Annotated in this window: 102 protein-coding genes, 2 pseudogenes and 1 riboswitch; of the genes and pseudogenes, 53 read left to right on the top strand and 51 right to left on the bottom strand. The window is 61.9% G+C overall.

Annotated elements, in window-relative coordinates:
* Positions 1–579: 579 nt before the first annotated feature.
* The 6 genes from etfB to DOCECA_RS24515 form a co-directional block, all read right to left on the bottom strand.
* Positions 580–1,350, bottom strand: a complete 771-nt coding sequence (gene etfB / locus DOCECA_RS24540; protein WP_420764945.1) for an electron transfer flavoprotein subunit beta — start codon at positions 1,348–1,350, stop codon at positions 580–582.
* A 15-nt stretch (positions 1,351–1,365) separates the two neighbouring features.
* Positions 1,366–2,586: an electron transfer flavoprotein subunit alpha gene (gene etfA / locus DOCECA_RS24535; RefSeq protein ID WP_434649818.1), complete on the bottom strand. Its 1,221-nt coding sequence runs from the start codon at positions 2,584–2,586 to the stop codon at positions 1,366–1,368.
* On the bottom strand, positions 2,586–4,535 hold the full coding sequence (dgcB, locus tag DOCECA_RS24530) for a dimethylglycine demethylation protein DgcB (RefSeq protein WP_434609123.1): 1,950 nt from the start codon (positions 4,533–4,535) through the stop codon (positions 2,586–2,588). Before dgcB ends, etfA begins: the two co-directional genes overlap by 1 nt.
* A gap of 163 nt (positions 4,536–4,698) precedes the next feature.
* Positions 4,699–6,759 carry a dimethylglycine demethylation protein DgcA gene (dgcA, locus tag DOCECA_RS24525; protein WP_420764948.1) on the bottom strand — a complete coding sequence of 687 codons (2,061 nt, stop codon included), beginning with the start codon at positions 6,757–6,759 and terminating at the stop codon, positions 4,699–4,701.
* Between the two features lie 15 nt (positions 6,760–6,774).
* Positions 6,775–7,305, bottom strand: coding sequence for a DUF5943 domain-containing protein (locus tag DOCECA_RS24520; RefSeq protein ID WP_018612374.1), 531 nt, complete (start codon positions 7,303–7,305; stop codon positions 6,775–6,777).
* 79 nt (positions 7,306–7,384) lie between these two features.
* Entirely contained in the window at positions 7,385–8,362 is a 978-nt protein-coding gene (locus DOCECA_RS24515) for a dipeptidase (RefSeq protein ID WP_445572189.1), read from the bottom strand.
* Positions 8,363–8,595: 233 nt separating this feature from the next.
* Here DOCECA_RS24515 and DOCECA_RS24510 point away from each other — a divergent pair, with 233 nt between their 5' ends.
* The 3 genes from DOCECA_RS24510 to DOCECA_RS24500 all read left to right on the top strand — a co-directional run bounded on the left by DOCECA_RS24510 (position 8,596) and on the right by DOCECA_RS24500 (position 10,349).
* Complete coding sequence (locus tag DOCECA_RS24510; RefSeq protein WP_434649812.1) at positions 8,596–8,997, top strand: lysozyme inhibitor LprI family protein; 402 nt, start codon at positions 8,596–8,598, stop codon at positions 8,995–8,997.
* Positions 8,998–9,106: 109 nt separating this feature from the next.
* Positions 9,107–9,883 (top strand): bestrophin-like domain, encoded by a 777-nt coding sequence (locus DOCECA_RS24505; protein ID WP_445571213.1) that lies wholly within the window; start codon positions 9,107–9,109, stop codon positions 9,881–9,883.
* Positions 9,884–9,932: 49 nt separating this feature from the next.
* A complete protein-coding gene (locus DOCECA_RS24500; RefSeq protein ID WP_420764951.1) occupies positions 9,933–10,349 on the top strand; it encodes a DUF3010 family protein in 417 nt (138 codons plus the stop codon).
* Positions 10,350–10,479: 130 nt separating this feature from the next.
* On the opposite strand, the gene DOCECA_RS24495 is transcribed toward DOCECA_RS24500, so the two are convergent.
* Positions 10,480–11,439 carry a GlxA family transcriptional regulator gene (locus DOCECA_RS24495; protein ID WP_434701297.1) on the bottom strand — a complete coding sequence of 320 codons (960 nt, stop codon included), beginning with the start codon at positions 11,437–11,439 and terminating at the stop codon, positions 10,480–10,482.
* A 186-nt stretch (positions 11,440–11,625) separates the two neighbouring features.
* Here DOCECA_RS24495 and choX point away from each other — a divergent pair, with 186 nt between their 5' ends.
* From choX to DOCECA_RS24465, 6 genes are all read left to right on the top strand, one after another.
* Entirely contained in the window at positions 11,626–12,570 is a 945-nt protein-coding gene (gene choX, locus DOCECA_RS24490) for a choline ABC transporter substrate-binding protein (protein ID WP_420764953.1), read from the top strand.
* A 71-nt stretch (positions 12,571–12,641) separates the two neighbouring features.
* Complete coding sequence (locus DOCECA_RS24485; protein WP_045157164.1) at positions 12,642–13,529, top strand: BKACE family enzyme; 888 nt, start codon at positions 12,642–12,644, stop codon at positions 13,527–13,529.
* Between the two features lie 142 nt (positions 13,530–13,671).
* Positions 13,672–14,637 (top strand): L-carnitine dehydrogenase, encoded by a 966-nt coding sequence (locus DOCECA_RS24480; RefSeq protein ID WP_420764954.1) that lies wholly within the window; start codon positions 13,672–13,674, stop codon positions 14,635–14,637.
* 160 nt (positions 14,638–14,797) lie between these two features.
* Positions 14,798–15,274: a thioesterase family protein gene (locus tag DOCECA_RS24475; protein ID WP_445571212.1), complete on the top strand. Its 477-nt coding sequence runs from the start codon at positions 14,798–14,800 to the stop codon at positions 15,272–15,274.
* A gap of 20 nt (positions 15,275–15,294) precedes the next feature.
* Positions 15,295–16,458: a gamma-butyrobetaine dioxygenase gene (locus tag DOCECA_RS24470; protein WP_445571211.1), complete on the top strand. Its 1,164-nt coding sequence runs from the start codon at positions 15,295–15,297 to the stop codon at positions 16,456–16,458.
* Positions 16,459–16,828: 370 nt separating this feature from the next.
* Positions 16,829–17,092 (top strand): hypothetical protein, encoded by a 264-nt coding sequence (locus DOCECA_RS24465; RefSeq protein WP_434561889.1) that lies wholly within the window; start codon positions 16,829–16,831, stop codon positions 17,090–17,092.
* 94 nt (positions 17,093–17,186) lie between these two features.
* Here the strand turns inward: DOCECA_RS24465 and DOCECA_RS24460 are convergent, their stop codons facing one another.
* Entirely contained in the window at positions 17,187–18,290 is a 1,104-nt protein-coding gene (locus DOCECA_RS24460; RefSeq protein WP_013694424.1) for a choline metabolism transcriptional regulator GbdR, read from the bottom strand.
* A 477-nt stretch (positions 18,291–18,767) separates the two neighbouring features.
* On the bottom strand, positions 18,768–20,144 hold the full coding sequence (locus DOCECA_RS24455) for an L-serine ammonia-lyase (protein WP_445571210.1): 1,377 nt from the start codon (positions 20,142–20,144) through the stop codon (positions 18,768–18,770).
* A gap of 433 nt (positions 20,145–20,577) precedes the next feature.
* Between DOCECA_RS24455 and DOCECA_RS24450 the strand changes: the two genes are divergently transcribed.
* The 3 genes from DOCECA_RS24450 to choV all read left to right on the top strand — a co-directional run bounded on the left by DOCECA_RS24450 (position 20,578) and on the right by choV (position 23,612).
* Entirely contained in the window at positions 20,578–21,525 is a 948-nt protein-coding gene (locus tag DOCECA_RS24450) for a choline ABC transporter substrate-binding protein (RefSeq protein ID WP_420764959.1), read from the top strand.
* 66 nt (positions 21,526–21,591) lie between these two features.
* Positions 21,592–22,437 (top strand): choline ABC transporter permease subunit, encoded by an 846-nt coding sequence (choW, locus tag DOCECA_RS24445; RefSeq protein ID WP_420764960.1) that lies wholly within the window; start codon positions 21,592–21,594, stop codon positions 22,435–22,437.
* Complete coding sequence (gene choV / locus DOCECA_RS24440) at positions 22,434–23,612, top strand: choline ABC transporter ATP-binding protein (protein WP_420764961.1); 1,179 nt, start codon at positions 22,434–22,436, stop codon at positions 23,610–23,612. The genes choW and choV overlap by 4 nt, the downstream gene beginning before the upstream one ends.
* A gap of 247 nt (positions 23,613–23,859) precedes the next feature.
* Here the strand turns inward: choV and DOCECA_RS24435 are convergent, their stop codons facing one another.
* Positions 23,860–25,389, bottom strand: coding sequence for a BCCT family transporter (locus tag DOCECA_RS24435; RefSeq protein WP_445572188.1), 1,530 nt, complete (start codon positions 25,387–25,389; stop codon positions 23,860–23,862).
* Positions 25,390–25,754: 365 nt separating this feature from the next.
* On the opposite strand from DOCECA_RS24435, the gene betI reads away from it, so the two are divergent.
* The 9 genes from betI (at position 25,755) to yccS (ending at position 39,829) form a co-directional block, all read left to right on the top strand.
* Positions 25,755–26,375 (top strand): transcriptional regulator BetI, encoded by a 621-nt coding sequence (gene betI / locus DOCECA_RS24430; RefSeq protein WP_434561885.1) that lies wholly within the window; start codon positions 25,755–25,757, stop codon positions 26,373–26,375.
* A gap of 79 nt (positions 26,376–26,454) precedes the next feature.
* Complete coding sequence (gene betB, locus DOCECA_RS24425; protein WP_420764963.1) at positions 26,455–27,927, top strand: betaine-aldehyde dehydrogenase; 1,473 nt, start codon at positions 26,455–26,457, stop codon at positions 27,925–27,927.
* Between the two features lie 202 nt (positions 27,928–28,129).
* Positions 28,130–29,833: a choline dehydrogenase gene (betA, locus tag DOCECA_RS24420; RefSeq protein ID WP_434649804.1), complete on the top strand. Its 1,704-nt coding sequence runs from the start codon at positions 28,130–28,132 to the stop codon at positions 29,831–29,833.
* A 254-nt stretch (positions 29,834–30,087) separates the two neighbouring features.
* A complete protein-coding gene (locus DOCECA_RS24415; RefSeq protein ID WP_434649803.1) occupies positions 30,088–31,530 on the top strand; it encodes a TldD/PmbA family protein in 1,443 nt (480 codons plus the stop codon).
* Positions 31,530–32,867, top strand: coding sequence for a TldD/PmbA family protein (locus DOCECA_RS24410; RefSeq protein ID WP_445571209.1), 1,338 nt, complete (start codon positions 31,530–31,532; stop codon positions 32,865–32,867). Before DOCECA_RS24415 ends, DOCECA_RS24410 begins: the two co-directional genes overlap by 1 nt.
* Before the next feature lie 196 nt (positions 32,868–33,063).
* Complete coding sequence (gene mdtD, locus DOCECA_RS24405; RefSeq protein ID WP_445571208.1) at positions 33,064–34,491, top strand: multidrug transporter subunit MdtD; 1,428 nt, start codon at positions 33,064–33,066, stop codon at positions 34,489–34,491.
* Between the two features lie 315 nt (positions 34,492–34,806).
* The gene (dbpA, locus tag DOCECA_RS24400) at positions 34,807–36,144 is read left to right on the top strand and encodes an ATP-dependent RNA helicase DbpA (protein ID WP_420765169.1); all 1,338 of its coding nucleotides are present in this window, start codon (positions 34,807–34,809) and stop codon (positions 36,142–36,144) included.
* A gap of 146 nt (positions 36,145–36,290) precedes the next feature.
* Positions 36,291–37,469, top strand: coding sequence for an NAD(P)/FAD-dependent oxidoreductase (locus tag DOCECA_RS24395; RefSeq protein WP_445571207.1), 1,179 nt, complete (start codon positions 36,291–36,293; stop codon positions 37,467–37,469).
* 176 nt (positions 37,470–37,645) lie between these two features.
* The gene (gene yccS / locus DOCECA_RS24390) at positions 37,646–39,829 is read left to right on the top strand and encodes a YccS family putative transporter (protein WP_434609096.1); all 2,184 of its coding nucleotides are present in this window, start codon (positions 37,646–37,648) and stop codon (positions 39,827–39,829) included.
* Between the two features lie 67 nt (positions 39,830–39,896).
* Here the strand turns inward: yccS and DOCECA_RS24385 are convergent, their stop codons facing one another.
* On the bottom strand, positions 39,897–40,634 hold the full coding sequence (locus DOCECA_RS24385; RefSeq protein WP_445571206.1) for a substrate-binding periplasmic protein: 738 nt from the start codon (positions 40,632–40,634) through the stop codon (positions 39,897–39,899).
* Between the two features lie 261 nt (positions 40,635–40,895).
* Between DOCECA_RS24385 and DOCECA_RS24380 the strand changes: the two genes are divergently transcribed.
* Entirely contained in the window at positions 40,896–41,348 is a 453-nt protein-coding gene (locus DOCECA_RS24380) for a GNAT family N-acetyltransferase (protein ID WP_445571205.1), read from the top strand.
* 99 nt (positions 41,349–41,447) lie between these two features.
* Here DOCECA_RS24380 and DOCECA_RS24375 read toward each other — a convergent pair whose 3' ends face one another.
* Genes DOCECA_RS24375 through DOCECA_RS24365 form a run of 3 tightly spaced genes read right to left on the bottom strand, consistent with a single transcriptional unit; the run spans position 41,448 to position 44,417 of the window.
* Entirely contained in the window at positions 41,448–41,744 is a 297-nt protein-coding gene (locus tag DOCECA_RS24375) for a winged helix-turn-helix domain-containing protein (RefSeq protein WP_445571204.1), read from the bottom strand.
* Between the two features lie 4 nt (positions 41,745–41,748).
* A complete protein-coding gene (locus DOCECA_RS24370) occupies positions 41,749–42,252 on the bottom strand; it encodes a M48 metallopeptidase family protein (RefSeq protein ID WP_420764973.1) in 504 nt (167 codons plus the stop codon).
* 41 nt (positions 42,253–42,293) lie between these two features.
* The gene (locus tag DOCECA_RS24365; RefSeq protein WP_434649797.1) at positions 42,294–44,417 is read right to left on the bottom strand and encodes a putative bifunctional diguanylate cyclase/phosphodiesterase; all 2,124 of its coding nucleotides are present in this window, start codon (positions 44,415–44,417) and stop codon (positions 42,294–42,296) included.
* A gap of 323 nt (positions 44,418–44,740) precedes the next feature.
* Between DOCECA_RS24365 and DOCECA_RS24360 the strand changes: the two genes are divergently transcribed.
* The 5 genes from DOCECA_RS24360 to DOCECA_RS24340 all read left to right on the top strand — a co-directional run bounded on the left by DOCECA_RS24360 (position 44,741) and on the right by DOCECA_RS24340 (position 47,931).
* On the top strand, positions 44,741–45,412 hold the full coding sequence (locus tag DOCECA_RS24360; protein ID WP_445571203.1) for a polysaccharide lyase family 7 protein: 672 nt from the start codon (positions 44,741–44,743) through the stop codon (positions 45,410–45,412).
* A 334-nt stretch (positions 45,413–45,746) separates the two neighbouring features.
* On the top strand, positions 45,747–46,415 hold the full coding sequence (locus DOCECA_RS24355) for a polysaccharide lyase family 7 protein (protein ID WP_420764976.1): 669 nt from the start codon (positions 45,747–45,749) through the stop codon (positions 46,413–46,415).
* 460 nt (positions 46,416–46,875) lie between these two features.
* Positions 46,876–47,160 carry a fructose-bisphosphate aldolase gene (locus tag DOCECA_RS24350; protein ID WP_434609089.1) on the top strand — a complete coding sequence of 95 codons (285 nt, stop codon included), beginning with the start codon at positions 46,876–46,878 and terminating at the stop codon, positions 47,158–47,160.
* Between the two features lie 177 nt (positions 47,161–47,337).
* Positions 47,338–47,616 (top strand): ribbon-helix-helix domain-containing protein, encoded by a 279-nt coding sequence (locus DOCECA_RS24345; protein ID WP_420764978.1) that lies wholly within the window; start codon positions 47,338–47,340, stop codon positions 47,614–47,616.
* Positions 47,617–47,931, top strand: a complete 315-nt coding sequence (locus DOCECA_RS24340; protein WP_434609084.1) for a type II toxin-antitoxin system RelE/ParE family toxin — start codon at positions 47,617–47,619, stop codon at positions 47,929–47,931. It begins immediately after the preceding gene.
* A 106-nt stretch (positions 47,932–48,037) separates the two neighbouring features.
* Here DOCECA_RS24340 and fba read toward each other — a convergent pair whose 3' ends face one another.
* The 6 genes from fba to tkt all read right to left on the bottom strand — a co-directional run bounded on the left by fba (position 48,038) and on the right by tkt (position 54,404).
* Positions 48,038–49,102 (bottom strand): class II fructose-bisphosphate aldolase, encoded by a 1,065-nt coding sequence (fba, locus tag DOCECA_RS24335; RefSeq protein WP_003177554.1) that lies wholly within the window; start codon positions 49,100–49,102, stop codon positions 48,038–48,040.
* A gap of 245 nt (positions 49,103–49,347) precedes the next feature.
* Complete coding sequence (locus tag DOCECA_RS24330; RefSeq protein ID WP_434561867.1) at positions 49,348–49,683, bottom strand: MliC family protein; 336 nt, start codon at positions 49,681–49,683, stop codon at positions 49,348–49,350.
* A 56-nt stretch (positions 49,684–49,739) separates the two neighbouring features.
* Positions 49,740–49,964, bottom strand: coding sequence for a hypothetical protein (locus tag DOCECA_RS24325; protein WP_445571202.1), 225 nt, complete (start codon positions 49,962–49,964; stop codon positions 49,740–49,742).
* Between the two features lie 31 nt (positions 49,965–49,995).
* The gene (locus DOCECA_RS24320) at positions 49,996–51,159 is read right to left on the bottom strand and encodes a phosphoglycerate kinase (RefSeq protein ID WP_420764982.1); all 1,164 of its coding nucleotides are present in this window, start codon (positions 51,157–51,159) and stop codon (positions 49,996–49,998) included.
* Positions 51,160–51,183: 24 nt separating this feature from the next.
* Complete coding sequence (epd, locus tag DOCECA_RS24315; protein ID WP_420764983.1) at positions 51,184–52,239, bottom strand: erythrose-4-phosphate dehydrogenase; 1,056 nt, start codon at positions 52,237–52,239, stop codon at positions 51,184–51,186.
* A 167-nt stretch (positions 52,240–52,406) separates the two neighbouring features.
* Positions 52,407–54,404 (bottom strand): transketolase, encoded by a 1,998-nt coding sequence (gene tkt / locus DOCECA_RS24310; RefSeq protein ID WP_420764984.1) that lies wholly within the window; start codon positions 54,402–54,404, stop codon positions 52,407–52,409.
* A gap of 254 nt (positions 54,405–54,658) precedes the next feature.
* Here tkt and DOCECA_RS24305 point away from each other — a divergent pair, with 254 nt between their 5' ends.
* Positions 54,659–55,654 carry an ArsR/SmtB family transcription factor gene (locus tag DOCECA_RS24305; RefSeq protein ID WP_420764985.1) on the top strand — a complete coding sequence of 332 codons (996 nt, stop codon included), beginning with the start codon at positions 54,659–54,661 and terminating at the stop codon, positions 55,652–55,654.
* A gap of 19 nt (positions 55,655–55,673) precedes the next feature.
* Positions 55,674–56,864 carry a methionine adenosyltransferase gene (gene metK / locus DOCECA_RS24300; protein WP_030137860.1) on the top strand — a complete coding sequence of 397 codons (1,191 nt, stop codon included), beginning with the start codon at positions 55,674–55,676 and terminating at the stop codon, positions 56,862–56,864.
* A 75-nt stretch (positions 56,865–56,939) separates the two neighbouring features.
* Here metK and DOCECA_RS24295 read toward each other — a convergent pair whose 3' ends face one another.
* Positions 56,940–57,560, bottom strand: coding sequence for a LysE family translocator (locus DOCECA_RS24295; RefSeq protein WP_445571201.1), 621 nt, complete (start codon positions 57,558–57,560; stop codon positions 56,940–56,942).
* A 207-nt stretch (positions 57,561–57,767) separates the two neighbouring features.
* On the opposite strand from DOCECA_RS24295, the gene ligB reads away from it, so the two are divergent.
* Complete coding sequence (ligB, locus tag DOCECA_RS24290) at positions 57,768–59,441, top strand: NAD-dependent DNA ligase LigB (protein WP_434701307.1); 1,674 nt, start codon at positions 57,768–57,770, stop codon at positions 59,439–59,441.
* A 91-nt stretch (positions 59,442–59,532) separates the two neighbouring features.
* Positions 59,533–59,928 (top strand): DUF1090 domain-containing protein, encoded by a 396-nt coding sequence (locus tag DOCECA_RS24285; RefSeq protein WP_420764988.1) that lies wholly within the window; start codon positions 59,533–59,535, stop codon positions 59,926–59,928.
* A 69-nt stretch (positions 59,929–59,997) separates the two neighbouring features.
* Here DOCECA_RS24285 and DOCECA_RS24280 read toward each other — a convergent pair whose 3' ends face one another.
* Entirely contained in the window at positions 59,998–60,447 is a 450-nt protein-coding gene (locus tag DOCECA_RS24280) for a c-type cytochrome (protein WP_420764989.1), read from the bottom strand.
* Positions 60,448–60,570: 123 nt separating this feature from the next.
* On the opposite strand from DOCECA_RS24280, the gene mltA reads away from it, so the two are divergent.
* The gene (gene mltA, locus DOCECA_RS24275; RefSeq protein WP_445571200.1) at positions 60,571–61,758 is read left to right on the top strand and encodes a murein transglycosylase A; all 1,188 of its coding nucleotides are present in this window, start codon (positions 60,571–60,573) and stop codon (positions 61,756–61,758) included.
* 80 nt (positions 61,759–61,838) lie between these two features.
* On the opposite strand, the gene DOCECA_RS24270 is transcribed toward mltA, so the two are convergent.
* Positions 61,839–62,222, bottom strand: a complete 384-nt coding sequence (locus DOCECA_RS24270) for an MAPEG family protein (RefSeq protein WP_420764991.1) — start codon at positions 62,220–62,222, stop codon at positions 61,839–61,841.
* Positions 62,223–62,267: 45 nt separating this feature from the next.
* A pseudogene (locus tag DOCECA_RS24265) lies at positions 62,268–62,357 on the bottom strand (EamA family transporter); the annotation flags it as partial.
* A gap of 199 nt (positions 62,358–62,556) precedes the next feature.
* On the opposite strand from DOCECA_RS24265, the gene DOCECA_RS24260 reads away from it, so the two are divergent.
* Positions 62,557–63,726, top strand: a complete 1,170-nt coding sequence (locus DOCECA_RS24260) for an MFS transporter (RefSeq protein WP_434561849.1) — start codon at positions 62,557–62,559, stop codon at positions 63,724–63,726.
* Here the strand turns inward: DOCECA_RS24260 and DOCECA_RS24255 are convergent.
* Together DOCECA_RS24255 and DOCECA_RS24250 are read right to left on the bottom strand one after the other, a co-directional pair.
* Positions 63,677–64,561 carry a formate/nitrite transporter family protein gene (locus DOCECA_RS24255; protein WP_434561847.1) on the bottom strand — a complete coding sequence of 295 codons (885 nt, stop codon included), beginning with the start codon at positions 64,559–64,561 and terminating at the stop codon, positions 63,677–63,679. The genes DOCECA_RS24260 and DOCECA_RS24255 overlap by 50 nt on opposite strands.
* Before the next feature lie 91 nt (positions 64,562–64,652).
* Positions 64,653–65,054 (bottom strand): acyl-CoA thioesterase, encoded by a 402-nt coding sequence (locus DOCECA_RS24250; protein ID WP_420764994.1) that lies wholly within the window; start codon positions 65,052–65,054, stop codon positions 64,653–64,655.
* 189 nt (positions 65,055–65,243) lie between these two features.
* A riboswitch (S-adenosyl-L-homocysteine riboswitch) is annotated at positions 65,244–65,350 on the top strand.
* Positions 65,351–65,373: 23 nt separating this feature from the next.
* On the opposite strand from DOCECA_RS24250, the gene ahcY reads away from it, so the two are divergent.
* The 5 genes and pseudogenes from ahcY (at position 65,374) to DOCECA_RS24225 (ending at position 71,945) form a co-directional block, all read left to right on the top strand.
* Positions 65,374–66,783 carry an adenosylhomocysteinase gene (ahcY, locus tag DOCECA_RS24245; RefSeq protein ID WP_420764995.1) on the top strand — a complete coding sequence of 470 codons (1,410 nt, stop codon included), beginning with the start codon at positions 65,374–65,376 and terminating at the stop codon, positions 66,781–66,783.
* Between the two features lie 180 nt (positions 66,784–66,963).
* Positions 66,964–67,809 (top strand): methylenetetrahydrofolate reductase [NAD(P)H], encoded by an 846-nt coding sequence (metF, locus tag DOCECA_RS24240; RefSeq protein ID WP_420764996.1) that lies wholly within the window; start codon positions 66,964–66,966, stop codon positions 67,807–67,809.
* Between the two features lie 81 nt (positions 67,810–67,890).
* On the top strand, positions 67,891–68,973 hold the full coding sequence (locus DOCECA_RS24235; RefSeq protein ID WP_445571199.1) for a hypothetical protein: 1,083 nt from the start codon (positions 67,891–67,893) through the stop codon (positions 68,971–68,973).
* 55 nt (positions 68,974–69,028) lie between these two features.
* Positions 69,029–69,837: pseudogene (locus DOCECA_RS24230) on the top strand (substrate-binding periplasmic protein); the annotation flags it as partial.
* Positions 69,838–70,070: 233 nt separating this feature from the next.
* Positions 70,071–71,945: a DEAD/DEAH box helicase gene (locus DOCECA_RS24225; protein WP_445571198.1), complete on the top strand. Its 1,875-nt coding sequence runs from the start codon at positions 70,071–70,073 to the stop codon at positions 71,943–71,945.
* 244 nt (positions 71,946–72,189) lie between these two features.
* Here the strand turns inward: DOCECA_RS24225 and DOCECA_RS24220 are convergent, their stop codons facing one another.
* The 3 genes from DOCECA_RS24220 to DOCECA_RS24210 form a co-directional block, all read right to left on the bottom strand.
* A complete protein-coding gene (locus DOCECA_RS24220; RefSeq protein ID WP_420764999.1) occupies positions 72,190–72,771 on the bottom strand; it encodes a YceI family protein in 582 nt (193 codons plus the stop codon).
* A gap of 32 nt (positions 72,772–72,803) precedes the next feature.
* The gene (locus tag DOCECA_RS24215; RefSeq protein WP_434609071.1) at positions 72,804–73,355 is read right to left on the bottom strand and encodes a cytochrome b; all 552 of its coding nucleotides are present in this window, start codon (positions 73,353–73,355) and stop codon (positions 72,804–72,806) included.
* 1,039 nt (positions 73,356–74,394) lie between these two features.
* On the bottom strand, positions 74,395–76,155 hold the full coding sequence (locus tag DOCECA_RS24210; RefSeq protein WP_434649783.1) for a flavin monoamine oxidase family protein: 1,761 nt from the start codon (positions 76,153–76,155) through the stop codon (positions 74,395–74,397).
* A gap of 248 nt (positions 76,156–76,403) precedes the next feature.
* Here DOCECA_RS24210 and DOCECA_RS24205 point away from each other — a divergent pair, with 248 nt between their 5' ends.
* Together DOCECA_RS24205 and DOCECA_RS24200 are read left to right on the top strand one after the other, a co-directional pair.
* Positions 76,404–77,810 (top strand): adenosylmethionine--8-amino-7-oxononanoate transaminase, encoded by a 1,407-nt coding sequence (locus DOCECA_RS24205; RefSeq protein ID WP_420765002.1) that lies wholly within the window; start codon positions 76,404–76,406, stop codon positions 77,808–77,810.
* An 88-nt stretch (positions 77,811–77,898) separates the two neighbouring features.
* Complete coding sequence (locus DOCECA_RS24200) at positions 77,899–78,618, top strand: 16S rRNA (uracil(1498)-N(3))-methyltransferase (RefSeq protein ID WP_434561837.1); 720 nt, start codon at positions 77,899–77,901, stop codon at positions 78,616–78,618.
* 115 nt (positions 78,619–78,733) lie between these two features.
* On the opposite strand, the gene DOCECA_RS24195 is transcribed toward DOCECA_RS24200, so the two are convergent.
* Positions 78,734–79,636, bottom strand: coding sequence for a transporter substrate-binding domain-containing protein (locus tag DOCECA_RS24195; protein ID WP_445571197.1), 903 nt, complete (start codon positions 79,634–79,636; stop codon positions 78,734–78,736).
* Positions 79,637–79,659: 23 nt separating this feature from the next.
* Positions 79,660–80,898, bottom strand: coding sequence for a D-amino acid dehydrogenase (locus tag DOCECA_RS24190; protein WP_434651081.1), 1,239 nt, complete (start codon positions 80,896–80,898; stop codon positions 79,660–79,662).
* Between the two features lie 105 nt (positions 80,899–81,003).
* Here DOCECA_RS24190 and DOCECA_RS24185 point away from each other — a divergent pair, with 105 nt between their 5' ends.
* Entirely contained in the window at positions 81,004–81,927 is a 924-nt protein-coding gene (locus tag DOCECA_RS24185; protein ID WP_434561833.1) for a LysR family transcriptional regulator, read from the top strand.
* On the opposite strand, the gene trhA is transcribed toward DOCECA_RS24185, so the two are convergent.
* A complete protein-coding gene (gene trhA, locus DOCECA_RS24180; RefSeq protein WP_420765005.1) occupies positions 81,915–82,532 on the bottom strand; it encodes a PAQR family membrane homeostasis protein TrhA in 618 nt (205 codons plus the stop codon). The genes DOCECA_RS24185 and trhA overlap by 13 nt on opposite strands.
* A 172-nt stretch (positions 82,533–82,704) precedes the next feature.
* On the opposite strand from trhA, the gene DOCECA_RS24175 reads away from it, so the two are divergent.
* Positions 82,705–83,619 carry a LysR family transcriptional regulator gene (locus DOCECA_RS24175; RefSeq protein WP_434561831.1) on the top strand — a complete coding sequence of 305 codons (915 nt, stop codon included), beginning with the start codon at positions 82,705–82,707 and terminating at the stop codon, positions 83,617–83,619.
* A 113-nt stretch (positions 83,620–83,732) separates the two neighbouring features.
* Here the strand turns inward: DOCECA_RS24175 and DOCECA_RS24170 are convergent, their stop codons facing one another.
* The 17 genes from DOCECA_RS24170 to pilG form a co-directional block, all read right to left on the bottom strand.
* On the bottom strand, positions 83,733–84,557 hold the full coding sequence (locus tag DOCECA_RS24170) for an IS3 family transposase (protein WP_434611621.1): 825 nt from the start codon (positions 84,555–84,557) through the stop codon (positions 83,733–83,735).
* 8 nt (positions 84,558–84,565) lie between these two features.
* Complete coding sequence (locus DOCECA_RS24165; RefSeq protein WP_014717988.1) at positions 84,566–84,868, bottom strand: transposase; 303 nt, start codon at positions 84,866–84,868, stop codon at positions 84,566–84,568.
* 116 nt (positions 84,869–84,984) lie between these two features.
* Positions 84,985–85,749: a malonate transporter subunit MadM gene (gene madM / locus DOCECA_RS24160; protein WP_420765007.1), complete on the bottom strand. Its 765-nt coding sequence runs from the start codon at positions 85,747–85,749 to the stop codon at positions 84,985–84,987.
* Positions 85,750–85,754: 5 nt separating this feature from the next.
* The gene (gene madL / locus DOCECA_RS24155; RefSeq protein WP_420765008.1) at positions 85,755–86,147 is read right to left on the bottom strand and encodes a malonate transporter subunit MadL; all 393 of its coding nucleotides are present in this window, start codon (positions 86,145–86,147) and stop codon (positions 85,755–85,757) included.
* 66 nt (positions 86,148–86,213) lie between these two features.
* Positions 86,214–87,134, bottom strand: a complete 921-nt coding sequence (mdcH, locus tag DOCECA_RS24150; protein ID WP_445571196.1) for a malonate decarboxylase subunit epsilon — start codon at positions 87,132–87,134, stop codon at positions 86,214–86,216.
* A complete protein-coding gene (locus DOCECA_RS24145) occupies positions 87,131–87,754 on the bottom strand; it encodes a malonate decarboxylase holo-ACP synthase (RefSeq protein ID WP_434609062.1) in 624 nt (207 codons plus the stop codon). The genes mdcH and DOCECA_RS24145 overlap by 4 nt, the downstream gene beginning before the upstream one ends.
* Complete coding sequence (mdcE, locus tag DOCECA_RS24140) at positions 87,748–88,551, bottom strand: biotin-independent malonate decarboxylase subunit gamma (protein ID WP_445571195.1); 804 nt, start codon at positions 88,549–88,551, stop codon at positions 87,748–87,750. Before mdcE ends, DOCECA_RS24145 begins: the two co-directional genes overlap by 7 nt.
* Positions 88,548–89,399 carry a biotin-independent malonate decarboxylase subunit beta gene (locus tag DOCECA_RS24135; protein WP_434649777.1) on the bottom strand — a complete coding sequence of 284 codons (852 nt, stop codon included), beginning with the start codon at positions 89,397–89,399 and terminating at the stop codon, positions 88,548–88,550. The genes mdcE and DOCECA_RS24135 overlap by 4 nt, the downstream gene beginning before the upstream one ends.
* Positions 89,392–89,691: a malonate decarboxylase subunit delta gene (locus tag DOCECA_RS24130; RefSeq protein WP_445571194.1), complete on the bottom strand. Its 300-nt coding sequence runs from the start codon at positions 89,689–89,691 to the stop codon at positions 89,392–89,394. The genes DOCECA_RS24135 and DOCECA_RS24130 overlap by 8 nt, the downstream gene beginning before the upstream one ends.
* Positions 89,691–90,566 (bottom strand): triphosphoribosyl-dephospho-CoA synthase, encoded by an 876-nt coding sequence (locus DOCECA_RS24125; RefSeq protein WP_445571193.1) that lies wholly within the window; start codon positions 90,564–90,566, stop codon positions 89,691–89,693. The genes DOCECA_RS24130 and DOCECA_RS24125 overlap by 1 nt, the downstream gene beginning before the upstream one ends.
* The gene (gene mdcA, locus DOCECA_RS24120; protein WP_445571192.1) at positions 90,567–92,237 is read right to left on the bottom strand and encodes a malonate decarboxylase subunit alpha; all 1,671 of its coding nucleotides are present in this window, start codon (positions 92,235–92,237) and stop codon (positions 90,567–90,569) included. It lies immediately after the preceding gene.
* A gap of 162 nt (positions 92,238–92,399) precedes the next feature.
* Positions 92,400–92,861 (bottom strand): chemotaxis protein CheW, encoded by a 462-nt coding sequence (locus tag DOCECA_RS24115; protein ID WP_434561819.1) that lies wholly within the window; start codon positions 92,859–92,861, stop codon positions 92,400–92,402.
* The gene (locus tag DOCECA_RS24110) at positions 92,854–98,781 is read right to left on the bottom strand and encodes an Hpt domain-containing protein (RefSeq protein ID WP_445571191.1); all 5,928 of its coding nucleotides are present in this window, start codon (positions 98,779–98,781) and stop codon (positions 92,854–92,856) included. Before DOCECA_RS24110 ends, DOCECA_RS24115 begins: the two co-directional genes overlap by 8 nt.
* A 201-nt stretch (positions 98,782–98,982) precedes the next feature.
* On the bottom strand, positions 98,983–101,043 hold the full coding sequence (locus DOCECA_RS24105) for a methyl-accepting chemotaxis protein (protein WP_434561815.1): 2,061 nt from the start codon (positions 101,041–101,043) through the stop codon (positions 98,983–98,985).
* A 153-nt stretch (positions 101,044–101,196) separates the two neighbouring features.
* Positions 101,197–101,736, bottom strand: a complete 540-nt coding sequence (locus DOCECA_RS24100; protein ID WP_420765020.1) for a chemotaxis protein CheW — start codon at positions 101,734–101,736, stop codon at positions 101,197–101,199.
* A 10-nt stretch (positions 101,737–101,746) separates the two neighbouring features.
* Entirely contained in the window at positions 101,747–102,112 is a 366-nt protein-coding gene (gene pilH / locus DOCECA_RS24095) for a twitching motility response regulator PilH (protein ID WP_420765021.1), read from the bottom strand.
* A gap of 45 nt (positions 102,113–102,157) precedes the next feature.
* Entirely contained in the window at positions 102,158–102,586 is a 429-nt protein-coding gene (gene pilG, locus DOCECA_RS24090) for a twitching motility response regulator PilG (RefSeq protein WP_434561813.1), read from the bottom strand.
* A gap of 222 nt (positions 102,587–102,808) precedes the next feature.
* On the opposite strand from pilG, the gene gshB reads away from it, so the two are divergent.
* The 7 genes from gshB (at position 102,809) to DOCECA_RS24055 (ending at position 108,846) form a co-directional block, all read left to right on the top strand.
* The gene (gene gshB, locus DOCECA_RS24085) at positions 102,809–103,780 is read left to right on the top strand and encodes a glutathione synthase (protein ID WP_445571190.1); all 972 of its coding nucleotides are present in this window, start codon (positions 102,809–102,811) and stop codon (positions 103,778–103,780) included.
* A 96-nt stretch (positions 103,781–103,876) separates the two neighbouring features.
* On the top strand, positions 103,877–104,773 hold the full coding sequence (locus DOCECA_RS24080; protein ID WP_434649769.1) for a TonB family protein: 897 nt from the start codon (positions 103,877–103,879) through the stop codon (positions 104,771–104,773).
* A 180-nt stretch (positions 104,774–104,953) separates the two neighbouring features.
* A complete protein-coding gene (locus DOCECA_RS24075) occupies positions 104,954–105,523 on the top strand; it encodes a YqgE/AlgH family protein (protein ID WP_186612059.1) in 570 nt (189 codons plus the stop codon).
* Entirely contained in the window at positions 105,523–105,960 is a 438-nt protein-coding gene (gene ruvX, locus DOCECA_RS24070) for a Holliday junction resolvase RuvX (protein WP_420765025.1), read from the top strand. The genes DOCECA_RS24075 and ruvX overlap by 1 nt, the downstream gene beginning before the upstream one ends.
* An 82-nt stretch (positions 105,961–106,042) precedes the next feature.
* A complete protein-coding gene (gene pyrR / locus DOCECA_RS24065) occupies positions 106,043–106,549 on the top strand; it encodes a bifunctional pyr operon transcriptional regulator/uracil phosphoribosyltransferase PyrR (RefSeq protein ID WP_420765026.1) in 507 nt (168 codons plus the stop codon).
* A 24-nt stretch (positions 106,550–106,573) separates the two neighbouring features.
* Positions 106,574–107,578: an aspartate carbamoyltransferase catalytic subunit gene (locus DOCECA_RS24060; RefSeq protein ID WP_420765027.1), complete on the top strand. Its 1,005-nt coding sequence runs from the start codon at positions 106,574–106,576 to the stop codon at positions 107,576–107,578.
* Positions 107,575–108,846, top strand: coding sequence for a dihydroorotase (locus DOCECA_RS24055; RefSeq protein WP_434609044.1), 1,272 nt, complete (start codon positions 107,575–107,577; stop codon positions 108,844–108,846). The genes DOCECA_RS24060 and DOCECA_RS24055 overlap by 4 nt, the downstream gene beginning before the upstream one ends.
* A 133-nt stretch (positions 108,847–108,979) precedes the next feature.
* Here DOCECA_RS24055 and DOCECA_RS24050 read toward each other — a convergent pair whose 3' ends face one another.
* Positions 108,980–109,408 carry an NINE protein gene (locus DOCECA_RS24050; protein ID WP_420765029.1) on the bottom strand — a complete coding sequence of 143 codons (429 nt, stop codon included), beginning with the start codon at positions 109,406–109,408 and terminating at the stop codon, positions 108,980–108,982.
* 249 nt (positions 109,409–109,657) lie between these two features.
* On the opposite strand from DOCECA_RS24050, the gene DOCECA_RS24045 reads away from it, so the two are divergent.
* Positions 109,658–110,269, top strand: coding sequence for a C40 family peptidase (locus DOCECA_RS24045; protein ID WP_420765030.1), 612 nt, complete (start codon positions 109,658–109,660; stop codon positions 110,267–110,269).
* 156 nt (positions 110,270–110,425) lie between these two features.
* Here the strand turns inward: DOCECA_RS24045 and DOCECA_RS24040 are convergent, their stop codons facing one another.
* Positions 110,426–111,460 (bottom strand): type IV pilus twitching motility protein PilT, encoded by a 1,035-nt coding sequence (locus DOCECA_RS24040; RefSeq protein ID WP_198796877.1) that lies wholly within the window; start codon positions 111,458–111,460, stop codon positions 110,426–110,428.
* A 56-nt stretch (positions 111,461–111,516) separates the two neighbouring features.
* On the opposite strand from DOCECA_RS24040, the gene DOCECA_RS24035 reads away from it, so the two are divergent.
* Genes DOCECA_RS24035 through DOCECA_RS24025 form a run of 3 tightly spaced genes read left to right on the top strand, consistent with a single transcriptional unit; the run spans position 111,517 to position 113,656 of the window.
* Complete coding sequence (locus DOCECA_RS24035; protein WP_434649761.1) at positions 111,517–112,209, top strand: YggS family pyridoxal phosphate-dependent enzyme; 693 nt, start codon at positions 111,517–111,519, stop codon at positions 112,207–112,209.
* Between the two features lie 27 nt (positions 112,210–112,236).
* Entirely contained in the window at positions 112,237–113,055 is an 819-nt protein-coding gene (proC, locus tag DOCECA_RS24030) for a pyrroline-5-carboxylate reductase (protein ID WP_420765033.1), read from the top strand.
* 10 nt (positions 113,056–113,065) lie between these two features.
* A complete protein-coding gene (locus DOCECA_RS24025) occupies positions 113,066–113,656 on the top strand; it encodes a YggT family protein (protein WP_420765034.1) in 591 nt (196 codons plus the stop codon).
* Positions 113,657–113,685: the final 29 nt, after the last annotated feature.

The raw sequence follows: 113,685 nt of genomic DNA, 5'->3' as shown, positions 1-113,685 counted from the left end.
TTCCTGACGGTGTGACTGTTTTTTGATCAGCACTCTGAGAGCCTTTGATTTAAAGGGCTACAGGGCATAGCGAACACCTTATCCACAGAAGCGCCAACAGGGTTTGGGGGTAACTTTGACGGTTTTGTGGAAAACCCATTTCACGCCCTATAGATCCGTGTTTTCCAGTGGTTTTCCGGGTGACGGCGCGAATCTGGCTATTATTTGATCAGCGCCGTGAAAGCCTCGAAGCGCTTGGCCTGTAGCGGAGAGCGAACATCTTATCCACAGAAGCGCCAACAGAGATTGGGGGCAAGTTTTGCTCGAAGCGGGGTTTTATTCACGGAGAAAAGCCAATAAAAACCGTAAGTTAGGCTGGCTGTTTTTTGATCGAAGGGCTACAGCGCCTGATTGGCGTGGGCCGTAGCGAGGGGCGAACAGGTTATCCACAGAGGCGCACACAGGGATTGTGAGTAACACCGAACCAACTATGGGAGCGAGCCTGTTCGCGAAGACGGCGCATCGGTAGATACCTTCAGCGGCTGACGGAATGTCTTCGCAAGCAGGCTCGCTCCCACAGGGTTTTGTTTTGAATTAGGTTTAACGAACTACCCCTTCCTCTACCAACAATTTGAGAATCGCCTCTGCCCCTGCCTCCGGGCTCACGCCCTTGAGCACCTGCCCGCCCCCGCCGCTGGCCTTGGCCGTGGCGGCTTTCATGCGATCGGCGCCGCTCTTGGCCTTGATCACTTTCAGGCGCTTGGGCCTTGGCTTGGCCGGTTGCAGGGTCGCCACGGCCAACAACGTATCGTCAATGACCTCGACCTCTTCAGCATGCAACGCCCCACGCCGCGCCGGGCCGTAGGCGCTTTGCCGAGGTTTTGGCGCGGCGTTATCCACAGTGGCGAGAAATGGCAGGCGCACCTTGAGCCGCCGCCGCTGACCACGGGGCAAGGCTTGCAATACCAGGGCCGCGCCGTTTTCGATGGATTCGACCTGGGCCAGCCCCACCACCAGCGGCCAACCGAGGCTCTCCGCCAGCAAAAATGGAAGCATGCCCGAACCTTCGCCGGTTTCCGCCTGGCTGCCGGTCAGCACCACCTGGGCGCCGGCGTCACGCAGATAGTCGGTGAGGGCCGGCAGCGCGTCGGCTCCGACGGGGTTTTCCAGGACGTGAAGTTCATCCAGCCCCATGCCCAGATAAGCGCGCAACGCCGGTTCCGCCACATCCCCGGCATGCAGCACTTGCAGGTCGTTGCCGGCCAGCTGCAGGCCCAGTTCCACGGCACGGGCGTCTTGCTCGGCGCGCCGTGGCCGACCGGAGGTCGGGTGGGCGCCGATGGAGACAAGGCTGATCACTTGGGTACTCATGAACGTTTCCTTAGCTTAAGCCGCATCGCGCCTGGCTTCGTTGCGGTAAGCCTCTACCGCCGCGATCAGGGCCTGGAGAATCGCCGCGCTGTCACCGATCACCGACAGGTCCGCCCGTTTGATCATGTCGCAGCCCGGATCGAGGTTGATCGCCACCACCTTGTCGCAGGCGCCGATGCCTTGCAGGTGCTGGATCGCCCCAGAAATCCCGACGGCCACGTAGACCCTCGCCGTGACCCAGGTGCCGGACGCACCGACCTGGCGATCCCGGGCCATGAAACCGTCGTCCACCGCTACCCGCGAGGCACCCTCGGTCGCGCCCAAGGCCGCCGCTGTCCTGTGGAAAAGCGCCCAGTCCTTGACGCCGTTGCCGCCGGAGAAAATAAACTCGGCCTCTGCCATCGGAATCGCACCCGGGTCAACCGCCACCGCGCCGAGGTCTTCAATGCGCGACAGGCTGCGCGCCACGCTTGTGGATAACTCCACCGGCAGGGCTTCGTGACGGGTTTCGCTGACCGGCTCGGCGCATTCGGCTGCGGCCAGGATCAACCGCGCCAATGGCCGTGCGAGGTCTTGCAGCCCCGCACCGGCGCGGCCGATGCAGGCCTCGCCCTGGACCTGCCAGACCCGCGTGGCCGGGCGTTCGCCCAAGGCCGCGGCAAAGCGCCGACCCAGTTCGCCACCACCGCTGCGGCTGTCGGGCAGCAGCCAGTGGCGTGGGTTGAATTGGTTATCCACAGCCCGTAACCCTTGCACCCGCTGCTCCGGTGCATAACCGCTGAATTCCTCGCCATCGAGCACCAGCAAGCGGTCCACGCCCGCCGTGGTGAAGGTGTTCTCCTTGTGCTCGCCGAAGACCACGGCCAGCACCGCCCCGTCACTGCCGGCCAGCTGATGGGCCAAGCCCAGCAAATCGCGGTCGTGGCTGCTGAGGCGGCCGCCGACCATATCCGGCACAACGCTGATGTAGAACGCCGGTTGCACGACTTGATGCAGCGGCAATTGCACTTGCGTCGCGGCGGTGCGTTTGGTTGCACCGCCCTGCTGGGCACCGCTACGGTCGATGCGCTTGATGCCGTTGGGGCCGATGAAACCGACGCCATGGACGTTCTTGCGAATGACGCCGTTGGGCCCCATCCAGCTGTGCTGCACCGGTTGCATGGCCGTGTGCAACGGGTGCAGGCGGTTGCGGGCAATCCACTCGGCGCGAGGGTCGCGGCGGATGATGTCGCTCATTAATGCACCTCCGCAGGTTCACGTTTGGCCGGCGCCACAGGCTTGCGCGGCGCAGCCTCTTCAAGCAGCGCGTCGGCCACCAGTTCGGCAATGTCCTTGATCATCGGCCGAGGTTCGACCACGCCTTCGAGCATCGCGGTGCATTGTGGACAACCCACCGCCACCAGCTCGGCGCCGGTTTCACGGATGTCTTCCATGCGCATGTCCGGGATGCGCTGCTTGCCCGGGATGTCGGTGATCGGCGCGCCGCCGCCACCGCCGCAGCAACGGGAACGGAAACCGGAACGCTGCATTTCCTTCACCTCGATGCCGAGCGCACGCAGCACTTGGCGCGGCGCTTCATATTCGCCGTTGTAGCGGCCCAGGTAGCAAGGGTCGTGATAGGTCACGCTGTCGCCCTTGTGCTGACCAAGATTCAGGGCGCCGGCGTCGATGATCTCGGCCATATAGGTGCTGTGGTGCTGCACCAGGTAATTGCCATCAAAGGCACCGTATTCGTTTTTCAACACGTGGAAGCTGTGGGGGTCGCACGTGACGATGCGGTTGAAGCTGTATTTGGCCAGGGTCTGGATATTGCGCTTGGCCAATAGCTGGAACGTCGCTTCATCACCCAGGCGCCGGGCCACGTCGCCGCTGTCGCGCTCCTCGAGACCGAGCACGGCGAAGTCGATTTTCGCCGCCTTGAGCACTTTTACGAAGGCACGCAAGGTGCGCTGGTTGCGCATGTCGAAGGCGCCGTCGCCGACCCAGAACAGAACGTCGGTGGATTTCTTCTCGCTGAGCAGGTCGAGGTTCAGGTCCGCCGCCCAATTCATTCGCCCGCCCGGGGCGAAGCCGCCGGGGTTATCGGTGGCGATGAGGTTTTCCAATACCTCGGCGCCCTTGTTCGGCGTCGCGCCTTTTTCCAGGGTCAGGTGACGGCGCATGTCGACGATGGCATCGACGTGCTCGATCATCATCGGGCATTCCTCGACGCACGCCCGGCAGGTAGTGCAGGACCACAGGGTCTCGGCGTCCACCAGGCCGTTGACGATCGGCTGATGCGGATTGCCGCCGTGCTCACCCACCGGTTTGCCTGGATAAGGGCTGCCGGCGAATTTCGCATCGGTGCCGCCGGCCAGGCCGACGACCATGTCCTGGATGAGTTTCTTCGGGTTCAACGGCTGGCCGGCGGCGAACGCCGGGCAAGCCGCTTCGCACTTGCCGCACTGCACGCATGCGTCAAAACCCAGCAGTTGGTTCCAAGTGAAGTCCTTGGGTTTTTCCACGCCCAGCGGTGCGGCAGGATCGTTCAGGTCCAACGGTTTGAGACCGGTGGAACGGCCACCACCGAAGCGTTCGGCGCGACGGTGCCAGGCCAGGTGCAGGGCACCGGCGAAGGCGTGTTTCATCGGCCCACCCCAGGTCATGCCGAAGAACAATTCCGACACGCCCCACAACACGCCGACACCCAGAATCGCCGCCACCAGCCAACCACCGAAGTTCTCCGGAAGGATGCCCGCCACCGGCAGCGTCACCAAAAAGAACGACGCCGAGAAGGCCAGCAGGCTTTTCGGCAGGCGCATCCACGGGCCTTTCGACAAGCGCGCCGGCGGGTTGCGCCGACGCAGGTACATGAAGATCGCGCCCACGAACATCACCGCCGACATCAGCAGCAAGGCGTAGCCGAGGATGCGGTTGTGCAGGCCAAAACCATGGACCAGGATCGCCAACACAATCGACGCCACCGCACCACCCGCCGTGGCGACGTGGGTGTTGGCAATGTATTTGTCCCGCGCCACCACATGGTGCAGATCCACCATGTAGCGTTTGGGCATGGCAAAAAGTCCGCCGATCAGATCGACCTTGGCCGGTCGTCCCCGGCGCCACATGTTCACCCGCCGCAAGGCGCCGAGGGCAGCGAGGCCCAGGGCTGCGAACAGCAGGATTGGAAGAAGGGTGTTCAACATAGGTGTTGCTCCCAAAGACCTCAGGGTCTTGCAGGTCGAGATGCCTTACTCGGTGCCTGTGGGAGCGAGCTTGCTCGCGATTGCATTCTGTCAGTCACATTTGCATTGACTGACCCACCGCTTTCGCGAGCAAGCTCGCTCCCACAGGATCATGTGCAAGCCGTTAGAAATCCTTGCACAACCGCAGGGCGTCGTAGATGGCCGCGTGGGTATTACGCTGGGCCACGCAGTCGCCGATGCGGAACAGCAGGTAACCGTCGCCGCTCTGCTCCAGGCACGGCTGGGGTTTGATCGCGAACAGGGCTTCGACGTCGATCTGGCCCTTGTTGCGCGAACCTTCCTTGAGCGCGTAGTAGATTTCTTCGTCCGGCCGCACGCCGTTCTCCACCACCACCTGGTCGACCACGCGTTCTTCCTTGGCGCCGGTGTATTCGTTCTCCAGCACCGCCACCAGCTTGTCGCCTTCGCGGTAGACCTTTTCCAGCATCATGTCCCCGGTCATGATCACTTCCTTGGGGTACATGCTGCGGTAGTAGGTGGGGAACGAAGTCCCGCCAATGGCCACGCCCGGCTTGATGTCGTCGGTGACGATCTCGACCTGGCTACCCTTGTCGGCGAGGAAGTCGGCCACCGACATGCCGGTGAATTCGCAAATGGTGTCGTAGACCAGCACGTTCTTGCCCGGCGCGACCTTGCCGTCGAGCACGTCCCAGCTGCTGACCACCAGCCCTTCGGCGGCGCCCCAGTGTTCGTTCTGCTCCACGTTCGGATGACCGCCGACGGCGAGCACCACCACGTCCGGACGCAGGTCCATGATGGTCGGCGCGTCCGCCGCCACGCCCAGGCGCAGGTCGACTTTCAACCGCGCAAGTTCCAGTTGGAACCAGCGGGTGATACCGGCGATCTGGTCCCGTTGCGGCGCTTTCGAGGCGGTGGTGATCTGTCCGCCGATGAATTCCTTCTTCTCGAACAGGGTCACGTCGTGCCCACGTTCGGCGGCCACGCGCGCCGCTTCCATCCCGGCCGGGCCGGCACCGACCACCACGACTTTGCGCTTGGGCCCGGTGGACTTCTCGATGATGTGCGGCACGCCCATGTATTCACGGGACGTCGCGGCGTTCTGGATGCACAGCACGTCCAGGCCCTGGTACTGGCGGTCGATGCAATAGTTGGCGCCGACGCACTGCTTGATCTGGTCGACCTGGCCCATTTTGATCTTGGCGATCAGGTGTGGGTCGGCAATGTGGGCGCGAGTCATGCCGACCATGTCGACGTAGCCGCCCTCCAGGATCCGCGTGGCCTGGTTCGGGTCCTTGATGTTCTGCGCGTGCAGCACCGGGACCTTGACCACTTCCTTGATACCGGCGGCCAGGTGCAGGAACGGCTCCGGTGGATAACTCATGTTCGGAATGACGTTCGCCAGGGTGTTGTGGGTGTCGCAACCCGAACCCACCACGCCGATGAAATCGAGCATGCCGGTGTCGTCGTAGTACTTGGCGATCTGCTTCATGTCCTCGTGGGACAAGCCGTCCGGGTGGAACTCGTCACCGCACAGGCGCATGCCCACGCAGAAATCCTCGCCCACTTCGGCGCGCACGGCCTTCAACACTTCCAGGCCGAACTTCATGCGGCCTTCGAAGCTGCCGCCCCATTCGTCGGTACGCTTGTTGACCCGCGGGCTCCAGAACTGGTCGATCATGTGCTGGTGCACGGCCGACAGCTCGACGCCGTCCAGGCCCCCGGCCTTGGCACGCCGCGCGGCCTGGGCGTAGTTGCCGATCACCCGCCAGATTTCTTCTGGCTCGATGGTCTTGCAGGTGGCACGGTGCACCGGCTCACGCACGCCGGACGGCGACATCAGGGTCGGCCAGTTGAAGCCGTCCCAACGCGAGCGACGGCCCATGTGGGTAATCTGGATCATGATCTTGGCGCCATGCTTGTGCATGGCGTCGGCCAGGTTCTGGAAGTGCGGGATGATACGGTCGGTGGACAGGTTCACCGAGCTCCACCATTCCTGCGGGCTGTCGATGGCAACTACCGACGAGCCACCGCAAATCGCCAGGCCGATGCCGCCCTTGGCCTTCTCTTCGTAATACTTCACGTACCGGTCGGTGGTCATGCCGCCGTCGGTGGCGTAGACCTCCGCGTGCGCGGTGCTGAGCACGCGGTTGCGGATGGTCAGCTTGCCGATCTGGATCGGCTGGAACATTGCTTCAAAAGCCATGGCGCGATCCTCGACTTACAACGGCTTGACGATGAACAGGCCGTCGTCGTGGCCTTCTTCGGAACCGCCGTAGACCTGCTCGGCCACGGTGCGGATCTGGCTGCCGCGCGCGGCGAGGATCTGGTCCATGGCCCCGGCGAACCAGCCGGTGAACATGTAGTCGACCTTGCGCCCGACCTTGCCGTACACATAGACGAACGCCGAGTGTTCGAGCTTGACGCTGGCGGTGCCTTTGTCCAGGTCAATGTCCTGGATCTTGAACAGGCCCCAGCCACGCTGCGAAAGGCGCTTCATGTAGTGCTCGAACACCGCGACGCCTTCCAGGCCGTGGCATTCGGCTTCTTTTTCACACCAGTGCCAGGCGGATTTGTAGCCAGCCTTGTAGAGAATCTCGGCGTAGGCGTCGGCGCCCAGCACTTCCTCGATGCCCATGTGGTTGTTGACGAAAAAGTGGCGCGGCACGTACAGCATCGGCAGGGCGTCGGAGGTCCAGACACCGGTTTCGCTGTCGACTTCGATAGGCAGTTGCGGGGCGATCTTGGCCATGAAAACTTGACTCCGGAAATTCGTGATGTGCCTGCGGCGCGAGTGGCCGCAGGTAAAGGATTCAGTGACGCGACGGCGTTTATTCGCCCCAGACATCTTTCAAAATGTTGACCCAGTTCTCGCCCATGATCTTGCGCACCACCCGCTCCGGGTGACCGCGCTTGAGCAGCGTTTCGGTGAGGTTCGGAAACTCGCCCACGGTGCGGATGCCCAGGGGGTTGATGATCTTGCCGAAGCTGGTCAGACGACGGGCGTAGCCCTTGTCGTGGGTCAGCATTTCGAAGAAGTCCTGGCCGTGACCCTGGGTGAAGTCGGTGCCGATGCCGATGGCGTCCTCGCCGACGATGTTCATGGTGTACTCGATGGCTTCGGCGTAGTCGTCGATGGTCGAATCGATGCCCTTGGCCAGGAACGGCGCGAACATGGTCACGCCGACGAAACCACCGTGGTCGGCAATGAATTTCAGCTCTTCATCGGATTTGTTGCGCGGGTGTTCTTTGAGGCCGGACGGCAGGCAGTGGGAGTAGCAGACCGGTTTCTTCGATTCGATGATGACTTCCTCGGAGGTCTTGGAGCCAACGTGGGACAGGTCGCACATGACGCCGACGCGGTTCATCTCGGCGACGATTTCGCGACCGAAGCCCGACAGGCCGCCGTCGCGCTCGTAGCAACCGGTGCCCACCAGGTTCTGGGTGTTGTAGCACATCTGCACCACACCGACGCCGAGCTGCTTGAAGATCTCGACGTAGCCGAGCTGGTCTTCGAAGGCATGGGCGTTCTGGAAGCCAAAGATAATGCCGGTCTTGCCCTGTTCCTTGGCGCGGCGGATGTCGGCGGTGGTTTTCACCGGGATCACCAGGTCGCTGTTCTCGCGGATCAGTTTCTGGCTGGCAACGATGTTGTTGATGGTGGCCTGGAAACCTTCCCACACCGACACCGTGCAGTTGGCTGCGGTCAGGCCGCCCTTGCGCATGTCTTCGAACAGGTCGCGGTTCCACTTGGCAATGATCAGCCCGTCGATAACGATGCTGTCGGCGTGCAATTCGGCTGGGCTCATCAGGCAGTCCCCTTGTTGGCGATTCATGCGCCGAATCGTGTGCCGGCGCTTTGGGGCCAGCATATGCCGGAGGGCCGTGGCGACCGGGTGCAAAAACGACAGGGGAATTGCCGAAAGCGTCAATCCACGACAATGGGCTGCGACGCCCCCCCTCTGTCCATCTGTTATTTACCCGGCGCTTGGGCCAGAATCCGCGGCACCACTGGCTTTCACTGGATTTGAGCGACAACCCGATGAAATCGATCTTCCTTGCCCTGGCACTGATCAGCACCGTCGCCCACGCGACCGAAGACACCGAGCCCAACCCCTGCGACGAAGTTGAAAACGACGTCCAGACCCTGGCCTGTTCCGCCTATGGCAAAGCCGCCGCCGAGCAGTTGCTCAGCGACAACCTGCAGAGCCTCAACGAACGCCTGCAAACCCGCTACGCCAGCGACAAGGCCCAGCTCAACGACATCACCGCCAAGATCAAGGCCGCTCAACAACTCTGGCAAAAACAGCGCGAAGCCGACTGCGCCATCGCCGCCTTCCCGGCCAAGCCCGGCAGCAACGCCTACAAAATCGCCGAAAACGACTGCATGGCCCAGGTGAGCGATGACCGGTCGGAGTTCTTGGAATCGATTGGGCAGGAGTGAACGAACAGCGGTTATAGGAAGAACTGCGCAACGCCGTCTACACTGGCTGCATACCCGTCCGAGCCGGGCTGTACAGACGAGTCACACACGACGATCAGAGGATTTTCGTATGCACTCTCTTACAGCCTTGCCCTTCTACGGGTTAGCCATCTTTATCGCCATCGTGCTGGGCATCGAGGCCGGTCGCCAAGTCGGCAACCGTCACCTGGCCCAGGACCCGGACGGCGCTCGCCAGGGCATCGGGGCCATCGAAGGCGCGGTGTTTGGCCTGCTAGCACTGCTGATTGCCTTCACCTTTTCCGGGGCGGCCTCGCGCCTGGACCAGCGCCGCGCGTTGATCGTTGCCGAAACCAATGCCATGGGCACCGCCTGGTTGCGCCTGGACCTTCTGCCCGCCAGCGATCAACCGGACATCCGCCAGGCATTCCGAGAGTATGTCGATGCCCGTATCGAGTATTACCGCGACTTGCGCGAAGACGAAGTCGACGAAGCGGCCCATGACCGAGCCAATGATCTGCAGCAAACCATCTGGAAACGTACCGTCGCCGCCCTGCAACAGATGCCCACCCCAACCTTGGGAACGCCTGTGCTGCAGGCGCAAAACGAAATGATCGACATCACCACGACGCGCGCCGTGGCTCACGAAACCCACCCACCCCTGACCATTTACCTGATGCTCGTGACCATGACCCTGATCAGCGCCATGCTGATCGGCTACGGCATGGCCGGCACCCGGCAGCGCAACTGGCTGCACAGCCTGGGCTATGCGGCGGTGATGGTCTGCGTGTTGTATGTGATCCTGGATTTCGAGTACCCGCGCTTTGGGGTGATCCGGGTCGACTATTTCGACAAGATCATGCTGGACCTGCGGGCGAGCATGAATTGAGCAAGGCGGATAGACTGGCGTTCCAGACCTCCGGAATCCAAGGCCAAGCATGATCATCTGCGGCATCGAAATCAAAGGCAGCGAAGCGATCATCGCCGTTGCCTCGCTGGACCAGCAGGCGTTGAGCCACGTCGCGCTGAACACAAAAAAAATCGCCCTGGACGATGACGACGAAGCCGCCAACGTCAAAGCCTTCGCCGCGCAAGTGCGGGCTTTCGTGGCGGACAATGGCATCGACCGCATCGCCATCAAGAAGCGCAGCAAGAAAGGTGAGTTCGCGGGCGGCCCGACCACCTTCAAGATCGAAGGCGTTTTCCAATTGCTCGAAGGCTGCGAAGTGACACTGCTGTCGCCACAGACCATCAACGCACAGAGCAAAAAACATGACTTCGCCCTGCCGACGACGCTGAACAAGTATCAGCATGAGGCATACAAGGCGGCGTGCTCGGCGTTGATGAAGAAGTAGCCCTTTCCAAACACAGTACCCGTGGCGAGGGAGCTTGCTCCCGCTCGGCTGCGCAGCAGTGGTGAACCGGTTTGCAGGGGTTACCTGTTGCACCGCGGTGTCTGGTTCTGGGGGCGGCCGGGCCAGCCTGTCAAACCACCTCCCGCTCATCCCCCTGCCGCCGCCGATCCTCCCTAGGGCAACGTGCAAACCGTGCCCTGTAGCTGCGGGTGAAATACGACGGCGATTCGAATCCACAGGCAATGCTGACTTCCAGCACACTCATGTCGGTCTGGCGCAGCAGTTGCCGGGCCTTTTCCAAGCGCAGGCGCAGGTAGAAATTACTCGGCGTGTCGTTCAGGTGCAGGCGGAACAGGCGTTCAAGCTGGCGGCGCGTGACGTTGATCGATTCGGCCAGCGCCAGGGTGCTCAGTGGCGGTTCGCTGTTGGCCTCCATTTCTCCAATCACATGCACCAGCTTCTTGTTGCGAATGCCGTAGCGGGTGGCGATTTCCATGCGCTGGTGATCTTTGCGTGGACGAATGCGACCGAGCACGAACTGCTCGCTGACCTGGATTGCGAGTTCCGGGCCGTGGGCCTGCGCGATCAGGTCGAGCATGAGGTCAATCGAGGCAGTGCCGCCGGCGCAAGTGATGCGGCGGCGGTCGATTTCGAAGAGCTCCTGGGTCACGGCGAGCTGGGAATAGGACTCCTTGAACGCCTCGATCGCCTCCCAGTGCAGGGTGACGCGATGGCCATCCAGCAATCCCGCCTCCGCGAGCACCACGCTGCCGGTGTCGATTCCGCCGAGGATGACACCGTCGTTATCCAGCCGGTGCAACCACCTCTCAAGCACCGGGCTGACGAACTTCAACGGCTCGAAGCCCGCCACGATCCAGAGCGTCGCGCCCTTCTTCAGCGGCTCCAGCGCAGCATCGGCGTTGACCGACATGCCATTGCTCGCCAGCACCGCTCCGCCATCGGCACTCAGGACATGCCAGCGGTAAAGCTCGCCACGAAACCGATTGGCGACCCGTAACGGCTCGATGGCCGAAATGAAACCGATGGCCGAGAAACCCGGCATCAACAAGAAATAGAAATCCTGGGACATGAAACGCTCTCGGTTGGCGGGCAGCGTGCGGACCTTGATACGCCAGTTGCAACAACCGTTCAAGAGTCGCTGTAGTGCAAGAGCACGTCGCCGCTGTGCGTTTTGCCCCGCCCGGGCCTGCGTAACGTGGCATCACCGGCGCACAGACACCGGGCCCCATAACAATAAGCTGCCGAGGAACCGACAATGAAACGACTGATCAGCTGCTGCGTTATTGCACTCAGCACCACTTCTTTACTGAACCAGGCCGCCCTCGCAGCCGAACCCGCCGCCTGCCAGAATGTGCGCCTGGGCGTGGTCAACTGGACGGACGTCATTGCCACCAGCGCCCTGACCCAAGTGATGCTCGACGGCCTCGGCTACAAGACCAAGCAGACCAGCGCCTCCCAGCAGATCATTTTCGCCGGCATCCGCGATCAGCGCCTGGACATGTTCCTGGGCTACTGGAACCCGCTGATGACCCAGACCATCACCCCGTTCGTCGAAGCCAAGCAGGTCAAGGTGCTTGAGCAGCCCAGCCTGAAGGACGCCCGCGCCACCCTGGCCGTGCCGACTTACCTGGCCGACAAGGGTCTGAAGACGTTCGCCGACATCGCCAAATTCGAGAAGGAGCTGGGCGGCAAGATCTACGGCATCGAGCCCGGCTCCGGCGCCAACACCCAGATCAAGGCGATGATTGCCAAGAATCAGTTCGGCCTGGGCAAATTTCAACTGGTCGAGTCCAGCGAGGCCGGCATGCTCGCCGCCGTGGACCGCGCCGTGCGACGCAAGGAAGCCGTGGTGTTCTTCGGCTGGGCGCCGCACCCGATGAACGTCAACGTGCAAATGACCTACCTCACCGGCAGCGAAGACGCCCTCGGTCCGAACGAAGGCATGGCCACCGTGTGGACCGTCACCGCGCCGAACTACGCCGAGCAATGCCCGAACGTCAGCCGTCTGCTGAGCAACCTGACCTTCACCGCCGAAGACGAGAGCCGGATGATGCAGCCGCTGCTTGATCACAAGGATCCGCTCGAATCGGCCCGGCAATGGCTCAAGGATCATCCACAGGACAAACAGCGCTGGCTCGAAGGCGTGACCACCTTCGATGGCAAGCCCGCCGCCGACAATCTGAAACTCACTAGCAACTGACTGAACGTTCTCCCTCTGCGCGGTCCTCAAGGGCTGCGCGGTGACTCACCACGCCTGAAGGAATCCGCACCATGAACCACGACGTCATCATCACCTGCGCACTCACCGGTGCTGGCGACACGACCGCCAAGAGCCCTCACGTGCCGGTCACCCCGAAACAGATCGCCGCCGCTGCCGTCGAGGCCGCGAAAGCCGGGGCCACGGTGGTCCATTGCCACGTCCGAGATCCGCAGACCGGCAAGTTCAGCCGCGATGTGGCGCTGTATCGCGAAGTGATGGAGCGCATCCGTGAGGCGGACGTCGACATCATCGTCAACCTCACCGCCGGGATGGGCGGTGACTTGGAGATCGGCGCGGGCGAACGACCGATGGAATTCGGCCCCAACACCGATCTGGTGGGCCCGCTGACCCGCCTGGCCCACGTTGAAGAGCTGCTGCCGGAAATCTGCACCCTGGATTGCGGCACCCTGAACTTCGGCGACGGCGACACCATTTACGTCTCCACTCCGGCGCAACTGCGGGCCGGCGCCAAGCGCATCACCGAGCTCGGCGTGAAGGCCGAGCTGGAGATCTTCGACACCGGCCACCTGTGGTTCGCCAAGCAATTGATCAAGGAAGGCCTGCTGGACAATCCGCTGTTCCAACTCTGCCTGGGCATTCCATGGGGCGCGCCGGCCGACACCACCACAATGAAAGCCATGGTCGACAACCTGCCCGCCGACGCGGTGTGGGCCGGCTTTGGCATCGGCCGCATGCAAATGCCAATGGCGGCCCAAGCCGTGCTGCTGGGTGGCAACGTACGGGTCGGGCTGGAAGACAACCTCTGGCTGGACAAAGGCGTGCTCGCCACCAACGGCCAACTGGTGGAGCGAGCCGGCGAAATCCTCAGCCGCCTCGGCGCACGGGTGCTTACGCCTGCCGAAGGTCGCAAGAAAATGGGCCTGGTCCAGCGCGGCTAAACCGAATCGACGCATAACCCTGTGGGAGCGAGCTCGCTCGCGATAGCGATATTCCAGACTTCGACGATGCGTCGGATGTACCGCCGCCATCGCGAGCAAGCTCGCTCCCACAGGTGATTTTCACTCTTTTCAGGACATCACCATGAGCTTTATCACCGACATCAAGACCTTCGCCGCCCTGGGCAGTGGCGTCATCGGCAGCGGCTGGGTCAGCCGCGCCCTGGCCCATGGCCTCGACGTGGTCGCCTGGGACCCGGCGCCCGGCGCCGAAGCCGCGTTGCGCAAGCGCGTCGCCAATGCTTGGGGCGCCCTGGAGAAACAAGGCCTGGCCCCTGGCGCTTCGCAGGATCGGCTGCGTTTTGTCGCGACCATCGAGGAATGCGTGCGCGACGCCGACTTCATCCAGGAAAGTGCCCCCGAGCGCCTGGAGCTCAAATTGCAGCTGCACAGCCAGATCAGCGCCGCCGCCAAGCCGAACGCATTGATCGGGTCGAGCACCTCCGGGCTGCTGCCGAGCGAATTCTATGAAAGCTCGACCCATCCGGAACGGTGCGTGGTCGGTCACCCGTTCAATCCGGTCTACCTGCTGCCCCTGGTGGAAGTGGTCGGCGGCAAAAACACCGCACCCGAGGCCGTGCAAGCGGCGATTCAAGTCTACGAATCCCTCGGCATGCGGCCGCTGCACGTGCGCAAGGAAGTGCCCGGTTTCATTGCCGACCGCTTGCTTGAAGCGCTCTGGCGCGAGGCGTTGCACCTGGTCAATGACGGCGTGGCAACCACCGGCGAAATCGACGATGCCATCCGTTTTGGCGCCGGCCTGCGCTGGTCATTCATGGGCACATTCCTGACCTACACCCTGGCCGGCGGCGACGCTGGGATGCGTCACTTCATGGCTCAGTTCGGCCCGGCGTTGCAACTGCCCTGGACCTACCTGCCGGCACCGGAACTGACCGAGAAACTGATCGACGATGTGGTGGACGGGACGAGCGAACAGTTGGGGCAGCACAGCATTTCAGCTTTGGAACGCTATCGTGATGATTGCCTGTTGGCGGTGCTGGAGGCGGTGAAGGCCACCAAGCAAAAGCACGGAATGATTTTTAGCGAATAACACCATTCCTGTGGCGAGGGAGCTTGCTCCCGCTCGGCCGCGCAGCGGTCGCAAAACCAGCGAATGCCATTTGGCTGATACACCGCGTACAACCGGTTTGGGGCTGCTTCACAGCCCAGCGGGAGCAAGCTCCCTCGCCACGATTGCATTGGAGTCCAACATGCCCACCCTCACTACCTACCAAACCCGCGTCCTCCCAGAATGGGTCGACTACAACGGCCACCTGCGCGACGCCTTCTACTTGCTGATCTTCAGCTACGCCACCGATGCGTTGATGGACCGGCTCGGCCTTGACAGCCAGAGCCGCGAAGCCAGCGGCCATTCGCTGTTCACCCTCGAGCTGCACCTGAACTACCTGCACGAAGTGAAGCTCGGCGCCGATGTCGAGGTGCATACGCACATCATCGGCCACGACGCCAAACGCCTGCACCTCTACCACAGCCTGCACTTGGCGGGCGGCGACAAAGAGCTGGCCGGCAATGAGCAGATGCTACTGCACGTCGATCTGGCGGGGCCACGTTCGGCGCCGTTTAGCGAACAGACCCTGGGCCAACTCAAAGCCCTGCTCGACAGCCAGTCCGACCTGCCGGCGCCATCCTGCATCGGGCGTGTCATCGCCCTGCCACCCGCCCGATAAGCCTCCTATAGGAGACCGACATGCACACCGGCGCCGCAATTGCCGACTTCCGCAGCTACCCTCTGGTCCACGCCTTGACTGCCGCAATCCCCTTGGCCGACCGGGTTCACGTCACGTGGGCCGATGGTCGGATCAGTCCTTTTCATCACCAGTGGCTGCGGGACAACTGCCCTTGCCAGGCATGCGTCTACAGCGTGACCCGTGAGCAGGTCCTGGAGATTGTCGATGTGCCCGAAGATCTGGCGCCGGATGAAATCCGCGTTGATGGTGAAGGCCGCCTGCGCGTGGCCTGGCGGGACGGCCACCAAAGCCAATTCGACCCGGGCTGGCTGCGCGCTCACGCCTATGACGAAGTCTCCAGGGCCGAACGACTCGACGGCAGGCCGCAACGCCAGCTATGGCAGTGCGACTTGCAGCTGCCAGTGTTCGAATACCAGGCGCTGATGGAGGATGCCGACGCGCTGCTGCAATGGCTGCTGGCGGTACGCGACATCGGCCTGACCCAAGTGCGGGGCGTGCCCACCGAGCCCGGCTCGCTGAAACAGATTGCCCAACGCATTTCCTTCGTTCGCGAGAGCAATTTCGGCGTGCTCTTCAACGTGCAATCCAAGGCCGACGCCGACAGCAACGCCTACACCGCTTTTAACCTGCCGTTGCACAGCGACTTGCCGACGCGGGAATTGCAGCCGGGGTTGCAGTTCCTGCATTGCCTGGTGAACGAGGCCGTGGGTGGCGAGAGTATCTTCGTCGACGGTTTCGCCATTGCCCAGGCGCTGCGCCAGGAAGATCCCGATGCCTTCGAGGCGCTGTGCCAGATCCCGGTGGAATTTCGCAACAAGGACCGCCACAGCGACTACCGCTGCCTGGCGCCGATCATTGCGTTGGACGCCCTTGGGCAAGTCTCGGAGATCCGCATGGCGAACTTTCTGCGCGGCCCCTTTGACACCTCGGTGGAGCAGATGCCCAGGCTCTACCGCGCCTACCGCCGCTTCATCGCGCTGACCCGCGAGCCACGCTTTCGCCTGGTGCAACGACTCGAACCCGGGCAGCTCTGGTGCTTCGACAACCGCCGCACGCTTCACGCGCGCAACGCCTTCGACCCTGCTACCGGGGCGCGGCATTTCCAGGGGTGTTATGTGGATCGGGATGAATTGCTGTCGCGCATTCTGGTGTTGCAACGTTAGACCGCGTCATCGTTCATCGCGAGCAAGCTCGCTGCCACAGGTGAAAGCATTTCCCTGTGGGAGCGAGCTTGCTCGCGATAGCGGCCTGCCAGACAACCGATTATTTGCGGATTCACACAGGCAAAAAAATCCCCGATCAAGCCGTGACAGGATCGGGGCAGGAGCGTTACTGGAGGAGCTGTGGCGCGAGGGTGACCAAACCATCGTGATGCAGCTTGGGGCCAGTGTGCCCAGTCCCGGACCCAGCGAGTTAGCCGAAAACGACGCGTTCATAGTCAATCATGACAGAACGACGATTTGCCCTTGCCGCCGATTCGGGTGGCTACCAGAATCCAGGCACGACCCCAATCCCTGAACAAGGAAAAGCGTCATGATGTACGCCGATTTGATCGACCAGGAAGACCTGCTGGGCCATCTGAAGGCCCTGGGGTTGCAGATACCCAGTGGCGCGACTGCCGAGCAGGCGTGCGAGTGCGCCGTACGAGGCCTGGACAGGGCTCGCGCCAATGAGCTGCGCAGGCTGGTCAAGGAAATGTACACCAGCAGCGCGACCATCCTGCCGGCGGTGCGCCAGGCAATCGATCAGCAACTGTTGCCGGCGTTGGCGCAGTACCAGCAGAACCATAACGCCTGATGAAACCCATCGCGAGCAAGCTCGCTCCCACAGGATTTGTGAACGACACAAAACCTGTGGGAGCGAGCCTGCTCGCGATGAACGCGCTGAAGTCTTAGAGCCTCACACTCGCAAACGTCGACTCATTGCGCGCCTGGCTCAGCGCCGACAGCGGGCCGGACAGCGGCGACAGCACCAACGCCTGCGGCAGCGGCATCATCGCCACTTGTTGCGTGGTGTTGGAGCCGACGCGCTCGTCCCGTGGCGGAATGCCGAAGTATTCGCGGTAGCACTTGGAGAAATGCGGCGTGGAGACGAAGCCGCACACCGAGGCCACTTCGATGATCGACATCGGCGTCTGCTTGAGCAGTTGCCGCGCACGAATCAGTCGCAGCTTGAGGTAATAGCGCGACGGCGAACAATGCAGGTATTTCTGGAACAGGCGCTCCAGCTGACGGCGGGACACAGCGACGTACACCGCCAACTCGTCCAGGTCGATCGGCTCCTCGAGATTGGCCTCCATCAGCGCGACGATTTCCTGCAACTTCGGCTGGTTGGTGCCAAGCATGTGCTTGAGCGGCACACGTTGGTGATCCTGCTCGTTGCGGATACGCTCGTAGACAAACATTTCCGAAATCGCCGCCGACAACTCGCGACCGTGATCACGGCTGATCAAGTGCAGCATCATGTCCAGCGGCGCGGTGCCGCCGGAGCTTGTGAAGCGGTTGCGGTCAAGCGTGAACAGGCGCGTGCTCATCGAAACCCGTGGGAAAGCTTCCTGCATCGCGGCCAGGCATTCCCAGTGCACGCTGCAATCGAAACCGTCCAGCAGGCCGGCGCACGCCAGGGCCCAACTGCCGGTGCAGACTGCGCCAAGACGACGGGATTGACGGGCCTGGCCTTGCAGCCATGAGACATGTTCGCGGGTTACGGTGCGCTGGATGCCGATGCCGCCGCACACGATGACGGTGTCCAGGGCCGGGGCTTTGTGCATGGAGGCGTCCGGGGTGATCTGCAAACCGTCACTGGCCCAGACCTGGCCGCCATCGACGGTCAGGGTGGTCCAGCGGTACAGCTCGCGCCCCGACAGCTGGTTGGCCATGCGTAGCGGTTCCACCGCGGACGCCAGGGAAATCAGCGTGAAATTGTCCAGCAGCAGAAAGCCGATGGATTGAGGCGCACGGTTCTGGGGTTGGGCCCCGGAGTTGGACGTCGTCATCGCGGTATCTCCTCACACAAAGCGGGTGATGGCCTCAGGCGGAGGCTCTTGTTATTGCCCTCATTCTCTTGCGTGAGAGGGGCTTTATCGGGACAGAGCAATTGCCATGCCTAAATTTGAATGCGCGTTCAATAACTCCTGAAAACGACATGCCGGCGTGTCTATATAAGGGCCCCGTCGAGGCCGGGTTCCAAGTGCCATCATGGGCTGCGGGCGAACGCCAGGGCGGGCTGTGAGCAGATCGGTAGCACTTGTGGTCACTGGCCCGCGCCGTTTGCGCGATGGTTGTCACCGCAAGCGCGGGGACGGACGGTAGGGCGGCGTACAAAGGCGTGACCGCCAAGTCACGCCTTATCTGTTTGCGACGCGCCAAAACGTGGCGTGTTTTTCCTGCGGTGTGCGTTTTACGAGCGATTTTTCAACACCCGTGGCGAGGGAGCCTGCTCCCTCGCCACGGGATTATCTTGCAGTGCTGAATCAGCATTCCACCGCGCTTACCGCCAGCCCGCCCCGTGAAGTCTCTTTATATTTGTCGTGCATGTCGGCGCCGGTATCGCGCATGGTGCGGATCACACGGTCCAGGGAGATGAAATGCTGACCATCACCCCGAAGGGCCATCTGCGCGGCATTGATTGCTTTCACCGCGGCGATGGCGTTGCGCTCGATACACGGCACCTGGACCAGGCCGCCCACCGGATCGCAGGTCAGGCCGAGGTTGTGCTCCAGGCCGATTTCCGCCGCGTTGCACAGTTGCTCCGGCGTGGCTCCGAGGATTTCCGCCAGGCCTGCCGCCGCCATGGCGCAGGCCGAGCCGACTTCACCCTGGCAGCCGACTTCGGCGCCCGAGATCGAGGCGTTCTTCTTGCACAGGATGCCCACCGCCGCCGCGCCGAGGAAATAATCCACGACGTTGGCGTCAGTAACGGCCTCGCTGAATTTCATGAAGTAATGCAGCACCGCCGGGATGATCCCCGCCGCACCATTGGTCGGCGCCGTGACCATGCGCCCGCCAGCGGCGTTTTCTTCGTTGACCGCCAGGGCGAACAGGTTGACCCACTCCATGGCGCTCAAGGTCGAGCCGATCACGTTCGGTTTGTTCAGCTCTTGCAGGCTGCGGTACAACTTGGCCGCGCGCCGACGGACATTCAAGCCACCGGGCAGAATGCCTTCGTGCTTGAGGCCCTGCTCGACGCAGTCCTGCATGGCCCGCCAGAGTCTCATCAGGCCGCTGCGAATCTCTTCTTCCGAACGCCAGACCTTCTCGTTGGCCATCATCAGCTCAGCCACTCGCAGGTTATGCATGCGACACAGCCCGAGCAGTTCCTCGGCGCTGGAGAAATCGTAAGGCAACTCGGTGGTGTCCAGGTCCATCACGCCGCTGGACGCCTGGGCCTGGTCGACCACAAAGCCGCCACCGACCGAATAATAGGTGTCGCGGTGCAGTTCGCCGTTTTCACCCTCCGCCACCAGCGTCATCGCGTTGGGGTGGAACGGCAGGTTTTCGTCGAGCAGGCGCATATCGCGGGACCAGACGAAAGGCACCGGCAGGCGGCCATCGAGCAGCAGGGTCTGGGTCTCGCGCAGCAGCTCGATGCGCGTACCGATTTGCGACGGATCGATCGAGTCGGGCCATTCGCCCATCAAGCCCATGATCGTGGCGGTATCGCTGCCGTGACCGATGCCGGTGGCCGACAGCGAACCAAACAATTGCACCTCGACCCGCCGCACGTCATTTAAAAGCGACTTGGCCCGCAACGCTTCGACAAACAGCGCCGCTGCGCGCATGGGCCCCACGGTGTGGGAACTGGACGGGCCGATACCAATCTTGAACAGGTCGAACACGCTGATGGCCATTGCCTTGACTCTCCAGAACGGACACATCCGGGCGCGGGAGCGTCCGGTGGCGCAGCTGCTACGCTCAACGCCGGGATGGCCGCATCATCCGGCTTTTGAATGGGCTTTCGACGTCTGACACCGACGCAATCATGCCCACCAACGCCGCGTCTTTGTCGCCCAGGTTTTACGACGTTTTTTACGTATCAGAAGCCAGCCGAGGGCCGAAAAAATCTGTAAACGACGTCACCAACACTGGATGCGACCCTCCCTGTACTGGATACGACGCGCCCTGTAGGCGTCGGATTTGCACTGGTACATGATCGGTTACGGCTCGTTTGCAAGGCCGCGTGCCACGAAGAGTGCCCACGCGCCGCCAACCGCAACTTAAAAAAAGCAAAAAAGCGCGGTTGTCCCGACCGGACACTGCCGATAAAACACCAGGAGTCCACCCATGAAAGGTTCCACGCCGTTGTTGTTGGCCGCCATGCTGAGTCTTCCGATGCTGGCCAACGCTGCAGAACCCGCCCAATGCAGTACCGTCAACTTCTCCGATGTCGGCTGGACGGACATCACCGTGACCACCGCCACCACCAGCGTCGTGCTCGACGCCCTCGGCTACAAGACCAAGACCACGATGATCTCCGTGCCGGTGACCTACAAGTCCCTGGCCGATGGCAAGAACATGGACGTGTTCCTCGGCAACTGGATGCCGACCATGGAAAACGACATCAAGGCCTATCGTGAAGCGGGCACCGTGGAAACCGTGCGCGCCAACCTGGAAAACGCCAAGTACACCCTGGCGGTCCCCGAAGAGCTGTACAACAAAGGCCTCAAGGATTTTGCCGACATCGCCAAGTTCAAGAAGGAACTGGACGGCAAGATCTACGGCATCGAACCGGGCAACGACGGCAACCGCTTGATCCAGAGCATGATCGACAAGAACGCCTTCGGCCTCAAGGACGCCGGCTTCAAGGTCGTCGAGTCAAGCGAAGCCGGCATGCTTTCCCAGGTCGATCGGGCCCAGCGTCGCAGCACCGCCGTGGTGTTCCTGGGCTGGGAACCGCATCCGATGAACACCCGCTTCAAGATGAAATACCTCACCGGTGGCGATGAATACTTCGGCCCGAACTTCGGCCAGGCGACCATCTACACCAACACCCGCAAGGGCTATGCCCAGGAATGCAGCAACGTTGGCCAGTTGCTGAAAAACCTGGTCTTTACCCTGGACATGGAAAGCACGCTGATGGGCAACGTGCTGGACGACAAGATGAAGCCTGAAGCCGCCGCCAAGGCCTGGTTGAAGAAAAACCCACAAGTACTCGATACCTGGCTCGCCGGCGTCACCACCGTTGACGGTAAACCTGGCCTGGAGGCCGTGAAAGCCAAGCTCGCGCAGTAAAAAGCTTATGCCGGGCGAGTTCGCTCGCCCGGGCTGTTTATTCCTTGCATGCGGACGTTCACTACCATGCTTATTGATCAGAAAATACCCTTGGGCCAGTACATCGCGGGCTTTGTCGAATGGTTGACGCAAAACGGCGCCGACACCTTCGATGCAATCGCAATGTTTCTGGAAACGATGATTCACGGCGTGACGTTTGCGCTGACCTGGTTCAATCCCCTGGTGCTTATCGGCCTCATCGCGCTACTGGCGCACTTCATCCAGCGCAAATGGGGCCTGACCGTTTTCGTTATCGCGTCCTTCTTGTTGATCCTCAACCTGGGTTACTGGCAAGAGACCATGGAAACCCTCGCCCAGGTGCTCTTCGCGACCCTGGTCTGCGTGCTTATCGGTGTGCCGCTGGGCATTGTTGCCGCGCACAAGCCGATGTTCTACACCATGATGCGTCCGGTGCTCGATCTGATGCAGACCGTACCGACCTTCGTCTACCTCATTCCTACCCTGACCCTGTTCGGTCTGGGTGTGGTCCCGGGCCTGATCTCCACGGTGGTATTCGCGATCGCCGCGCCCATCCGCCTGACCTACCTGGGCATCCGCGACGTTCCGGACGAACTGATGGACGCCGGTAAAGCCTTCGGCTGCTCCCGGCGCCAGCTCCTGTCGCGCATCGAACTGCCTCACGCCATGCCGAGCATCGCCGCCGGAATCACCCAATGCATCATGTTGTCGCTGTCGATGGTGGTCATCGCGGCACTGGTCGGTGCCGACGGCCTGGGCAAACCCGTGGTCAACGCATTGAACACCGCTGATATCGCCCTGGGCTTCGAAGCCGGCCTGGCGATCGTATTGCTGGCGATCATGCTCGACCGAATCTGCAAACAACCCGACGCCAAAGTAGGGGGTGACGCATGAGCATAATCCGCTTCGAAGAAGTCGACGTGATCTTCTCCAAAGATCCACGCGAAGCCCTCAAATTGCTCGACAAGGGCATGACGCGCAACGAAATCCTGAAGAAGACCGGGCAGATCGTCGGCGTCGAAAAAGCCAGCCTCGACATCGAAAAAGGCGAGATCTGCGTGCTGATGGGCCTTTCCGGCTCCGGCAAATCCAGCTTGCTGCGTTGCATCAACGGTTTGAACACCGTGAGTCGCGGCAAATTGTTCGTCGAGCACGAAGGCCGGCAGATCGATATCGCCTCCTGCACTCCCGCCGAACTGAAGATGATGCGCACCAAGCGCATCGCCATGGTGTTCCAGAAGTTCGCCCTGATGCCTTGGCTGACGGTGCGCGAAAACATCAGCTTCGGCCTGGAAATGCAGGGCCGGCCGGAGAAGGAACGCAAGAAGCTGGTGGATGAAAAACTCGAGCTGGTGGGCCTGACCCAGTGGCGCAACAAGAAGCCCGACGAGCTGTCTGGCGGCATGCAGCAACGGGTCGGCCTGGCCCGCGCCCTGGCGATGGACGCCGACATCCTGTTGATGGACGAACCGTTCTCGGCCCTCGACCCGCTGATCCGCCAAGGCCTGCAGGACGAACTGCTGGAACTGCAACGCAAGCTGAGCAAGACCATCGTGTTCGTCAGCCACGACCTGGACGAAGCCCTGAAGCTGGGCAGCCGTATCGCGATCATGAAAGACGGCCGCATCATCCAGTACAGCAAGCCGGAACAGATCGTGTTGAACCCGGCGGACGACTATGTGCGCACGTTCGTCGCCCATACCAATCCGCTCAATGTGCTCTGCGGCCGCAGCCTGATGCGCACCCTGGACAACTGCAAGCGCATCAACGGCTCGGTGTGCCTGGATCCGGGCGGCGATTCCTGGCTTGACCTGGCCGAAGGCAACACCATCAAGGGCGCCCGGCAGAACGGCGCCGCCCTAGACCTGCAGAACTGGGCGCCAGGGCAGTCCGTCGAAGGCTTGGGGCGTTTCCCGACCTTGGTCGACTCCAGCATCGGCATGCGCGACGCGTTGCAGATCCGCTACCAGACCGGCAACAAACTGGTGCTTCACGATAATCAGCAAGTCGTCGGCATCCTCGGCGACAGCGAGCTGTATCACGCCCTGCTCGGCAAGAACCTGGGCTAAAGCCAATGCACACAAAAACGCCGCGAGATGATCGCGGCGTTTTTGTTTGTGTGTGTGTGTGTGTGCAGGAACCAGAATTGGAATACTTTTGTGGCGAGGGGATTTATCCCCGCTGGAGTGCGCAGCACTCCCGAAACCAGACGACTCGTGTCTTCAGGTAAATTGAGTCGCATCTATTGGGGGCCGCTTCGCAGCCCAGCGGGGATAAATCCCCTCGCCACAACAGTGTTCTCAACCCTCGAACGGGTCAGCTATAGACCCGGCCCAACTCCACCAATTTCTGCTGCTCCGCCTGCACATCCTCGCGCATGGCCTTGTGCAGCCCGAACATGAAGCACACCAGCACCACCGAGAACGGCAGGCCAGCCAACACCACCATGGTTTGCATCGCCTCGAAGTTGCCCGCGAACAACAGGCCGATGGTCACCAGCGTGATCACCACCGACCAGAAGATCCGCAGCCAATGCGGCGCGTCTTCGTCAACGTTGCCGCCCTGGCACGAAAGGTTCGCCATCATCACCGCGCCGGAGTCAGCCGGGGTCAGGAACAGGACGAAACCAACGAAGATCGACACGCCGATCACGACCTTCGACGCCGGATAGTATTCGAGCAGCTGATAGATCGACATCGACGGCTGCGTCAACGCCGTCTTGCCCAGCTCGACCGCGCCGTGGTTCATCACCAGGTCCAGGGCCGAGTTACCGAAGATCGACAACCAGGCCAGGGTGAAGCCCAGGGGAATCAGCAACACGCCCGCCACCAACTCACGCACGGTGCGGCCACGGGAAATGCGCGCGATGAACATGCCGACAAAAGGCGCCCAGGAGATCCACCAGGCCCAGTAGAACAGGGTCCACAAGCCCATCCAACGGCCCGATTTCGCGGTGTCGTCGGCATAGACGTACAGGTCGAATGTCTTGAGCACCACGCCGTTGAGGTAGTCGCCGATGTTCTGCACGAAACCGTTGAGCAGGTGCAGGGTCGGACCGAACAGCAACACGAAAATCAGCAAGCCGCTGAACAACACGATGTTCAGGTTGGACAACCGGCGGATGCCGTTTTCCACGCCGGACACGGCGGCGATGGTCGCCACGGTGCTCATCACGATGATCACGATCAGCAAATTGGTGTTGCTGTGCTCGATGCCAAACAGGTTTTCCAAACCGGACGCGACTTGCAGCGAACCGATCCCCAGGTTGGTCACCAGCCCCAGCAACGTCACGAACATGCCGAAACCGTCCACCGCATGGCCGGCCGCGCCCTTGACCCAGCGCTCGCCCACCAATGGATACAGGGCCGAGCGCAGCGCCAGCGGCTGGTTGTGCCGATAGGCGAAATACGCCACGGCCAAGCCCACCAGGGCATAGATCGCCCAACCATGCAGGCCCCAGTGCAAGAACGTCAATTGCACGGCCTGGCGCGCGGCCATCTGGCTGCCGGCCACGCCTTCAGGGGGGTTGAAGAAATGGTCCAGCGGCTCGGATGCGCCGAAGTACAGCAATGAAATGCCGATGCCCGACGAAAACAGCATCCCGGCCCAGGCGCCGTAGCTGAAGTCCGGCGTATCGTCCTTGCCGCCCAGCTTGAGCTTGCCATAGGAGGAAAATGCCAGGCCGACCACAAACACCAGATAGGCAGCGATGACCGCCATGTAGTACCAGCCGAAGCTGCGGGACAACCACGCCTGGGCAATGCCGAGCAGACGGCCGGCCTCCTGCGGGGCGATGATCAGAATGGCGGTCAGCAACAGAATCAGCGCGGTGGAGGTGTAGAACACCCAACCGTTGACCGTCACCTTCTGCGGCGGGGTCTTTATTAGCAAGGCAGAACTCATTGCACGGATGCTCCAGGCAGTGCGAGAGAAGGACAAGGCAACGCGATACCCGGCCAATCGGTGGGTTGGCAGCCGACCAGCGGGTGTTATAAAGACACCCGGAAAGCCCTTGCCCCGCGATTGCGCGGGTCTCTGGGCTCTTGATGTCTCGTTTCTGCGCCATTTACCCCGTAGGAAAACCGGTAAATCGCGACGAATTGTCGCAGAGCTTATTCTTTGTTGATTGAACGTTCAATCAAAACAAAATAGACTGGCCCTCATGACGGCGGACCTTACTCATCCGCCCGATGGCCTAAGGAGATTTGCAGATGCCCAAGGTCGGTATGCAACCCATCCGCCGCCAGCAATTGATCGAAGCCACTTTGCAGGCTGTCGATCAGGTCGGGATGGGGGACGCCAGCATTGCGCTGATCGCCCGTTTGGCCGGTGTTTCAAACGGCATCATCAGTCACTACTTTCAGGACAAGAATGGCCTGATCGCGGCTACGGCCCAGTACCTGATGACCGTCCTGAGCGAGAACGTCACCGCGCGTCGTCAAGCGCTGACGGACCCGAGCCCGCGAGCTCACCTGAAGGTGATCATCGAGGGCAACTTCGACGCCAGCCAGGTCAACGGCCCGGCAATGAAAACCTGGCTGGCCTTCTGGGCCACCAGCATGCATCACCCGTCATTGCACAGGTTGCAGCGGATCAACGATCACCGTCTGTATTCCAACCTGTGTTGCCAGTTCCGCCGCGTGTTGCCTGTCGACCAGGCACGCAGCGCGGCCCGGGGCCTGGCCGCTCTGATTGACGGTTTGTGGCTGCGCGGAGCGCTGTCGGGAGACGCGTTCGACACCGCCCAGGCACATCGGATCGCGTACGAATACATGGATTTCCAACTGGCCAAGGCAGGAGCGCCAGAGCACACAGAACCGCTCGACTCCTGAACCCCCACCGCAGCGCGTAGTCAGCTGTAAACGACACGCTCGGTGGTCAGCCAACCACTTATGCACTTGCGAGGACTTTATGGCCCGTTTCGAACTGCAAAAACTCTACATCGATGGCGCGTACAGCGATGCCAGCGGCGACGCCACTTTCGAAGCCATCAACCCGGCGAACGGTGAAGTACTCGCCCTGGTGCAGCGCGCAACGAAAGAAGACGTCGAGCGTGCCGTGGTCAGCGCCGAAAAAGGCCAGAAAGTCTGGGCGGCGATGACCGCCATGCAGCGCTCGCGCATCCTGCGTCGCGCCGTGGACATCCTGCGCGAACGCAACGATGAGCTCGCGGCCCTGGAAACCCTGGACACCGGCAAGGCCTATTCCGAAACCCGCTACGTCGACATCGTCACTGGCGCCGACGTGCTGGAATATTACGCAGGCCTGGTGCCCGCTATCGAAGGCGAACAGGTTCCGCTGCGCACCACGTCGTTCGTCTACACCCGCCGCGAGCCCCTGGGCGTCGTCGCCGGTATCGGCGCATGGAACTACCCGATCCAGATCGCCCTGTGGAAATCCGCCCCGGCCCTGGCCGCTGGCAACGCGATGATCTTCAAGCCCAGCGAAGTCACCTCGCTGACCACCCTGAAACTGGCCGAGATCTACACCGAGGCCGGCGTTCCAGCAGGCGTGTTCAACGTGCTGACCGGCAGCGGCCGTGAGGTCGGCACCTGGCTGACCGAGCACCCGCGCATCGAGAAAATCTCCTTCACCGGCGGCACCGACACCGGCAAGAAGGTCATGGCCAGTGCCTCGAGCTCTTCGCTCAAGGACGTGACCATGGAGCTGGGCGGCAAGTCGCCGCTGATCATCTTCGACGACGCCGACCTGGACCGCGCCGCCGACACCGCGATGATGGCCAACTTCTACAGCTCCGGCCAAGTCTGCACCAACGGCACCCGGGTGTTCGTGCCGAGCCACCTGAAGGCTGCCTTCGAAGCCAAGATCGCCGAGCGCGTGGCGCGCATCCGCATCGGCAACCCGGAAGACGAGAACACCAACTTCGGCCCGCTGGTGAGCTTCGCCCACATGGAAAACGTGCTGGGCTACATCGATAAAGGCAAGGCCGAAGGCGCGCGCCTGCTGTGCGGCGGCGGTCGCCTGACGGAAGGCGAACTGGCCAAGGGCGCGTTCGTGGCCCCGACCGTGTTCACCGATTGCACCGATGACATGACCATCGTGCGTGAAGAAATCTTCGGCCCGGTGATGAGCATCCTCACCTACGAAACCGAAGAAGAAGTGATCCGCCGCGCCAACGATACCGACTTCGGCCTGGCCGCCGGTGTCGTGACCCGCGACCTGAACCGCGCGCACCGCGTGATCCACCAGCTCGAAGCAGGCATCTGCTGGATCAACGCCTGGGGCGAATCGGCGGCGGAAATGCCGGTCGGTGGCTACAAGCAATCGGGCGTGGGCCGGGAGAATGGGATCAGCTCGCTGACCAACTACACGCGCATCAAGTCGGTGCAGGTCGAAATGGGCGATTACACGTCGGTGTTCTGATCTGGAATGAGGCCTTGAGTGAACGCCATTGTGGCGAGGGGATTTATCCCCGTGGGGCTGCGTAGCAGCCCCTCACCAAGATCCCCCATTCTCCAGACAAACCCAGTCGCCCGTTTTACGACTGCTGCGCAGCCGAGCGGGGATAAATCCCCTCGCCACAGGCAACCGCGACCTGAACCAACTCCAAAAGAGGGTACATTTCATGTCCCAAGAATTCGATTACATCATCATCGGTGCCGGCTCGGCCGGTAACACCCTGGCTACCCGCCTGACCGAAGACGAAGGCGTTACCGTCTTGCTGCTCGAAGCCGGCGGCCCGGACTATCGCCTCGACTTCCGTACCCAGATGCCCGCCGCCCTGGCATTTCCTCTCCAGGGTCGCCGCTACAACTGGGCCTACGAGACCGATCCGGAGCCGCACATGAACGGCCGTCGCATGGAATGCGGTCGCGGCAAGGGCCTGGGTGGTTCTTCGCTGATCAACGGCATGTGCTACATCCGCGGTAACGCGCTGGACTACGACAACTGGGCCAAGCTGCCCGGCCTGGAAGACTGGACCTATCTCGATTGCCTACCGTATTTCCGTAAAGCCGAAACCCGAGACATCGGCCCGAACGACTACCATGGCGGCGACGGCCCGGTCAGTGTGACCACGCCCAAGCCTGGCAACAATCCGCTGTTCCACGCCATGGTCGAAGCCGGCGTTCAGGCCGGTTACCCGCGTACCGAGGACCTCAACGGCTTCCAGCAGGAAGGTTTCGGCCCGATGGACCGTACCGTCACGCCCAATGGCCGTCGCGCCAGTACCGCGCGCGGTTACCTGGACGTCGCCAAGAAGCGCTCGACGCTGACCATCGTCACCCACGCCCTGACCGACAAGATCCTCTTCGAAGGCAAACGCGCGGTCGGCGTGCGTTACCTGGTGGGCGCCGCCGAAGAACGCGTCGAGGCCCGGGCGCGCAAGGAAGTGCTGCTGTGCTCCGGCGCCATCGCCTCGCCGCAGATCCTGCAACGCTCCGGCGTCGGCCCTGCCAAGCTGCTGGAAAACCTCGACGTCCCGGTGGTCCACGACCTGCCGGGCGTCGGTGAAAACCTGCAGGACCACCTTGAGCTGTACCTGCAATACGCCTGCACTCAACCGGTCTCGCTGTACCCGTCGCTGCTCTGGTACAACCAGCCGGCGATCGGTGCCGAGTGGCTGTTCAACGGCACTGGTATCGGCGCCAGCAACCAGTTCGAGGCCGGCGGCTTCATTCGTACGCGCCCCGAGTTCGATTGGCCGAACATCCAGTACCACTTCCTGCCGGTGGCGATTAACTACAACGGCAGCAACGGCGTGAAAGAGCACGGTTTCCAGGCGCACATGGGCTCCATGCGTTCGCCAAGCCGTGGCCGGATCCAGGCCAAGTCCAAGGACCCGCGCCAGCACCCGAGCATCCTGTTCAACTACATGGCCACCGAGCAGGACTGGCAGGAATTTCGCGACGGCATCCGCCTGACCCGCGAGATCATGCAGCAGCCGGCGCTCGATCCGTTCCGTGGTCGCGAAATCAGCCCGGGCATCGAGGTGCAGACGGACGAGCAATTGGACCAGTTCATCCGTGAGCACGCCGAAACCGCGTTCCACCCATCCTGCTCGTGCAAGATGGGCACCGATGATATGGCCGTGGTGGATGGCGAAGGCCGCGTGCACGGCATGGAAGGGTTGCGCGTGGTCGACGCCTCGATCATGCCGATCATCACCACCGGCAACCTGAACGCGCCGACGATCATGATCGCCGAGAAAATCGCCGACAAGATCCGCGGCCGCAAGCCTTTGCCGCGCAGCACCGCACCTTACTACGTCGCCGGCGACGCGCCGGTGCGCGGCAAGCCGTTGCGTGAAGTGGCGACGGCCGCGCAGTAAGACTCCAGACTGCGGCGCGGCCTTCGTCGGATCGCCGCCCGGAGCAAGCTCGCTCCCACAGGGGATTGGCGGTGAACACAGATTTTGTGACCATCAAAGATCCACCGTGGGAGCGAGCTTGCTCGCGATGACGTCCGACCTGACACCGCAAATACCCATCTGCCTTGATCCCTCCCCCGCCCCAGGCCTACTCTAGAGCCACCGCGTCAATGCGCCGCACCTCGCTGCATCGCCACTCCAGACAAGGAGGTTCCATGTTCGACTTCCAACCCCAGCTCAAGCAGCGTTTCGCTGCCTTGCGCACGGGCGCTGAGTTCTTTTCCCTGCGTTACGTACGCGAGTCCGGCCAACACTTGTCGGTGCGCAAGAACGTCGCCGAACCTCCGAGCCTGAGCCACGACGAAGGCGCCATGCTCACCGTGCGGGTCAACGGTGTCGAGGCGTATGCCGCCACCAATGATTTGTCCCAGACCGGCCTGCAAGCGGCGCTGGAGCGGGCCGAGCAATACGCTCGCCAGCTCAAGCCCCACGCCCTGCTGGACCTGCGCGACCAACCGGTGTCCAGCGACCGCGCCGACTACTTCTCGCCGCATTTCGACCAGGCCTTCCCGCCCCTGAGCGATTGCTACCAATTGCTCGGCGACGAATCGGCCGCGGTGCCCGTCGACGAGCGCCTGGTGAACTGGCAGGCCAGCATCGGCCTGACCCAGGTCGAGCAGATCTACCTCAACAGCGCCGGCGCTGAACTGCGCCAGGCCCAACGCTTCATCTACCCGGCCCTGGACGTCACCGCCTTCGACGGCAACGACAGCCAGACCCGCACCCTGGGCCGGGAAAATTTCGGCCAGCAAGGCGGTTTCGATGTGATCAGCCGTTGCGGCCTGATCGGCGCCGGTCCAAGGATCGCCGACCAGGCCCTGCAATTGCTCATGGCGCCCAACACGCCCCAAGGTCCCCGCGACCTGCTGCTGATGCCCGACCAGATGATGTTGCAGATCCACGAGTCCATCGGCCATCCGCTGGAACTGGACCGCATCCTCGGCGACGAGCGCAATTACGCCGGCACCAGCTTCGTCAAGACCGAGGATTTCGGCCACCTGCAGTACGGCTCCAGCCTGTTGAACGTGACCTTCGATCCGGACATTCCCGAGGAATTGGCCAGTTACAGCCATGACGACGACGGCACCGCCGCCAGCAAGCAGTTCCTGATTCGCGAAGGCCTGTTGCTGCGCCCATTGGGCGGCGCGCTGTCGCAGTTCCGCGCCGGCCTCGACGGTGTTGCCAACAGCCGCGCCTGCGGTTGGAATCGTCCGCCCATCGACCGCATGGCAAACCTGAACATCGAGCCCGGCGACCAATCCCTGGAGCAGTTGATCCAAGGCATCGAGCATGGCGTGCTGATGCGCACCAACCGCTCCTGGTCCATTGACGACGCCCGCAACAAATTCCAGTTCGGCTGCGAATGGGGCCAGTTGATCGAGAACGGTGAGCTCAAGGGCGTAGTGAAGAACCCCAACTACCGGGGCATCTCCGCGCAGTTCTGGAAGAGCCTGCGGGCCGTGGGCGACGCCAGCACTTCCCAAGTGCTTGGCACACCGAATTGCGGCAAGGGCGAACCGAACCAGGTCATCCGCGTTGGCCATGCGTCGCCGGCCTGTGTGTTCAGCAACGTGGACGTGTTTGGGGGGGATGCCTGATGAGCACCGTCGATAATCAAGCTGGGGCGTTCAAAGCACTGGTCGATTGGTTGCGCGACGCGTTGCGCGAACCTGAGCAATTTACCCTCGGCTACGCCGCCGAGTCGTCGGCCTTCGTGCGCTTCAACCACGGCAAGGTCCGTCAGGCCGGCCAGGTGCAACAGGCCAACGTCAGTTTCAAGTTGATCAATGACGGCCGTCATGCCGATCTGCAGATCACCTTGTCCGGCGACACCGAGACCGACCTGCGACGCTTGGCCGACGGGTTGCAACAGTTGCGCGAGACGTTGCCGCTGCTGCCAGCCGATCCCTACCTGCTGCTCAACCACAACCATTGGCAGAGCAACAACGTGCAGGACCATCCCCTGCCGGACACCGAGCAAGCCGTCGCTGAAATCAGCCGTGCCGCCGAGGGCCTGGACTTGGTCGGCTTTTACGCCGCAGGCCCCATCAGTCGTGGCTTCGCCAGTTCCTCGGGAGCGTTCGGCTGGCATCAGGCCAACAGTTTCAACTTCGACTTCAGCTTGTTCCATGAAAACGGCCAGGCCGTGAAGGCCAGCTACGCGGGACACGCCTGGAGCAGCGAAGGATTCGCCCAACGTTTCGAGCAGGCACGCCAGCAGCTGCAATTCCTCGGCCTGCCCCTACGTACGCTGCCGCCGGGCGAATACCGCGCCTACCTGGCGCCGGCCGCGCTGGAAGAAATCATGGGCATGCTCAGTTGGGGCGGATTCTCGGCCCGGGCGATCGCCAGCAAGCAAAGCCCGTTGCAGAAATTCTACGCCGGCGAAGCCCACTTCAGTCCCAACGTGTGGTTGACGGAGCAGGTCAGCGGCTCATTGAGCCCGGCATTTTCCGACGAAGGTTATCCCCGCGATGACCTGGGGCTGATCGCCAAGGGCATGGCCAACGCGCAACTGGTCAACTCCCGCAGCGCCGCCGAATACGGCCTCGCCGCCAACGGCGCCAGCAGCTATGAATACCCCACGGCGCTGGACATGCAGGGCGGGCAATTGGAACAGAAGTACATCCTCGAGCAGCTCGGCACCGGGCTGTACATCAGCAATCTCTGGTACCTGAACTACTCCGACCAACCGGCGGCGCGTCTGACCGGCATGACCCGCTTCGCCACGTTCTGGGTCGAGAACGGTCAGATCCAGGCGCCGGTGAGCACGATGCGCTTCGACGACAGCGTCTACAGTTTGCTCGGCTCGCAACTCGAAGCGCTGACCCGGGAGCGGGAACTTCTGCTTTCGGCCAGCACCTACAGCCAGCGGGCCACGGCCTCGATGTTGCTGCCGGGGGCGTTGGTCAAGCGGTTGACCTTGACCCTGTAGTTAGCAAGCACAGAACTTGTGGCGAGGGGATTTATCCCCGCTGGGTTGCGAAGCGACCCCAAGAAGCTTGAATAGGCTCCGCCTGTTTCATTGGGCTGGTAGATCGGGGCTGCTTCGCAGCCCAGCGGGGATAAATCCCCTCGCCACAAAGCGCTTTCGCTGCAGGCCGTTGTTCACTTTTCACACAAGAGGTCCCATGCCCAACCGCGCTCCCCTCGACGCCGTCACCGCCCGCTGGCTTCCGTGGGTGGTGGCGATTGCCTTCTTCATGCAGTCCCTGGATGGCACCATCCTCAACACCGCCCTGCCCGCCATGGCCAGCGACCTGGCGGAAAACCCGCTGCGCATGCAAGGCGTGATCATTGCCTACATGCTCACCGTGGCCTTGCTGATCCCGGCCTCGGGCTGGATCGCCGACCGCTTCGGCACCAAGAAGATTTTCTTCGGCGCGATCCTGCTGTTCAGCTTCGGCTCGCTGCTGTGCGCCTTGTCCAACTCGTTGAGCATGTTGATCGGCGCACGGGTCGTCCAAGGCTTGGGCGGTGCGCTGATGTTGCCGGTGGGCCGGCTGGTGGTACTGCGGGCTTACCCGCGCTCGGAGTTGGTGCGAATCATGGGCTTCATCACCATCCCCGGGCTGCTCGGCCCGCTGATCGGCCCGACCATGGGCGGCTGGATGGTGGAGTACATGACCTGGCACTGGATTTTCCTCATCAATCTGCCGGTGGGCGTGGTCGGTTGCTACGCGGTATGGAAATTCATCCCGGACCTGCGCGGCACTGAGCGCACGCGCTTCGATGGCGTGGGCTTTCTGTTGTTCGGCGCGGCGATGGTGCTGATCACCGTCGCCATGGAGGGGCTGGGTGAACTGCACCTGCCGCACCTGCGGGTGATGCTGCTGCTGTTTGGCGGCATGGCTTGCCTGGCGGCTTACTGGGTGCGCGCCGGGCACGTCGAGAACGCGCTGTTTCCACCGTCGCTGTTCAAGACCCGGACCTTCGCGGTGGGCATCCTCGGCAACCTGTTCGCGCGCCTGGGCAGCGGTGCCCTGCCGTTCCTGGTGCCGTTGCTGTTGCAAGTCGCCCTGGGTTATTCACCGTCCCAGGCGGGGATGAGCATGCTGCCCCTGGCGGCCGCCGCGATGGTCGCCAAGTCCGTGGCCCGACCGCTGATCGAACGCTTTGGCTACCGCGCCGTGTTGACCAGCAACACCCTGGCCCTGGGCCTGATGCTGGCGAGCATGGGCTTGGTCAGCGAACAGACGCCGTACTGGCTGCTGCTGGCGCACCTGGCAGTGCTGGGAGCGATCAACTCGCTGCAATTCACCGCGATGAACACCGTGACCCTGATCGACCTGGACGACGCCAGCGCCAGCAGTGGCAACAGCCTGCTGTCGGTGGTGGCGCAACTGTCCCTGAGCCTGGGCGTGGCTTGTGCAGGTGCCCTGCTGGGAGGCTTTACCGCCCAGGTCGGCAACGACGGCGTGGATACGGTGCTGGGCGCGTTTCAATTGACTTTTGTGACGGTGGGGATCATGGCGATGCTGGCGGCGACGATTTTTTCGCAACTGTCGAAGCAGGACGGGCGGCGGCAGAAGCGGCCGGATGAGCATATCGAGCATTAACTGGACTCCAGTGGAATTGGGACGCTTTTGTGGCGAGGGGATTTATCCCCGCTGGGTTGCGCAGCAGCCCCAAAAAGGCTGAATGCGTTCTCCCTGATCCACAAAGGTGACCATCCTAGGGGCTGCTTCGCAGCCCAGCGGGGATAAATCCCCTCGCCACGGGGAATTCGCCCACTTCAGAACTGCGCCACAGCTCGTCCAGATCTTTCGAAGAAAGTGGCACGAGGCTGCTACACTGCGCGACATTTTGTTTTGCAGGCCCGTCCCGTGACCACCATCGCCACCGCTTTTAATACTTTGCCGTTGTCCGCCGCCATGCTGGCTAACCTCGAATCACTCGGTTATGCCCAGATGACGCCGATCCAGGCGCAAAGCTTGCCGGTGATCCTCAAGGGCATGGACCTGATCGCCCAGGCCAAGACCGGCAGCGGCAAGACCGCGGCCTTCGGCATCGGCCTGCTGAACCCGATCAACCCACGCTATTTCGGCTGCCAGGCCCTGGTGATGTGCCCGACCCGCGAGCTGGCCGACCAGGTCGCCAAGGAAATCCGCCGCCTGGCCCGCGCCGAAGATAACATCAAGGTCCTGACTCTGTGCGGCGGCGTGTCCTTCGGCCCGCAGATCGCCTCCCTCGAACACGGCGCCCACATCATCGTCGGCACGCCAGGGCGTATCCAACAGCACCTGCGCAAGGGTTCGCTGGTGCTCGATGGCCTCAACACACTGATTCTCGACGAAGCCGACCGCATGCTCGACATGGGCTTCTACGACGCCATCGAAGACATCATCCAGCAGACCCCGGAACGCCGCCAGACGCTGTTGTTCTCCGCGACCTACCCGGTGGGCATCAAGCAACTTGCTTCCAAATTCATGCGCGACCCGCAGCAGGTGAAGGCCGAAGCGCTGCACTCCGACGCGCAGATCGAACAGCGGTTCTACGAGATTTCTCCCGAGGAGCGCATGGACGCGGTGGTCAAGGTCCTGGCGCATTTCCGTCCGGCGTCTTGCGTGGCGTTCTGCTTCACCAAGCAGCAGGTCCAGGAAACCGTCGACCATCTGACGGCCAAGGGCATCTCCGCCGTCGGCCTGCACGGCGACCTGGAACAGCGCGACCGCGACCAGGTGCTGGCAATGTTCGCCAACCGCAGCACCTCGGTGCTGGTGGCCACCGACGTCGCGGCCCGCGGCCTGGACATCGATGCCCTGGACATGGTGATCAACGTCGAACTGGCAAGGGATTCGGAAATCCATATCCACCGCGTCGGCCGCACCGGTCGCGCCGGTGAGAAAGGCATCGCCATCAGCCTCGTGGCGCCCTCCGAAGCCCATCGCGCCCAGGCCATCGAGCAACTGCAGAAATCGCCGTTGAACTGGGACCAACTGGACAACCTCAAGCCTCAGGGAGGCGGCCCGTTGCTGCCGGCCATGAGCACCCTGTGCATCGGCGCCGGGCGCAAGGACAAAGTCCGCCCCGGTGACATCCTAGGCGCCCTGACCGGCGAGGCCGGCATCCCCGGCGCCCAGGTCGGCAAGATCGCAATCTTCGATTTCCAGGCCTATGTGGCCGTGGAACGCGGGATCGCCAAACAGGCGCTGCAACGCCTGAACGATGGCAAGATCAAGGGTCGGTCGTTGCGGGTGCGGATCCTCTGACCGATAGACAGAGATCAAACTGTGGGAGCGAGCTTGCTCGCGATGAGGCCGGTACATTCAACAGTGATGTTGTCTGACAGTCCGCCATCGCGAGCAAGCTCGCTCCCACACTGGGTTTTGTGGCGACACATTTAGAGGACACCGTTTTGCGCTCTACCGAAGTCGTGATCATTGGCGCTGGCGCCGCGGGGTTGATGTGTGCGCTCACCGCTGCCGCGCGCGGGCGCCAGGTGATGTTGCTGGACCACGCCAACAAGGCTGGCAAGAAAATCCTCATGTCGGGCGGTGGACGCTGCAATTTCACCAACATGTATACCGAGCCGGGCAATTTCCTTTCCCAGAACCCGCACTTCTGCAAGTCGGCCCTGGCCCGCTACACCCAGTGGGATTTCATCGCCCTGGTGGCCAAGCACGGCGTGCCCTATCACGAAAAAAAACTCGGTCAGTTGTTCTGCGACAACAAGTCCAGTGACATCCTTGGCCTGCTGCTGGATGAATGCGACCAGGCGGGCGTCAATCTGCACCTGGACACTTCCATCGAGCAGATCGAAAAGACCGACGGCGGCTACCAGTTGCAGACCACCCTCGGACCGATCGCCTGCCAGTCCCTGGTGATCGCCACCGGCGGGCTATCGATCCCGACCCTGGGCGCGACCGGTTTCGGTTATCAAGTCGCGAAGCAGTTCGGCCATCAATTGCTGCCGACCCGCGCCGGGTTGGTGCCGTTCACCATTACCGATCAGCTCAAGGCCCTGTGCACCGAACTGTCAGGCACCTCGGTGGATTGCCTGGTGAGCTGCAACGACCAGAGTTTTCGCGAAAACATCCTGTTCACCCACCGCGGCCTGAGCGGTCCGGCGATCCTGCAGATTTCATTATTCTGGGAGCCAGGGGACACGGTGCAGATCAACTTGCTGCCCGACCATGACGTGCCGCAATGGCTGCAACAGCAACAAGCCGAACGCCCCAACAGCGAGCTGAAGACCTTGCTGGGCGAGCTGTTCACCAAGAAAATGGCCAACCTGTTGGCGGACACCTGGTTCGTCTCCAAACCCATGAAGCAATACACCCACGCGGAGCTCGCCGACATCGCCGAAAAACTGGCGAGCTGGAACGTGGTGCCCGCCGGCACCGAAGGCTACCGCACCGCCGAAGTCACCCTGGGTGGCGTCGATACGCGGGAAGTCTCGTCCAAGACCATGGAATCGTTGAAAAGCCCTGGCCTGTATTTCATTGGCGAAGTGCTGGACGTCACCGGGCACCTGGGCGGGTTCAACTTCCAGTGGGCATGGGCGTCAGGGTATGCGGCGGCGCAGTACGTCTGATTCTCACCGAGGTGGAGCCTGCTTTTGTGGCGAGGGAGCAAGCTCCCTCGCCACAGGGTAAAGGTGTGTCCATGGCATGCAGGAACACTTTTTGCTGCCAGATGTGATCGCCGCCATTGCATCGGCGTCATTACTGCCTCAATTTAGCGTCATTGCCCGTCAGGCCCCTGCACTTCATGTCATCGACCTCGTTTAGCCAGTCACTGCGTCGCCTTTGGGCGTTGGACAAGTTCAGTTATAGCGTGCGGGTGTTCATCGCCCTGACCGGCAGCATGGGGCTGTGCTGGTACCTGGACGAGATGGCGCTGCTGATTCCCCTGTTTTTGGGCATCATCGCCAGCGCCCTGGCCGAAACCGACGACAGCTGGCAAGGCCGCCTCAACGCACTCGCGGTGACGCTGGTGTGCTTCAGCGTCGCCGCGCTGTCGGTGGAATTGCTGTTCCCCTACCCCATCCTGTTCATCGTTGCCCTGGCCCTGGCGGCATTCGGCCTGACCATGCTCGGCGCCCTGGGCGAGCGGTATGGCGCCATTGCTTCGGCGACTCTGATCCTGTCGGTCTATACCATGATCGGCGTGGACCAACGCGGTGGCGCGGTCACGGATTTCTGGCATGAACCCTTGCTTCTGGTGGCGGGCGCCGCATGGTACGGCCTGCTCTCGGTGGTGTGGCACGCGCTGTTTTCGAACCAGCCGGTGCAGCAGAGCCTGGCGCGACTTTTCCGTGAACTGGGGCGTTACCTCAAGCTCAAGTCGTCGTTGCTCGAACCGGTCCGACAATTGGACGTCGAGGCACGACGCCTGGAACTGGCCCAGCAGAACGGCCGGGTGGTCGCTGCGCTCAACAGCGCGAAGGAAATCATCCTGCACCGCGTCGGCAATGGCCGGCCGGGCTCGAAAGTCAGCCGCTACCTGAAACTCTATTTCCTCGCCCAGGACATCCACGAACGCGCGAGCTCGTCCCACTACCCCTATAACGCCCTGGCCGAGGCCTTCTTCCACAGCGATGTGCTGTTCCGTTGCCAGCGTCTGCTGCGCCAGCAAGGCAAGGCCTGCCAGGCATTGGCCGAGTCGATCCAGCTACGCCAACCGTTCGTCTACGACGACAGCTTCGCCGAAGCCTTGAATGACCTGCATGCGTCCCTTGAACACCTGCGCATCCAGAGCAACCCGGCCTGGCGTGGCTTGCTGCGCTCGCTGCGGGCGCTGTCGGTGAACCTGGGCACGATGGACCGCCTGCTCAGTGATGCGAGCAACCCCGACGCCCTGGCCGATGCCTCCGACAGTAGCCTCCTCGACCGCTCGCCGCGCAACCTCAAGGACGTCTGGCTGCGCCTGCGCACACAGCTCACGCCCACTTCGCTGTTGTTTCGTCACGCCCTGCGCTTGCCCCTGGCCCTGAGCGTCGGCTACGCCATGGTGCATCTGATCCACCCTTCCCAGGGCTACTGGATCATCCTCACCACGTTGTTCGTCTGCCAACCCAATTACGGTGCCACCCGGCGCAAGCTCGGCCAGCGGATCATCGGCACCGCCATCGGCCTGACGGTGGCCTGGGCGCTGTTCGACCTGTTTCCCAACCCGCTGGTGCAATCGTGCTTCGCCATCGTCGCCGGAGTGGTGTTCTTCACCAACCGCACCACCCGCTACACCCTGGCCACCGCCGCCATCACGATCATGGTGCTGTTCTGCTTCAACCAGGTCGGGGACGGCTATGGACTGCTTCTGCCACGGTTGTTCGATACCCTGCTGGGCAGCCTGATCGCCGGGCTGGCGGTTTTCCTGTTCCTGCCCGACTGGCAAGGGCGGCGGCTGAACAAAGTCCTCGCCAATACGCTGACCTGCAACAGCATCTATCTGCGCCAGATCATGCAGCAATACGCGGCCGGCAAGCGCGACGACCTGGCCTATCGCCTGGCCCGACGCAACGCCCATAACGCCGACGCCGCGCTGTCCACGACGCTGGCGAACATGCTGATGGAGCCCGGGCACTTCCGTAAGGAAGCCGATGTCGGGTTCCGCTTCCTGGTGCTCTCCCATACCCTGCTCAGCTACCTGTCGGGCCTGGGCGCCCACCGGGGCACGGAATTGCCCACGGACGTGCGCGAGTACCTGATCGACGGCGCGGGGGTGAAACTGGCCACCAGCATCGACGAAATCGCCCAAGGCCTGGCGAGCAAGCAGCCGATTGCAATCCAGAGCGACGAGGAAGAAACCCTCGCCAGCGAGCTTGAGCAGATGCCCGATGAAATCGACGAAGGCCAGCGCCTGGTGCAGACGCAACTGGCATTGATCTGCCGCCAGCTGGGGCCGTTGCGCACCTTGGCGGCGCATTTGATCAAGGACACCAGTGAGGCTTGAGTGTTGCGGTGGCCAAACCAGCCCCTTCGCGAGCCTGCTCGCGAAGGAGATCAGCCACGCTGCGGTCTCACATCCCGTGCGCCTTCAATAGCCGCTGATAACTCCCATCGGCCTTCATCGCCGCAATCTCGCGATCGAAACCGGCCACGATCCGCTCATGCTCGGGGGTCTTCAGGCTGACCAGGATGTGCAGGCTGTTCTCGCTCAGGGGCTTGGGCAGGAATTCCACGGCATTGCGCACCTTGGGGGATTCTCGAGCCAGGTAGTAACGGGCGACGTATTCGTCTTCCAGGGTCAGCTTCACCCGGTCGGCGGCCACCATGCGCACGGCCATCGCGAAGTTATGCACAGGGACCTTCTGCATCTGCCCGTCCTCGTCGAACGCCTTGGCATAGGCATAGCCGCGCACCACGGCTACAGGAAAAGCGTAAAGCTGTTGCAGATTGTCGAATTCGATGGCCGCGTCCTTGCGCTTGATGAAGCGCACGCGATTGAGCAGGTATTCGGCCGAAAACTGGCCCACATGGGTGCGCTCTTGGGCATACCAGGCGTTGATCAACACGTCGTAGCGCCCTTCACTGATACCCAGCATCGCCCGGGCCCAGGGTACCTGCTCGAAGTCGCTGGCATAACCGGCCCGTGCCAGTGCAGTGGTGACGATATCGGTGGCCAAGCCGCCATTGATCAACGTCGAATCGGTGAAGGGCGGCCAGGCATCCGCGACCAGGCGCAACTTCTGCGCGCAGGCGTGGTGGCTCAGCAACAGCAATCCGACCAAAGCAAGAGCTCGATGCAATCGCGGCATGCCAAACATCCTTGACGGGTTCAAAGCCCGGTTTGTTTTTAGCCGAAACTCAAGGGAAGTCCTGAGACATCCGGTCCTAACGTTAGCTCATCGAAACCGCTGCGCAGTGCTCGAATAAAGATTACACAAAGAAGACGGGACCGCGACACATCCATGATGGCATTTTGGCCTTTTATCACAGTTTTTTCGTCTGATCGCAGAAGAGACTTCCGACGCAAGGGCGCCTAATATCGGCATCAGGTTCTCAAGGAAATTCAAAAAATGGATATCGACTGGGTCTGCAAACATCACAACGACCTGAACAAGGAACAGCTGTACGCCATCCTCAAACTGCGCGCCGAGGTGTTCGTCGTAGAGCAGAACTGTGCCTATCCGGATGTCGACGGACTGGACCTTGAGGGCGACACGTGCCACCTGATGGCTTGGCGCGACAACCATCTGGTCGCCTACCTGCGCTTGCTCGATCCACATTCGCAAAACAGCGATGTGGTGATTAGTCGGGTGGTCATCGCGCCCGAAGCACGAGGCCAGGGGTTGGGACACGCGCTGATGGAACACGCCCTCAAGCAGGCGGAAAAACACTGGCCAGGTACGTCGATTTCATTGTCGGCCCAGGCGCATCTGCAAGGTTATTACGGGCGATATGGGTTTGAGGCGGTGGGCGTGGAGTATCTGGAAGATGGGATTCCACATATCGGTATGCATCGTCCCTGAAGTCCGCTTCGCGAGCAGGCTCGCTCCCACCAAGGTTGCATTCAAATATGCGAGCGAGCTAGCTCCGGGCGGCGGTCCGACGATGGGGCCAGTAAAACTTCAGGGATACCCAAGCACCGCCTTGATCCGCTCGAGGTTCTGCTCGATCCACCGCCGATCAATCGCCCCCCAGTCACGAATTCGATACTGCCCGGCATGGTTGCGCGCGCCTTGCTGCTGTTCGAACTCACAGATGATGTCCAGGTCCGCCAATGCCGCGACAGTATCCTGCGCGGTACGCCGTGGCATGCCGGTGGCCTCGGTGAGCGCGGGAATGTTGCTGGCCAGGTCGCTGTTGATCAGGTAAGCCACATACAGGCGACGATAGAAGCTGCTCTTGGTCTTGCTGACGTCCATCCACTCATTCCTTGTCTTGTTGCAGGTCGCGCCAGGTCAGGTACACGCGCAAATCGAATTCCAGCTGGTGGTAGCCCGGCAGCATGTGTTCGCAAAGGTTATAGAACGCCTTGTTGTGGTCCGACTCCTTGAAGTGGGCGAGCTCGTGGACCACGATCATCTTCAGAAACTCAGGCGCCGCGTCCTTGAACAACGAGGCAATGCGGATTTCCTTCTTGGCCTTGAGCTTGCCGCCCTGCACCCGCGAGACAGCCGTGTGCAGGCCGAGCGCGCGGTGGGTCAGGTCGAGACGGTTGTCGAACAGCACCTTGTCGATCGCCGGTGCGTTGCGCAGGTATTGCTGCTTGATTTGCAGCGCATAACCATACAACGCCTTGTCGCTCTGGATCGGATGGCGGCCGGGATAGCGCTGGTGCAGGTAGTCGCCCAGCCGATCCTGGGCAATCAATTGCTGCACCTGGGCTTGCAGGGCGGCGGGGTACGCCTGGAGGTACTTGAGCGTGGTCATCGGCCGGCAACAAATCACAAAAGGTTGCCAGTGTAGCGAATTCAGGCCTGCACCGCGCTCCAGTCGAAGGGCCGGGCAAAGGCATCGGTATCCTCGGCCATCAAGGGCCGCGCCACCAGGAAACCTTGTACATATTCACAACCGTGATCCCTGAGCCACTGGTATTGCGCCGCGGTTTCAACCCCCTCAGCGATCACCCGCAACCCCAGTTGACCGCACAGATCGATCACCGAGGCGGCCAACGCGGCGTCCCGTGGCGAGTCCGGCAAGCGGGCAATCAAATGCCGATCAAGCTTGAGGGTATCGAGCTCAAGATCGCGCAGATGCGCCAGCGAGCAAGGGCCCGAACCGAAATCGTCCAATGCCACCCGCACGCCCAGGTGACGCAGCAGCCGCAACTGTTTATGGGTCTCGTCGGGGTTGCGCATCAACGCATCTTCCGTCACTTCAACCTCCAGTTGCCGGGGCTTCAAGGCATGGCGCTCCAGCACCTGGCGTAATTCGGTGACCAGGTTCGGCATGCCGAACTGCGTACTGCTAAGGCTCACACCCAGCACCAGGTCATCCGCGAACATGCGTTCCCAGACTTTGCGCTGGGCCGCGCTGCGATGATAAATCCAGCTGCCCAGCCGGCTGATCAACCGTACCTCCTCAAGCAACGGCAGGAACAAGCCTGGCGGCACGTCGCCGACGCTCGGATGCTGCCAGCGCAACAGCGCTTCGAAGCCGCGAGTGCGCCCATCGCGAATGCTGACCTGCGGCTGATAGACCATGTTGAAATCACGGTTCTCGATTGCCGAACGCACGCTCTCTTCGAGCATGAGCCGTGAACGGGCTCGACCGTTCATTTCATGGTCGTAGAAACGGTATTGCTGGCGGCCGGCACGCTTGGCTTCGTACATGGCGATGTCGGAGGCGCGCAGCAAACCGTCGAGGTTGGAGCCGCAGTCCGGATAGGTCGCGATACCAATGCTCGCCCCCAGCGTCACGTCCATGCCGTCGATCTGCTGGCAGACCGAGACCCGCTCGATGAGCTTTTCGGCAATCTTCGCCGCCTGCTCAGGCAGTTCCAGATCCAGCAGCGCGGTGAATTCGTCGCCCCCCAGGCGCGCCAGGATGTCGAACGGACGCAGGCACGTCTTCAATTGCTCCGAGACCCAGCGCAGCACCCGGTCACCGGCATCGTGGCCCAGGGAATCGTTGACCCGCTTGAATCCATCCAGATCCAGGTACAGCAACACCCAGTTGCTTTCCAGCCGCTCGCTGCGCATCAGCAGGTTTTCCGCCGTCTGATAGAACCCCCTGCGGTTGAGCAGGCCGGTCAAGGGGTCGGTGACAGCCTGGAATTCGAGTTGCTGATGCAGATGACGAACCACCGACATGTCCTGAAGCGTGACCACCATCGCCCTCTGCTCCGCAGGCAATGGCGCGCAGGACAAGGCTACCGACACCTGCTGGCCAGGCGCGGTACGCAACACGGCATCGTGCAAGCGCCAGGTTTCGCCGCGCATGTAGGCGGTATGGATGTCGGAATCAAGCCATTCGGGAATGTGGGGTTTTTGCAGGAAATCGAGGAACGCCGAGCCCTGCAACCGGTCGGCGGTGGCGTTGAGCAAGCGGCAGGTGGAAGGGTTGGCGAACCGGATGCATCCGTTCTCATCCACCACGAGGATTCCCTCGGCGGCGTTGTCCAGCACCGAGGCATTGAAGGCCCGGGCAGCCTCGAGATCCTGGCTCAGACGCTGCAACGCGCGCCGGTTGCGCTGGTGCTCCAGCAAGGCATGCACCTTGGGCTTGAGGATCTGTGGATCGAATGGCTTGAACAGGTAATCCACCGCGCCACTGGCGTATCCCTTGATGACCGCGTCCTGGGATTGCTCATTGGCCGTCAGGAAGATGATGGGCGTAAGCCGCGTGCGCTGGCTGCCACGCATCAGGCGCGCCACTTCGAAGCCGTCCATGTCCGGCATCTGCACATCCAGCAGCACCAGGTCGATGTCGTGTTCCAGGAGCATGTTGAGCGCCTCGACACCAGAGGCGGCGGTCATCACCCGCCAATCCGGACGCTGCAACAACGCTCGCATGCTGAGCAGGTTTTCAGGGTAGTCATCAACGATCAAAAGGACGGAGCTGTCTTCGCCAAACGGGGGTTGCGCGCATTCCATGCTGCTTCTCTTATCGGGGCGCCATGTCCGTCTTATAGAACAAGGCGGACAACATACAGTGATCTCACTCTAGACCGGGATTTTGAAAAGCAGTAGGTGTCATCGCGCCATCATCCAGACAAAGCCCGAAATAGCCGACTAACGGTCACCCTCTCCAGGCACAGAAACTGCAATGACCTACTCGACGAACAATTGACGTCAAACATTCGCCGACCGGTCAACAACAAAAAGCCCCATCCAGCGTTTCGAGACGCTTCAAAGGGCGGTTTAAAGCCTCCCGACACGGCGTGCACCTTTTACATCAGATACGTAGGAACCTGGACATGATCGATCTCGCAACCTGGAACTTGAGCATCCCCGAAGGCAGCCCGGCGATGACCATCGACACCCCTCGCCTGGCCCAAGGGTTCAAGGACCAATATTTCAACGCCGAAACCGGCACCGTATTCTTTTGGGCGCCAGTGACCGGCACCAAAACGGCCAACGCGAGTTACCCGCGGAGCGAGCTGCGGGAAACCTTTCCCGACGGACGATTGCGCAACTGGCTCTACCCTGCGGCAGATAACACCTTACGCGCGACCGTGGCGGTCAACCAGGTGCCCAGCACCGGCAAGATCGTGATCGGCCAGATTCACACAAAGGACAGCAACAGCCCGATGGTGAAGCTGGAATACCAATACAAGACTAAAAGTTCGACCGGCAACATCGTCGCCAAAGTGCGCATGCGCCCGGATGACAAGGAGGGCCAGGTCATCACCGTCGCTACCGGTGTGACGCTCAACCGCAACTTTCCCTACATGATCCACCTGAGCCCCAAGGGCGCGTTGGGCATTTCCGCGGCGGGTTACAACTGGCGCACCACCGTTGACCCAAGCTGGAAAGTCAAACCGCTCTACTTCAAGGCAGGCGCGTACGTGCAAGACAACACCGGTTATGTCACTGAAGGCGGGAAAGTGACGTTCAGCAAGTTGGAAATCAAGCACACCACGCTTTGATCGCCGACCCGCTCCGCCGCCATTGCAGCAGGGACGCTGCGATGGGTTCCCGCCTTCATCCCTCGGTTTCAACAGGCCCATGATGTCTTCACGCAACAAGCGTCAAAAGGCCATCGTGTAATCGTTCCCTCGAAAATCCAATTTCTCGACCAGCGGTCCCTTCTCTCGGGCACAAAACCGCAAAACGCCACTCTGACGGTCTGCTGACGCCAACCCTTCGCCGGACGAACGTGCCAATTTTTCGTCCGCGCCTGCGTCTGGCCTCAGCAAAAGCGCGTCTTAGAGCCTCCGGCTGTGGCGTAAATCATTTCTTTTTCTCAGAAAGGATCCGAACATGGTCGATCTTGCAACCTGGAACCTGAGCATTCCCGAAGGCAGCCCGCCGAAAACCATCGAAACGCCGCGCCTGGTGGACGGGTTCAAGGATAAGTATTTCAATTCCCAAGGCAGCACGGTGTATTTCTGGTCGCCGGTGACGGGCTCCAAGACTGAAAATGCGATCTACCCGCGCAGTGAACTGCGCGAAACCTATAAAGACGGAAGGTTGCGCAATTGGGTCTACCCAGACGCCGACAACTTCCTGAGGGCAACGCTCGCCGTCAATCAAGTACCTAGCAGCGGCAAGATCGTCATCGGTCAGATCCATGCCAAGGACAGCAGCAAACCCATGGTCAAGCTGGAATACCAATACAAGGACGACAGCGACACCGGGAACATCGTCGCCAAGGTCCGCATGCGCCCCGATGACAGCGAAGGCAGGGTTATCACCGTCGCCACGGGGGTGAAGCTCAATCGGTCCTTCTCCTACCGGATTCACCTCGATCGTACCGGTGACCTGGGCATCACCGCGGCCGGCAACAGTTGGTACACCACCGTCGGCCGCGCCTGGCGCGACAAGCCGTTGTACTTCAAGGCCGGGGTATACGTGCAGGACAACTCGGGCTACACCAGCGAAGGCGGGAAGGTGACGTTCAGCGTGCTGGATATCGATCACAACACCTGAGTTTTCACGTCCTAAAATCTCGTAGGAATTTACACCATGTGGCGAGGGAGCTTGCTCCCGCTGGGCTGCGAAGCGGCCCCTTCTTTCCGCCAGCCCCATCTCATGCACCGGTTTTGCGGGGGCTGCGCCCCCGAGCGGGAGCAAGCTCCCTCGCCACAGGGGGCCGGTGCGTCCTACAGGGCCGATTTTGGCCTTGGGAATCTGCTCTATAGTTCGGTGGGTCTGCTGGCTTTGGTTGGTGGACAAGGGTTTCGCAGCCCGTGTGAGTTAGAATCACGACCGTCAGAAATCGACATAGGCACTCCTGTCTATGCTCGGCTTTTCATGGCGGCTGTGTGTGGGAGATCTTCGGGTCTGCCGGGTTTCTCTAACTCCTCGGTCTGCGAACCCGCACATGGCTGCCACCAAATTTGTTTCGCAGCGAACGGTGGCAAATACCTATTTGAGTTAGAGGTTTGTCATGAAAGCCGAACAATTGCCCACTCGCTTCACTCCGCTCACCCCGATCGCCACCACCCAGCCCGTCCTGTTCATCGATAAAACCGTCCCACTGACCGAGCTTCACGCCTGCGCCAGCGAACGCTTGCATGCCACGCTCGACTACCTGACGCTCATGGCCTGCGCCACCTTGCGCGACTCGGCTGCTGGCGACTTCAACACCCTAACGAACGTCGCCCGGATCCTCGACCAAGACGTGACGGACGTGTTCGGTGTCATTGAACAGCGCGGCCTCGAAGACCAATAGAGGTCCCCTGTGTGCGAGCCTGTTCGCGAATCGGCAAAGCAGTGATATCCACTGACACACCGCGAGCGCGAGCAAGCTCACCTAATCCGCAGGCAAAGTCATCGGACGATAGGAGGTCATGTGCATATTCTTTTGAGCAGAGTAGGATTAAATCCCATCTTACCCAGGAGGCTCATCATGCGTAGCACTCAACAGTTCAGCATCACGCTGCCTAACCAGATGGCTGACGTAGTGAAAGCCAAGGTGGCTGCCGGTGAGTACGCCACTGAAAGCGAAGTCATTCGGGATGGCCTCCGAGCACTGCTAGCTCGTGATCGTGCGTTGGAAAACTGGCTCGTAGGCCAAGTGGCCCCAGCTTATGACGCGTTGAAAACCGATCCCTCGCGAGCATTGAACGTGGACCAGGTGCGCTCCCGATTGGCGGCAGAGCACGAAAATTCCACTGTGAAACCGTGAATGGCTTACACCGTCGAGTTTGCACCGGAAGCCCTTGAGCAATTAGCTGCCCTCTACCGCTACATTGCCACAGCGGCTTCGCCGGAAATGGCCCGTCGGTATACCGACGCCATCGTGACCTACTGTGAAGAACTACAGACGTTCCCGCACCGAGGGAACCAAAGGCACGAGATACGCCCGGGTTTGCATATCACAAACTACCGTAAACGGACCGTGATCGCCTTTGCTGTTGAAGCCGAGCTGGTTTCCATTCTGGGCGTGTTTTATGGCGGACAAGACTTTGAGGGCGCTTTGCAGAGTGGGCTGGACGATTAAAACCAGCTCACTCTCGAAGCGGCCAACCCAAGCACCGGCTATACACACAAATCCGCCCCATTAAAAAACCCGCATCACTGCGGGTTTTTCTCACAACGTTGAAGCCTCAGTTGACCTTAGCGTTCAACTCACCCTTCAAATACCGCTGATACATGGCTTCCAACGAGATCGGCTTAATCTTCGAAGCATTACCCGCAGTACCAAACGCCTCATAACGCGCGATACACACATCCCGCATAGCGGTCACGGTCGCGCCAAAGAATTTACGCGGGTCGAACTCGCTCGGATTGGTCGCCATCAACCGACGCATGGCACCGGTAGAAGCCAGGCGCAAATCGGTATCGATGTTGACCTTGCGCACGCCGTACTTGATGCCTTCGACGATTTCTTCAACCGGCACGCCGTAGGTTTCCTTGATGTCGCCGCCGTACTGGTTGATGATCGCCAGCCACTCTTGCGGTACCGAGGACGAGCCGTGCATCACCAGGTGGGTGTTGGGGATGCGCTTGTGGATTTCCTTGATGCGGTCGATCGCCAGTACATCGCCGGTAGGCGGCTTGGTGAACTTGTAGGCGCCGTGGCTGGTGCCGATGGCGATGGCCAGGGCATCGACCTGGGTTTTCTTGACGAAATCCGCGGCTTCTTCCGGGTCGGTCAGCATCTGGCTGTGATCCAGCACGCCTTCGGCGCCGATGCCGTCTTCTTCGCCGGCCATGCCGGTTTCCAGCGAGCCCAGGCAACCCAGTTCGCCTTCCACCGAAACGCCGCAGGCGTGGGCCATGGCGACGGTCTGCTGGGTGACCCGCACGTTGTATTCGTAGTCGGTCGGGGTCTTGCCGTCTTCGCCGAGGGAGCCGTCCATCATCACCGAGCTGAAGCCCAGTTGGATGGAGCGCTGGCAGACGTCAGGGCTGGTGCCGTGGTCCTGGTGCATGCACACCGGGATGTGCGGGAATTCTTCGATCGCAGCCAGGATCAGGTGGCGCAGGAACGGCGCGCCGGCGTATTTGCGGGCACCGGCCGAGGCCTGGACGATTACCGGGGAGTCAGTCTTGTCAGCGGCTTCCATGATGGCGCGCATCTGCTCAAGGTTGTTGACGTTAAAGGCTGGGACGCCGTAGCCGAACTCGGCTGCGTGGTCCAGCATCTGACGCATGCTGATAAGTGCCATTGTGTGTATCTCTCCCGGTCGAGGGTCGTTAATCGTGCCAGCCTGCCGGAGCGGCGGGGGCTATTCAAGTCATTGCGGATCGGGGGTTGACCCGATCTGCGTGTCCAACGAAACAAAATCTCACTACAAACAAGAAACCCTGTGGGAGCGAGCCTGCTCGCGATGAGGGCCTAGCAGTCAACATCTCTGTTGCCTGAGGCATCGCTTTCGCGAGCAGGCTCGCTCCCACATTGGGTTTCGGCAGATCAGTCAGCCTTGCAGCCACGCCCAATCAAGTCATTGGTGGCGACCCAATACGCCAGGCCTTCCTCACCCTTGACGTGCAGCGCCAGCATGTCATCGCTGTACAGCGATCCTTCAGCGCCCGGCTCAAGCTTGAGACGGTAGACCTTGTCTGCGCCGCCCAGGCGAACATCCACTTCCTTGCGCGCTGCATCGGTATAACGCCAGAGCACCTTGGCCCCGCTATCACATGTCCAACTCGTCCAGCCTTCTGCAACGGGCTCGGACGATTGTAGAAAACCCAGTTGCGAGCAACCGGCCAACAATGCCAACGCCACAACGGCGACAAAGCCTTTCATCCGTGTTCCTCGGCTGACGGCCGAGCCGCCCGCCATGAGCTAATGAGTCTGACCCGTCAAGGGCAACCATGTTCCTTGACCGGCGCTTGCGTCTCGTATTTATCCAGGCCGTCCGGTCCTGAGCGCTTGTTCAGCACCGGATTGGTCTCGGCCTGCCAGTCAGCCTGATAACAGCCTTTTTCGGGCGCCGGCACCGTATTATCTGGCGCCGTGCCTTGCGGGCTGCTGGAACAGGCTACCAGCAACGTCGCGGCCATCAGCGCCATGAACGTCTTGAGCATCGGAACACTCCTTTGCCTGGTCAACGTCGCCTCAGGCCTTGGCCCGGCTTTCCAGGACTTCCACGGCAGGCAGCACTTTGCCCTCGACGAACTCGAGGAACGCGCCACCGCCGGTAGAAATGTAGGAGATCTGCTCGGCGACGCCATATTTATCGATGGCGGCCAGGGTGTCGCCGCCGCCCGCGATGGAAAACGCAGCGCTTTCGGCAATGGCCTGGGCCAGTACCTTGGTGCCGTTGCCGAACTGATCGAATTCGAATACGCCAACCGGGCCGTTCCACAGGATGGTCTGGGAGGATTTCAGCAGTTCGGCGAAATTGGCTGCGGTTTGCGGGCCAATGTCGAGGATCATGTCGTCTTCGGCCACATCAGCGATCAGCTTCACCGTCGCGGCGGCGCTCTCGGCGAACTCCTTGGCGACCACCACGTCCACCGGCAGCGGCACGCTGACCTTGGCGGCGATTTCACGGGCGGTTTCCAGCAGGTCCGGCTCGTACAGCGACTTGCCGACGGGATGTCCAGCGGCGGCGAGGAAGGTGTTGGCAATGCCGCCACCGACGATCAATTGGTTGCAGACCTGGCTCAGGCTGTTGAGTACATCCAGCTTGGTCGACACCTTGGAGCCAGCAACGATCGCGGCCATCGGTTGAGCTGGAGAGCCCAGGGCCTTGCCCAGCGCATCAAGCTCGGCAGCCAGCAACGGGCCAGCAGCGGCGACCTTGGCGAATTTCGCCACGCCGTGGGTCGAGCCCTCGGCACGGTGTGCGGTGCCGAAGGCGTCCATCACGAACACGTCGCAGAGGGCGGCGTATTGCTGGGCCAGTTCATCGGCGTTCTTTTTCTCGCCTTTGTTGAAGCGCACGTTTTCGAACAACACGACGTCGCCAGCCTTGACGTCGACACCACCCAGGTAATCAGCCACCAGGGGCACGTCACGGCCCAGGGCCTTGCTCAGGTAGTCGGCGACAGGCTTGAGGCTGTTTTCCGCCGAGAACTCGCCTTCGGTCGGACGGCCCAGGTGCGAGCAGACCATCACCGCAGCGCCTTTTTCCAGGGCCAGCTTGATGGTCGGCAGCGAGGCCAGGATGCGCGCGTCGCTGGTGACGACACCGTCCTTGACGGGGACGTTGAGGTCTTCGCGGATCAGTACGCGCTTACCTTGCAGATCGAGGTCGGACATCTTCAACACGGTCATGGGTCGCAATTCCTGGGTAACTGTTTAGAGAGCAGGTTTATTGGAAGCTGTTTGCAGGTAGTGCTCGGCAACGTCCAGCATTCGATTGGCAAAACCCCATTCGTTGTCGAACCACGCCAGGATGTTCACAAGCCTCGGCCCGGAAACACGTGTCTGGCTGGCATCGACGATGGCCGAATGCGGGTCGTGGTTAAAATCACAGCTGGCATGAGGCAACTCGGTATAGGCCAGAAGGCCTTTGAGCGGGCCGCGGGTGGCGGCTTCGCGCAGGATCCGGTTGACCTCGGTGGCGTCGGTATCGCTCACGGTCTGCATCGTGATGTCGAGGCAGGACACGTTGACCGTCGGCACCCGCACGGCTTTGGCCTGAATTCGTCCGGCAAGTTCCGGCAACAGCCGTTCGATGCCGCGCGCCAGACCAGTGGACACGGGGATCACCGACTGGAAGGCCGAGCGGGTACGGCGCAGGTCCTCGTGGTGATAGGCGTCGATCACCGGCTGATCGTTCATTGCCGAGTGGATCGTAGTGATGGACACGTATTCCAGGCCAATGGCCTGGTCCAGCAGGCGCAACAGCGGCACGCCGCAGTTGGTGGTGCATGAGGCGTTGGACACCAGCAACTCTTCGCCGGTCAGGCAATCCTGGTTGACGCCAAAGACGATGGTGGCGTCGACGTCCGCCTCGCTGGCCATCGGCTGAGAAAACAGCACCCTTGGCGCGCCCGCAGCGATGAAACGCTGGCCATCGTCGCGAGTGTTGTAGGCGCCGGAGCATTCAAGCACCAGGTCGACACCCAGGGACGCCCAATCGATGCCTTCGGGGGTGGCACTGCGCAGGACCTTCACGCAATCGCCATTGATATGCAGACAGTCGCCCTCGACCCGCACTTCGCCGGGGAACCGGCCATGGGTGGAGTCAAAGCGTGTCAGGTATTCGATGCTGGCCATGTCGGCCAGATCGTTGATGGCCACGATCTCGAACCCAGCCTTCGCCCCTCGCTCGAACAACGCACGCAAGACGCAACGACCAATGCGGCCGTAGCCGTTGAGTGCAACTTTGTAGGGACGCGGTTGGGGCATGGGGTTCTCTGACCTGTGAGTCCAAAGGCTGCGTCGCCGGAACCACCGCTATCGTCGGATCGCCGCCCGGAGCGAGCTCGCTCCCACAGGGTCGGTGGAGATCCTTGTGGGAGCGAGCTTGCTCCGGGCGGCGATCCGACGATGGCAGAACAGACAACTTATGTGGATCAGTCTTCCAGCAGCTCTTCAGCCTGCCCCAGGATATTGTCCAGGGTGAAGCCGAATTCCTCGAACAGCGCCGAGGCAGGCGCCGATTCGCCATAGGTGGTCATGCCGATCACGCGACCTTCCAGGCCCACGTACTTGTACCAGTAATCGGCGTGAGCGGCTTCGATGGCAATCCGCGCGCTGACTTGCAGTGGCAACACCGCTTGCTTGTAGCCGGCGTCCTGGGCATCGAACACGCTGGTGCATGGCATGGAAACCACGCGCACGTTGCGGCCCTGCTCGGTCAGCTTGTCGTAGGCCTGGACGGCCAGGCCAACTTCCGAACCGGTGGCGATCAGGATCAGCTCAGGCTCGCCGATACAGTCCTTCAGCACATAGCCGCCACGGCTGATATCGCCGATCTGGCCGGCATCGCGGACCTGGTGTTGTAGGTTCTGGCGAGAGAAGATCAACGCCGACGGGCCGTCGTTGCGCTCGATGGCATGTTTCCAGGCCACGGCCGACTCCACGGCGTCGCATGGGCGCCAGGTGTCCAGGTTCGGCGTGCAGCGCAGGCTCGCCAGTTGCTCGATCGGCTGGTGGGTCGGGCCGTCTTCGCCCAGGCCGATGGAGTCGTGGGTGAACACATACAGCACCCGCTTTTTCATCAGTGCCGACATGCGCACGGCGTTGCGAGCGTATTCCATGAACATCAGGAAAGTCGCGCCGTAGGGCACCAGACCACCATGCAGGGCAACGCCGTTCATGATCGCGCTCATGCCGAATTCACGAACGCCGTAGTACATGTAGTTGCCGCTGGCGTCTTCAGCCGTCACGCCTTTGCAGCCTTTCCACAGGGTCAGGTTGGAACCAGCCAGGTCGGCCGAACCGCCCAGCAACTCCGGCAACAGCGGGCCGAAGGCATTCAGGGTGTTCTGGCTGGCCTTGCGGCTGGCGACGGTTTCGCCCTTGGCCGCGATTTCGGCGATGTACGCCGAAGCTTTTTCGGCGAAATCGGCCGGCAGCTCGCCGCTGAGGCGACGCACCAGTTCGTTGGCGAGTTCAGGGAATTCGGCGGAATAGGCCGCAAAACGCTGGTCCCACTCGGCTTCGGCCGCGCGGCCTTTTTCCTTGGCGTCCCATTCGGCATAGATGTCGGCCGGGATTTCGAACGGGCCGTGTTCCCACTTCAGCGCGGCACGGGTCAAGGCGATTTCCTCGGCACCCAATGGCGCGCCGTGGCAATCTTCCTTGCCCTGCTTGTTCGGCGAACCGAAACCGATGGTGGTCTTGCAGCAGATCAGGGTTGGCTGAGCGCTCTTGCGGGCCGTCTCGATGGCGATCTTGATTTCTTCCGGGTCGTGACCGTCGACGTTACGGATCACCAACCAGTTGTAGGCTTCGAAACGCTTGGGCGTGTCATCGGTGAACCAGCCTTCGACTTCGCCGTCGATGGAGATGCCGTTGTCATCGTAGAAAGCGATCAGCTTGTCCAGGCCGAGAGTGCCAGCCAGGGAAGCGACTTCGTGGGAAATGCCTTCCATCATGCAGCCATCACCCAGGAATACGTAGGTGTGATGGTCGACGACGTTGTGGCCGGGACGGTTGAACTGCGCCGCCAGGACTTTTTCCGCCAGGGCGAAGCCCACGGCGTTGGCCAGGCCTTGGCCCAGTGGACCGGTGGTGGTTTCCACGCCTGGCGTGTAGCCGTATTCCGGGTGGCCCGGGGTGCGGCTGTGCAGTTGGCGGAAGTTCTTCAGGTCATCGATCGACAGGTCATAACCGGTCAGGTGCAGCAACGAGTAAATCAACATCGAGCCGTGGCCGTTGGACAGCACGAAGCGGTCACGGTCAGCGAACGATGGGTTGCTCGGGCTGTGCTTGAGGTAATCGCGCCAAAGCACCTCGGCGATATCCGCCATACCCATGGGGGCGCCGGGATGGCCGCTGTTGGCTTTTTGCACGGCATCCATGCTGAGGGCACGAATGGCATTGGCACGCTCACGACGGCTGGGCATCGCTGATCTCCTGGGTTTTGAATAACGAAACTGAAAAAGGCGAGCATTTTCCCTCACCCACCCGCCCCGGGGCAATCAGATACTCGTCCAAAGGCGATATTTGCGGCGGATAAAGTCGCATCGGGCAGGTGAAACCTTTCCGCTGATGGTGGGTAGAGTCAAGCACACGCAAGGAAGTGCCATTTATCGAGCAATATCAAAACTTTTTGATATTGGCCTTGCGATGGACCAGGCCCGTCACTAGACTGCCGCCCATGAACTTACGCGTGCCTTCCATTCGCCATGATGACAGCGATGAGCTGGCGGCCCTTTGCAAGGCCGGCGGCGATCCGTTGCGGCTCAATGTATTGCGCGCCCTGGCGAACGACTCGTTCGGTGTATTGGAGCTGGCGCAGATCTTCGGCATTGGCCAGTCGGGCATGAGCCATCACCTCAAGGTCCTGGCCCAGGCCGACCTGGTGGCTACGCGGCGCGAAGGCAACGCGATCTTCTATCGGCGCGCCCTGCCCCACACCGAGCTTCTGGGTGGCAAGCTGCACGCCGCGCTGCTCGAAGAAGTGGACGAGCTGGACCTGCCGATGGAGGTACAGGACCGCATTGCCCAGGTCCACGGGCAACGCGCCGCCGCCAGCCAGGATTTTTTCGCACGAGTAGCAGAGAAATTTCGCGCCCAGCAGGACCTGATCGCCGGGCTGCCGCAATACCGTGACAGCGTCGTGGCACTGCTCGACAAGCTGAGCTTCGGCCCCTGTGCCACGGCGATGGAAGTCGGCCCCGGCGACGGCGCTTTCCTGCCGGAACTGGCGCGTCGCTTCAGCCAGGTGACAGCGTTGGACAACAGCCCGGCGATGCTCGAACTGGCCCGCCAGGTATGTGAGCGCGAGTCCCTGGCTAATGTCAGCCTGCAATTGGCCGATGCCCTGAACGGCGTGAGCCTGCGGGCCGATTGCGTTGTATTGAACATGGTGCTCCACCACTTTGCCGCACCGGCCGACGCGCTCAAGCACATGGCCAACCTGCTGCAACCGGGCGGTAGCCTGTTGGTGACAGAGTTATGCAGCCACAACCAGAGTTGGGCCAAGGAGGCCTGCGGTGATCTCTGGCTGGGGTTTGAACAGGACGATCTGGCCCGTTGGGCCACCGCTGCGGGCCTCGTGCCCGGGGAAAGCCTCTATGTAGGCTTACGTAATGGTTTCCAGATACAGGTCCGCCATTTTCAGCGGCCGGCTGGCGACACTCACCATCGGTAACTTGTAGGAAAACATCGAGATGAGCGAATACTCCCTTTTCACCTCCGAGTCCGTGTCTGAAGGGCATCCGGACAAAATCGCCGACCAGATTTCTGATGCGGTGCTGGACGCCATCATTGCTGAAGACAAGTTCGCCCGCGTGGCGTGCGAGACTCTGGTGAAAACGGGCGTGGCGATCATCGCCGGCGAAGTCACCACCTCGGCCTGGGTCGACCTGGAACAGATCGTTCGCGACGTGATCCTCGGCATTGGCTACAACAGCTCCGACGTCGGCTTCGACGGCGCGACCTGCGGCGTGATGAACATCATCGGCAAGCAGTCCCCGGACATCAACCAGGGCGTTGACCGCGCCAAGCCAGAAGACCAGGGCGCCGGCGACCAGGGCCTGATGTTCGGCTACGCCAGCAACGAAACCGACGTGTTGATGCCGGCTCCGATCACCTTCTCGCACCAGTTGGTCCAGCGTCAGGCCGAAGCCCGCAAATCCGGCCTGCTGCCTTGGCTGCGCCCGGATGCCAAGTCGCAAGTGACCTGCCGCTACGAAGGCGGCAAGGTCGTCGGCATCGATGCCGTCGTGCTGTCGACCCAGCACAACCCGGAAGTGTCCTACAAGGACCTGCGCGAAGGCGTGATGGAACTGATCGTCAAGCACGTGCTGCCTGCCGAACTGCTGTCCAAGGACACCCAGTTCCACATCAACCCGACCGGCCAGTTCATCATTGGCGGCCCGGTGGGCGACTGCGGCCTGACCGGTCGCAAGATCATCGTCGACAGCTACGGCGGCATGGCGCGTCACGGCGGCGGCGCGTTCTCCGGCAAGGACCCATCCAAGGTTGACCGTTCGGCGGCGTACGCCGGTCGTTATGTCGCCAAGAACATCGTCGCCGCCGGCCTGGCCGAGCGTTGCGAGATTCAGGTTTCCTACGCCATCGGCGTAGCCCAACCTACGTCCATCTCGCTGAATACCTTCGGCACCGGCAAGATCGGCGACGACAAGATCATCCAGCTGGTGCGTGAAGTGTTCGACCTGCGTCCATACGCGATCACCACTATGCTCGACCTGCTGCACCCGATGTACCAGGACACCGCAGCCTACGGCCACTTCGGTCGCACGCCGCAGACCAAGACCGTGGGCGACGACACCTTCACCACATTCACCTGGGAAAAAACCGACCGCGCCGACGCCCTGCGCGCCGCTGCCGGCCTGTAATACGCGCTGCAATGAAAAAGCCCCTGGTGACTCGGTCGCCAGGGGCTTTTTTTGCGTTTTGACAAAGGGGTATTGCTACGTCCGCCGCGCCACCAGCAAGAACGAAGCAGCACTCGCCAGCAACGCCGCACACATCCGGTTGAACAAGCGCTTGCCGCTAGGCCGGGCAAACAATCGCCGCGCATAAATGCCCATGTAGCAATACAAGCCGATCGCCACGCATTCCAGGGCGAGGAACAGCCCGCCCAATATGGCGAACTGTTGAGCGACAGTGCCAGTACGATCAACGAACTGCGGCAGGAAAGCGGTAAATAAAAGAATCGCCTTGGGATTGCCGATTGCCACCAGAAATTCCTGGCGCGCCAGGCTGGCCATGCTCATCGACTTGGTCGCCGCCTCGCTGCCGGCGTCAGGCCGCGCGCGCCATAACTGCACGGCGAGGTAAAAAAGATAGCCGGCGCCGACAAGCTTGATGCCCAGGAACAACAATTCCGAGGTGTGCAACACAGCCGTCAGCCCCACCGCCGCCAGGGCAATCATGATGGCAAAGGCCACCAATCGACCCACTCCGCCGCTGCACGCTCGGACGAAACCATAACGCGAGGCGTTACTGATCGATAGCAGGTTGTTCGGGCCCGGCGCCATGTTCAGCGCGAAGCAGGCAGGGATGAAGACAGCGAGCGTCGTCAGGTCCATCGTTTGCACTCCTGGCAGATCGGATCGAGCGCCCATTCTGCACCGGCCACCGACGGGTTCAAGGGACAGTTGCGCAGCCAGATCGACCCGGACTGTACCGTTGGCGATTCGCCTTCATTTCTTCGTAAAACCCGGTAACGCTCCAGGCCTCGCGCCTTTCACGGCAGCGGCTAGCCTTCGAGTACCTCATTTAGCAAGGATGCTTCGATGCTGCCGTTATTGCGCGTCTTCGCCTGTTATCTATCACTCGTGGCCCCGGCCATTGCTGCGCCGTGCCCCGATTGGCCCAAGGAGCGCGCCCAGGCGCAGGTCGACATCCTCCAGCGACAGGTCGACGCCTGGGACGATGCCTATCATCGCCTCGGCCGCGCCCTGGTGGCCGACGAGCTGTACGACCAGTCCCGCATGCAGCTGGAGCAATGGCGCCGTTGCCAGGGCCTAGCCCCCCTAGCCTCGTCCTTGCGAACGGCGGGCGGAAAAGTACCGCACCCTGTCGCTCATACGGGCCTGGATAAACTCCAGGATGCCAAAGCCGTGGGGAACTGGCTTGAAGGGCGATCGGACGTCTGGGTCCAGCCAAAGGTCGATGGTGTCGCGGTGACCCTTATCTATCACGGTGGGCACCTGCAACAGGCAATCAGCCGCGGCGATGGCAACCACGGGCACGACTGGACTTCGAACGCCCACAAGATCGAGGCCATTCCCCGCCAGTTGCGTCAACCCACGGACCTGCTCGTTCAGGGCGAGTTGTATTGGCGGCTCGACGATCATGTACAAGCCACTCGTGGCGGACTCAATGCCCGATCGGCGGTGGCCGGGTTGATGGCCCGCAAAGACCTGCCCCCCGGCCAGGCATCAGGAATCGGCCTGTTTGTTTGGGACTGGCCCGAGGGCCCGGCGACCCTGCCCGAACGGATCGCCGCGCTGAACGAGCTGGGCTTTGCCGATACGACCGGCTACAGCCAGCCTGTCGAGGCATTGGCCGATGCCGAACACTGGCGCAACCACTGGTATCGCACGCCCCTGCCATTTGCCAGCGATGGAATCGTGCTGCGCCAGAGCCACCGCCCACCGGCCGACCGCTGGCAGGCCCGGGCGCCGTTCTGGAGCGTGGCCTGGAAGTACCCGTACGCCCAGGCCCTGGCGCAGGTACGCAAGGTGCGTTTCAAGATCGGCCGTACCGGGCGCATCACACCCGTGCTGGAGCTTGAGCCCGTGACGCTCGATGATCGCCAGATCCAGCGGGTAAGCGTCAGCTCGCTCAAGCGTTGGGAGCAGATGGACATCCGCCCCGGCGACCAGGTGGCCATCAGCCTGGCCGGGTTGACCATTCCACGGCTCGACAGCGTTGTACTGCGCAGCGTCGAGCGCCCGGACCTCGAGGTACCGATCGCCGCCAACTACCACTTCCTGAGTTGCTGGCAGCCGACGCCCGGTTGCGAAAGCCAGTTCCTTGCGCGCTTGAACTGGCTCAGTGGCAAACATGGGCTCGGCCTGCCCCATGTCGGCCCCGGCACCTGGGAAAAGCTGCTGGCCGCGGGTCGACTCGACGGATTACTGGATTGGTTGACCCTCGATGCCACGGAGCTTGCTAACATTGCCGGTTTCGGCGAGCGCAGCAGCGCCCGCCTGCTGGCCAGCCTGCACAGCGCACGGCAGCAGCCTTTTCGGCGATGGCTCAAGGCCCTTGGCCTGCCGCCCACTGCTGAGGCCAAGCTGGACGGATCGTGGCAGGCGCTGGCTGGGCGCAGCATTGAACAATGGCAAGCCGAAGCCGGTATCGGGCCGGGACGCGCCGCGCAACTGAGCGCTTTTTTTCGCGACCCGCAGGTGCTGGCCTTGAGAGAAACACTACACACCGCTGGCGTCGACGGTTTCTGATTCGACCCGGCGCGGTTGAACCCAAGGGGCGGACATGCGTTCCAACAGCGCATCTACACCGACCGCCCGAGAGCCTTTATACGGAGTTGCTATGAATTTCCTGTCCCCCGTTGCCCTGCTCGCCCTGTGTGGTGCCATGGCTTCGCCTTTGATGGCAACTGAGCAACCCCCGGAGCTGACCGGGTGCGCGGCAAAGCGCCAGGGCATCATCAACCAGATCGAACTGGCCAAGTCCCGAGGCAATTCGGCCCAGCAAGCCGGGCTCGAAACAGCGCTGAACGAAGTGACCACTCATTGCACGGACGCATCCTTGCGCAAGGAGCGGGAAAACAAGGTCCTCGAGGCCAAGCACGAGGTGAGTCGTCGCCAGGCCGACCTGGAAAAAGCCATGAAGAAAGGCGACGCGGAGCGAATCAACAAGCGTAAAGACAAACTGGCGGCTTCCCGCAAGGAATTGCAGGAAGCGGTGGATGAGTTGGATAAATAAGCGGCAAGCTGCAAGCTTCAAGCGGCAAGCTCAAAGCTCCATGCTTTGAAACTGCCCACTGCTTCACGATCAGTGATTGCGAAACTCTTTATGGCAGGCACTGCACGCATCTTCGACTTTCTGCACCGCCGGCCCCAGGTTGCTGGCCCTGTAAGGCTGGACCTTGCTGGCCGTCACCAATTCACCGGTGGCCGCCTCAAGATTGCGGGCCAGTTCCTGAAAGCGCGCCTGCTTTTGCCAAACCTCATCCGTGGCGCTGGTGTGGTCTTCTTCACGAACCGGCGGGAAGTGCTTCCAAGGTTCGTGAGACAGTTGGTCCAGCTTTACCGCGCCGTCGGCAAAACGCACGCCGTCGAACGGAACACGGCCGCGCAGCATGCCGCCCAGTTCTTCACTGGTCTTGAGCATCTGTTTGAAAATCGCCTTGCGCTGGCCCAGGGGAGAGTTGGGATCGACGCCACCGCAGCCGGATAACATCAGGCAGGCCAGCACAGCCATGGAAAATCGTCTTACAAACATCTTTGCCTCGGGACAGGAAACGGCCGTTAGTATCCCCGGGTCGCCAGAAAAGACCAATGGCCCTATCAACAATACGGGTTGTCCAGTGCGCGAAGGCACCCGACGATTGCAAAGGAAACCTTCATGAATAGCCGCTTCAAGTCATGGCACAAAAACCTGGCGCTGACACTGCCGTTGATCGTGCTGCTGGCCGGCTGCAACCGCGGCGAAAAGGTCGAAGAACCCAAGACTCACGCCCTTGCCACTTACGTCAACGCACCTTGGGAAGCGTTGCCGCCGGTGTCCGATGAGGACTTGCTGGCCGGCTTCGGCTCCTGGCGCAGCGCGTGCGTCCGGCTCAAGGCGGACGCGAGCTGGGGCCCAACCTGCGCGGCAGCGGTGAATGTGCCGCAGACCCCACAGGATGTTCGCAACTTCCTCAAGCAGACCCTGGATGTCTATGGTCTGCGTTCGGGGGACAACAGCCCCAACGGCCTGATTACCGGCTACTACGAACCGGTCTATCCCGGCAGCCTCACCCAGACTGCCACCGCCAACGTGCCAGTCTACGGTGTACCGGAGGACATGATCATTGTGTCGCTGGACAGCATTTATCCCGAGCTCAAGGGCAAACGCCTGCGCGGCCGTCTCGAAGGCCGGGTGCTCAAGCCGTATGACGACGCCGCCACCATCGAGAACAGCGGGGTGAAGGCGCCTGTCATCGCCTGGCTGACAGACCCGATGAACCTGCAATTCCTGCAAATCCAGGGCTCGGGGCGCATCCGTCTCGATGATGGCCGCCAACTCCGCGTCGGTTATGCCGACCAGAACGGCCACCCGTATCGCCCCATTGGCCGCTGGCTGGTTGAGCAGGGCGAGCTGAAAAAAGAAGACGTGACCATGGGCACCATCAGTGCCTGGGCCAAGGCCCACCCGAACCGTATTCCCGAATTGCTGGCCAGCAATCCGAGCTACGTATTCTTCAACCGCAACCCCGACAGCAATGAAGGCCCGCGAGGCTCGCTGAACGTCCCTTTGACCGCGGGCTACAGCGTGGCCGTGGACCGCAAGGTAATTCCCTTGGGCAGTCTGTTGTGGCTGTCCACGACTCGACCCGACGGCAGCGCTTTGAACCGCCCCGTTGCAGCACAGGACACGGGAGGTGCGATTACCGGCGAAGTGCGTGCGGACCTGTTCTGGGGCACGGGCGAGGCCGCCGGGCAATTGGCGGGGGATATGAAGCAACAAGGCCAGATCTGGATGCTGTGGCCCAAGGGGATGGCGTTGCCTCAGGTGCCGCAGGTGGCGAATGCGGTCAGCGCCAATCCTTGAAGGACGTGTTTATTGTCCCGGCCCCATCGCGAGCTTGCTCGCGAGAGGCCGGCAAAAACACCGAAACGCCAAAGCCGGGTTCAAGCCGAAACGAAGAAGAAACTCGCCACCAACCCTACCCCCACGAACCATACCAGCGAACGCAAGACTGCCCAGTCGGCCAAATAGCAAATGATGTAGAGCAGGCGGCTGGTGATGAACAACACAGCCAGGACGTTGATGGTCACCAGTTCGGCATTGCCGGCCAGGTGCGCAACGATCACGGCGGCGGCAAAGAACGGAGCGATTTCGAAACTGTTCAGTTGCGCGGCGTAGGCGCGCCGGGGAGCACCTTCGAGTGAGTCGAGAAAGTCCCGGGGATCGTGGTTATCTTGCAGCCTATATTTCCCGCCTGCCTTGGCGATGCCGATACACAGGTAAGGCAGGAGAAAAGCGATCAAAACACACCACAGGGCAACCGTCATATCGCATTTTCCTTTATTAGTTTTAGAGATTCGAAGGCAAGCATCTCAGGATTTCATCACCAGCATGCCAACCTGCACCAGCCCGCAGGCTAAGAGTCGCTGCCAGCCGAAAGGTTCTTTCAGGCAGTGCATGCCTAAGAACAAGCGCTCCATTACGCCTGCAGAATAGACTCGCGATCCGTTAGCAGCCGTTTATACTGCACTCGACCACGCCGCACTCAGTTGCGCATAGACCAATTCCAATAATTCTGCCGCCGCCTCGTTCGTCCGAACCAAGGCGTCGGCATGCGTATGCCTGATCCGAGCGTCAAGACTATAGACAGAGACCTTGCGCATGCCACTCGCCTTGCTTGCTTTGGCCGTTGCCGCTTTTGGCATCGGCACGACCGAATTCGTCATCATGGGCTTGCTGCCCGACGTCGCCCGAGACCTGGCCGTGAGTATTCCTCACGCCGGGTTGCTGATTACCGGTTATGCCCTGGGGGTTGTGTTCGGCGCGCCGATCCTGGCGATCGGCACCGCGAACATGCCGCGCAAGGCCACGCTGCTGGGCATGACCCTGATGTTCATTCTGGGCAACGTGCTCTGCGCCCTGGCGCCGAACTACACCACCCTCATGGCCGCCCGGGTCATCACTGCGTTATGCCACGGGGCGTTTTTTGGTATCGGCTCGGTGGTGGCGGCCGGGTTGGTGGCGCCGAACAAACGAGCCCAGGCGATCGCGATGATGTTCACCGGCCTGACCTTGGCGAATGTCCTGGGCGTGCCGCTGGGTACGGCCTTGGGCCAATATGCCGGCTGGCGGTCGACGTTCTGGGCTGTGTCGGTGATCGGTGTGATCGCGGCCATCGCCCAGTGGGTCTGGCTGCCAAAGGAAATCCCGATGGACAAGGCCAACCTCGCCAGCGAGTTCAAGGTATTGGGCAAGGCCAACGTGTTATTGGCCCTGGGCATGAGCGTGCTGGCCTCCACCAGCCTGTTCAGCGTATTCACCTACATCGCGCCGATCCTGCAGGACATCACCGGCGTCAGCCCTCACGGTGTCACCGTCATGCTGTTGCTATTCGGGGTCGGCCTGACGGCGGGGAGTTTCCTCGGTGGACGCCTGGCCGACCGGCGCTTGCTGCCATCCCTGGTGGGCATGGCGCTGGCCGTGGTGCTGGTGCTCGCCGCCTTCAGCCAGACCAGCCGATCGGTGATCCCGGCGGCGATTACCCTGGTGCTGTGGGGCGTCTTTGCCTTCGCCCTTTGTCCGATCCTGCAACTGCTGATCATTGACCAGGCCCATGAGGCCCCGAACCTCGGCTCGACCCTGAACCAGAGCGCGTTCAACCTTGGCAATGCCGCCGGCGCGTGGATCGGCGGCCTGGTCGTCGCCAGCGGGGCCGACCTTGCGGATCTGCCGTGGACCGGCGCCCTGGTTGGCGGGCTGACCGTACTGGCCGCGCTTTACTTTATTTTTCGGCAGCGTCGCTTGGGCGCCGTGGCACGCCTTGCCGACTAAGGGGCGTATTGGTCTCGCTGCGCACTTGGGCGTGGCTGATCAGCGCGAAGATAAAACTGCCGCCAATAATGTTCCCCGCCAACGTCGGTGCGGCGAACACCATCCAGAAGTCTTCCCACGACAGCTGGCCGGCAAACACCAGGTAAGACACCTCGGCCGAGCCGACGACGATGTGGGTGAAATCCCCAAGCGCCATGAGGTAAGTGATCAGCACGATGATCCACATCTTGGCGCTTTCCATGGACGGGATCATCCAGACCATGGTGGCGATCATCCAGCCGGAGATGATGCCCTTGGCGAACATCTGGCCCGTGTCGTTTTCCATGACCTTGCGACCGATATCGAGAAAGGCCAGGTCGGTGCGCTGGTCAAAAATCGGTAGATGCAGCATCACGTAGGCCACCAGCAGCGTGCCGCAGAGGTTACCCACCAGCACCACGCTCCATAGCCGGAACAACCGGCCGAAGTTGCCCAGTGTCGGCTTGCTCATGATCGGCAGCACAGCGGTCAGGGTATTTTCGGTAAACAATTGCTGGCGCGCGAGGATCACCGCCAGGAAGCCCGCGCAATAGCCGAGGCTGGCGATCACCTTGAAACCTTCATGATCCGGCAACCGCGAGTTGAGCAGCCCCATCGCCATCAGCGACAGCCCCATGGTCAACCCGGCCGCAAGGGCCGACCACCACAGCGCCGCCACGCTGCGCTCCAATTCCTGGTCACCCTGGGTGCGGATGATTTCATGCAACACCGCGGCGCGAGGCGGCTGGTTGCGGTCGACTTCGTGCTGCTCCTCTGCCGAGAGATCAGGGGTCTTGCCGTCTTTATGAGTGTCCATACAGCTCCTGAACCGGTGGCGTGATGTAGCTACGACACGCGGCGTACGGAGCTGTTCAGTGGTGCCCGCAAATGAGAGGCATATCGCCATCCTATTCGATGGCATCGTCCTGGAATTGATCCTTGACGTACTTGATCTCGGTCCGGCCATGGGGGGCGGGCAAGCCGTCTTCGCCAAGATTGACGAAGACCATTTTTTCCACCGTCAGGATGCTTTTGCGGGTGATCTTGTTGCGCACTTCGCAGGTGAGGGTGATGGAGGTACGACCAAACTCCGTGGCGGTGATACCCAGTTCGATGATGTCGCCCTGGCGCGAAGCGCTGACAAAATTGATTTCGGAGATGTACTTGGTGACCACGCGCTGGTTGCCCAGCTGGACGATGGCATAGATGGCCGCCTCTTCGTCGATCCAGCGCAACAGGCTGCCACCGAACAGCGTGCCATTGGGATTGAGGTCTTCGGGCTTGACCCATTTGCGGGTGTGGAAATTCATGATCACTCCTGGACGTCTGGCCGATGAATGCCCGCATCATGGCAGACCGTGCAGATCCGCTCTACGCCGCGGCGCCTATAACGATCATCGGCAATTTTGATTTGCCGACAGAAACCCTTTGGAAGATCCGCTTAGCCCGTTATAATCGCCCCGCTTTACCCGGCCCACCCTTTGGTCCGGTCCCGCCACCTGTCCGAGGGGCGCTGCAGCAGGCTCGACCTGTCAGGCTCGGATGGGGCGTTGCTTGTACGGGGCTCCCCGCACAGGCACTAAACGCACAACGGCGCCCATTCGCATACATTACGAATGGAGGCTCTTGATGAGCGCTGTTATCACGCCTGCTGCTTTTACCGACTACAAAGTCGCCGACATGTCCCTGGCTGACTGGGGCCGTCGCGAAATCATCATCGCCGAATCCGAAATGCCAGCCCTGATGGGCCTGCGTCGCAAATACTCTGGCGAACAGCCATTGAAGGGCGCGAAGATCCTCGGCTGCATCCATATGACCATCCAGACCGCCGTGCTGATCGAGACCCTGGTTGCACTGGGTGCCGAAGTGCGCTGGTCCTCCTGCAACATCTTCTCGACCCAGGACCAGGCTGCCGCCGCCATTGCCGCTGCCGGCATCCCGGTCTTCGCCTGGAAAGGCGAGACCGAGCAAGAGTACGAGTGGTGCCTGGAGCAGACCATCCTCAAGGATGGCCAGCCATGGGACACCAACATGATTCTTGACGACGGTGGCGACCTGACCGAGCTGCTGCACAAGAAGTACCCGGCCGTGCTGGACAAGGTCCATGGCGTGACCGAAGAAACCACCACTGGCGTACACCGCCTGCTGGACATGCTGGCCAAGGGCGAGCTGAAAATCCCGGCCATCAACGTCAACGACTCGGTGACCAAGAGCAAGAACGACAACAAGTACGGCTGCCGCCACAGCCTCAACGACGCCATCAAGCGCGGTACCGACCACTTGCTGTCCGGCAAGCAGGCCCTGGTGATCGGCTACGGTGACGTGGGCAAGGGCTCGGCCCAGTCCCTGCGTCAGGAAGGCATGATCGTCAAGGTGTCCGAAGTCGACCCAATCTGCGCCATGCAAGCCTGCATGGACGGCTTCGAACTGGTTTCGCCGTTCATCGACGGGATCAACGACGGCACCGAAGCCAGCATCGACAAAGCCCTGCTGGGCAAGATCGACCTGATCGTGACCACCACCGGCAACGTCAATGTCTGCGATGCCAACATGCTCAAGGCTTTGAAGAAGCGCGCCGTGGTCTGCAACATCGGCCACTTCGACAATGAGATCGACACCGCTTTCATGCGCAAGAACTGGGCATGGGAAGAAGTGAAGCCACAGGTCCACAAGGTTCACCGCACCGGCACTGGCAGCTTCGATCCGCAGAACGATGACTACCTGATCCTGCTGGCCGAAGGCCGCCTGGTCAACCTGGGCAACGCCACCGGCCACCCAAGCCGCATCATGGATGGCTCGTTCGCCAACCAGGTCCTGGCCCAGATCTTCCTGTTCGGCCAGAAATACGCCGACCTGCCACCGGCCCAGAAAGCCGAGCGCCTGACTGTGGAAGTACTGCCGAAAAAACTCGACGAAGAAGTGGCCCTGGAAATGGTCCGCGGTTTCGGCGGCGTGGTCACCAAGCTGACCAAGCAACAGGCTGACTACATCGGCGTTACCGTCGAAGGCCCGTTCAAGCCGCACGCTTACCGTTACTGATCGGCGCCCCCCTTCCGGGGGGATGCACTTTTGTAGGAGCGAGCCTGCTCGCGATCGACGTCGCCTCGGGCTGACAGTCCGATCGAGGTGCCTGCATCGCGAGCAGGCTCGCTCCCACACTGGCCCGCCTCCACAGGGCTCTGCAAGCCTCACGGCCTACGAGTTTCCAAGGATATGACCATGTCCCAAGACCGTCGCTACAGCTTCGAATTCTTCCCGACGAAGACCGATGCTGGGCATGAAAAGCTGATCGCCACTGCCCGCCAGCTGGCAAGCTACAACCCTGATTTTTTCTCCTGCACCTACGGCGCTGGCGGTTCGACCCGCGACCGCACGATGAACACCGTGTTGCAGCTCGAAAGCGAAGTCAAAGTCCCCGCCGCGCCACACCTTTCTTGCGTGGGCGACAGCAAGGACGACCTGCGCAGCCTGCTGACCCAATACAAGGCAGCCGGCATCAAGCGCATCGTTGCCCTGCGCGGCGACCTTCCGTCGGGCATGGGCATGGCCAGCGGAGAGCTGCGCCACGCCAATGAACTGGTTGAATTCATTCGCGAGGAAACCGGCGAACACTTCCACATCGAAATCGCCGCTTATCCGGAGATGCACCCGCAAGCGCGCAATTTTGAGGATGACCTGCACAACTTCGTGCGCAAGGCCAACGCCGGCGCCAACAGCGCGATCACCCAGTATTTCTTCAATGCCGACAGCTATTTCTACTTTGTCGAGCGTGTTCGCCAGATGGGTGTGGACATTCCTGTGGTTCCGGGAATCATGCCAATCACCAACTACAGCAAGCTGGCGCGTTTCTCGGACGCCTGCGGCGCGGAAATCCCGCGCTGGATCCGCAAGCAGCTGGAAGCCTATGGTGACGACACCGCCAGCATCCAGCGCTTCGGCGAAGAGGTCATCACGCAAATGTGTGAGCGTTTGTTACAAGGCGGCGCACCGGGGCTGCATTTCTATACCCTGAACCAGGCCGAGCCTAGCCTCGCGGTATGGAACAATCTCAAACTGCCGCGTTAATGACTTAATGCAGTGGTACAAAAGGGCCCTGGCAAAAACCAGGGCCTTTTTCTTTAAAAAAAGGACATCAGGAGCAACTCGATGCCGAATGGTCAAAGGTCGACGACCCCACAACTTATCTATCTGGTCTATGGGGCCGAGACCTATCACCAGGAAGCGGTGTTCAGTATCGCCAGCGCCTTGGCGGGCCTGCGGGAGACCCCCGATGAGGCATTGGACATCCAAGTGTTCACCGACAATGCCGCGCCGTACGTGGATTTGCCCGTTCGAGTGCGCCACCTGGACAACGAAACGCGCCAAGGGTGGATCGCTCCCCACGGCTATCATTTCCGCGCCAAGCACGTGGTCATGCGGAAGGTGCTCGAGGAAAGCGAACTGGCATTGCTGATCGACACGGACACCTTCTTCCATTGCTCGCCGATCGAGCTGTTCAAGCGGATCGAGCCGGGCACACTGTTGTGCAATGCCGTCGGCATGAACTATGGCGCCAACAAGGATGCCGGGCTTTACCTGACCCTCGCCCAGCCCTTGGCTCAACGAGAACTGGCCGACGACAACATGCCGCTACTCAATTCCGGCGTGATTGGCCTGTACGCAGTCGATGCGGCAATCCTCGATCACTCCATTGCGCTGATGGACGAATTTTATCCGTTAGCCCAAGGAGCCTATACCCTGGAAGAGTTCTGCCTCTCGGTGGCGGCCTATCGCAAGGTCAAGGTGCGTGAATGTCCAGACCTGATTCACCACTACTGGAGCCGCAAGCAGCTGTTTCGGGCCAAGACCAAGGCCTGGTATGACAAACACCGCGCAGCCCCCGTGAGCCAACATGCCCTGGATGAAACGCGGCAAGTCACTGCCATACTACCGCGCCCACCTACCTTCCAGCGCCTGGCCTACAAATTCATTACCGTGGCGTTGCCCGGTCACAAACGTCAGTTCATGCGCGAGATCCTGTACGGCTGCTATCGCCATACCAATCCATTCGACCAGGCGTGCGGCCCGGTCTGGTGGGAAAAGGCCCTGGAGAACGTCGAGCACCGGTTGAAGAAGCCTTTGGAAGACCATGAGCTCAAACATTGGCTCAGCCATCCCGTGATTCGCCTGGTGCTGGGTAAACGCCGAGAAGCCATCTATCGACACCTGATGCAGACAAAGAGCAACTGAGCCACGTGCTAGAGCGCTCTAGCTATTTGATGAGTTCTCGTCGTAACCTCCGGTCATGCCCGTAATCCTCCCGTTGCTGACAGCCCTCCTTCTCTCGTGCCTGAGCGTTGCCGCCCAGGCCGAGAAGTTGCGCATTGTCACCGAACCCTGGGCACCTTATGTCTACGAGGAAAACGGCAAGACCCTTGGCCTGGACTATGAAACCACGGCCATTGTGTTCAAACGCCTGGGCATCGATGTGGAATGGCAACTGCTGCCGTGGAAGCGCTGCCTGGCCATGCTGGAGCAAGGTTTGGCGGACGGCGCGCTCGACATATTCCACAGCGACGAGCGCGATGCCCTTCTGCTATACCCCAGCGAACCGCTGTCGGAGGTGGAATTCGTCATGTTCTATGCCAACGCCCGCCCCCACCCTTTTCGCACGCTCGACGACCTGGACGGGCTGACCGTCGGCACGTCGCCCGGTTATCTGTATAGCCAGGCGTTCAGGGAATCGAGCCGATTCAAACGGGAAGCGGCTCCGACCCACGAAGCCAACTTCGGCAAGTTACAGCTGGGCCGCATCGACCTGCTCATCACCGACCGTCGTGTAGGCCGACACGCCGTCAAGGCGCTTCAACTGGACAACCAGATCACAGAGAATCCCACCGTGGTGAGCCGCCAGAGCCAATACCTGGCGGTACGACGCAAGGCGGGCATGGACTTGCTCGTGCAACGCTTCGGCGCCGAGCTCAAGCGTTTCAAGCATGAACCGGCCTATGCCGAGCTGAGTGCTCGTTATGGCGCTGCTCCGGCGGCCAAGGCGGCTGGGCACAACGCGGTGTCACGCTGAAATGCACCGTTGAGCAGCAGGAAAGCAGCGCAGGGCGATTGCTCTGTTATACTCCGGCCTTCCCGCCAGGCTCACGCCCGGACGCCCGGTCTTGCAAAAGGCATCCCGACACCGCTACAGCGCAGCTTCCAGCCCGCGCGAGCCCTGTCCGGACGTGTCTTCCAGACCCGGCGGGACCGGACGGGATGAGGTCTCCAATCGACCGCATTCGCGCCAGGCAAGACTATCCCATTGGGCCAGGCCCTCACTAAAAACAGGATTACTCATGTCCTTTGCTTCCCTCGGTCTCTCCGAGGCTTTAGTCGGCGCCATCGAAGCCGCCGGCTACACCCAGCCTACCCCGGTGCAACAGCGGGCCATCCCCGCCGTGTTGCAAGGTCGCGACCTGATGGTCGCCGCACAGACAGGTACTGGCAAGACCGGCGGTTTCGCCCTTCCGATCCTGGAGCGGCTGTTCCCTAACGGTCACCCAGACAAATCCCAGCGCCACGGCCCGCGCCAACCGCGCGTCCTGGTCTTGACCCCGACCCGCGAACTGGCCGCCCAGGTGCACGAGAGCTTCAAGGTCTATGCGCGCGACCTGAAATTTGTCAGTGCCTGCATCTTTGGCGGTGTCGGCATGAACCCGCAGGTCCAGGCCATGGCGCGCGGCGTCGACGTGCTGGTGGCCTGCCCCGGTCGCCTGCTGGACCTCGCCGGCCAGGGCAGCGTCGATCTGTCCCACGTGGAAATCCTCGTGCTGGACGAAGCCGACCGCATGCTCGACATGGGTTTTGTCCATGACGTGAAGAAAGTGCTGGCACGCCTGCCGGCCAAGCGCCAGAACCTGTTGTTCTCGGCGACCTTCTCCAAGGACATCACCGACCTGGCCGGCAAGCTGTTGCACAACCCGGAACGCATCGAAGTCACGCCGCCGAACACCACGGTCGAGCGCATCGAACAGCGCGTGTTCCGCCTGCCGGCCAGCCACAAGCGTGCCCTGCTGGCGCATTTGATCACCACAGGCGCCTGGGAACAGGTCCTGGTGTTCACCCGCACCAAGCACGGCGCCAACCGCCTGGCTGAATACCTCGACAAACATGGCCTGCCGGCCGTGGCGATCCATGGCAACAAGAGCCAGAACGCTCGCACCAAGGCCCTGGCTGACTTCAAGGCCGGCGAAGTGCGCATCCTGGTCGCCACCGACATCGCCGCCCGTGGCCTGGATATCGACCAGTTGCCCCATGTGGTCAACTTCGAACTGCCGAACGTCGATGAAGACTACGTGCACCGTATCGGCCGTACCGGCCGGGCCGGTCGTTCGGGCGAAGCGATTTCCCTGGTCGCGCCGGACGAAGAAAAACTGCTCAAGAGCATTGAGCGCATGACCAAGCAGAAAATCCCCGACGGCGACCTGATGGGCTTCGATGCCAGCACGATCGAGGCCGAAAAGCCTGAAGTGCGCGAGCGTCCGGATGTGCGCAACCCGCGCAACCCACGTGGCCCGCGGGGCGACGGCCCGAATGGCAGTGGCGGCGGTCGCAAGGACAAAGGCAAGGACAAGGGCAAGGACAAATCGGCCAGCAACGGTCGCGGCGAGCGCCCGGCCCGCGAGCAGAAACCACGCGAAGGTACGCCGGCCCGCGAACAGCAGCGCCCTGCCCCTCGCGCCGCAGCCGATCGCGGCCCGACCGATCGCGCCCCGGACGAGTTCCTCGACGACGATATCGATAACTTCGGTAACCGTGTCGACTACGTGCCACAGCAGAAACCGGCCCAGGGTCGCGGTCGCCGTCCTGGCGCCCCGGCACAAGGCGCAGGTTCGGGCGCACCGCGCGGTGGCCAGTCACAAGGTCGCCAGAACGGCCCGCGCAACAGCAACGGTTCTTCCACCGGCACCCCGCCGGCCAAGCGCAACGGCCCGCGCAGCGGCGCCCCACGTGACGGCCAGGCCCGGCGCGAAGACTCCCGACCTCGCCGCCAGGCCCGTGGTGACGACCAGCCTCGCCAGGAACCCGCCGTGCAGAACCCGCGAGGCAACCAGCCGAAAATCATCCACAAGGAATCGAAAACCGATCGTTTCCCGACGCCTGAGCAGCTGGACCAATTACCAAGCCGTCCGCGTGGCGAAAAACCGGCCTTGCTGACACGCAATCGCTGAGTTTCTCCAAGCCATGAAAAATGCCCCGGGTCTCACGACCCGGGGCATTTTTTTTGTGAACTCTTCCAGCTGTGGGAGCGAGCTTGCTCGCGATGGCGGCAGGCCTGCCACATTGATGTTGGCTGAAGCACCGCTATCGCGAGCAAGCTCGCTCCCCCCAGCATCCTTTGTATCGCCGAAATCCAGAGCAATAAAAAACGCCCCTGGCCGCAAGACCAGGGGCGTTTTTCGTCAGGGGCGAACGTTACTTCGCCTTGACGCCTTCAAACGAGACATACAACTCGACCGCGTCGGATTTCGGACCCAGGTCTTTCTGCTTGCCGAAGTCGGAACGCTTGATGGTGGTAGTGCCTTCGAAGCCGGCACGGTAGCCACCCCACGGGTCCTTGCCTTCGCCCAGGAAGGTCGCCTTGACCACAACCGGCTTGGTCACGCCCATCAGCGTCAGGTCACCGGTCACGTCGGCGGTGTTTTCGCCGGTGGACTTGACGCTGGTGGACACGAACGTGGCCTTGCCGAATTTGCTGGCGTTCAGGAAGTCAGCGCTGGCGATGTGTTTGTCGCGCTCGGCGTGGTTGGTGAACACGCTGGCGGTGTTGACGTTGAACTCGATCTTGCTGTCTTCAGGCTTGGCGGCGTCGAAGCTGAACTTGCCGTCAATATCCTTGAAGGTACCGGTGATGAAGCTATAGCCCAGGTGGCTGATCTTGAAATCAACGAAGGCATGCTGGCCTTCCTTGTCGACCACGTAGTCTGCGGCCATGGCCTGGCCGGCGGACAGCAGGGCAGAACCGATTGCCAGGGCGGCGAGCGTCTTTTTCAACATGCTTTCTATTCCTTTGGAGTCGAGGTTGAACATCAGGCTTGGCGCCCCAGCATGCGCTTGAGGGTCGCGTCACGGTCGATAAAGTGGTGTTTCAATGCTGCCAACGCATGAAGGCCGGAAAAAATTACCAACGCCCATGCCAGGTAAAAGTGGATCTGGCCGGCGACGTCTGCCTGATCGGGCAGTCCGGACACCAGCGCGGGTACTTCAAACAGACCAAACACCGAGATCCCGACACCGTCTGCGGTGGAAATCAGGTAACCGGCAATCATCACGGCGAACAGCCCGAGATACAGCGCGCTGTGGCCAAGCTTGGCGCCGACGCGGGTCAGTCGCCCGTAGGTTTCCAGGGTAGGTGGCGGCGGGCTGACAAAACGCCAGAGCACCCGCAACACCATCACCGCCAACAGCACCAGGCCGATACTCTTGTGCAGCTCCGGCGCGTCTTTGCGCCAGGTGCTGTAGTAGTCCAAACCGACCATCCACAAGCCCAGCGCAAACAGCCCATACACCGCCAAGGCAACGGCCCAATGGGAAACGATGCTGACCCAGCCATAACGAGAAGAGGAGTTGCGAAGCTGCATTGCTCATATCCTGTAAAAACTGCGATCAAGACTAGCGACTTATCTATCGATTTAAAGCGGAAATTTTCGCTTTGAAATATCGAGAAATACGATGATCAGTCTGCAGAGGGTGGGTTAAGGAAAGATTAAAGCGGATGCGTTGCGTGGTGGAGAGGGGAAGCGGGCATGGATCCCGCAAGATGGAAGGGGCTCATCGTGAGCAGGCTCGCTCCACGAAAGGCCGTGCTGGGTGATATTCCCTGTCTCCTCAAGCCCCGGGGAAGCGCTCGTATCGATATTTTCCGTGGCTTCGTCCCGGGACGGATGTCCAAGCCAAAGCGGGTCAAAAGTTTATTTGAGGACGTGGAAATTAAAAACTTGGTCGTTTTCGCTACCGCCTCTCTAGAGTTATCTGTTGACGCACTCAGGCCTGTAAGGATCCATATCGCATCTATACGACAATTGAGGATCGTGTTTTTTAAGTATCATACGGCCATCTGTACAGCCGCTGCCGAAGAGCATGATCAATAATATTAATGCCGCCACCGGTTTCATATGTTGCTCCAGTTCTACGCGTCTAACGCTTTGAATCAATTAACCGAGCACTCAGGCTTGTATGGATCAAAGGTGCATTTGTACGCCAACTGAGGGTCCCGTTCTGGAATCATCGGAATAATCAGGGGATCCCGACATTCACCATACACACACCCGTACAGCGAAACCGATACGACCATTGCCATTAGTATTTTCATACGCGCTCCTGTTCTTCGAGGAGCCTAGACTTTTGGCTTGGTGCGCTATATCGCCTGCTTCCGGTTAAAGGGTGGGAAGTTTCCGATATCTCGTCTAGCCCTGTAGGACGTCGGCGTAATGATCCACCCGTGGCGAGGGAGCTTTCTCCCGCTCGGCTGCGAAGCAGTCGTAAACCGGCGGGTGCGGTGTGCCTGATGCTCCGCATTCGGCAGGACTGGGGCCGCTTCGCGGCCCAGCGGGAGCAAGCTCCCTCGCCACGGGTTTATTGATTGCCTTAAGTGAACGGCAGCGTTCTTTGCACCTGACCTTACTGAGCCTTGATCTCAGTAGTCGCTGCCGGCTTGGCGGCGGGTTTCTTCACTGGCTCAGCCTTTTTCACTGGAGCCTTGGCCGGGGCCTTTTTAGCCGGGGTCTTGGCCGCCGGCTTCTTCGCCGCTGGCTTGGCCGTGGCTTTCTTGGCTGGCTCGGTCTTCGCCGGCGCCGGCGCGGGTGGCTCCACCGGCGCAGGGGCTGGGACGGGGGCCGGTGCCGGCGCTGGAGGCGGCGCTACCGGCTCGGGAGCCTTGGCCGGCTCCGGCTTCTTGTCGTCATCCGAGCCGCCGAACAGGTTACTGAAGAAATTGCCTTTCTTCGCCGCCACCGCTCCTGCGGCAGCTGCTGCGGCCGGGGCGACTTTTGCTGGTTCGAACGACTTGCCCGCCGCCAGGCCTTCAACCTGGCTGGCGGCACGTTGGCCACTGCGCAGCGCGCCTTCCAACGTGCCTGGATACATGGCGTCGGTGTGTTCACCGGCAAAAGCTACGCGCTGCAAGGGCTTTTCCCACAGGCGCCAGTATTTGCTGATCTGACCCGGACCAAACGCCAGGTACGCGCCGCCCATGGAAGGGTCGGTGCTGTAGCGACGGATTTCATAACCGGTGAACGCACCGCGCGCTTGGGGATAAAACGCATGCAGGCGGATCAGCACTTGGTCGACCATCTGCTTGTCGCCAAAAGCCTGCATCACCCGGGCATTGTCGCCGGACAGGTTGATGACCACATTCGCCCCGCCCTTCAAAGCCGGCTCGATCCACATCATGCCCAGGCCGGCGTTGCTGTAGATCTCGCCCGACATGCGCGCCTTGCTGTCCCAGACCGGGGTCTTGAACTTGAGCATGATCTGGTCGCGCCAGCCGTAATTGGTGCCTTTGATCGCGCCCTGGTGCTGGGCATCGAGGGCCGGGGTCAGCTGGATCTTGTTCAACGCCCGCAGCGGCACCGCGAGCACGACGTAGTCCGCCTGGTAACCCACGCTGCCGACCTTGACGGTGACGCCGTCCTTGTCCTGGGAGATGGCCGAGACCGGGGAGCCGGTCTTGATCGTTTTCAGTTGCTTGACGAACGCCTGGGCCAATACCGGGCTGCCACCGAGCAGGCGCGAGGCGCGCAGGTCACGGTCGGATACGCCGCGATAGACGCGGTTCTGCTGTGCGAAATACAGCAGCGACAGGCGGGACGGCTCGTCATAGCGCGTGCGAATTTCCTGATTGACCAACTGCCGCGCGGTAGCGGGCAGCTGCAAGCGGTCGAGCCAGTTGGACACGGTGATCTGGTCGAGGGCGTGCAGCGTGTTGGTGGCCGTCGGGTTCAGCGGATCGTCGATGGACCGCGCCAGCTCGTCCAGGGTGGTTTCATAGCGCTTGAGCGCTTCGGCGGTGGCGGGCTGCTTGGTCGCCAGGTCGGCGGCGGTGAAATAAGTACCGTCGATCAGGTAACTCGGGGTGCGCACGAATTCCGGCGCCGGCGTGGTGCTCAGCTTGAAGGTGGAGACGTATTTGTTCAGCACCGGCTGGGTCTTTTCGTTGCCGATCCACTCACTGGTGGCCATGCCCGAGCGGCCGCCCAGGCTCGGCTTGGCTTCCAGCAGCGTCACGGCCCAGCCTTTGTTCTGCAATTCGTAGGCCGCCGTCAGCCCGGCCAATCCACCGCCGATGACGATGGCCGTCGGTTGCTTGTCCTTGGCCAGCGCCGAAACGCTGAACAGCCCTATCATCACCAGCGCACAGGCGCGCAGCCAACCAGCAGACATTCAACGAACTCCGGAACAAAGCGTAAGAATTTTCGGTTTTTTGAGCCAGTCGGCTCTCGGTCTTTCGAGCCAGTCGGCTCAGGGAACGGCGAAGAATACGTCAGCCATCAAAGCGCCGCCAGCGACGTCTATCGCCTGGCCCAAAGTCGCGTGAATGACACAATGGGTTGTCCGCGGGGCCGCCATTGCATAGGCTTGCGCGATTGTTTTGCCCGCGCCCGCCGCGAGCCGCCTCGAGGAGACTGTACATGGGCCTGAATAACCAGTGGATGCAACGCGATCTCGCGGTGCTGTGGCACCCCTGCACGCAGATGAAAGATCACGAACAGTTGCCGCTGATCCCCATCAAGCGCGGCGAAGGCGTGTGGCTGGAAGACTTCGAAGGCAAGCGCTACCTCGACGCGGTGAGTTCCTGGTGGGTCAACGTCTTCGGCCACGCCAACCCGCGCATCAACCAGCGCATCAAGGATCAGGTCGATCAACTGGAGCACGTGATTCTCGCCGGTTTCAGCCACCAGCCGGTGATCGAGCTGTCCGAGCGTCTCGTGAAGATGACGCCTGAAGGACTGACCCGGTGCTTCTACGCCGATAACGGTTCGTCCTGCATCGAAGTGGCGATGAAGATGAGCTTTCACTACTGGATCAATCGCGGCCGGCCGGACAAAAAACGCTTCGTCACCCTGAGCAACAGTTACCACGGCGAAACCATCGCGGCGATGTCGGTGGGCGACGTACCGCTGTTCACCGAAACCTACAAGGCGTTGCTGCTGGACACGATCAAGGTACCCAGCCCCGACTGCTACCACCGCCCCGAGGGCATGGGCTGGGAAGAGCACTCGCGAAACCTGTTCGCGGCCATGGAACAGACCCTCGCCGAACACCACGACAGCGTCGCCGCCGTGATTGTCGAACCGCTGATCCAGGGCGCCGGCGGCATGCGCATGTATCACCCGGTGTACCTGAAGCTGTTACGCGAAGCCTGCGACCGCTACGGCGTACACCTGATCCACGATGAAATCGCTGTCGGCTTCGGTCGCACCGGGACGATGTTTGCCTGTGAGCAGGCCGGCATCACCCCGGATTTCCTTTGCCTGTCCAAGGCACTGACCGGCGGCTACCTGCCGCTGGCGGCATGCATGACCACCGACGAGGTGTACAGCGCGTTCTACGACGACTACCCGACTCTGCGCGCCTTCCTGCATTCCCACAGCTACACGGGTAACCCGCTGGCCTGCGCCGCAGCCCTGGCAACGCTGGATATCTTCGAAGAAGACAACGTCATCGAAACCAACAAGGCCCTGGCCCAACGCATGGCGAGCGCCACCGCGCACCTGGCCGATCACCCGAACGTGGCCGAAGTGCGCCAGACCGGCATGGTGCTGGCCATCGAGATGGTCAAGGACAAGGCCAGCAAAACCGCCTATCCGTGGCAGGAACGGCGTGGGCTGGCGGTGTTCCAGCATGCCCTGGAGCGCGGTGCGCTGTTGCGGCCGCTGGGCAGCGTGGTGTATTTCCTGCCGCCCTATGTCATCACGCCGGAGCAGATCGATTTCCTGGCGCAAGTGGCCAGCGAAGGCATCGACATTGCCACCCGGGAAAAGGTTAGCGTGGCAGTGCCGAAGGACTTCCATCCGGGTTATCGCGATCCGGGCTGAATCCCGGCCTCCTGTTGAAACACTGTTGTGGTGAGGGGATTTAGCGAAACGTCGCCTCGCCACAGATTTAACTTTTCAGAGACTCCACATGAGACTGTCCCGCTTCTTCATCGACACCCCCCTGAGCCTTGGCGATCACGAGTTGCCTGAAGCCCAGGCCCATTACATCGGCCGGGTGCTGCGCATGGCCGAGGGCGATGCGGTGCAGGTGTTCGATGGCTCGGGCCAGGAGTTTCGTGGCACCCTGGCCGAGGTCGGCAAGAAACGCGTGCGCGTGCAGCTCGACGAGCAATTTGCCGGGCAAGCCGAGTCGCCGTTGCGCATTCACTTGGGCCAGGGCCTGTCCCGGGGCGAGCGCATGGATTGGGCGATCCAGAAGGCCACCGAGCTGGGAGTCACCGAGATCACGCCGATCTTCACCGAGCGGTGCGAAGTGCGCCTCAAGGACGAGCGCGCCGACAAGCGCCTGCTGCATTGGCGCCAGGTGGCGATCAGCGCCTGCGAGCAATGCGGGCGCTCCACCGTGCCGGTGATCCACCCTCCATTGCTGCTGGCCGACTGGCTGAAGCAGACCGACGCCGAATTGAAACTGGTGTTGCACCCGGTGGCCGATCCGCTGACCAGCCATGCCAAGCCCTCGTCCCTGGCGTTCTTGATCGGCCCCGAGGGCGGGTTGTCGGATGGCGAGGTCGAGCAGGCCAAGGCCGCCGGCTACCACGCCGCCCGCCTCGGCCCCCGCGTGCTGCGCACCGAAACCGCTCCGGTGGTGGCACTGGCGGTGGCGCAGCAGTTGTGGGGGGATTTCTGAAGCCGAATGTAGATCCCTGTGGGAGTGAGCTTGCTCGCGATGGCGGTGGGCCAGTCAACATCGATGCTGACTGATCCGGCGCTATCGCGAGCAAGGGCTCACCGGCACATGACAGCTACTGCACCGGATCGCTCGTCGGCTTGGCAATGATCGCCTTCAACTCGCTGGTCATCGGGAACTCCAGGTTCAGCCCCTTCGGCGGGATCGGCTTCTGGAACCAACGGTCGTAGATGGTGTTGATTTCTCCTGATTTGTACAGGTCCGCCAGGGTCGCGTTGACCAGCGCCAGGAATTGCGGATCGTCCTTGCGCACCATGCAGCTGTAGATTTCCCGCGACTGCTCTTCCCCGACCACGACCCATTTGTGTGGATCGCGCGCCTTCGCCCGTTCGCCATAGAGCAGCGCGTCGTCCATGTAGAACGCCGCCGCCCGACCGGTCTCGAGCATCTGGAAGGCTTCACCGTGGTCCTTGGCGCTGATGACGAACATCTCGACCTTGTTGTCCAGGTTGTAGCTTTTGAGGAACCGCTCGTTGGTGGTGCCGGCGGTGGTCACCACGTTCTTGCCCCGCAGGTCGGCGAAGCTGTGAATGCCGCTGTCCTTGGCCGTCAGCAACTGGCCCTTCACGTAAATGAAACCGTAGGAAAACGCCACTTGCTTCTGCCGCTCGGCCGTTACGCCAGTGGAGCCGCATTCCAGGTCCACGGTGCCGTTCTGCACCAGTGGGATGCGGGTCTGGGAAGTGACGAGGTTGTATTTCACGTTCAGTTGCGGCAGCGCCAGTTGCTGCTTGATCCGCTCGACGATATTGCTCGCCAGCTCCACGGAGTAGCCCATCGGTTTGCCGCTGTTGTCCCCCACATAGGAAAACGGCACCGAGGCGTCGCGATAACCCAGCGTGATGCTCTTGCTGCTGGCGATCTTGTCCAGCGTGCCGGCCGGCGGCGCTTCGTTGGCGAATGCCGGGGCGCTCAACAGCAGGCTCAGGGTGCAGCCGATCAACGTGATTCTTTGCATTGTTATTCTCCGTTGCGGGTGGGTCAGGCGGCGCGGGGCGCGAGGCCTCGCATGTCGATGGAAGGTGTACGTTGGCGGATCAGTTCACTGAGCAAGCGGCCGCTGCCACAGGCCAGGGTAAAGCCCAAGGCGCCATGGCCCAGGTTGAGCCACAGGTTGCGATAGCCGGTGGCGCCAATCAGGGGCACGCCGCTGGGCGTGGCCGGACGCATGCCCGCCCACTCGACGGCGCGTTCGTAGTCCCCGGCCTGTGGAAAGGTTTCCATGGCCTGGCGGCGGATCAAGGCCAGGCGCCTGGGGTCCGGTGCCGGGTCAAAACCGACAATGTCCACCATCGCCGCCACTCGCAATTGTTCGCCGATGCGAGCGTAGACGACCTTGCGGTCATAGTCGGTGATGCTCAGGTCCGGCGCCCGGTGCCGCGCCTCGATGGGGACCGTCAGGCTGTAGCCCTTGAGCGGGTACAACGGCATTCGTACGCCAGGCAACGCCAGCGCTGCGCTGCGGTGGCCAGCGGCGATCACCAAGGCGTCCACGTCCAGGCGATGGCCGCCCAGGTCGATAGCCTGCACCTCACCGTTGGCATGATGGATAGCAGTCACCGCACGCCCCAACAGGAACTCGCAACGCCCCGAAGCCCGCAACCGCGCCGCCAATTGCTGGCAGAAGCCATGGCAATCGCCAACCTCCTCGTCCGGCGTATAGATCCCGCCCGCGAACGGCACGTCGGCCAATGCGGGTTCCAGGCTCGCGCAATCGGCGTGACCCAGTACCTGCTGAGCAGGATCCGTTATTCGCCGCCGAGCGTGTGCGAAATGGCTGGCATTGCGAAACGTCACCAATTTGCCGTTGCGCCGCCAGTCAAAGCCGTCGAGGCGATCCTCTTCACGCCAGGTCTGCAATGTCGCTTGGCTCAGCAGTGCCAGACGCAACAGGTGTTCACCGTTGCGGCGGTTGACCGAGGTCCGGCACGCGGCGATAAACGCCGCCATCCAGCGCCATTGGGCCGGGTCGAGGCGTGGGCGCAGCTTGAGTGGCGAGTCCGCGCGCAACATCCAGCCAAGGGCCTGCCACGGCACCCCGGCATCCGCCAGCGGCGTGACGTAGCGATAAGATAACTGCCCGCCATTGGCGAAGCTGGTTTCGCTGCCCAACGCGTCGCGGGCTTCCACCAGTGTGACATCGACGCCTTCGCGGACCAGCGCGTAAGCCGTCGCCAACCCGATCACGCCTCCACCGATGATGCAAACCCGCTGAGCCATGTTCATCCCACACCTGTTTTGAATGGGTCAAGGTTAGGATCGGATGACAGCGTTCGAACAATGAATAAAGATGGGCCTCCTATAAACAAAGGTTATGGACTCGCCATGCGCCTTCGTCATATCGAGATTTTCCAGGCCATCCGCCAGACCGGCTCCATCAGCGGGGCGGCGCAGTTGTTGCACGTCTCCCAGCCGGCCGTGACCAAGGTGTTGCAGCATGCCGAACAGCAACTGGGGTTTGCGCTGTTCCTGCGGGTGCGCGGCAAGCTGCAGGCCACGCCCGAAGCGCTGGAACTGGAACGCGAGGTCGACAAGGTCAGCGAAAGCCTGCAAGGCGTTCGGCGCCTGGCCCAGAGCCTGCGCCGCGAGCCCGGCCACAGCCTGCGGATCGGCGCCACGCCAGCCTTGGCCTTGTCGCTGATGCCGGCGGCGATCCATCACTGGACCCGACTGTATCCAGACATCGTGTGCGAATTATCCAGCGCCCACAGCCGCGAATTGACGCAAAACCTGCTGATGCGTGAGATCGACGTCGCCCTGACTTTGCAACCGCCCGATCACCCCGGCCTCAAGGCCCAGCCCCTCGCCAGCGGCGTGCTGGTGGCCCTGGCGCCCAGCGGGCACTGGCCCGAAATGGCCATCGGCACGCCCATGCCATTGCAGGCCCTGGCCGATGCGCCGTTGATCGGCCTGTCCAGCACCGACCCGCTATCGGCCAGGCTGGACGGCTATCTCAAGTCAGTGGAACCGCCGCCGCGCATCAACATCGCCGTGCAGACGTACTCACTGGCCCGGGCCATGGTCGAGTCCGGTGCCGGGCTGGCGGTGATCGACCCGTTCACGGCCTTGGGCGCTTCGAGCACCCGCACGGCCATCCGCCCGTTGTCACCTGCGCTGCCCATTTCCCTGTACGCCGTGACCCGGGCCAACGAGGCCCCAGCCCATACAATGGGTGCCCTGCTGGAGATTTTCGCCAGCCAGGCCCAGGCGCAACTGGATCGTCTGTTTACAAGTGCTCAAAGCACGTAGAACAGAATCGCCACGAAATGCAGCAGGCTGCCGGCAATGACGAACAAATGCCAGATGCCATGGGCATGGCGCAGGCGTTGGTCGAGCGCGAAAAAAACGATGCCCACGGTGTAGAGCACGCCGCCCGAGGCCAGCCAGGCGAACCCGGTGCTACCCAGCGCCGCCAACAACGGCTTGACCGCCACCAGGACGATCCAACCCATCACCGCGTAGATGACGATCGAGAGGACCCGCGCTTCGGAGCGTGGCTTGATCTCCTGCAGGATGCCGATCAGGGCCAGTCCCCAGACAATCCCGAATAACGTCCAGCCCCACGGCCCGCGCAGGGTCACCAGGCAGAACGGCGTGTAGCTGCCAGCAATCAACAGGTAGATCGAAAAATGATCGACCTTCTGCATGATTTCTTTTTTGCGTCCGCGCACGCTGTGATAAACCGTCGAGGCGCTGTAGAGCGCCAGCAAGGTGAACCCGTAGATTGCCACGCTGACAATCTTCCACGGATCGCCGGCCATCCCGGCAATCACCAACAACCACACCGCGCCGATAAACGCCGCGACAGCCCCCACCAGGTGCGTCCAGGCGTTGAGTCGTTCTCCGTGATACATCCAATCCCACCCCACATTCCGAAACTGGCGCCAAGGCTCAGGCCTGGCGCCTGAAACTGCAATGAATTGCTTTTCAAATTGCGATACAGCACGTGTGGCGAGGGGATAAATCCCCTCGCCACAAAGGCAGGTTCGGGCACAATCAGCCCATACGAATAAGAGTCTGCCTCCCATGCTGATCGACGAAGAATTGACCCTGAAAAAACTCGAGGTGTTCCTGGCCTTCATGCGCACCGGCAACCTGGCGCGGGCGGCGGCCGATCTGCAAACCAGCAACGTCAGCGTGCATCGGGCCATTCACTCCTTGGAGAGCGCCCTGCGTTGTCCATTGTTCAAGCATGAGGGCCGCAACCTCACGCCGCTGGAAAGCGCCTATGTATTGGAAGAGCGTGCGCAGAAATTGATCCAGGACGTGATCGAAAGCGTGCGCCTGACCCGTGAGGCGGCTGGTTTTTCCGCCGAGCGTTTCAAGCTGGGATCGTTGTATTCATTGACGGTCAAGACCGTGCCGCAGCTGATCATGGGCCTGAAGATCCGCCGCAGCGAGCTCAATATCGACTTGATCATGGGCTCCAACATCGACCTGTTGTACAAGCTCAAGAACATGGAAGTCGATGCGATCCTAGTGTCGCTGGACGACAGCGTCAACGACCCGGACTGCGAGCAGATCCAGCTGTTTTCCGATGACATCTTCCTCGCCACGCCGGCCGACTCCCCCTTCGCCCAGCGCAGCGAAGTGGACCTGGCCGAAGTGCGCGACGAGACCTTCATCACCCTGACCCAAGGCTTCGCCACGCATCAGGACGGCGTTCGGGTATTCAAGCAGGCGGGGTTCGAGCCGAAGGTGGCGATGCAGGTCAACGACATCTTCACCCTGCTGAGCATGGTCAGCTCCGGGGTAGGCTATGCCTTGCTGCCGGGCAGGATCGCGGCGGTGTACGAAAACCGGGTGAAACTGATCCCGTTGCAGGAAAAGTACCGTTTGCAGCAGCACATCGGCGTAGTCTTTTTGAAAGCCAAGGAGCGCGACCCGAACCTGCTGGCGCTGTTGGCGGAGTGCCGGATGTATGCCAATCGCCAGGCTTGAAACCGAGCCGCGCCCATCGCGAGCAGGCTCGCTCCCACATTGGATCGGTGTTCACAAATCCCCTGTGGGAGCGAGCTTGAACTGGTCAAGTAATCTTGGACACCGATTAAGGTTCACGCCGCCAACCTTTCCTTCGCGACCGGCGACCGGTAGTCGTTGTAGCTGTGAGGCCTGCTGATGTTGTAGCGCGAGACATAGCGCTGCACGTCTGCCCGGGCCTCATGTTCCAGTTTGTAGCCCGTTTCAGGAACCCACTCTGATTTCAAACTACCAAAGAAACGCTCCATGGGGGCGTTGTCCCAGCACTCGCCTTTACGGCTCATACTTTGCCTAAACCCGTGTTTCACAAGCTCGTTTCGGAATTTATGACTGGTGTACTGACAACCTTGGTCTGAATGAAACAACACATCCTGGGGGTGGCCGCGTAGCTCAACCGCCATGCGTAGCGCTTCGCAGGTCAGGTTGGCATCAGAAATCATCGAGAACGACCAACCCACGATCCTCCGAGCGTACAGATCCAGAACGGCGGCGAAGTACATCCACCGCTTGCCGACCTTGATGTAAGTCACGTCGCCACACCACACCTGGTTAACCGCCGTTACATCAAATTTTCGCTTGAGCACGTGCGGCGCCACCAATGCCTCAACGCCCGGCGACTTGTACTTATGGCGCCTGCGCTGACGACTAGCGATGCCAGCTTCGCGCATCAAACTGCGAGCCATATAACGTCCGATACGATGCCCTTTGGCTTTTAGCTCCTTGGACAAAGTACGTGCGCCGGCCGACTCTCTGGACGCCCTGTGGTGCCTGACCAGCGCGGCTTTGAGCTTGTCCCGTTCAGGATTTGCTCTGCCTTGGCGCTGGCGCCAGGCGTAGAAACTACTGCGGTTGATCCCAAACGCCCGGCAACACCTTTTAACGCCGTATTGCTCGTCCAGCTCATCGATCAGCGTGAATGATCTTTGGCGTCCAAAAGCAGGAGAGCACTGGCCTTTTTTAGGATTTCAATGTCCAGGTCTTTCTCCCTGAGTAGGGCTTTGAGCCTCTGGATTTCTCGCTGATCAGCGGTAATCGCCTTGGCCCCTACCGGGGTCGAACCCAGGCGTTCTTTTTGCACTTGATCGACCCAGCGGCGCAGAGCAGTGGGGCCGATATCTAGGCTGGCACAGACCTCGGTAACCGGCTGGCCTTCATCCAGCACCATGCTGGCAGCCTTGAGCTTGAACTCACTCGAATAAGATTTACGCATATCCAAACACCTCAGATTTGGGCGCTATCATAGCGCCCGATTGAAGTGTCCAAAATCATTAGGCCAGTTCAGCTTGCTCGCGATGATGCCAGTCCATTCAAAGAATAACTGAAGCCCTACCCCATCAACCCGCGCATGATCAGAAACAACAGCGAAGGCCCGAGCAAGCAGCCAAGCGCGGTGTAGAACGCAGCCGTCAGGCAACCATACGGCACCAGCTTCGGATCGGTCGCCGCCAGGCCGCCGGCCACGCCACTGGAAGTACCCATCAGCCCACCGAAGATCACCGCGCTGCGCGGATTGTTGAGGCCGATGAAGGGCGCCACGAACGGCGTCGCCACCATCACCAGGATCGCCTTGATCAACCCGGCGGCAATGGACAGCGCCATCACCTCGGAACTGGCGCCAATCGCTGCCCCGGTCACCGGCCCGACAATATAGGTCACCGCCCCGGCGCCAATGGTGGTCAGGCTCACCACATCGGTGTAACCGAAGGCCATCGCCACCCCAACACCGGCGATGAATGAAGTCCCGACCCCGACGAACAAGGCCAGTATCCCCACGAAGCCGGCGCGCTTGAGCTCCTCGACGCTGACTCCGAACGCCGTGGCGACAATCGCAAAATCACGCAGCATCGCGCCACCCAGCAAGCCGATCCCGGACAGCAGCGGGATGTCCACTACGCCCTTCTGCCCGCCGGTCATGGCCCCGCCGATGTATGAAAGCACCAGGCCCAGCAGGATCGCGATGGCCGAGCCATGCAGGCGACCTTTGGTGAACGTGTTACTCATCCAGTAGGACACCCACATGGTGATCCCGACAATCGCAAAACCACTGATCAGGCCGTAGCCGGTGATGACTTTCATCATGGATTCGTACATGGCGATCACCCGACCGTTTTCACGGACACGTTGGATTGAGGGTCCTTGTTACCAATGCGCACCAGCACCGGTACCAACGCAAAGGCAATCGCCACGGCCAGGGTCCCGGCCAGGATCGCCATCGGCCCGCCTTTCAGCGCGCCATAGACGTTTTGCTGCGCCGCCATCGCCACCACGATCGGGATATAGATGGCACTCCAGAATTCCACGCCAGCTTCAGACTTGCCCTTGAACAGGCCGCGCTTGTTCAGATAGCTGCCCAGGCCGATCAATAGCAGCATCGCAATGCCGACACCGCCGACATTGGCCGGCACGCCGATCAATTTGCCCAGCAGCTCACCGATGAAAATACCCGCCAGGGTACAAAAGGCCAGAAACGCCACACCGTAGATAATCATTGTCGTAATCCTCAAAATGCATCGTCGAAGTTGTTGTTTTTGTGCTTCGCCAGCTTGAGTCGGTGTCTAGGGTTGGCGGCGTCCCTCCTCATGCAGTAGCGCTTGCAGCGTATCCAGCCGCGCGCCATCAAACGCCATGACAGTGCCTTGCTCGAATACCCGGCGCGCCAGCCCGGTGAGCACCGCGCCGGGCGGCAATTCGATTTGCAGGCGCACGCCACGCTCATAGGCGCTCTGCACCGTGCCGCGCCAATCGACGACACGGCACATGTTGAACGCCAGATCGTCGCGTAGCGCATCGGTCTTGAGCATCGGCCGGGCGCGGCTGCCACTGAGGTAGCCCAATGTTGGCGCCTTCAACGGCACGTCGGCGAATGCCTGGGCCAACGTCCGGGCCGGTGCCTCCAGCAACGGGCAATGGGACGGCACGCTGACCACCAACCGGCAAGCCTTGCCCGCGCCTTGACGCCGGGCCTTTTCGGCGACGAGGCCCATGGCTTCGTCGCTGCCGGCGATGACTACCTGGTTATCGGCATTGATATTGGCGAGGTAGACCGGCGCTGTTTCGCTGTGTACCTGGGCAAGCAAGGTCTCCACCACCGCGAGGTCCAGGCCGATGATCGCCGTCATGCCGTAGCCTCGTGGATACGCCTGCTGCATCAGCTCGCCCCGCAGGCTGACCAGGCGCAGCGCATCCGCAAAATCCAGCGCCCCAGCCACGACCGCCGCCGGATAAGCACCGATGGACAGCCCCGCGACGTAATCCGGAGCGCGAGCCTGCTCAAGCAACCGACGAGCCGCCGCCACGCCTGCGATCAGCAGGCACAGCTGCACGGCGCGAGTCGATTGCAAAGCCTGGGCACTGTCCAATCGCAATACATCTTCACCCAGCACATCCCCCGCCTCTTCGAGGATCAGCGGTGCCAACCCATGGAGCATGCCCACGCGCTGCGCACCCTGGCCGGGAAAGACGAAAAGGCTGCTCACGCGACCTGCTCCACTGGAGATTGCCAAGGGTCGCTCACCAGGCGCGCCTGGACATCATCCTTGAGCAAGACCCGACGCGACGAACCCGCCCACTCGCGTAGGGCGACGGCGCCGCAAGGCGTTTGCAACTGCATGTCCACGGCGCAGACCGAGGCATCCAACAGCGCCAGCAGTTCCTTGGCCTGGAGACGATTCAGACGACGCGGCGCGCGCAGAATCAAATCCAAGTCACTGCGTTCATGCAGCGCCTCGACACCCGTGGCCAATTCGAACCCGGCGCTGCCGCTCACGCCCCAGATCCAACCACTGGCGTCGAGCAAGGAGCGGAGCTGCGCCAGGGCGATCAGCGCAGGCAGGTCACGACGGCATTCGACATGACAAAGATCTTCCGGGCGTACCCGGCGCTGGACCGCAACCACAGGCATCGACGCGGCGTAACGCTGTTCCCGGGAGGGGCCGCGCAGGCCCACCGCGACGTGCCCGGGCAAGGTGAGCGCCCGACGCACCACCACCGGCTGCCCGAGGTCGAGCGATTCGACAGCCCAACCCGGCGCATCCGCAGGCAACTGCAAGGCAGTCATCCCCCAGAGCAGGTCATGGGCCAGGAACGTGCTCACCACTGCGCCCTCAACAACTGGCGAACTTGGCTGGAAGCTGCGCGATGGGCCGCCCCCAAACGCCCGCTCAGATCCCGAGGCGCACCCGCCACGTCGTTGATCGCCTGTTGCAGGCAATCAGACACCCGCCCCAGATCCGCTGCCGTCGGTTGCTCGATCTGCTCAACCGACAAGGTTTCCCAGAGCAAACCCAGGCTGGCGTAGCTGTCGATGTCATAGGCCATTGGCGGCACGCTGGCAGCCAGGGCTTCAAGTTCTTCGACACTGCGCAAGGTCACCCGCGCCGCCGAGGCCTTGCCCATGGCATGGATCATCACCCCCGGGTCGCGCAGGGCAATCAGCCGGTTGGCCTGGTAGCCGTGGGCCAGGAACGCGCCGGACATCGCCTTGCCCACCAGCAAGCCAATCACCGGGTGCCCGGCCAATCGGGCGCGGACATAACTGTCTGCCGCGCCAGCCAGTGCTTGGTGAATGCCGAGGGCTTCTTCGCGACGGCCGTATGCCTGGCTGGGCACATCGACGATGGCGATCAGCGCACGTTTGCGGGGCGCGTTGCGGTCGGCTTCGATGGCATCGTCCACCGCCTTGGCCAAGCCCCAACCTTCGAGCAACCCGACTTCGCCATTGCGCGCCCGAGGAAAACGGTTGTCGGGATCGGCCACCACGGCGATCAACCGCGCGGTTTGTTCGCCCAGTTGGACGTCGGCCACTTGCAGCGAAGCCGGCAAGCCATCCAACGGCTTGGCGCCGCCGCTCAAGGCCTCGAACCAGCGCGCGCCTCTCATTGAATACGAACTCATGGGCGTTCTCCCTGATACAGCTGGCGAACCGCTGACGGTTCGATTTGCACGTCGGTGTCCAGGCGGGCCAGGCGTTGCAGGAACAAATCTGCCTGACCGCTGCGGTGCTCGTCGGGTACACCCAGGTGCAACAGTTCGCCGACCTGCCGACGGATCTGCGCGACGTCATCGGCAACGTATCGGTCCACCAGCCCGGTCGCGTAGCGCTGCTCGCCGCCGGTCAGGCTCCAGATGAACGGACGATCGCGGGAGTCGTACTCGTCGATGCCGGCCTCCTGCTCGATCACTTGCGGGCCGTTCAACCCCAGCCGCGCTTCCTGGGTCACCAACAGGTAACTGCACAACCCGGCGGCAATCGACATGCCGCCAAAGCAGCCAACGCTGCCCGCTACCACGCCGATCACCGGTTGGAATTGGCGCAGGTCGACGATCGCCGAGTGGATCTCGGCGATCGCCGCGAGCCCGAGGTTGGCCTCCTGCAACCGCACGCCGCCGGTTTCCAGCAGCAGCACGACGCGGGTCGCGATGCCTCTGCGGTTGTCTTCAGCCGCCAGTTCCAGCGCACCGGCAATTTTTGCCCCGCCGACTTCGCCGAGGCTGCCGCCCTGGAACGCACCTTCGATGGCGGCGATCACCACCGGTAGGCCATCGAGCGTGCCCTTGGCGATTACCACACCATCGTCGCTCTGCGGCACCACGCCTTGGCGCAGTAGCCATGGCGACATGACGCGCTGGAAGGGGTCGAGCAGTTCACGGAATGTTCCCTCGTCGAGCAAGGCCTTGGCCCGTTGCCGGGCACCGAGTTCGACGAAGCTGTGCTTGTTTAGCAGCGTTGCGCTGTCAGTCATGGCCGATCTCCTCGAAGCCTTGTTCCAGGCGCAGACGCACCACGCCTGGGGTGGCGCCGAAATCATGGATGTCGATGTTCATCGCCGGGGGCGTCTGGCCGTCGAACATGCGGGCGAACAGATGCTGCCAGCGTTGCCCGCTGCCATTGACCGAGGTCTGCACCTGAATGGTCAATTTTCCCGCCAGCCCCGGTTCGATCAGCACCTCCAGATCGCCCGAGCCGACGCAGCCCACCAGCGCCCGGCCTCGTGGCGGCTGTCCGGCGGAAAATTCAAAGGACAAGGTTTCCATCAGCACACTCCTGGAAAGAGGTCATCGCCGCGCTCGATACGGTCGAGAAAGAGGCAGGCGGCAAGCAGGTCGGCAGCGCCGCCGGGCGAGGCGTTCAAGGCAATCAATTGTTGGTCCAGCGCATGGAGTTGGCGGCGACCCACCAGGCTCGCGCTGCCACCGGCGTCGAGCACCGCTTTGGCGCCCTGTTGCATGGCTTGCAGCCCCGCTTCGCCGGCGCGGTAGAGCACGCAGGTGTCGGCCAGGGTGGTCATGATCGCCAGCAAGGCATCGAGCCGGGCGTTCTGTTCGCCCGCCCCAGCCGCGCGGCTGCGCTTGAGTTGCGGCAGGCCCAGGCCGGTAACGGCCGGGAACGCCAGCTGCGCTTCTTCCCGGGCACCGCGTACGCCGTAACGCTGGGCGACCTGGACGCCATGGCTCAAGGGTTGGGGCGCATAACGGTCGTTGAGCAAGGCCAGACGAGCGGCGCGTAGGGTGACGGCGCCCGCGACGTTGGATTCAGGCTTCAGCGCCGCCGCAGCGATCAACAGGCCCAAGGTCCAGATCGCGCCACGATGAGTATTCACCCCACCCGTGGTGGCGAGCATCGCGGCTTCACCGTCGCGGCCGATGCGGCCCAGGGCTTCGCGCAATGGCAGGCCGATCTCGCCACAGTCGAGGGCGGCTTCGGCCATTTCCTTGAAGGCCGGCCACAATGACAACGCCGAAGCGTGCATCAGACCCAAGTGCAGATCGGTGTGGGCACCGCTGCCGCGCCGATCCACCAGCGCCGGTTTCGGCGAGAGGTCGGCCTCATCGATCAACGCGTCCACCGCCAGGTCGGCCAGACGTTCAGCCAGGGAAATTGGCTTGGGTTGCAGATTCAAGGCGCGCATTTACCAGCTCCTGAACTTGGCGGGCGGGTTGTAGAGGCCACCGGACCACTCCACCAGATCGGCCACGCTCTTGGCCGCGAGCAGCTCGCGGGTGGCGTCGGTGCGGCGGATACCGAGGTCTTCGGGCAAGGCAATCAACCCTTCGCGGCGCATGCGCGCGGTGTCTTTCGGGTCATGGCGCAAGCCGACGGCCGTCACCCCGGCCACGGCGGCGATCATCGCCTGGCGCTCTTCGAGGGAGCGGGCCTTGTACAGGTAGGCGATGCCTTCTTCGGTGAGCAGGTGGGTAACGTCGTCGCCGTAGATCATGATCGGCGCCAGGGGCATGCCGGCCTTCTTCGCCACGTCCACCGCGTCGAGGGTGTCGACGAAGGTCGGTTTGCCGCCCTCCTGGAACGTCTCGACCATCTGCACCACCAGCTTCTTGCCGCGCTCGAGCAGCGGCGCTTCGCCGTCGCCGTGGCGCATGTCGAGCCAGGCCGGGGTGCCATGACGACGGCCGCGCGGGTCGTGGCCCATGTTCGGCGCGCCGCCAAAACCGGCGAGTCGGCCACGGGTCACGGTGGAGGAATGACCGTCGCCGTCCACTTGCAGGGTAGCGCCGATAAACAGGTCCACCGCGTATTGCCCGGCCAGTTGGCAGACCATGCGGTTTGAACGCAGCGAGCCGTCATGGCCGGTGAAGAACACGTCGGGCCGGGCGGCGATGTAGTTCTCCATGCCCAGTTCGGTGCCGAAGCAATGTACGCTTTCGACCCAGCCACTTTCGATGGCCGGGATCAGGGTCGGGTGCGGGTTGAGGGTCCAGTTGCGGCAGATCTTGCCTTTGAGGCCGAGGGATTCGCCGTAGGTCGGCAGGATCAATTCGATGGCGGCCGTGTTGAACCCAATGCCGTGGTTCAAGGATTGGACGTTGTGTTTTTCGTAGATCCCACGGATGGCCATCATCGCCATCAGCACATGCACAGGCTTGATGTGGCGCGGGTCGCGGGTGAACAGCGGCTCGATGTAGAACGGCTTGTCGGCCACCACCACGAAATCCACCCAGGACGCCGGGATGTCCACACGGGGCAGGTCGCTGACGTCGTCCACCAATTGGTTGACCTGGACAATGACGATGCCATCGCTGAAAGCCGCCGGTTCGATCAGCGCGGGGGTGTCTTCAGTGCTGGGGCCGGTGTAGATGTTGCCGGCGCGGTCGGCCATGAAACCGGCCGAGAGCACCACGTTGGGAATCAAATCCACCACCAGCCGAGCATAGAGTTCGATGTAGGTGTGGATCGCGCCGATTTCCAGCAGGCCGTCTTCCAGCAATTGGCTGATGCGCAGGCTTTGGGTGCCGGCAAAGGAAAAATCCAGCTTGCGAGCGATGCCACGCTCGAAGAGGTCCAGGTGCTCGGAACGGCCGACGCTGGGCATGATCATGTGCAGGTCGTGCAGCTTCGATGGGTCGGCCTTGGCAAGGGAGCGCGAAAGAAAATCCGCCTGCTTCTGGTTATTGCCCTCCAGCACCACACGGTCGCCGGGCAAGATCAATGCCTCCAACGCCGCAACGATGTTATCGGTGGGCAACACCACGCCATCGGCAAGGTCTTTGACCAACGCCAGGCGCCGCTGCTTTTCGCCGCGCCGCCGCGTCCATCGCGAGTCGGGGGATATTGTTGTTGTCATGACCACTCCACGGGTTCGCTTTCGTGGGGCTTACCTTAGGAGTGTTGTGGCGAGGGCATCAATCAAGCTCGATGGTGGATCGTTACGGTGGGAGTAATGGTTGGGTGCGGCGCGATGGACAGCGCTTTTCGTGGCGAGAAAGCTTGCTCCCCGCCACGCATATCAGCTCTGGGACAGCCCCGCGGCAAGGACCAGCTCCTCCAACGCCAACAGATCCGGTACTTTCGCCACATGTTCCCCGACCTGCACGGCGGCCTGCTCCAGCCCGCACAGCGGCACGTCAACGTAGCTCAACTGGCTGTCGAGCTTGTAGGAGCGCGGGATGCCTTGGACCAGCAGGGCAATGAAGCGCAACTCCGGGCGGCCGCCCAGGGCGTTGAGCACGACGATGCGCGCGCGCTCGCCGATCATGGTTTTCTGGCCACAGGCCGACTCGAAACTCAGCAGTGGGATCTGGCGTTCGCGCCAGCTCACCCAGCCCAGAAACCAGGGCGGTGTGTCCATGTCGAACGCGCTGCTTTGGTAGTCGATCAGCTCCGCCACCGCGACATTGGGCAATACCAGATGCCGGTCGGCCAAGGGCAGCAATAACCCGGTGAGATGACTGGCGCGAAATTCATCCATGGTTTTTGCTCCAGTAGGCGATGCTGTCGAGCAGCACCGATTCCTGGTACGGCTTGCCCAGGTAATCGTTGACACCGATGGTCATGGCGCGGTCGCGATGCTTCTGGCCGGTGCGGGAGGTGATCATGATGATCGGCAAGTGCGCCAGGCTTGGGTCGTTGCGCACTTGGGTGGCGACTTCGAAGCCATCCATGCGCGGCATTTCGATGTCCAACAGCATCAGGTCAGGCGTGTGTTCGCTCAACAGGGCCATGGCGTCAACTCCGTCCTTGGCCGTGAGGACATGCATGCCATGGCGCTCCAGCAAGCGGCTGGTAACCTTGCGCACCGTCACCGAGTCGTCCACCACCAAAATCAGCAGCGGTCGCTGGGGTTCGCTCTCACTTTGGGTAGACAACTGGCGGCGCGGCACCTGGTGCGGCAAGGCGCGGATCGGCGCCAGCAGGTCGAGGATCAGCACCACCCGGCCGTCTCCCAGGATTGTCGCCCCGGACAGGCCCCGTACCGCTGAGAACTGCGAGCCGAGACTCTTGACCACGATCTCCCGGGTCCCAGCGGTGGCGTCCACCTGCACCGCGACGTGCCGTTCGTTGCACTGCACCAGCAGCACCGGCAAGGGCTGGCTTTGCCCCAGTAATTTCGGGCGGGCCGCGGTTTTCAGCAGCTCCCCCAGATAACACAGCTCGTAGCGCTGCCCGGCGTAGGTGTAGGTGGGCGGATCGAGCTGGTAATAGCCGTCCAGTTCAGCGGGCAATACCCGGACGATGCTGTCGATGGTGTTCAACGGAATTGCGTACTGGTCTTCATGGCACTGCACCATCAACGCCCGGTTCACCGACACCGTGAACGGCAGGCGAATGCGAAAGTGCACACCCTGCCCCGGCGTCGAGTCGATGGACATCGTGCCGCCCAACTGCCGCACCTCTTCGTGGACCACGTCCATGCCGACGCCACGCCCGGAAATCTGGGTAATTTTTTCCGCCGTGGAAAAGCCTGGCTGGAGAATGAACTGCAGCACATCACGGTCACTGATGTCGCTGTCGGGCGCCAGCAAGCCACGCTTGATCGCCTTGCGCCGCACCGCGTCCAGTGGCACTCCGGCACCGTCGTCGCGAATGTCGAAGATGATGTCGCCCCCCTCCCGGGACAGGTCGAGGCTGATGCGCCCCTTGGCCGGCTTTCCGGCGGCGATACGCACATCGGCGGGTTCAAGGCCATGGTCGACGGCGTTGCGCAACATATGCTCCAAAGGCGCCGCCATGCGTTCGAGCACGTTGCGGTCCATCTCGCCCTCGGCATTGTCGACCACGAACTCGACGTCCTTGCCCAGCTCTTGGGCGACTTGCCGGACGATGCGCTTGAGTCTCGGCACCATGCGCTCGAACGGCACCATGCGCGAACGCATCAGGCCTTCCTGGAGTTCGGTATTGATGCGCCCTTGCTGTTGCAGCAGGTTTTCCGCGTCGTGATTGCTGCGGTCGAGGGTTTCCTTGAGATCGAGCAAGTCCGAAGCGGACTCGAACAGCGCCCGGGACAATTGCTGCAACTGGGAATGGCGGTCCATCTCCAAGGGGTCGAATTCTTCGTAGCCCAACCGCTCGGCTTCCGCTTGCTGGCGGCTGAGAATGCGCCCCTGGGTTTCGGTATCCAGGCGACGCAACTGATCGCGCATGCGCTCGATGGTGGTTTCCATCTCGCCCAGGGCAATACGCGCGTCGTTGACTTGTTGCTCGATACGGCCACGGAAGATCGATGTTTCGCCAGCGAGGTTGACCAAGTCGTCGAGCAATTCGGCGGAGACCTTCACTGTGTCCACGCCGTCGCCCGACATTGCGGGCTCGGGTCGCGACGGCAGCGTTGCTGGCGCCTGGATCGAGGCAGGCTCCGGTGTTGCAACAGGTTCGGGCGCCTCGTTCTCCTGCGGATGGCCCACCGCGTGGATCCGCGCGATCAACCGATCGCCTGGCGGACACGGCTGCCCTGCGCGGACCGCGTCGAGCATCTGCGCCAGTCGGTCATGACTGCTTTGCAGCAGGACAAATAGCTCGGGGCCCGGTTGCAGCAGACCCGCCGACAGGCCTTCGTAAAGGTTTTCCAGTTCATGGGCGAGATCGCCGATGGGGGCGATTTCCACCATCCGTGCGCCGCCCTTGAGGGTATGCAAGTCCCTCAGCAAGGTTTCCACGGCCTGGCGGTTGCCCGGGTCTTCCTGCCAGCGCAGCAAAGCAGCGCCGGAACTGTCGAGGATGTCGAAACCCTCCTCGAGAAAGATTTCCAGCAGCTCCGGGTCATGCCCCGTGGCATCGCTCGGACTCGCCCCCGGTGTCTCGATGGCGTTCGGCCGGTCCTGGCGGAACCGGTGGATAGCGTCGATCAGCGCAACGGGATCGCCCAGTGGCTGGCCTTGCTGCAACTGCCCGAGCAAAAGATCGAGGCGCGCGTGGCTGCTGTCGAGCAGTTGCGCCAGTTCCTCGCTGTAGCTGTAGCGGCGATCCACCAGTCCCTCATAGAGGCTTTCGAGCTCCTGGGCGAGGTCACTGACCGGCCGGATATTCGCCATGCGCGCGCCGCCCTTGAGCGTATGCAGATCGCGCTGCAGCGACGACAGCGGCGCGCCGTTGTCCGGATCGGCGAGCCAGCGCTGCAAGGCCTGGGCGGCGCTTTCCAGGATGTCCTGCGCCTCTTCGAGGAAGATCGAGGCGATGTCGTCGTCGACCGAGGTCTCGGTGGTCGCGCCCTGCTCCATTTCGGCGGTCGCCTGTCCCAGCTCGCGGATGCTAAGGGTGCGACTGCCGTCGCTGCGAATCAGCCCCGTGGCGGCTGGGTCGAGACTCTCTTCGAGCAGTTTGCGCAGGGCTTGCACCCGCTCGGACCGCGAATGCACATGCTGGCCGGCCGCCAACTCGTCGAGCATGTCGATCAACGCTTCGTGGGCGCGTTGCGCTTCCTGGAAAAAGGCGTCGCTGACTGCGAGGCTGCTTTCCTCCACCGCGCCGTAGAGGTCGAGCAACGCTTCGCAGAGCTCGTCCACCGGGTGCAGGTCGGCCAGGTGCGCGCCTTCGCCCAGGGTGGTCAGCTCATCGAGCAAGGCACTCAATTCCTGGCTTTCAGCGGGATGCTGCTGCCAACGCTGCAACAGGTTCTCTGCGTCCAACAGGATATCCATGCCTTGGGCGAGGAAGTTATTGATCAACTGCGGATCACGCTTGGTCCGCGCGCCTTGATCCGCCGCGCCCACCGCCGCCTGCAAGCGCTCGGCCAGCAGCGCCCGGGCCCGCTGGATCAAGTCGGCGGCACCGGCTATCGAAGCCAACGGTTCGCTGTGCAACTGGCGCAGGCCGCGTCGCAACAGCCCCTCGCCCTCAAGCAGCAGTTCAATCTCATCCAGGTCCAGCGCCAGCGAATGCGCCTTGTATTCCCGGGCCAGCTCGTCCAGCGCCCCGGCAAGCTCGGCAATGGGCAGCACACCGGCCATCGATGCGCTGCCCTTGAGGGTGTGCAACGCCCGTTGCAGTTCGTCGCTGGCCTGCAACGGCAGTTGTTCGGCGGCTTGATCAAGGAAGCGATCGAGCGTGGCGAGGTGCCCTTGGGCTTCGTTGTCGAAAATGTTCAGGAGCAGCGGATCGAGAGCCGTCACGTCTCGCTCGTCGTCATCGTCTTCATCGCTGCCCTTGGCAAGGGCATGGGCGCGAGCCGCCAGACGATCGACGTCGTCACGCTGGGATTGGCGGTGCGCGGCGAATTCGGCGACCAGGGCCGGCAGCAGTTGCACCGTTTCTTCAATCAACTGCCGGACCGAAGCGCCCGGCTCCACGCTGCGTTCCAGCACCCGGTTGAGCAGGTTTTCCACGGCCCAGGCCAACTCACCGAGGATCAGCGCCCGAACCATCCGGCCGCTGCCCTTGAGGGTGTGGAAGGCTCGGCGCAGTTCTGTGAGGGCGCCGTGATCGTCCGGATGGGCAGCCCAGCGCGGCAGGTACTCATTCAAGACATCGAGCACTTCGGCGGTTTCCTCGAGGAACACCTCGCGCAGCTCATCGTCTATCGGGCTTTCGTCCGCCGGGGGCGGCAGCAGGCTGGCCGGCATGTTTCTCGCCGGCGGGTTGACCGCCGAGACCGGGCTGGCCAGGACTTCGGCCAAGGATTGCACGGTCTGCGGGTCGTCCAGCTCTTGCAGATCCTGCATGACCTGGGCTTCGTTGGGGCTGAGCACGTCATCGAGTAACGGCACGCGGGCTTCGTCGGGGAAATACCCGAGGGCGCCCAGGCTGCGCTCGACCCCATCAAGCAGGTTCTCGGCAGGCTTGTGGGGGTCTTCGCTCAAGCGCTCCAGGTAATATTCCAGGCCGGTGATCACGTCGGCCAGGTGATCCAGCTCTTCCCAGCCCGGTCGGGCATGCTCGAGCAACAGGTGCTCGTGGATGAAACCGTGGCAAGCCTCTACGAGGCTGGCAGCACGGGTCAACGGGATCATCGCCAGCGCACCGCGCACCTGGGTCAGCAGCGCCGGCAATGGCTGGAGCTGCTCGCTGTTCCAGTCCGCGTCGATGTAGTCGACGATCAGGTCCTTGGCCTGCTGCAGGCAAGTGTGGGCTTCCTTGATGACGATCTGGTGGATCTGGGTCAGGTCGGTGGTCGGCAGACGGTTGTCTTCGCGGCTCTCCGGCTCGACAGTGCCGACCATGCCGGCCAGGGTCGCCTCGACATAGAGCAGGGCTCCGGCGACGTCCATCAGGGTCGCGTCATCCGGCTCGCGCTGGCCCTGGGCCAGGCTCAGGACCACCGCCAACTGGTCGATGATCACTTTTCGGGGCTGGCCGAAACCCAGCACCGCCAGGGTGTCGGCGATCTGGCGCAGGGGCGCCAGCAAACTGTCCAGCTCCGTGACGTGCTGCCGATCGCTGCGCACGAACAGGTCCAGGCGTTCCTTGACCCGGACCAGTTCCTCGCAGAGCGCCGCCAGCACCGAGCGCATGGCATCGCGGTCGGGCCCGGCCAGGCGGGCCCGTTCCTCATCGACCATGGCGCTGTCGGGCAGCGCGTCGTCCAGTGAGTAGCGTTCTTTCATGATCTGCATCTGCCCGCTGGGATGTTCGGCCTTGGCAATATAGAACAACAGGCTCTTGACCAGGTGTGACGGGGCCGGTTGATTGACGCCTGGCATGCCCTGCACCAGCAGGCGCTTGAGCTCCTTGTCGGCATCCTTGAACAGGCTGCGCAACGCCGGGCTGTTGGCGATGCGCCCCTCGCGCATGCCCTCGACCAATGCCGAAGCGACCTGCCACAACGCATTGAGTGGCGCCCCGGCGCACAGCGTTTCCAAACGGTGGAAGACTTTGGCCAGGTAGCCGAGGTGAGTGACGTCGTCTTGTTCGCGCAACAACCCCACCAACGCGACCTGCAAGGTTTGGCGCAGCTTGCGCAGGGTGCCTGGCAGGTCGGCGGGTTCGAGCCGTTTCAAGGCGTCATCCCTGAGAGGCGCGACATCAGGCAACTGCGGGCTGAACAGACTGGTCTCCGACAACAGGCTTTCGCCCCTGGCGCTGCGCAAGTCGTTGATCAACGGCAGCACCACCAGCGGCAGGTCGCGACGGGCGCCTTGCACACGTTCAAGATAGGCCGGCAATTGGCCCAGGGCCTGGCGCAACAGGCTGACGGCCTCGTCGCGGTGGGCAATACGATTGTCCTGCAGCGCGATGCACAGTTGCTCCATTTCTTCGGCGAGTAACGCCGCGCCATAAAACTCGACCATCTGCAGGCCACCGTGGACCTGATGGATACAGGCCAGGCATAGGGCAAGTGCATCCGGCGCCTGCGGGTCGTCCTCCGGACGATTGAGTGCCAGATGAGCCTGCCTCAGCGTTTCGGCAATCTCGCCCTTGACCCACTCCAGGGCCACGTAGTCGTGCCGATCACCCATATCCACTCCAAATCAACAGTCATATGCAGCAGAGCACCTCAGCCCTTATTGCGAGGGAGCTTGCTCCCGCTGGGCCGGTTCGACGCCTCGGGCGCAGCGGCCAAGGATTTTATGAGCGCTGCGCGCTCAAGTGGGAGCAAGTTCCCTCGCCACAAAAACTTCCTCGCCAGATGCGTTTTTTCAATGTGCAGCGCTGGTCAGTCACTGCTTGTCCTCATCGCCAGCCGGTGCCGGCGGCAAGGTGAAACCCGACACCGAGCGGCGCAGTTGGCTGGCCATCTTCGCCAGGTTGCCGATGCTCTCGGCGGTGGCGGTGGAGCCGGACGAGGTCTGCGAGGTGATCTGCTGAATCACGTTCATGGTCAAGGAAATCTGCCCTGCGGAGGTGGTCTGCTGCTGCGCCGCGTTGGAAATGCTCTGGATCAGCGCCGCCAGGGTCTTGGACACACCTTCGATTTCCTCCAGGGCGACGCCGGCGTCCTGGGCCAGTCGGGCACCGCGCACCACTTCGGTGGTGGTCTGTTCCATGGAAATCACCGCTTCATTGGTGTCGGCCTGGATCGCCCGCACCAGCGTTTCGATCTGCCGGGTCGCCGCCGAGGAACGCTCCGCCAACCGCTGCACTTCGTCGGCCACCACTGCGAAGCCGCGACCGGCATCACCGGCCATGGACGCCTGGATCGCCGCGTTGAGTGCCAGGATGTTGGTCTGGTCGGCGATGTCGTCGATCAGGCTGACAATGTCGCCAATTTCCTGGGACGACTCGCCCAACCGCTTGATGCGCTTGGCGGTGTCCTGGATCTGTTCGCGAATGTTATCCATGCCATGGATGGTGTTGTGCACCACCTCGTTGCCCTTGTTGGCGATTTCCACGGAGCGCTCGGCCACCGCCGACGACTCGGCGGCATTGGCCGAAACCTGGTCGATGGATTGGGCCATTTCATTGATTGAAGTCGATGCTTCGGAAATTTGCTGGGCCTGGTGCTCGGATGCCTGGGCCAGGTGCATCGCCGTGGCCTGGGTTTCCTGCACGGCGGCAGCGACCTGGCCGGCGGTGAGGTTGATGGTCGCCACCAGATCACGCAACTGATCCACCGAGTAGTTGATCGAGTCGGCGATGGTCCCGGTGAAATCCTCGGTGACCGAGGCAGTGACGGTCAGGTCGCCGTCGGCCAGGTCCTCGATTTCGTCGAGCAATCGCATGATTGCATTCTGGTTGCGCTCGTTCTTTTCCGCCGTCTCTCTCAACTGGCGGTTGGTTTCGCGAACCATGACCAGGCCGATAAGGATAATCGACATCAGCGCCAGCAGGCCCAATACATAGCCGCCAATGGTGTTGACCGAACGCCCGCCCGCCAGGTTCTCGAACGCCGTGGCCAGGTGCGAGGCCTCATCGAGGAGGGTTTGCGACAGGCTGAAGATATTGCTCGCCGACTCGCGGACCTTGAACAGCTCCGGGGAGGTCTCGAGGATTTCATCCACCGAGCCCGAGACGAACTCGAACAGCTCGCTGATTTCCGACAGGCGCGCCCGGGCATCGCGATCCTGTACCTGGGGGATCTTCAAGGTCGGGTCCCCTTGCAGCATGCCGTTGAGCACCTGGCCGAAACGCGCGGCGTCGCGGCCAAAGGTATCGGCGGCCTGGCTGGCATTTTCATCGCCGGCCAATACGGTATTCACCGCGCCGAGGATGCGTTCGGCCAGCAGCGACTGGCGCTGGGCCATGGCCACCTGGGCGGCCGGCGCTCCACGTTGCAGGAGGATCTCGACGACTTTTTCATACTCGACCTGCAGTTGCGGAACGGTTTCGGCCAGGGTCGCCGCGACTTGATGCAGCGACAGGACGGTTTGCTCGCTGGAGAGGATGGCATCGGTATTCTTCAGCAGCCGCTCCCAGTCCAACTGCACGGCACGCATCTGCGGCCGCAGGGTGGCGGGCGCCGGCGGCAGGCCGGTCACCGGATCGCCCTGTTTCAGGTAGCCCCAGCGCTGGGCGAAGTCGTTGCGCGCATCGCTCAGCAGCTTGAACGCAGCCGCCTTGCCGGCCGCGGCCTCGGTGGCGTTCTTGGCGATGCGCTGGGACAACACCCGCAGCTCACCGGCATGGCCGATGTACTGTTTGTCATAGGTGGACTGGACGTTGAGGTACGCGAAATTGGCGAACAACAGCATGATGAAGACAATCAGCGCGACGAACAGCACGATGATCTGCGAACGACTGCGCGACGCTTCCAGTGGCTTGCCTGTTTTTGCTTTGATCATCGGTTCTCGCCTGTCCCCAAAACCCCAAACCACCGCCATTCAAATGTGGGAGCGAGCTTGCTCGCGATAGCGGCGGTACAGCTTGCATCAATGTTGACTGCACTGGCGCCATCGCGAGCAAGCTCGCTCCCACAGGGGCCGCGCTGCGGCCTGTTAAACCGCCACATCCATGAACCCCGGCGAACGCGCCAAGGCAAACGGGCTGAACACCTGCCATTGCCGCTCGCCGGCGAAACGGCCCTGGACGTACGCCGATTCCGGGCGATCCAAGGAGGCCGTGGGAATCGCTTCAAGGCTGTCCTTGGCAAAATGCTGCAAGCCGAGCACTTCGTCCACCAGCAAACCGGCGAAGACTTCGTCATGGTCCACCACCAATACCCGCCGCTGCTTGCGCACGCTGGACAGTTCATGGCCGAAAAAACCGCACAGGTCCATCAGTGGCAACAAGCGCCCCCGCAGGTTGGCGACTCCGCGAACCCATGGCTTGACCCCGGGCAACGAGGTGTGGCGCGGCTCATGCAGCACTTCACTCACTTCGCCCATGGGCGCCACGTACCAATGTTCGCCCAGGCGAAAACCGATGCCGCTCCAGCTGTCCCGGTGCATGGGCTGGGACGGGAGGTCCGCGCCCAGCAACCGGCAGCGTCGATCGATCTGAAGCAACAGTTCGAATGCGGTCAGGGAGTGGCTCATGCCCGCGTCGTCAGCCTTCCAGCACTTTGTTCAGGGTCGTGATCAGGGTGTCCTCGTCCACCGGCTTGGTCAGATAGTCCTTCGCACCCTGGCGCGTACCCCAGACCTTGTCGGTGTCCTGGTCCTTGGTCGTGATGATGATCACGGGGATGTGTCCGGTATCAGGGTCCTTGGTCAGCTGGCGCGTGGCCTGGAAACCGTTGAGGCCGGGCATGACGATATCCATCAATACCGCATCGGGTTTTTCCTGGCGGGCCAATGCCACGCCATCGGCGCCGTTTTCGGCCTTCAGGACCTCGTGGCCGTGCTTTTCCAGCATGCCAGTGAGCTTGTACATCTCAGTCGGCGAATCATCGACGATCAGAACGCGTGCCATGGTGTTCCCCATTCTTCTGGACCTCGGGCCCGAGGCCGAGCGTCATTAATGTGCCTGGTGCGACTGGACAGCGGCAAAGCCCGGGACATGGGCCTGTATCGCGCCCAGCAGTTCTTCCTTGCTGAAAGGCTTGGTCAGGAATTGATCGGAGCCGACAATGCGCCCCTTGGCCTTGTCGAACAGACCATCGCGGGACGACAGCATGATCACGGGCGTCGCCTTGAAGGCGCTGTTGTTCTTGATCAGGGCGCAGGTCTGGTAACCGTCCAGGCGCGGCATCATGATATCGACAAAGATAATGCCTGGATGATGATCGACGATCTTGGCCAGGGCATCGAAGCCGTCGACCGCCGTTATCACTTCGCAACCAACGTTGCGCAGCAGGGTTTCGGCGGTGCGGCGGATGGTCTTCGAGTCGTCGATGACCATCACCTTCAAAGCGCTGGGTTGCTGCTGCGTAAGATGCTCTGCCATTGCCACTGCGAACCGGTTTTTAACGCATAAGTGTGATCGACAGCGCAAACCCTTGATGTTCAAGGCCCGCACGTCACATGGCAGCCTTTTTAGCACAGTCTCCAGCAACGATCTATCCGCCGCTCGGTACGGTGGTTTTTCCTTGACCGCCAATCTTCGGGGCGCCACTCTGACGCCACTTTTTCAGCCATTTGTGCCCATCAAATTTCGAGGAACCAAGCCATGAGCGTACGCGTCGGCATTGTCATGGACCCAATCGCCAGCATTTCCTATAAGAAGGATAGCTCGCTGGCCATGCTGCTGGCCGCTCAAAAGCGCGGCTGGGAGTTGTTCTACATGGAACAGCGCGACCTCTACCAGGCCGAAGGCCAGGCCCGGGCACGGATGAAGCCGCTGAAAGTCTTCGCCAACCCCGAGAAATGGTTCGAACTGGGTGACGAGAACGACGCGCTGCTAAGCGACCTGGACGTGATCCTGATGCGCAAGGATCCGCCGTTCGACATGGAATTCGTGTATTCCACTTATCTGCTGGAACAAGCTGAAAGCGCCGGCGTGCTGGTGGTCAACAAGCCGCAGAGCCTGCGCGACTGCAACGAAAAGCTGTTCGCCACGCTATTCCCGCAATGCACGCCGCCCACCATCGTCAGCCGTCGCCCGGACGTGTTGCGCGAATTTGCCGATCATCATGGCGACGTCATCCTCAAGCCCCTGGACGGCATGGGCGGCTCTTCGATCTTCCGCCACACCGCAGGCCATCCGAACCTGTCGGTGATCCTGGAAACCCTGACCTTGCATGGCCAGCAACAGATCATGATCCAGGGCTACCTGCCGGCTATCGCCGACGGCGACAAGCGCATCCTGATGATCGACGGCGAACCCGTCGATTATTGCCTGGCGCGCATCCCGGCGGCCGGCGAAACCCGTGGCAACCTGGCGGCCGGTGGTCGTGGCGAAGCTCGTCCGCTGACCGACAAGGATCGCTGGATCGCCGCCCAGGTCGGCCCGACGCTGCGCGAGAAAGGCCTTCTGTTCGTCGGCCTGGACGTGATCGGCGAGCATCTGACGGAGATCAACGTCACCAGCCCGACCTGCATCCGCGAGATCGACAATGCCTTCGGCACGGACATCGGCGGCATGCTGATGGACGCCATCGAGAAGCAGCTGCAAGCGGCAAGCCACACGCGGCAAGCTTGATGCAGCTTGTCGCTTGCTGCTTGAGGCTTGAAGTTAAAAACCAACATTGCGTTATCATGCCCGGCCTGTGAAACCCGCGATGTTGGTTTTTTTGCCATGACACTCCCGTCCGATCTGCCCCAAGAGCTCGCCCATCGTGGCGTGCGCCCGGCTGATCGCCTTGGCTTCACCCTTTTCCTGGCGGCATTGATCCACCTGGCGGTGTTGTTGGGCGTCGGCTTTGCCACGGTCGAACCCAAGCAGATCAGCCAGACCCTGGAAATCACCCTGGCCACCTTCAAGAGCGAAACCAAGCCACAGAAGGCGGACTTCCTGGCCCAGGAAAACCAGCAGGGCAGTGGCACCCTGGAAACGAAAGCGACCCCCAAGACCACCGAGATCGCGCCGTTTCAAGACAATAAAGTGCAGAAGGTGACCCCGCCGCCCACGGCCAAGCCGGAAGTCCAGGAGACGGCGCCCAAGGCTGCCGTGACCACCGTGGCGCCGAAGCCGAAAAAAGCCCCGGTAAAGGAAGAGGTCAAGCCCGATCCGAAACCCAAGGCGCCAGAACCGACTTTCGACAGCTCGCAGTTGTCCAGCGATATCGCCAGCCTGGAAGCCGAACTGGCCCAGGAACAGCAGTTGTACGCCAAGCGCCCGCGCATCCATCGCCTGAGCGCAGCTTCGACCATGCGCGACAAGGGCGCCTGGTACAAGGACGAGTGGCGCAAGAAGGTCGAGCGCATCGGCAACCTGAACTACCCCGACGAAGCCCGGCGCAAGCAGATCTACGGCAACCTGAGATTGATGGTTTCGATCAACCGTGATGGCTCGCTGTACGAAGTGCTGGTGCTCGAATCCTCCGGCCAGCCGCTGCTGGACCAGGCGGCCCAGCGAATCGTGCGCCTGGCCGCGCCCTTCGCACCGTTTACTGGTGACCTGTCGGACATCGACCGCCTGGAAATCATCCGCACCTGGAAGTTCGCCCGAGGTGATCGGCTGTCCAGTAACTGATCTTCAGACAGTATCAATACCCTGTGGGAGCGAGCTTGCTCGCGATTGCCATCGATCATTCAGCATGAATGGCGACTGACACACCGCATCGCGAGCAAGCTCGCTCCCACAGGGGATTGGTGACAGCCCCAAGCATTTCCCAGCTTGTCAGTTCGCCCCCACGCCGCCACACTAGCGCCTATGAAAAACGTCAGCCCCACCTACCTCAAGCATCACTTCCTGATCGCCATGCCGCACATGGCCGATCCGAATTTTGCCCATACCTTGACCTACATCGTCGAGCACACGGCCAATGGGGCCATGGGACTGGTGGTCAATCGCCCACAGGAGCTGAACCTGGCGGATATCCTCGAGCAACTGCGCCCCGAGGTCGAGCCGCCATTGCTGTGCCAGCATGTGCCGATTTTCATCGGTGGCCCGGTGCAGACCGATCGCGGTTTCGTGCTCCACCCGTCGGGTCCCAAATTCCAGGCCACCGTCGATTTGAACGGTGTGTCGCTGTCCACATCCCAGGACGTGCTGTTTGCCATCGCCGACGGCGTCGGCCCGGAAAAGAGCCTGATCGCCCTTGGCTATGCCGGCTGGGAACCCGGGCAACTGGAAGCCGAACTGGCCGACAATGCCTGGCTGACCTGCCCGTTCGACGCCGACATCCTGTTCAACACCAGCAGCGAACTGCGCCTGGAAGCGGCCGCCAGCAGGCTGGGCGTCAACCTCAGCTTGCTCACCAGCCAGGCAGGACACGCCTGATGGCTCTCCGCCTGCTGCTGGGCTTCGACTACGGCACCAAACAGATCGGCGTTGCGGTCGGCCAGGTCGTCACCGGCCAGGCCCGCGAACTGTGCACCTTGAAAGCACAGAACGGCGTTCCGGACTGGAACCAGGTCGAAGCGCTGATCAAGGAATGGAAACCCGACGCCGTGGTGGTCGGCCTGCCGTTGAACATGGACGGCACGCCCAGCGACATGTGCGTGCGCGCGGAGAAGTTCGCCCGACGGCTCAACGGCCGCTTCAATCTGCCCTTCTATACCCATGACGAACGCCTGACCACGTTCGAGGCCAAGGGCGAACGCCTGGTCCGCGGTGGGCAGAAAGGCAGTTACCGCGACAACCCGGTGGACGCCATCGCCGCCGCCCTGCTGCTGCAAGGCTGGCTCGATGCCAACGCCGCCCTGTTAGAAACCTGATTTTTTGAAAGCGCCGCGAGGCGCTTTCTTTTAGCGATAAACCGAGTCACCAGCACCGACCCGGAAACCTGAAGGAGCCAGCATGAGCCTGCCCAATCCCGCCGAACTGATCAGCCAGATGGCGATCCGTCTCACGGCGCACCTGGAACAACGCGGCATTAGCGAACCGCGCTACATCGGCATTCGCACCGGCGGCGTCTGGGTTGCCCAGGCCTTGCTCGATGAACTGGGCAGCGATTCGCCGCTGGGTACCCTGGATGTGTCCTTCTACCGCGATGACTTCAGCCAGAACGGCCTGCATCCACAAGTACGTCCCTCGGCCCTGCCGTTCGAGATCGAAGGCCAGCATCTGGTGCTGATCGACGACGTGCTGATGAGCGGCCGGACCATCCGCGCCGCCATGAACGAACTGTTCGACTATGGCCGCCCGGCCAGCGTGACGCTGGTGTGCCTGCTGGACCTGGACGCCGCCGAGCTGCCGATCCGCCCGAACGTGGTCGGCGCGACGCTGACGCTGGCCACCCATGAGCGGGTCAAGCTCTCCGGGCCGTCGCCGCTGCAACTCGAACTGCAAGATCTTGCCCTTTAACTGCCCTTGTAAGAGTCCATCGCGATGACGCCTCTCGAAACCAAGCGCCCGCTGCAGCTCAACGATCAGGGCCAGCTGCGGCATTTCCTGTCCCTCGACGGCCTGCGCCGCGAGCTGCTGACGGAAATCCTCGACACCGCCGACTCATTCCTCGAAGTCGGCGCCCGAGCGGTGAAGAAAGTCCCGTTGCTGCGCGGCAAGACCGTGTGCAACGTCTTTTTTGAAAACTCCACCCGCACCCGCACCACCTTCGAACTGGCGGCCCAGCGGCTGTCGGCGGATGTGATCAGCCTCAACGTGTCCACATCCTCGGCGAGCAAGGGCGAGACCCTGCTCGACACTCTGCGCAACCTCGAGGCCATGGCCGCCGACATGTTCGTCGTGCGCCACGGTGACTCCGGCGCGGCACACTTCATCGCTGAACATGTCTGCCCGCAAGTGGCGATCATCAACGGCGGCGACGGCCGTCACGCCCACCCGACCCAGGGCATGCTCGACATGCTGACCATCCGTCGTCACAAAGGCAGCTTTGAAAACCTGTCGGTAGCGATCGTTGGCGACATCCTGCATTCGCGGGTGGCGCGCTCGAACATGCTGGCCCTCAAGACGCTGGGCTGCCCGGACATCCGCGTAATCGCGCCGAAAACCCTGCTGCCCATCGGCGTCGAGCAGTACGGCGTGAAGGTCTACACCGACATGACCGAAGGCTTGAAGGACGTGGACGTGGTGATCATGCTGCGCCTGCAACGCGAGCGTATGACCGGCGGCCTGCTGCCCAGCGAAGGCGAGTTCTACCGCCTGTTCGGCCTGACCACGGCACGCCTGGCCGGAGCCAAGCCGGACGCCATCGTCATGCACCCGGGGCCGATCAACCGCGGCGTGGAGATCGAGTCGGCGGTGGCCGACGGGCCGCGTTCGGTGATTCTCAACCAAGTGACCTACGGCATCGCCATCCGCATGGCCGTGCTGTCCATGGCCATGAGCGGGCAAACGGCCCAGCGCCAACTCGACCAGGAGAACGCCCAGTGAAGCTCAGCATTCTCGGCGCACGCGTGATCGATCCGGCCAGCGGCCTGGATCAAGTGACTGACATTCATATCGATGCCTGCAAGATCGTCGCTCTGGGCGCCGCGCCGACAGGCTTCGCGGCGGTCGAGACCCTCGACGCCCACGGCCTGGTAGCCGCCCCCGGTCTGGTTGACCTCAACGTCGCCCTGCGCGAGCCGGGCTACAGCCGCAAAGGCAGCATCATCAGCGAAACCCGGGCGGCCGCCGCCGGTGGCGTGACCAGCCTGTGCTGCCCACCGCAAACCAAACCGGTGCTGGACACCTCGGCCGTGGCCGAACTGATCCTCGACCGCGCCCGCGAAGCCGGCAACACCAAGGTCTTCCCCATTGGCGCACTGAGCAAGGGCCTGGAAGGCGAGCAACTGGCCGAGCTCATCGCCCTGCGCGATGCCGGTTGCGTGGCGTTCGGCAATGGCCTGAACAATTTCCGCAACACCCGTACCCTGTGCCGCGCGCTGGAATATGCGGCGACCTTCGGCCTGACGGTGATCTTCAACTCGCAGGACCTTGACCTGGCCGAAGGCGGCCTGGCCCACGAAGGCCCCACCGCCAGTTTCCTTGGCCTGCCGGGCATCCCGGAAACCGCCGAGACCGTGGCACTTGCCCGGGACCTGCTGCTGGTGGAGCAAAGCGGCGTGCGCGCGCACTTCAGCCAACTGACCAGCGCCCGCGGCGCCGCGCTGATCGCCCAGGCCCAGGCACGTGGTTTGCCAGTGACCGCCGATGTGGCGCTGTACCAGTTGATCCTCACCGACGAAGCGCTGATCGACTTCAATAGCGTCTATCACGTCCAGCCGCCGCTGCGCACCCGCGCCGACCGCGATGGCTTGCGCGAGGCGGTGAAGTCCGGGGTGATCTCGGCCATTTCCAGCCATCACCAACCCCACGAGCGCGATGCCAAGCTGGCCCCCTTCGGCGCCACCGAGCCGGGCATCAGCAGCGTCGAGCTGTTGCTGCCGCTGGCCATGACACTGGTGGAAGACGGATTACTGGATCTACCGACCCTGCTGGCACGCCTGAGCGCCGGCCCGGCCCAGGCGCTGCAATTGCCTGCCGGGAAACTGGCCGTGGGTGCCGCGGCGGACCTGGTGCTGTTCGACCCCGCCGCGTCCACCGTGGCCGGTGAAGCCTGGCGCTCCAAGGGTGACAACTGTCCGTTCCTGGGTCACAGCCTGCCGGGGGTGGTGCGCTATACCCTGATGGATGGGCGGATCACTCACCAGGTTTGATACCGCGTCGCCCCTATCGCGAGCAAGCTCGCTCCCACAAGGGGATCTTTGGTGAACACAGGATATGTGAACACCCTCGATCCAGTGTGGGAGCGAGCCTGCTCGCGAATGCAGGCGACACGATCTACCTGTCTTAATGGAAAGCCCCACGCTTCTGCGCATTACGAATCGAGACCTGGTCATTCAGCGTCCAGAAGTCATACAGCACCCCCAGGAAAAACACCCCACCGGTCAGCAGGTAAAGGAGCCCACTGAGCCACTTGCCTTGGTACATGCGATGCACACCAAGCACCCCGAGGAACGTGAGCAGGATCCACGCCACGCTGTATTCGATGGGGCCAGGGGTAAAGCGCAGGTCCGCTTCGCGGTCCATGGCAGGGATCAGGAACAGGTCGATCAGCCAGCCAATGCCCAGCAGGCCGAAGGTGAAAAACCAAATCGTGCCGGTCACCGGCTTGCCGTAATAGAAACGGTGAGCGCCGGTAAACCCGAGAATCCAGAGCAGATACCCGATGACTTTGCTGTGGGTATCGCGGATTGCGTCCTGTTGATAGCTGTTCATGAATGGTCTCTTTTGCCTCGATAGAAAAATTTGTTCGGACTTTTTGTGACTTTTTTGTGTCTCGCCGACAAGCGGTCCTGGTCGGCCCGAGCCGGGGAAACGCCCGTACTACGGGGCCTGTGTCGGACAATCAGGCCAAAATGACGGTATTGTGCGGCGTTTACGCTGGGTTTCGGATCGACAAACGGCCTCGGAAAGCGAAAAAAAGCTGTTATAAAGTTGCGCGCTAACCTTTATGAGCCCTGCCTAATGCGTCCATTTTTAAAGACATGGCTGACCATCTGCCTATTATTGCCACTGGCCGCCCACGCCACCAACCGTGAGCAACGTCTTCCCAACATCAATGGCTACACCCCTAAATCCCATGTTTCTGCTCCGTCGAGCAAGAACAAGCAAGGCGTCCAGCGCGTGAGCACGGCTCAGAGTCGACTGGTGCCACCCATGGCGACCAAGACCACCAGCAATGTCTTGAGCCGCGCCGTGAATGTACTCGGCACACCTTACCGTTGGGGCGGCAGCAGCCCAAGTAAAGGTTTCGATTGCAGTGGGCTGGTGAAATACGCCTTCAACGACGCCACCTTCGATTTGCCGCGCACATCCAACGCGATGGCAGCCGGCCACGGTGAAAAAGTCGAGCGCAAGGACTTGAAGCCTGGGGATCTGATTTTCTTCAAGCTCAAGAGCCGGCGAGTCAACCATGTGGCCATCTACCTGGGCAATGACCGCTTCATCCACGCCCCGCGCCGTGGCAAGTCGGTGACCATCGACACGCTGAACAAGCCGTATTGGAACACCCATTACGTGGTTGCCAAGCGGGTACTGCCCAAAGAGCCGGGTGCGATGCGGGTGGTTCAGCGCTGATCATCGGCCTCTGTGGCGAGGGGATTTATCCCCGCTGGGCTGCGAAGCAGCCCCAAGATGGTCAGTCTGAAATAAAGATTCAAGCCTATGCATTGTTGGGGGCGCTTCGCACCCCAACGGGGATAAATCCCCTCGCCACAAGGCCTCCTTGCCCCGCTAGAAATTATCCGGCGTACGCGCCCGCTCCCGCGCATGCTCGCGGCTGATCAGTCCCTTGTTCACCAACTCCTTCAGGCACATGTCCAGCGTCTGCATCCCCAGCGAGCCGCCGGTCTGAATCGACGAATACATCTGCGCGATCTTGTCTTCCCGGATGAGATTGCGGATCGCCGAGGTGCCGAGCATGATTTCATGCGCCGCAACCCGGCCGCCGCCGATCTTCTTGACCAGAGTCTGGGAGATCACCGCCTGCAACGACTCCGACAGCATCGAACGAACCATGGACTTCTCGTCACCGGGAAACACGTCCACCACCCGGTCAATGGTCTTGGCCGCCGATGTGGTGTGCAGCGTGCCAAACACCAAGTGCCCGGTTTCTGCGGCAGTCAGCGCCAGCCGGATGGTTTCCAGGTCGCGCATTTCCCCCACCAGGATCACGTCCGGATCTTCCCGCAGGGCCGAGCGCAGCGCCGTGGAAAAGCCCTGGGTATCGCGGTGCACCTCGCGCTGGTTGATCAGGCATTTGCGCGGTTCATGGACGAATTCGATCGGGTCCTCGATGGTGAGGATGTGATGATGCTTGTGGCTGTTCAGGTAATCGATCATCGCGGCCAGGGTGGTGGACTTGCCGGACCCCGTCGGCCCGGTCACCAGCACGAGCCCACGTGGGGCCTCGGTGATCTTGCGAAACACCTCGCCCATACCCAGGTCTTCCATGGTCAGGACTTTCGAAGGGATGGTCCGGAACACCGCCCCCGCGCCACGATTCTGGTTGAAGGCATTGACCCGAAACCGCGCAACGCCTGGCACGTCGAAGGAAAAGTCGGTCTCCAGAAACTTTTCGTAATCCACTCGTTGCCGGTCATTCATGATGTCGTAGATCAGTTCATGGACCTGCTTGTGGTCCAACGCCGGCAGGTTGATACGCCGCACATCGCCATCGACACGGATCATTGGTGGCAACCCGGCGGACAGATGCAGGTCCGACGCCCCCTGTTTGGCGCTGAACGCCAGCAGTTCAGTGATATCCATAGCGCTCCTCAATTCCAGTAGAATGCCGCGAACCTCAGACCCGCTGGCCTTTCTTTATGACCACGATAGCAGACAACATTGCTCAGGTTAGATCGCGCATCCATGCGGCGGAACAGGCCGCCCGACGCGCCGGACACAGCGTCCATCTACTGGCCGTCAGCAAGACCAAGCCCGCCCAGGCCCTGCGCGAAGCCTACGCCGCCGGCCTGCGTGACTTCGGCGAGAACTACTTGCAAGAAGCCTTGGGCAAGCAGGCCGAACTGACTGACCTGCCCTTGATCTGGCACTTCATCGGCCCCATTCAATCGAACAAGACGCGCGCTATCGCCGAACATTTCGACTGGGTGCATTCCGTGGATCGCTTGAAAATTGCACAGCGCCTGTCCGAGCAGCGGCCAGCCGAGCTGCCACCATTGAACATCTGCATTCAGGTCAACGTCAGCGGCGAAGCCAGTAAATCCGGCTGCGCGCCAGCGGACCTGCCCGCCCTTGCCAGCGCCATCAGCACGTTGCCACGCCTCACGTTGCGCGGGTTGATGGCGATTCCCGAACCGACCGACGATCGCGCTGAACAGGACGCGGCTTTTGCTGCTGTCCAGCGCCTGCAAGCCAGCCTGGACCTGCCCCTGGATACGCTGTCCATGGGCATGAGCCATGACCTCGAATCCGCCATTGCTCAAGGCGCCACCTGGGTGCGCATCGGTACTGCGCTGTTTGGGGCTCGCGACTACGGTCAATCGCCCAGCTGACTCACTCATCTTTCATAAGGATCCGTCATGAGCAACACGCGTATTGCCTTTATCGGCGCCGGCAACATGGCCGCCAGCCTGATCGGCGGCCTGCGGGCCAAGGGCCTGGATGCAGCGCAGATCCGCGCCAGCGATCCGGGTGAAGAAACCCGCCAGCGGGTGAGCGCAGAGCACGGCATCGAAGCCTTCGCCGACAACGCCCAGGCCATCGACGGCGTGGACGTCGTGGTGCTCGCGGTCAAGCCGCAAGCAATGAAAAGCGTGTGCGAAGCCCTTCGCCCGCATCTCAAGCCACATCAACTGATCGTGTCGATTGCCGCTGGTATTACTTGCGCGAGCATGAACAACTGGCTCGGCGCCCAGCCCATCGTGCGCTGCATGCCCAACACCCCGGCACTGCTGCGCCAGGGCGTCAGCGGCCTGTTCGCCACCGAACAGGTGACGGCCGCCCAACGCCAGCAGGCTGAAGAGTTGCTGTCGGCCGTGGGTCTTGCGCTGTGGCTGGAAACCGAGCAGCAACTGGACGCGGTCACCGCCGTCTCCGGCTCTGGTCCGGCGTACTTCTTCCTGCTGATCGAAGCCATGACCGCCGCCGGCGAGAAACTCGGCCTGCCCCGGGAAACCGCCGCGCAGCTGACCTTGCAGACTGCCCTGGGCGCCGCGCATATGGCGGTCGCCAGCGATGTCGATGCGGCGGAGCTGCGTCGCCGCGTGACTTCGCCGGCCGGTACCACCGAAGCGGCCATCAAATCATTCCAGGCCGGAGGCTTCGAAGCCCTGGTTGAAAAAGCACTCGGCGCCGCCGCGCACCGCTCGGCCGAAATGGCCGAACAACTGGGCCAATAAGGAGCCATTCATGATTGGATTGAACACTGCAGCGGTCTATGTCCTGCAAACCCTCGGCAGTCTGTACCTGCTGATCGTGCTGATGCGCTTCGTGCTGCAACTGGTGCGCGCCAACTTCTACAACCCGTTGTGCCAGTTCATCGTCAAGGCGACCCAACCGCTGCTTAAACCATTGCGCCGGATCATTCCGAGCCTGTTCGGCCTGGACATGTCCTCGCTGTTGCTGGCGATCCTGTTGCAAATGGCGCTGATGGCCCTGACGCTGCTGCTGACCTATGGCATCACCGGCAATCCGCTGCAATTGCTGATCTGGTCGATCATCGGCGTTACCGCACTGTTCCTGAAGATATTTTTCTTTGCCCTGATCATCAGCGTGATCCTGTCCTGGGTCGCGCCGGGCAGCCACAACCCGGGCGCCGAACTGGTGAACCAGATCTGCGAGCCGGCCCTGGCGCCGTTCCGCCGCATCGTGCCGAACCTCGGCGGCCTGGACATCTCGCCGATCCTGGCATTCATGGTGCTCAAACTGATCGATATGCTGGTGATCAACAACCTGGCGGCGATGACGATGATGCCGGAGATCCTGCGGGTGCTGATCTAAAGCACGCTGCAACTTTTCCTATGGCGAGG

The sequence above is a fragment of the Pseudomonas sp. E102 genome (assembly GCF_052660185.1).
This window is presented reverse-complemented; position numbering and strand designations above follow the sequence as displayed.

What these genes read in the sequence shown, in the direction of transcription:
- DOCECA_RS24505 (WP_445571213.1), top strand. Translation starts at nt 9,107, where the DNA reads ATGCACTCTCTTACAGCCTTGCCCTTCTACGGGTTAGCCATCTTTATC.
- DOCECA_RS24195 (WP_445571197.1), bottom strand. Translation starts at nt 79,636, where the DNA reads ATGCAAAGAATCACGTTGATCGGCTGCACCCTGAGCCTGCTGTTGAGC.
- DOCECA_RS24125 (WP_445571193.1), bottom strand. Translation starts at nt 90,566, where the DNA reads ATGCGCGCCTTGAATCTGCAACCCAAGCCAATTTCCCTGGCTGAACGT.
- betB (WP_420764963.1), top strand. Translation starts at nt 26,455, where the DNA reads ATGGCCCGTTTCGAACTGCAAAAACTCTACATCGATGGCGCGTACAGC.
- choW (WP_420764960.1), top strand. Translation starts at nt 21,592, where the DNA reads ATGCTTATTGATCAGAAAATACCCTTGGGCCAGTACATCGCGGGCTTT.
- ahcY (WP_420764995.1), top strand. Translation starts at nt 65,374, where the DNA reads ATGAGCGCTGTTATCACGCCTGCTGCTTTTACCGACTACAAAGTCGCC.
- DOCECA_RS24285 (WP_420764988.1), top strand. Translation starts at nt 59,533, where the DNA reads ATGAATTTCCTGTCCCCCGTTGCCCTGCTCGCCCTGTGTGGTGCCATG.
- DOCECA_RS24320 (WP_420764982.1), bottom strand. Translation starts at nt 51,159, where the DNA reads ATGACCGTGTTGAAGATGTCCGACCTCGATCTGCAAGGTAAGCGCGTA.
- pyrR (WP_420765026.1), top strand. Translation starts at nt 106,043, where the DNA reads ATGAGCCTGCCCAATCCCGCCGAACTGATCAGCCAGATGGCGATCCGT.
- DOCECA_RS24500 (WP_420764951.1), top strand. Translation starts at nt 9,933, where the DNA reads ATGATCATCTGCGGCATCGAAATCAAAGGCAGCGAAGCGATCATCGCC.
- DOCECA_RS24190 (WP_434651081.1), bottom strand. Translation starts at nt 80,898, where the DNA reads ATGGCTCAGCGGGTTTGCATCATCGGTGGAGGCGTGATCGGGTTGGCG.
- DOCECA_RS24485 (WP_045157164.1), top strand. Translation starts at nt 12,642, where the DNA reads ATGAACCACGACGTCATCATCACCTGCGCACTCACCGGTGCTGGCGAC.
- DOCECA_RS24225 (WP_445571198.1), top strand. Translation starts at nt 70,071, where the DNA reads ATGTCCTTTGCTTCCCTCGGTCTCTCCGAGGCTTTAGTCGGCGCCATC.
- DOCECA_RS24115 (WP_434561819.1), bottom strand. Translation starts at nt 92,861, where the DNA reads ATGGATGAATTTCGCGCCAGTCATCTCACCGGGTTATTGCTGCCCTTG.
- DOCECA_RS24185 (WP_434561833.1), top strand. Translation starts at nt 81,004, where the DNA reads ATGCGCCTTCGTCATATCGAGATTTTCCAGGCCATCCGCCAGACCGGC.
- DOCECA_RS24345 (WP_420764978.1), top strand. Translation starts at nt 47,338, where the DNA reads ATGCGTAGCACTCAACAGTTCAGCATCACGCTGCCTAACCAGATGGCT.
- DOCECA_RS24305 (WP_420764985.1), top strand. Translation starts at nt 54,659, where the DNA reads ATGAACTTACGCGTGCCTTCCATTCGCCATGATGACAGCGATGAGCTG.
- DOCECA_RS24455 (WP_445571210.1), bottom strand. Translation starts at nt 20,144, where the DNA reads ATGGCCATCAGCGTGTTCGACCTGTTCAAGATTGGTATCGGCCCGTCC.
- DOCECA_RS24130 (WP_445571194.1), bottom strand. Translation starts at nt 89,691, where the DNA reads ATGGAAACCTTGTCCTTTGAATTTTCCGCCGGACAGCCGCCACGAGGC.
- DOCECA_RS24215 (WP_434609071.1), bottom strand. Translation starts at nt 73,355, where the DNA reads ATGCAGCTTCGCAACTCCTCTTCTCGTTATGGCTGGGTCAGCATCGTT.
- DOCECA_RS24035 (WP_434649761.1), top strand. Translation starts at nt 111,517, where the DNA reads ATGACCACGATAGCAGACAACATTGCTCAGGTTAGATCGCGCATCCAT.
- DOCECA_RS24465 (WP_434561889.1), top strand. Translation starts at nt 16,829, where the DNA reads ATGATGTACGCCGATTTGATCGACCAGGAAGACCTGCTGGGCCATCTG.
- mdcE (WP_445571195.1), bottom strand. Translation starts at nt 88,551, where the DNA reads ATGAGTTCGTATTCAATGAGAGGCGCGCGCTGGTTCGAGGCCTTGAGC.
- trhA (WP_420765005.1), bottom strand. Translation starts at nt 82,532, where the DNA reads ATGTATCACGGAGAACGACTCAACGCCTGGACGCACCTGGTGGGGGCT.
- DOCECA_RS24220 (WP_420764999.1), bottom strand. Translation starts at nt 72,771, where the DNA reads ATGTTGAAAAAGACGCTCGCCGCCCTGGCAATCGGTTCTGCCCTGCTG.
- DOCECA_RS24410 (WP_445571209.1), top strand. Translation starts at nt 31,530, where the DNA reads ATGAGCACCGTCGATAATCAAGCTGGGGCGTTCAAAGCACTGGTCGAT.
- DOCECA_RS24165 (WP_014717988.1), bottom strand. Translation starts at nt 84,868, where the DNA reads ATGCGTAAATCTTATTCGAGTGAGTTCAAGCTCAAGGCTGCCAGCATG.
- gshB (WP_445571190.1), top strand. Translation starts at nt 102,809, where the DNA reads ATGAGCGTACGCGTCGGCATTGTCATGGACCCAATCGCCAGCATTTCC.
- betA (WP_434649804.1), top strand. Translation starts at nt 28,130, where the DNA reads ATGTCCCAAGAATTCGATTACATCATCATCGGTGCCGGCTCGGCCGGT.
- DOCECA_RS24100 (WP_420765020.1), bottom strand. Translation starts at nt 101,736, where the DNA reads ATGAGCCACTCCCTGACCGCATTCGAACTGTTGCTTCAGATCGATCGA.
- DOCECA_RS24365 (WP_434649797.1), bottom strand. Translation starts at nt 44,417, where the DNA reads ATGGAATGCGCGCAACCCCCGTTTGGCGAAGACAGCTCCGTCCTTTTG.
- madL (WP_420765008.1), bottom strand. Translation starts at nt 86,147, where the DNA reads ATGATTATCTACGGTGTGGCGTTTCTGGCCTTTTGTACCCTGGCGGGT.
- madM (WP_420765007.1), bottom strand. Translation starts at nt 85,749, where the DNA reads ATGTACGAATCCATGATGAAAGTCATCACCGGCTACGGCCTGATCAGT.
- DOCECA_RS24460 (WP_013694424.1), bottom strand. Translation starts at nt 18,290, where the DNA reads ATGACGACGTCCAACTCCGGGGCCCAACCCCAGAACCGTGCGCCTCAA.
- choV (WP_420764961.1), top strand. Translation starts at nt 22,434, where the DNA reads ATGAGCATAATCCGCTTCGAAGAAGTCGACGTGATCTTCTCCAAAGAT.
- tkt (WP_420764984.1), bottom strand. Translation starts at nt 54,404, where the DNA reads ATGCCCAGCCGTCGTGAGCGTGCCAATGCCATTCGTGCCCTCAGCATG.
- DOCECA_RS24235 (WP_445571199.1), top strand. Translation starts at nt 67,891, where the DNA reads ATGCCGAATGGTCAAAGGTCGACGACCCCACAACTTATCTATCTGGTC.
- mdcA (WP_445571192.1), bottom strand. Translation starts at nt 92,237, where the DNA reads ATGACAACAACAATATCCCCCGACTCGCGATGGACGCGGCGGCGCGGC.
- DOCECA_RS24475 (WP_445571212.1), top strand. Translation starts at nt 14,798, where the DNA reads ATGCCCACCCTCACTACCTACCAAACCCGCGTCCTCCCAGAATGGGTC.
- DOCECA_RS24375 (WP_445571204.1), bottom strand. Translation starts at nt 41,744, where the DNA reads ATGGACGTCAGCAAGACCAAGAGCAGCTTCTATCGTCGCCTGTATGTG.
- pilG (WP_434561813.1), bottom strand. Translation starts at nt 102,586, where the DNA reads ATGGCAGAGCATCTTACGCAGCAGCAACCCAGCGCTTTGAAGGTGATG.
- DOCECA_RS24045 (WP_420765030.1), top strand. Translation starts at nt 109,658, where the DNA reads ATGCGTCCATTTTTAAAGACATGGCTGACCATCTGCCTATTATTGCCA.
- DOCECA_RS24105 (WP_434561815.1), bottom strand. Translation starts at nt 101,043, where the DNA reads ATGATCAAAGCAAAAACAGGCAAGCCACTGGAAGCGTCGCGCAGTCGT.
- DOCECA_RS24080 (WP_434649769.1), top strand. Translation starts at nt 103,877, where the DNA reads ATGACACTCCCGTCCGATCTGCCCCAAGAGCTCGCCCATCGTGGCGTG.
- ruvX (WP_420765025.1), top strand. Translation starts at nt 105,523, where the DNA reads ATGGCTCTCCGCCTGCTGCTGGGCTTCGACTACGGCACCAAACAGATC.
- epd (WP_420764983.1), bottom strand. Translation starts at nt 52,239, where the DNA reads ATGCCCCAACCGCGTCCCTACAAAGTTGCACTCAACGGCTACGGCCGC.
- etfA (WP_434649818.1), bottom strand. Translation starts at nt 2,586, where the DNA reads ATGAGCGACATCATCCGCCGCGACCCTCGCGCCGAGTGGATTGCCCGC.
- DOCECA_RS24025 (WP_420765034.1), top strand. Translation starts at nt 113,066, where the DNA reads ATGATTGGATTGAACACTGCAGCGGTCTATGTCCTGCAAACCCTCGGC.
- DOCECA_RS24330 (WP_434561867.1), bottom strand. Translation starts at nt 49,683, where the DNA reads ATGAAAGGCTTTGTCGCCGTTGTGGCGTTGGCATTGTTGGCCGGTTGC.
- mltA (WP_445571200.1), top strand. Translation starts at nt 60,571, where the DNA reads ATGAATAGCCGCTTCAAGTCATGGCACAAAAACCTGGCGCTGACACTG.
- DOCECA_RS24270 (WP_420764991.1), bottom strand. Translation starts at nt 62,222, where the DNA reads ATGACGGTTGCCCTGTGGTGTGTTTTGATCGCTTTTCTCCTGCCTTAC.
- DOCECA_RS24110 (WP_445571191.1), bottom strand. Translation starts at nt 98,781, where the DNA reads ATGGGTGATCGGCACGACTACGTGGCCCTGGAGTGGGTCAAGGGCGAG.
- fba (WP_003177554.1), bottom strand. Translation starts at nt 49,102, where the DNA reads ATGGCACTTATCAGCATGCGTCAGATGCTGGACCACGCAGCCGAGTTC.
- DOCECA_RS24340 (WP_434609084.1), top strand. Translation starts at nt 47,617, where the DNA reads ATGGCTTACACCGTCGAGTTTGCACCGGAAGCCCTTGAGCAATTAGCT.
- DOCECA_RS24280 (WP_420764989.1), bottom strand. Translation starts at nt 60,447, where the DNA reads ATGTTTGTAAGACGATTTTCCATGGCTGTGCTGGCCTGCCTGATGTTA.
- proC (WP_420765033.1), top strand. Translation starts at nt 112,237, where the DNA reads ATGAGCAACACGCGTATTGCCTTTATCGGCGCCGGCAACATGGCCGCC.
- pilH (WP_420765021.1), bottom strand. Translation starts at nt 102,112, where the DNA reads ATGGCACGCGTTCTGATCGTCGATGATTCGCCGACTGAGATGTACAAG.
- DOCECA_RS24450 (WP_420764959.1), top strand. Translation starts at nt 20,578, where the DNA reads ATGAAAGGTTCCACGCCGTTGTTGTTGGCCGCCATGCTGAGTCTTCCG.
- DOCECA_RS24205 (WP_420765002.1), top strand. Translation starts at nt 76,404, where the DNA reads ATGGGCCTGAATAACCAGTGGATGCAACGCGATCTCGCGGTGCTGTGG.
- DOCECA_RS24250 (WP_420764994.1), bottom strand. Translation starts at nt 65,054, where the DNA reads ATGAATTTCCACACCCGCAAATGGGTCAAGCCCGAAGACCTCAATCCC.
- dbpA (WP_420765169.1), top strand. Translation starts at nt 34,807, where the DNA reads ATGCTGGCTAACCTCGAATCACTCGGTTATGCCCAGATGACGCCGATC.
- DOCECA_RS24415 (WP_434649803.1), top strand. Translation starts at nt 30,088, where the DNA reads ATGTTCGACTTCCAACCCCAGCTCAAGCAGCGTTTCGCTGCCTTGCGC.
- DOCECA_RS24255 (WP_434561847.1), bottom strand. Translation starts at nt 64,561, where the DNA reads ATGGACACTCATAAAGACGGCAAGACCCCTGATCTCTCGGCAGAGGAG.
- DOCECA_RS24370 (WP_420764973.1), bottom strand. Translation starts at nt 42,252, where the DNA reads ATGACCACGCTCAAGTACCTCCAGGCGTACCCCGCCGCCCTGCAAGCC.
- DOCECA_RS24355 (WP_420764976.1), top strand. Translation starts at nt 45,747, where the DNA reads ATGGTCGATCTTGCAACCTGGAACCTGAGCATTCCCGAAGGCAGCCCG.
- DOCECA_RS24210 (WP_434649783.1), bottom strand. Translation starts at nt 76,155, where the DNA reads ATGTCTGCTGGTTGGCTGCGCGCCTGTGCGCTGGTGATGATAGGGCTG.
- dgcB (WP_434609123.1), bottom strand. Translation starts at nt 4,535, where the DNA reads ATGTTGAACACCCTTCTTCCAATCCTGCTGTTCGCAGCCCTGGGCCTC.
- betI (WP_434561885.1), top strand. Translation starts at nt 25,755, where the DNA reads ATGCCCAAGGTCGGTATGCAACCCATCCGCCGCCAGCAATTGATCGAA.
- yccS (WP_434609096.1), top strand. Translation starts at nt 37,646, where the DNA reads ATGTCATCGACCTCGTTTAGCCAGTCACTGCGTCGCCTTTGGGCGTTG.
- mdtD (WP_445571208.1), top strand. Translation starts at nt 33,064, where the DNA reads ATGCCCAACCGCGCTCCCCTCGACGCCGTCACCGCCCGCTGGCTTCCG.
- DOCECA_RS24050 (WP_420765029.1), bottom strand. Translation starts at nt 109,408, where the DNA reads ATGAACAGCTATCAACAGGACGCAATCCGCGATACCCACAGCAAAGTC.
- DOCECA_RS24075 (WP_186612059.1), top strand. Translation starts at nt 104,954, where the DNA reads ATGAAAAACGTCAGCCCCACCTACCTCAAGCATCACTTCCTGATCGCC.
- DOCECA_RS24325 (WP_445571202.1), bottom strand. Translation starts at nt 49,964, where the DNA reads ATGCTCAAGACGTTCATGGCGCTGATGGCCGCGACGTTGCTGGTAGCC.
- choX (WP_420764953.1), top strand. Translation starts at nt 11,626, where the DNA reads ATGAAACGACTGATCAGCTGCTGCGTTATTGCACTCAGCACCACTTCT.
- dgcA (WP_420764948.1), bottom strand. Translation starts at nt 6,759, where the DNA reads ATGGCTTTTGAAGCAATGTTCCAGCCGATCCAGATCGGCAAGCTGACC.
- DOCECA_RS24260 (WP_434561849.1), top strand. Translation starts at nt 62,557, where the DNA reads ATGCCACTCGCCTTGCTTGCTTTGGCCGTTGCCGCTTTTGGCATCGGC.
- etfB (WP_420764945.1), bottom strand. Translation starts at nt 1,350, where the DNA reads ATGAGTACCCAAGTGATCAGCCTTGTCTCCATCGGCGCCCACCCGACC.
- DOCECA_RS24175 (WP_434561831.1), top strand. Translation starts at nt 82,705, where the DNA reads ATGCTGATCGACGAAGAATTGACCCTGAAAAAACTCGAGGTGTTCCTG.
- DOCECA_RS24470 (WP_445571211.1), top strand. Translation starts at nt 15,295, where the DNA reads ATGCACACCGGCGCCGCAATTGCCGACTTCCGCAGCTACCCTCTGGTC.
- DOCECA_RS24200 (WP_434561837.1), top strand. Translation starts at nt 77,899, where the DNA reads ATGAGACTGTCCCGCTTCTTCATCGACACCCCCCTGAGCCTTGGCGAT.
- DOCECA_RS24295 (WP_445571201.1), bottom strand. Translation starts at nt 57,560, where the DNA reads ATGGACCTGACGACGCTCGCTGTCTTCATCCCTGCCTGCTTCGCGCTG.
- DOCECA_RS24350 (WP_434609089.1), top strand. Translation starts at nt 46,876, where the DNA reads ATGAAAGCCGAACAATTGCCCACTCGCTTCACTCCGCTCACCCCGATC.
- DOCECA_RS24515 (WP_445572189.1), bottom strand. Translation starts at nt 8,362, where the DNA reads ATGAGCCCAGCCGAATTGCACGCCGACAGCATCGTTATCGACGGGCTG.
- DOCECA_RS24380 (WP_445571205.1), top strand. Translation starts at nt 40,896, where the DNA reads ATGGATATCGACTGGGTCTGCAAACATCACAACGACCTGAACAAGGAA.
- DOCECA_RS24520 (WP_018612374.1), bottom strand. Translation starts at nt 7,305, where the DNA reads ATGGCCAAGATCGCCCCGCAACTGCCTATCGAAGTCGACAGCGAAACC.
- DOCECA_RS24495 (WP_434701297.1), bottom strand. Translation starts at nt 11,439, where the DNA reads ATGTCCCAGGATTTCTATTTCTTGTTGATGCCGGGTTTCTCGGCCATC.
- DOCECA_RS24060 (WP_420765027.1), top strand. Translation starts at nt 106,574, where the DNA reads ATGACGCCTCTCGAAACCAAGCGCCCGCTGCAGCTCAACGATCAGGGC.
- DOCECA_RS24360 (WP_445571203.1), top strand. Translation starts at nt 44,741, where the DNA reads ATGATCGATCTCGCAACCTGGAACTTGAGCATCCCCGAAGGCAGCCCG.
- DOCECA_RS24510 (WP_434649812.1), top strand. Translation starts at nt 8,596, where the DNA reads ATGAAATCGATCTTCCTTGCCCTGGCACTGATCAGCACCGTCGCCCAC.
- ligB (WP_434701307.1), top strand. Translation starts at nt 57,768, where the DNA reads ATGCTGCCGTTATTGCGCGTCTTCGCCTGTTATCTATCACTCGTGGCC.
- DOCECA_RS24040 (WP_198796877.1), bottom strand. Translation starts at nt 111,460, where the DNA reads ATGGATATCACTGAACTGCTGGCGTTCAGCGCCAAACAGGGGGCGTCG.
- metF (WP_420764996.1), top strand. Translation starts at nt 66,964, where the DNA reads ATGTCCCAAGACCGTCGCTACAGCTTCGAATTCTTCCCGACGAAGACC.
- metK (WP_030137860.1), top strand. Translation starts at nt 55,674, where the DNA reads ATGAGCGAATACTCCCTTTTCACCTCCGAGTCCGTGTCTGAAGGGCAT.
- DOCECA_RS24480 (WP_420764954.1), top strand. Translation starts at nt 13,672, where the DNA reads ATGAGCTTTATCACCGACATCAAGACCTTCGCCGCCCTGGGCAGTGGC.
- DOCECA_RS24385 (WP_445571206.1), bottom strand. Translation starts at nt 40,634, where the DNA reads ATGCCGCGATTGCATCGAGCTCTTGCTTTGGTCGGATTGCTGTTGCTG.
- DOCECA_RS24135 (WP_434649777.1), bottom strand. Translation starts at nt 89,399, where the DNA reads ATGACTGACAGCGCAACGCTGCTAAACAAGCACAGCTTCGTCGAACTC.